Source organism: Pseudomonas sp. AF03-9 (genome assembly GCF_020515815.1).
GTDB lineage: Bacteria > Pseudomonadota > Gammaproteobacteria > Pseudomonadales > Pseudomonadaceae > Aquipseudomonas.
This window is the reverse complement of the sequence record NZ_JAHPJF010000013.1, coordinates 111,815-227,157: the sequence shown is the minus strand read 5'-3', so window position 1 is coordinate 227,157 and position 115,343 is coordinate 111,815. Positions and strand designations below refer to the sequence as shown.

The window sequence follows — 115,343 nt, the reverse complement described above, 5'->3', positions numbered from 1 at the left end:
GCTTGGGGTAGCCGGAGCAGGAACCGATCTTGAGCCCTTGCAGGCGCAAGCGGGCGATGGTGTCGAGGGCGCCGGGGATCAGTGCCGAGTGCTCGGCGATCTTCTCGATCTGCAAGGGCATGAAGCGCTGGTAGATGGCCGTCACGTCATCATCCGTTGGCGTGCGCCCGAATGCCTGGCGGTAGCGCTCCGCCACCTGCGGCTGGTTGCACAGGGTGCGGATGTGGTCCCACTTGCCCATGCCCATCGGGCCGCGGGCTTCTTCGATGGAGACTTGCACGTCGAACTCGGCAAATGCCTCGACAAAGATCTGCGTGGGCGCAAAGGAGCCGAAGTCGACCACGGTGCCGGCCCAGTCGAGGATCACGGCCTGGAGGGTGTTGGGGGTCTGATAGTTCATGCTGGCGATCCAATAGAGGAAGGGGTGATGCCCATGGCGCGCAGTGCGTCGCCGATGGCGGTGACGGCGGCGCGCATTTGCGGGGTGTCGACATGGCCGATACAGCCGACGCGGAAGGTGTCGACTTCGGTCAATTTGCCGGGGTAGAGGATGAAACCCTTGGCCTTGACCCGTTCGTAGAAGTCCTTGAACTGGTAACGCGGGTCGTGCGGGGCGTGGAACGTGACGATGATCGGCGCCTGGATCGCCGCCGGCAGAAAGCTGCGCAGGCCCAGGTCGGCCATGCCGTCCAGCAGCGCCTGGCAATTGCGCGCATAGCGTTGATGGCGTGCGGGCAAGCCGCCTTCTTCGGCGTATTGCACCAGCGCTTCATGCAGTGCGGCGACCACGTGGGTCGGCGGGGTGAAGCGCCATTGGCCGGTCTTGACCATGTACGCGTGCTGGTCGAACAGGTCCAGCGCCAGGGAGTGGCAGTTGCCCTGGGCGGCGGCCAAGGCCTGTTTGTCGGCAAAGACAAAGCCCATGCCCGGCACGCCTTCCAGGCACTTGCCCGAGGCGGCGATCAGCGCATCGAACGGCACGGCGCGGGCGTCAATGGGCAGTGCGCCGAAGGCGCTCATGGCGTCGATGATCAGGCGCTTGCCGTGGCGCTTGACCACGTCGGCGATCGCGGCCAGCGGGTTGAGGATGCCGGTGCTGGTTTCGCAGTGAATCAAGGCAACGTGGCTGATGCGCGGGTCGGCGCGCAGCAGGCGGTCGACATCGGTGGCGGTGGTGGGTTGGTCTTCGGCGGTTTCAAAGGTGCTGACGGCACGGCCCAGCACGTCGCAGATCTTCGCCAGGCGCTTGCCGTAGGCGCCGTTGATCAGCACCAGCACCTTGCCATCGCGGGGCACCAGCGTGCCGATGGCGGCTTCGACGGCGAAGGTACCGCTGCCCTGCAACGGTATGCAGTGGTGACTGTCGGCGCCGTCGATGATCGCCAGCAATTGCTCGCAGACGCTGGCGGTCAGTTGGTTGAAGCGCTCATCCCATGAACCCCAGTCCACCAGCATCGCCTGGCGGGTGCGGGCGGAGGTGGTCAGGGGGCCAGGGGTGAGCAGTACAGGCGCGGTCATTGCAAATCCTCGTCAAGCCATCGATTCAAGCTACGGCGCCTAAATTGCAGTTTGGCTTGTTATCAATCAAATTGTTTGTTGTTATGCGAGCTATCAGTGAGGCCGATAACCATGAACCTGTTCCAACTGCGTGCATTTGATGCCGTGGCCCGCGAGGGCAGCTTTACCCGGGCGGCGGCGCGGCTGTTTATCAGCCAGCCGGCGGTGACCGGGCACATCAAGGCCCTGGAAGAGCACTACCAGATCCCCTTGCTGCGCCGTACCGCGCGACGGGTGGAATTGACCGAAGAGGGCGCACGTTTGGCGGCGATCACCCGGGCGATTTTCGGCCTGGTGGACGAGGCGCAGACGATGCTGGAAGCCAATCGCCAGTTGCTCAGCGGGCGCCTCGAAGTGGCAGCCGACGGCCCGCATCTGGTGATGCCGATGCTCGCCAGCCTGCGCGCGCGCTACCCCGGCATCACCGTCAACCTGCGCCTGGGCAACGCCCAGGAAACCCTGGCGGCGTTACTCTCGGAGCACGCGGATGTGGCGGTGTTGACCGAAGTGGAACCGCGCAACGGCCTGCATCTGCAAGCGTTGAGTGAATCGCGGATCTGCGCGCTGGTGCCGGTCAGCCACCCCTGGGCGATGCAGCCCGCGGGCATTGCGCTGGCGCAGTTGCACGGAGTGATCATGGTGCTGCGTGAGCCGACCTCCACCACCCGGCGCACTTTTGATGAGGCCTGTCAGGCGGCCGCTGTGCAGCCCAAGGTGTTGCTGGAACTGGACAGCCGCGAGGCGGTGACCGAGGCCGTCGCCGCTGAACTGGGCGTGGGGGTGGTGTCGTCGATGGAAGTCAGCCCCGACCCACGGGTGCGGGCGATTCCCCTGCAAGGCGACGGCTTGGTCAACCGCCATCTGCTCGGCTGCCTGGAGCGGCGTCGCTCATTGCGCCTGATCCAGGCGTTTTTCGAGTTGGCGCCCTGACGGTTTTTTGGTGGAACGTTGCGTTTTTGCCCTATAAACTCTGCCCCCAAAGCGCCCGCCAGTAGACGTTTGGGCGCGATGGACAGAAGAGAGTGAGTCATGGGCGCACAGTGGAAAGTCAAACATAAAGAAGCGGCAGCCAATGCCAAGGGCAAGATCTTCGGCAAGCTGGTGAAAGAAATCACCATCGCCGCCCGCAACGGTGCCGACACCTCCACCAACGCCCACCTGCGTCTGGTGGTGGAACAGGCCAAGAAGGCCTCGATGCCCAAGGAAACCCTGGACCGCGCGATCAAGAAAGGCGCAGGCCTGCTGGGTGAAACCGTGCAGTACCACCGCGTGACCTACGAAGGGTTCGCGCCGCACCAGGTGCCGCTGATCGTCGAGTGCGTGACCGACAACATCAACCGCACCGTGGCGGAAATCCGCGTGGCGTTCCGCAAGGGCCAACTCGGTGCTTCCGGCTCCGTGGCCTGGGACTTCAACCATGTCGGCCTGATCGAAGCCTCGGCGGACACGCCGGACGCTGATCCTGAAATGGCCGCGATCGAAGCCGGTGCCCAGGATTTCGAAGCCGGTGAAGAAGAGGGCACCACCCTGTTCATCACCGAGACCACTGACCTGGATGCGGTACAGAAAGCACTGCCGGAGCAGGGTTTCACCGTGTTGTCGGCCAAGTTGGGCTACCTCGCGAAGAACCCGGTGAGCGGTTTGAGCGATGAGCAGATGGCCGAAGTCGAGGCTTTCCTCGAAGGCCTGGACAACCACGACGACGTGCAGGACATGTTCGTCGGCCTGGCTGGCTGATTCCAGCAGACCACATGCAGTCCGAAATGTGTGAGCGGGCAAGCCCGCTCCCACATGGGGCTAGTGGTGTCCGATAGCGCCTAGCAAGGTTTCGATTTCTGCGAAACCTGGACGCGCCAGCACATCAGGTTGGCAGCAACGCTCGCGCAACCCGATCAGCGCGTCACTCACCTGGGTCTCGACCCGCGCCAACAACTCCCCCAACAGCACCCCAAACGCTCTCACTTCAATGCGCTGCAACGCCCGGGTCTCCTCGGTATCCGTCGTGGCATGGAACGACGCCGCGCCAAAATCCCCAAGCAGGCAATCACCGGCTTCATTCCACAAAATATTGTGGCCATACAGGTCGCCATGGGTGATGCCATGCCGGTGCAGATGCGCGGCGACCGAGGCGATGCCCCGTGCCATGCGCAACGCCACCTCCAGGCTGAACACGGTGCCCGGTGCGTAGATGTCACGGGTGCACGAGGCCAGGCTCGGCAGGGCGGCGAGGTTGCGGTAGCTCGGGTCGATCAGGTCCATCACCAGCGCTGCTTGACCCTCAGGGTGGCCGATCACGCGACCTTCGACCTTGATCAGGTTGGGGTGCAGCCCGGCGGCGATGCACGCTTGCATCTCATGCAGGGGCGAGCCGTCGCTGGTGATGGTGCCTTTGTAGAGTTTCACCGCGACGGATTGCCCCGTGGTTTTCCACAGCGCCTTATGGATCACCCCCGAGGCGCCTTCGCCCAGCACTTCGGCCAGCTCCAGTTCGGACCAGGGGATATTCGGCGTGCTGTCATCGCCAGGCAGCTCCACCGCCATTTCCACCGGATTGCCGGCATACGCCAGCCAGGTCAGGCTTGGCAGCGTCAGCAGCCATGGCGGCAGGCGGGTGAAGCGGTTGGCGGCGATGCGCAGCAGTTCGAGGTTGTGGCAGCCGGCCAGGCTTTCCGGCAGGTGCGTCAGTTGGTTGCCGGCCAGCATCAGTTTTTGCAGCAAGGGGCGCCGTCCCAATTCGCTGGGCAATTGGCTGATCTGGTTATCGGTGAGGATCAGCCAGCGCAGCAGTGGCGGCAGTGCGGCGGCGTGCACCTGCGTGATCTGGTTGGCCTTGAAGCCGATCATGCTCAGCTTGGCGCACTGGCCCAGGCATGGTGGCAGTTCGGTGAAGCGGTTGTCCGAGCAGAACAGCACGCGCAGGTGCGGCAGGCGGTGCAGGTCCTCAGGCAGGTGGCTCAGGGCGTTGCCGCTGAGGTTGAGGATTTCCAGGGAGTCGGCCAGCGCGAAGATTTCCCGGGGGAATTCGGTCAGCCCGCAGGACAGGTCCAGGCGCGTGATGCCAGCCAGTTGGCCGGCCTTGAGTTGGGCGAGGGTATGCATGAACGGCGCAGTCTCTGGGCGGTGGGGACGCAAGCGGCGCCCATGATAACGGTTACGCGTCGCTCTGTTGCAATTGCCCCAGGCGACTGACGGTGCGGGAGAGGTCGATGGCCTGGCCGCGCAACGCGTGCGCAAGCGGTTGTTCGCCGATCAGGATCAGGTGTTTGTCCTTGTCGTAGAGCACGTCCACCAGATTGATAAAACGCTGCTGCACGGCAATCGGGCACTCCGCCAGCTCCGGCAGGCCGTCGATGATCCAGTGGTCGAAGTCGTCGCACAGCAGCAGGTAGTCCAGCACCGCCGTGGGTTGCTCGCACACATCGTTGAAGGTGAAGGCGATGGTGCGCCCCTCGTGGCCACGGACTCGCAGCTGGCGGGTGCCGACGGTCAGGCTGAGGGCGGCGCAATCGGCCGCTGGCAAGCCCAGTGCCTGGCGTTGTGCCGGGCTGCCCGGGCACACGAAGCGGCCCTGGGTGAAGCGCTGTTGGTCGTGATTTTGCGCCAAGCCACGGTAGTCCTGGGGCGCGTTGACCTCCATGACGTCCATGCGCGCATCGATCAGCTCGATCACCGGCTTGAACCGCTGGTGGTACAGCGGGTTCGGCAGCAGCCCCGCCGGTGCGTAGTTGGAGGTCACCAGCACCAGCACGCCCCGTTCGAACAACGCTTTGAACAGGCGTGTGATAAGCATCGCGTCGCCGATGTCATGGACGTGGAATTCGTCGAAACACAGCACGCGACAGTCTTCGAGCAATTCATCCAAGGTCACCGCGAGGGCGTCGGGCTGCTGGCGATGGCGGAACATACCCTGGTGCAGGCGGGCAAAAAAATCGTGGAAGTGCACGCGGCGCTTCTCGGCCAGGGGCAGTGCCTGGAAAAAACCATCGAGCAACCAGCTTTTACCGCGTCCCACGGCGCCGTGCAGATACAGGCTGCGCGGCGCTGGCCCCGCTTGCTGCAAGGCCCCGGCCAGCAGCGTCATGCGTTCGATGACCTGCTGCTGGCTGGGGCTGAGGGTGTAGCCTTGGCGTCGGGCCTTGTCCTGAAAATACGCAGACACCTCGTCAACCGCGGCCGCGGCAGGCTTGGCGAATAAACGGCGCAGGGTGCTGGGTAGGGCCAATGGGGCGGGTTCCGTCTAGTGAGGGGCGCTATTTTGCGGGAAAGCGCGCCAATTTAACCAATACAAAATGCGCTGGCCAGCGATCACAAAAGCAGATGGCCAGCTCCCGCCGCCGGCCGGTATCGACTTGCGCAACGTGATTCCGGGCGGGGGCTTCTAGAACTTCAGCAGTGCCGTGGTGGGCTCGCCCTCTGGGCTGACCATCGCATAGTTGTAGCCGCCGCCGGACCAGTACTCGGCCTGCAAGCCATCGGCGCTGCGGCTGCCACGGGGCAGGAAACCGTTGTCCGGGCCCGGCGGGCGAATATAGAAGCTGATGCGCCGACCTTGTTGATCCTCATACAACACCATCGCCGCCGCGCCTTGGTCGGTCGTGAGCAAACGCCCGCTGACCGCTGTGTAGCCGGCAGCGCTTAAGTCCGGCAGGCGGCTGGCTTGGCTGAAGTAGCGGTCGATCCAGGCTTGCATGCTGCCGCCGTCCTGCACGTGATAGTCGGCGGGCAGCACGCCGTCCCTGGCAAACAAGCGATACGCCTGCATGGCGTCGGCCATGGGCAGCAGGGGCGTTTGCGTTGCTTCGCGGGCCTGCCAGCCGCCGATGCCGCCGAGGCTGACGGCGAGCAACAGCAGCGCCGCCGTGGCGAAGTGTCGGCGGGTCTGGCGTTTGCGGCGTTGGCGGATCAGCGCCGGGTCCAGCGCGGGGTTGCTCGGCTGTTGCAGGCCTGCGCCGAGTGCGGCGCGCAGCAATTGTGCGTCCTGCTGCCAGGCGTGGACCTGGGCCGCGACGTCGGGGTGGGCGGCCAGCCAGGTGTCGAGGAGGCGCCGGTCACTGTCCGCCAATTGGTGGTCGACGTAGGCATGCAAATCGCGTTCGCTGGGGGGCAGGCTGATCATTTGAGTATCCGCAGGGAAGGGCTGGCAATTTCGCCATCGCTGAGTTGACGCAAGGCTTGGCGCGCGCGGGACAGACGCGACATCACGGTGCCGATGGGCACCTCCAGGATGTCGGCGACTTCCTTGTAGCTCAAGCCTTCGACCGAGACCCACAGCAGCAGGGCCCGCTGCTCGGTGTTGAGCAGGTCGAAGGCTTGCAGGGTGGATTGGGCGATCACCGTGCGTTCCACCGACGGCTGCGCCTCCTCGCGGCCGGTGAACAATTCGAGCATGCGCGCATAGCGTCGGGTGCGCCGGTGAGCGTCGAGGAACTGCCGGTAGAGGATTGAAAACAGCCACGCACGCAAATCGCCTTCGCTGCGCTTGCCGACCCAGCGGGTGAGCGCCCGTTCCAGGGTCGATTGCACCAGATCGTCGGCGCTGCTGGCGTTACGGGTCAGGGACACGGCAAAGCGCCGTAGCCTGGGGATGAGTTCACGTAACGCTGCGTCGAGTTCATGCATGGAGTTCTGGCTGGTCATTGCACTGGGACTAGAGAGACGTCCGGCGTTGGCGGTTATTCCCGGGGCCGGAAAATTAAGTCATTGGCCAGGGAATAGAGGCGGTTGGCGTTCGTCCTAATGCTCCGACCATATGTTCCACCCCCCTGAGGCCCCTGGCCCTGGAGTTCCTTCATGGTAGATCACTCATCACCACCCCGTCCCCCGTTGAGTACGGCGAGCCTGATCGCGCGACTCGCCGGTATAGGTGCTGTGGTCGCGCTGGTGGCCGGGGCGTTTGCCTACGTCAACGGCACGCTCGACCCACAACGCCTGCGTCCGAAAACCTTGGTGAATGCCTTGGAAACCAACAACGGTGTGCACCCGGGTTTCCGGCGTAACCATGCCAAGGGCGTATGCGTTGCGGGTTATTTCGAAAGTAGCCCCGAGGCACGTGCCTATTCCAGCGCACAGGTATTCAGTGCGGCCAAGACTCCGGTCATTGGCCGTTTTGCCTTGCCCAGCGGCAACCCGTATGCGCCGGACAGCAGTGTGCCGATCCGCAGTTTTGCCGTGCAATTCACTCAGGCCAACGGCCAGCAATGGCGCACCGGGATGAACAGCATGCCGGTCTTCCCGGTGGGTACGCCCGAGGCGTTTTACGCGCTGCTCAAGGCCGGCGCGCCGGACCCGGCTACCGGCAAGCCGAACCCGTCGAGCATGCCCGCATTTTTCGCCACGCATCCGGAGACGGCGGCGTTTCTGGCGTGGGTCAAGACGGCCAAGCCGTCGGCCAGCTATGCGACCGAAACTTACAACGGGATCAATGCGTTTTATCTGGTGGACGCCGATGGCAAGCGCCAGGCCGTGCGTTGGGCAATGGTGCCGCTGAGTCAGGATGCAGCGGGTGATACCGCGCCGGCGGGGCCTGATTTTCTTGAGCAGGACCTGGTGCAGCGTCTAGGCGCTGGCCCCCTGCGTTGGCAGTTGAACATGGCCCTGGCCAACCCCGGCGACCCGCTGGACGACGCGAGCAAGACCTGGGCAGGCGCGCACAAGGTGCTGAACGCCGGGACGCTGGTGTTGCAGAGCAGCCAGCCGCAAGCGAACGGCGATTGTCGCGACATCAACTTCGACCCGCTGATTTTGCCCAGCGGTATCGAAGCCACCAATGATCCGCTGTTGGCCGCACGTTCGGCGGCGTATGCCAGTTCATATCTGCGCCGTGCCGGTGAAGTCAGCCCGCTGCACCGTGCCCCTCAGGAGTCGAAGCCATGAATGCCCAACCGCGGTTTTTTGCGCCATTGGCGCGCTTGCTGCACTGGGTGATGGCGCTGATGGTCATCGCCATGCTGTTTATCGGCGCGGGGCTGGCGGCGTCAGTGTCGCAGCGGCACGAGTGGTTGATCCATCTGCATAAGCCGTTGGGGATAGCGATTCTGGCGCTGGTGATCGTGCGTTTGGTGGTGCGCTTTTCCACGCGCCAACCGCCGTTGCCTGCCGATTTGCCGATGTGGCAAGTGCTGGCAGCCAAGGCGTCCCACTGGATGTTGTACGGCTTGATGCTGGTGTTGCCGCTGCTGGGCTGGGCGATGATCTCGGCCGCCGGCGACCCGGTGATGCTCGGCAGCTCGGTGCAATTGCCCGCGCTGGTGGCGGCAAATGCACCGTTGTTCGCAGTGCTGCGCAAGGCCCATGGCTTTCTCGCCTACCTGTTGTTCCTGACGGTGCTGTTGCACCTGGCGGCGGCGTTGTTCCACGGGCTGATCCGCCGCGATGGCGTGCTGCGCAGCATGACAGGCGTCAGCGCAAAACGCTGACGATGTCGGCGACGGTGCTCAACACATCCTTGCCCAACTGCATCGAACGTTTGCCCGACCAGCCAGTGTGCGGGTTGGGCGCGTCGTCGTTGTCCTTGAACGGCATTTCCAGGGTCAGCGACAGGCAGTCGTACTTTTCCCCAACGGCATTGCAGGCCAGGGTCATGTTGGCTTCGCCCGGCAGGTCGCGGGTGTAGCCGTGGGTGGTCTGGAAGTCGCGGGTCAGGGCGCTCAGGTGACTGCGAAAGTGTTTTTCCAAGGCTTCTATACGCGGCGTGTAACCTGGGTTGCCTTCGCAGCCAGCGGTGAACACGTAGGGGATTTCTTCGTCGCCGTGGATGTCGAGGAACAGGTCGACGCCGTACTTCTCCATCTGTTGCTGGACGAAGAAGACTTCCGGGCTGAGTTCTTCGCTGGCGCTTTGCCAGGCTCGGTTGAGGTCCTGGCCCATGGCGTTGGTGCGCAAGTGGCCGTGGAATGCACCGTCAGGGTTCATGTTGGGCACCAGGTACAGGTCGGCGACTTTCAGCAGTTTTTTCAGCTCGCTGTCGCCGTCCTGTTGCAGGCGTTCGATGATGCCTTCCATGAACCATTCGGCCATGTGTTCGCCGGGATGTTGTTGGGCGATGATCCACACCTTGCGTCGGCCTTCGCCGCCTTTGCCACGGCGCAGCAACTGAATGTCGCGGCCTTCGACACTTTTTCCGGTGGCCAGCAACTGGGTGCCCGCACGGGTCAGGGCCTGTTCGATCAGCCAGTCGTGGCGCTCACGGCTGTAGGGTTCGAAATAGGCAAACCAGGCGTGTTTCTCACGGGTTTCGAGGCTGATGTGCAAGAGGTCGCCATCAAAACGCGTAGGCACGCGGAACCAGTTGATATGGTCGTAGGACGCCACGGCGTTGTAGCCGCTCCACGCGTGCTTATAGGAAGACTGGCTCGCGTTGCTCAGGCGGAAGGTGTGGGTGTGACCCACGTGCATGCCTTCGGCCTTGAAGTGGAACCATTGGAAATGCGGGCTGCGGGTGTCGGGTTTGATGGCGAGCAACAACTGATAGGAATCGCTGGCGTCGAGCACCTGGATATTGCCACTGTCGAAGTCGGTGCTGATCCGGATGGAGGTCAAGGCCACGGTCATAGTCTGATTGCCTGAGTATGAGTGTTGTGGCAGGTATCTTACACAGGAGTCGGGCAAAATCTTGATGCAAAATTGTTGCATGGAGAAGGGGGGCGTCGTCCATGACGCCGCAGCAGCTTAGAATCTATGAGATTGATTCTCAAGCGCTAATTCGCAGAGATCCGACGCAGGGCGTTCGTTCGGCTTTCTTTTCGCGATGGTCTTTTGCTACCATGCGCGCCATCAAGCAACACACAGTCTTCATTAGCCTGAAGCCATGCCAGGGAAACTGGCAAAAAAAAGACCCGGCCAAAGAGCCGGGTCAAAAACCGTGATTAGCCTGATGAGGAGATATTCCAAGAGTCCGACCTAAGGTCCCTTGGTCTATCGACTGATCTCGCGATCAGCTGGGTCCAATAATAATCATTATCATTTGCAAGTCAAATGTTTTTATCCGTGGGATAGAAATATTTTTCCCGCGTGCCCGCTAAACGTTCGCCTGGGCTTCTGGCACCTGCAACGACCGCTCCACCATCGCCTTTGCCATATCAATCAAATACACCACTGAAAACGCCAGGTCCCGCTGGTTGCCTTGATGGCTGTTCGCCGATTCATACGCGGTGGCGGCCGCACTGCGCAACAAATCCGAGGCATGCACCAGTGCTTCCTCCTGGCTGATGCCGGATTTGACGCGGAACAGGATGTCGTCCTGGATCGATGTCGACATATCTTCTTTCAAGTAATAGTCCAGCGCGCGCTGGGCGGCGCCGCTGCTGCGCATGTCCAGCGGGTCGTCGGTTTCGGTTGTGTCGGGCAGTGAATACAGGCTTGTCGTCATAAGGGGCGGTACTCCGTGTGGGGGGCGAAAACCTTATGTCCGATGATAGTACGTATCGTATTTATGTCGTTTTATGGATTACTACAAACTGTTTATTGCCCTGGAATATGCCTGCCGTATGCTCAGGCCCCATGGATAAATGGATAGCGTTGGTCAAAGCCAACATGGAAGACGCCAAGGTCTCCCAAACCGAACTGGCCAAGCGCCTGGGCATGAGCCAGGGGGGCGTCGGCCACTGGTTGACGAAGCGTCGTACGCCGCGCGTGGCAGATATGAATCGGGTGCTGGCCGAGCTGGGCCTGGGTGACCTGGAGGTGACGCTGCACATTCGCGAACGCAGCGCTGAAGCGCCGGCCGCGACCGGCAAGTACAACCCGTATTTCCGCTACCCGGTCAGCGATTGGAAAGGCCTGTGTGAAGTGCGCGAGGAGCGCGGGACCTATGCCGCACCACGCTTCGAACCGACGGATTACCACGCCCGGGGCGCCGCCTTCTGGCTGCCGGTCACGGGCGATGCCATGACCGCGCCCAGCGGCTTGAGCATCAGCGCGGGCATGCTGATCCTGGTGGACCCGGCCATCACCGCCGAACCGGGCAAGCTGGTGGTCGCACAATGGGCCGACAGCCCCCAGGCCACCTTCCGCCAGTTGGTGCAAGAGAGCGGCCAGTTGTACCTGGTGCCGCTCAATCCCACCTATCCCAAGCAGCTGTTCAGCGCGGATTGCCGCATCCTGGGCGTGGTGGTGCAGGCCACGGTGAAGTTTTAGTCCGCCGTGGCGAGCTCCACCAGCGCGCAACCTTCGGCAACCATTTCGCCTTCTTCGCAGAACAGTGCCTTGATCACCCCGGCCTGGGGCGCGCGGATGCTGTGTTCCATCTTCATCGCCTCCAGCACCACCAATTGCGTGCCAGCCTCGACGGTTTGGCCAACCTCGACCAGCACCCGCACGATACTTCCGTTCATCGGCGCCGTGAGGCCGCCCTGGTGCGACTGACCGGCTTCGACCGCCGCAATCGGGTCAAACAGGCTGACCGCATGCATCTGGCCGTCCCAGCGCAGGTACAGGGTGTCGGCGCTGCGTACGGCCAGATGGGCGCGACGCACGCCCTGGTGTTCGATCAGCAACTGTTCGCCGCTTAACTGCGGCGCGTCTGTTGCCAGTGTCACCAGCCGATCCTGGCCATTGCAGCTCAAATGCAGGGAGACCTCGGCTGGCAGCCCGGCACGAAAGCCGCGAGTGTCGGCCCACGGCCCATCAGCCTTGGGCAGGCTCTGCATGAAGGCCGCGCCGGCCGCCTGCCAGAATGCATCGCTCAACTCGCCTGACTCCGGTAGCAGTGCATCCTGATAACGCGGGATAAACCCGGTATCCAACTGCGCCGCGGCAAACGCCGGATGGCCGATGATGCGTCGCAAAAAGCCCAGGTTGGTCTTGAGCCCGCCGACGGCAAATTCATCGAGCATGCTCAACAAGCGCAGGCGCGCCTGTTCACGGTCTTCGCCCCAGGCAATCAGCTTGCCGAGCATCGGATCGTAGAACGGCGACACGCTGTCGCCTTGGGCGACGCCGCTGTCTACCCGGCGCCCAGGGCCTGGTGCGGATTCGCGGTACAGCGCCAGGTGGCCGGTGGCCGGCAGGAAATCATTGGCCGGGTCTTCAGCATACAGCCGCACTTCAATGGCATGCCCGATCAGCGGCACCTGTTCCTGGGTGATGGGCAGCGCTTCGCCCTGGGCGACGCGAATCTGCCAGGCCACCAGATCGAGGCCGGTGATCGCTTCGGTCACCGGATGTTCCACTTGCAGGCGCGTGTTCATCTCCATGAAGAAGAACTCGCCGCGCGCATCCAGCAGAAACTCCACGGTGCCAGCCCCCACGTAACCGATGGCCTGGGCCGCACGCACCGCCGCTTCGCCCATGGCCTTGCGCTGTTCAACACTCAGGCCCGGCGCCGGGGCTTCCTCGACGACCTTTTGATGGCGTCGCTGGATCGAGCAGTCGCGCTCGTTGAGGTACAGGCAATGCCCATGCTGATCGGCAAACACCTGGATCTCCACATGGCGTGGCTTGAGCAGGTATTTCTCGACCAACATCTGCCCATTGCCGAACGACGACAAGGCCTCCCGCTGGGCGGAGGCGAGGGCGTCGGCGAGCCCGCTGACGTCCTCGACCACTTTCATGCCCTTGCCGCCACCGCCGGCAGTGGCCTTGAGCAATACCGGATAGCCGATGCGCTCGCACGCGTCGCGGAAGGTCTCCAGGTCCTGGGCGGCGCCGTGATAGCCCGGCACCAGCGGCACGCCGGCGGTTTCCATCAGCGCCTTGGCGGCGGATTTGCTACCCATCGCATCAATGGCCGAGGCGGGCGGGCCGAGAAAGATCAGGCCTGCGGCCTCAATCGCACGGGCAAATGCGGCGTTTTCCGACAAGAAGCCATAGCCCGGATGAATCGCCTGGGCGCCGCTGGCCTGGGCGGCGGCGATCAGTTTGTCGATCTGCAGGTAACTCTCGGTGGCCTTGCTGCCGCCCAGGTCGACCCGAATATCCGCCTCGCGACTATGCCGCGCATCGCGGTCGGTGGCGCTGTGCACGGCCACGGTGGTCAGACCCATGGCCTTGGCGGTACGCATGACGCGGCAGGCAATTTCACCGCGATTGGCCACTAGTACGGTGGTCAATGGACTCATGGGCGCGGCTCCTGTGCTTGCCAGCTGGGCGGACGTTTTTGCAGGAAGGCACGCAAGCCTTCCTGGCCCTCGGCACTCACGCGAATCCGTGCGATGGCATTTTCGCAATAGCGCCGCAACGCCGGGGTGAGGGCGCCGTTGCCCACTTCACGCAGCAAATCCTTGCTGGCGCGCATTGCCGCCGGGCTGTTTTGCAACAGATTGGTGATCCACAGTTCGACATGCAGGTCGAGGTCGGCAACCGGATAACTTTCCGCCAGCAGGCCGATTTCCCGCGCGCGCTGGCCGCCAAAGCGTTCGGCCGTGAGGGCGTAGCGCCGCGCCGCACGTTCGCCGATGGCCTGGACCACGAATGGGCTGATCACCGCGGGGGCCAGACCGATGCGCACTTCCGACAGGCAGAACTGCGCATCATCGGCGCCAATCGCCATGTCGCAGCAACTGATCAAGCCCAGCGCGCCACCGTAGGCCGCGCCTTGCACCACCGCCAGGGTCGGGATCTTCAGCTTGGCCAGGTTGTACATCAGCTCCGCCAGTTCGCGGGCGTCGTCCAGGTTGGTGTGGTAATCCAGTTCGGCTGACTGCTGCATCCAGGCCAGGTCGGCGCCTGCGCTGAAATGCCTGCCGCGCCCGCGCAACACCAGGAAGCGCAGGGTTGGATCGCCCTGTACCCGGTCGAGGGCAATGATCAGTTCGCGGATCATCTCGGCGTTGAACGCGTTGTTCTTGGCTTCACGACTGAGCCACAGCGTGGCGAAACCACGGCTGTCGGTGATCAGTTCGAGGGTATTGAAATCGCTCATGGGTACAGCTCCATTTACATGCGGAACACGCCGAAGCGGCTCGGCTCGATGGGGGCATTCAACGCAGCAGAGAGGGCCAGGGCCAGCACGTCGCGGGTTTGCAACGGGTCGATGACACCGTCGTCCCACAGGCGTGCGCTGGAATAGTAGGGGTGGCCCTGGGTTTCATACTGGTCGAGGATCGGCTGCTTGATCGCTCGTTCTTCCTCGGCACTAAAGGCGTTGCCGGCCCGTTCGGCCTGTTCGCGCTTGACCTGCACCAGCACCCCGGCGGCCTGTTCGGCGCCCATCACGCCAATGCGGGCGTTCGGCCACATCCACAAGAACCGTGGGTCATACGCGCGGCCGCACATGCCGTAGTTACCTGCACCAAAGCTGCCGCCGATGATTACCGTGAACTTCGGCACCTTGGCGCAGGCCACCGCCGTGACCAGCTTGGCGCCGTGCTTGGCGATGCCGCCGGCTTCGTATTTCTGGCCAACCATGAAACCGGTGATGTTCTGCAAAAACAGCAGCGGAATGCCGCGCTGGCAGGCCAGCTCGATAAAGTGCGCGCCTTTTTGCGCGGCTTCGGCGAACAGGATGCCGTTGTTCGCCAAGATCGCTATCGGGTAGCCGTGCAGGTGCGCAAAGCCGCACACCAGGGTGGTGCCGAACAGCGCCTTGAACTCATCGAACACCGAGCCATCCACCAGCCGTGCGATCACTTCGCGCACGTCGAACGGCTGCTTGGCATCGGCGGGGATCACGCCATACAGCTCCTCGCCGCTGTACAACGGCGCTACGGGCGTGCGTTGCAGCAATTCGCCCTGTTTGCGCCAGTTGAGGTTGGCCACGCTGCGCCGGGCCAGCGCAAGGGCGTGTTCGTCGTTGTCGGCGTAGTGGTCGGCCACCCCGGAAATCTTGCAGTGCACATCGGCGCCGCCGAGGTCTTCGGCACTCACCACTTCACCCGTGGCGGCCTTTACCAAGGGAGGGCCGGCGAGAAAGATAGTGGCTTGCTGGCGCACCATGATCGCTTCGTCTGCCATGGCCGGCACATACGCGCCGCCGGCGGTGCAAGAGCCCATCACCACGGCGATCTGCGGGATGCCCTGGGCGCTCATGTTGGCCTGGTTGAAGAAGATCCGCCCGAAGTGCTCGCGGTCAGGGAACACTTCATCCTGACGCGGCAGGTTGGCGCCGCCGGAGTCCACCAGGTAGATGCACGGCAGGCGGTTCTGCTCGGCGATGGTTTGGGCGCGCAGGTGTTTTTTCACCGTGAGCGGGTAGTAGGAGCCGCCTTTCACGGTGGCATCGTTGGCGACGATCATGCATTCGACGCCCTCCACGCGGCCGATCCCGGCAATCACGCCGGCGGCGGGTACGTCCTCACCATACACCTGATGGGCGGCGAGTTGGCTGAGTTCGAGGAAGGGCGAGCCTGGGTCGAGCAGGCGGTTGATGCGCTCGCGCGGCAGCAGTTTGCCGCGTGAGGTGTGCCGCTCCTGGGCTTGCGCGCCGCCGCCTTGTCTGACGTGGGCGAGCAGGGTGTGCAGGGCATCGACCTGCTGGCGCATCGCCGCGTTATTGGCGGCAAATTCCGCCGAGCGCGGGTTGAGCTGGGTATGCAAGGTGGCCATGGCGCGCTCCCTCAGCGGGTTTCGTTGAACAGTTCGCGGCCGATCAGCATCCGGCGGATCTCACTGGTGCCGGCGCCGATTTCGTACAGCTTGGCGTCGCGCAGCAGGCGGCCGGCGGGGAATTCGTTGATGTAGCCGTTGCCACCCAGGATCTGGATCGCGTCGAGGGCCATCTGCGTGGCGCGTTCGGCGCTGTAGAGGATCACGCCGGCGGCGTCCTTGCGCGTGGTCTCGCCGCGCTCGCAGGCCTGGGCCACGGCATAGAGGTAGGCACGGCTGGCATTGAGTTGGGTGTACATGTCGGCGACCTTGCCCTGGATCAGCTGGAATTCACCGATGCTCTGGCCGAACTGCTTGCGGTCGTGGATGTAGGGCACGATCAGGTCCATGCACGCTTGCATGATCCCGGTGGGGCCGCCGGACAGCACCACGCGTTCGTAGTCCAGGCCGCTCATCAGCACTTTCACGCCGCCGTTGAGTACGCCGAGGATGTTTTCCTCGGGCACCGCCACGTCATCGAAAAACAGCTCGCAGGTGTTGGAGCCGCGCATGCCCAGCTTGTCGAATTTGTTGCTGCGGCTGAAACCCTTCCAGTCGCGCTCGACGATAAATGCGGTGATGCCGTGGGGACCCTTTTCCAGGTCGGTCTTGGCGTAGATCACGTAGGTGTTGGCGTCGGGGCCGTTGGTGATCCAGGTCTTGCTGCCGTTGAGTACATAGTGGTCGCCGCGCTTGTCGGCGCGCAGTTTCATCGAGACCACGTCGGAGCCGGCGTTCGGTTCGCTCATGGCCAGGGCGCCAACGTGTTCGCCGCTGATCAGTTGGGGCAGGTACTTGAGTTTCTGCGCGTGATTGCCGTTGCGGTTGATCTGGTTCACACACAGGTTGGAATGGGCGCCGTAGGACAACGCCACCGACGCCGAGCCGCGGCTGATCTCTTCCATGGCCACCACGTGGGCCAGATAGCCCAGCCCAGCGCCGCCGTATTCTTCCGGGACGGTGATGCCAAGCAGGCCCATGTCGCCGAACTTGCGCCACAGGTCGGCGGGGAACAGGTTGTCACTGTCGATTTGTGCCGCGCGGGGGGCGATTTCCTTGGCGACGAAGGACTGCACCTGGTCGCGCAGCATGTCGATGGTTTCGCCGAGGGCGAAGTTCAGGGACGGGTAACTCATGGACAGGCACCTTAATGTGAGCGTTGTTTTTGTGTGGGTTCAACGCCGGGAGGAGGGCGCTCACCTTTACGTTAACGTAAGCTTGCGTTAAGGCGCTGTCAATCGTAGTTTACGTAAACGTCAACCTAACAAAAAAGACAATAGGGGTCGTTATGGAACAACCGAATCCGAGCTACAGCCGCGGTTCTCAGGACAAGACCTTGCTGGCCATGACGATTGGCCAGGCCTTTGATCAAACCGCTGCACAGTTTCCCGATGGCGAAGCCCTGGTAGTGCGCCATCAACAACGTCGCTACACCTGGCGCCAACTCGCTGAAACCGTTGACCTGCACGCCCGGGCCTTCCTCGCCCTGGGCATGCAAACCGGCGACCGCCTGGGGATCTGGGCGCCCAATTGCGCCGAGTGGTGCATCAGCCAGATCGCCAGCGCCAAGCTGGGCGTGATCCTGGTCAACATCAACCCGGCCTATCGCAGTAGCGAGTTGGAATACGTGCTCAAGCAATCCGGCTGTCAGTGGCTGGTGTGCGCCGGGGCGTTCAAGACCTCCGATTACCACGGGATGCTGCAGGCTTTGAAGCCGGACCTGCGTGGCATGATCAGTCTCGACCCCAGCCCGCCGTCGGGATTCCTGCCGTGGTCGCAGTTGGCGGCGCTCGGGGCAGGTATCCCGCCCGAACAGTTGCACTCCCGCCAGGCCAGCCTGCGCTTCGATCAGGCCGTGAATATCCAGTACACCTCCGGCACCACCGGCTTTCCCAAGGGTGCCACCCTCAGTCACCACAACATCCTCAATAATGGCTACATGGTCGGCGAAAGCCTGGGCCTGAGCGCGCAGGATCGCCTGGTGATCCCTGTGCCGCTGTATCACTGTTTCGGCATGGTCATGGGCAACCTGGGCTGCATCACCCATGGCACCACCATGATCTACCCGAATGATGGCTTCGACCCGCTGTTGACCCTGACTGCCGTCGCCGAAGAACGTGCCACCGGCTTGTATGGCGTGCCCACCATGTTCATCGCCATGCTCGATCATCCGCAGCTTGGCGACTTTGATCTGTCCACCCTGCGCACCGGCATCATGGCCGGCGCCACCTGCCCCATCGAAGTGATGCGCCGGGTGATCAGCGAGATGCACATGAGCGAGGTGCAGATAGCCTACGGCATGACTGAAACCAGCCCGGTGTCTTTGCAAACCGGTGCGGATGACGACCTGGAGCGCCGCGTGACCACGGTTGGCCGCACCCAGCCGCAACTGGAAAGCAAGATCATCGACGCCGACGGCAACACGGTTGCGCGCGGTGAGATCGGCGAACTCTGCACCCGTGGCTACAGCGTCATGCTCGGCTACTGGCACAATCCCGACGCCACCCGCGAAGCGATCGACGACGCTGGCTGGATGCACACCGGCGACCTGGCAAGCATGGACGCCCACGGCTACGTGTGCATCGCCGGGCGCAACAAGGACATGATCATTCGTGGCGGAGAGAACGTGTACCCGCGTGAGCTTGAGGAGTTTTTCTTCACCCATCCGGCGGTGGCAGACGTGCAGGTCATCGGCATTCCCGACGAGCGATACGGTGAAGAGATCGTCGCCTGGGTCAAGTTTCATCCCGGCCATGTGGCCAACGCGCTGGAGCTGCAAACCTGGTGCAAGGGCCGCATTGCGCACTTCAAGACGCCCAGGCATTTCAAATTCGTGGATGAGTTTCCGATGACGGTGACGGGCAAGATCCAGAAATTCCGGATGCGCGAGATTTCGATGCAAGAGTTGCGCATGCAGCCCCCGTCACAGTGAGGCTCAATGTGGGAGCTGGCTTGCCTGCGATAGCGGTCTGTCAGTTACAGGTGTGTTGCCTGATCCGCCGCTTTCGCGGGCAAGCCCGCTCCCACATTTTGAATAGCGCGGTGTCAGGCAAATCGCTGAATCGCAGAAAGCACAAAGGGGACCCAAAGGTCCCCTTTAATTTGTCGTTACGTGCTCTTTTTTTATTATTGAGGGGCGGTCTATTGTTGTTTTTGGTAACCGTTACCCTTTACCGCTGTTTTTGGCGACCCCCATCCGGGGTCAAGAGCAAACGTATTTTTTTGAGCGCTGATCTGCTTCTTCGTACGCGATCCAACCAGTGGGTAGCTACCTGAAGGTAGTTTTATTGTTCTCTACTGGTCGCGGGTTTCGGCGATGCCGTTCCCTGCGAAGCACATCTTCTCCAAAAAAATCTGTTAGCTGCGTCTCTGCCGTGTTGTTTTTGTTATGTCAGAGTCGTTTCGTCTTATTTTTATTAGGTTTGGCGCTTTTTATTCTTGTTATGCCATAGAGATAGCAGGAGCCGTGCCAACTTTTAAAAATCCTTTAAAATCAATTACTTGGTTTTTGTGTGGGCAACAGCCTACGGCTAATGCGACAAAATATGTTCCCGTGTTACTCGATGTGTAGTCGTGCGGTAACACATTGTCACGGCTACGCTACTCAACTGGCCCTACGCGCCTTGGCTACTCGCGACCCCGTCGGCCGACCCAGCACGTGGCTGATTTGCTCACCCGCGCGAATCAACGCCTGCAGGTCGATACCGGTGTCGATACCCAGGCCGTTGAGCAGGTACAGCACATCTTCGGTGGCGACGTTACCACTGGCGCCCTTGGCATAGGGGCAGCCACCGAGGCCCGCGATAGAGCTGTCGAACACATGGATCCCTTCCAGCAGGCTGGCGTAGATGTTCGCGATGGCCTGCCCATAGGTGTCATGGAAATGCCCGGCCAGCTTGTCCCGTGGCACCTGCGCGCCGACCACCTCGAACAATCGCCGCGTGGCCCCCGCCGTGCCGGTGCCGATGGTGTCGCCCAGGGACACCTCGTAGCAGCCCATGGCATACAACTCCCGTGCGACCGCGGCGACTTGCTCCGGCGCAATCTCGCTCTCGTAAGGGCAGCCCAGCACGCACGACACATAACCACGCACGCTGATGCCGTGCTGTTTGGCCGCGGCCATGATCGGCGCGAAACGTTCCAGGCTCTCGCTGATGGAACAGTTGATATTGCGCTGGGAAAACGCCTCGGATGCCGCCGCGAACACTGCGACCTCCTTCACCCCCGCGGCCAGCGCATCGTCAAAACCACGCAGGTTCGGCGCGAGCGCGCCGTAGGTTACGCCGGGCTTGCGCTGGATCTGCGCGAACACCTCGGCCGACCCGGCCATCTGCGGCACCCATTTGGGCGAGACAAAGCTGCCGACTTCGATATAGCTCAAGCCTGCGGCGCTTAACGCGTCCACCAGTTGGACCTTGTCGGCCACGCTGATCGGCTGGGCTTCATTCTGCAAACCGTCGCGCGGGCCGACTTCCACCAGGCGCACATGGGAGGGGAGGGACATGGCAGTTACCTTCTGATCAATGGCCAACCTGGCTCATGGTGTGGGCCAGGGCCTGGGTGCAACGCTCTTCGGCGGTGTCCAGTTCCAGTTTCATCTGTTCGATGTCCAGCAGTTGCTGCTCCAACTGCTCACGGCGCTCGGCGATCTTGCTGAGCATGCTGTTGAGCTGGATGTGGTTGCCGCTGGTGGGGTCGTAGAGTTCGATCAGTTCGCGGCATTCGGCCAGGGAAAAACCGATACGCTTGCCACGCAGGATCAGCTTGAGGCTGACCTTGTCCCGCGCCGAGTAGATGCGCTCCTGGCCCCGCCGTTCCGGGGCCAGCAGGCCTTGTTCTTCATAGAAGCGAATGGCGCGGGTGGTGATGTCGAGCTCGCGGGCGAGGTCGGAGATGCTGTAGGTGGTACTCATGGCAGTGCCCAGGAAGAAGTCTTGGGCGCTAAGCTAATGGCTGCTTGACGTTAACGTCAAGCAGGTCGCCGTCCGTAACAAGAGCGCTTGCCACAAAAAAGCCACTCAAGCCTGCTTGCCATCCAATTTCTTTTCGTGCGCCGTCACCTGCTGGCACAACTCGATCATCTGCTCGCGCATCCAGCGGTTCGCCGGGTCCTGGTCGGTGCTTTCGTGCCAGTAAAGATGGGTTTCCACCGGCGGCACGTCGTTCACCGGCAGGTTGAACCAGTGCAATTCATGACGGCGAGCGAAGCGTTCGGGCACGGTCATGACCATGTCGGTCTGCTGCAACACCTGCGACGCCATCAAATAATGCTGGGAACGCAGGGCGATCTTGCGTTGCAAGCCCATCTTGCCCAGTGCCAGGTCCACATGGCCCAAACCGTTGCGGCGGCTGGAGATATGAATGTGGGTCAGCCCCAGGTAATCATCCAGGGTCAGCTTGTCCTTGCCCGCCAGCGGGTGGCCCTTGCGCATCGCGCACACGTAGCGGTCTTCCATCAGCTTGACGTGGCGCACCTGGGGGTCGGTGTTGAGTGGCGCGTCCACGGCGAAATCCAGGCGCCCGGCAGCCAGCTCCTTGGTGGTTTCGCGGCGTTTGGACAGGAAACTCTCGATCACCACCGTGGGTGCCAGGCGGCGCAGGCGCTGGAACAGCGGCGGCAAAATCACCGCTTCGGTGAGGTCGGTCATGCTGATGCGGTAGGTCTTGGCCGCTTGCTGCGGGTTGAAGATGCGGCTTTCCTGCACCGACACCCGCAACAACGACAGCGCATTGCGCACCGGGCCGATGATGTTCTGTGCCATCGGTGTGGGCACCATGCCCTGGGCGGTGCGCACGAACAGCGGGTCGTTGAAGGTCTCGCGCAGACGCGCCAGGGCGTTGGACACCGCTGGCTGGGTGATGCCCACGATCTGCCCGGCGCGGGTCAGGTTGGCTTCGGTGTAGATCGCGTCGAAGACGATAAAGAGGTTGAGGTCGACCTTGCTCAGATTCATTTCGTTGCGCTCTTATTGTTAGGTGGTCATACGTCGATCATATATCGGTGATGAATGTTAATACACGCCGAGAATAGGCTAGGTAAATTATCAACGCTGTTCTAGCATCGATTGCATGACCTAAACAACCTCTCAGAGAAGGGAGCTGCTCATGGATTTCGCCTATTCGCCCAAGGTTCAGGAACTGCGTGAACGCGTCACTGCGTTTATGGATGCATACGTTTACCCCGCCGAGCCGGTGTTCGAACGCCAGGTCAGCGAAGGCGACCGCTGGCAGCCCACCGCGATCATGGAAGAGCTGAAAGCCAAGGCCAAAGCCGAAGGCCTGTGGAACCTGTTCCTGCCGGAATCCGAGCTGGGTGCCGGCCTGACCAACCTCGAATACGCGCCATTGGCCGAAATCATGGGCCGCTCCCTGCTGGGCCCGGAGCCGTTCAACTGCTCCGCCCCCGACACCGGCAACATGGAAGTGCTGGTGCGCTACGCCAACGAAGAGCAGAAACAACGCTGGCTGCAACCCCTGCTGCGCGGTGAGATCCGCTCGGCCTTCGCCATGACCGAACCGGACGTGGCCTCATCCGACGCCACCAACATGGCCGCCCGTGCCGAGCGCCAGGGCGACCAATGGGTGATCAACGGTAAGAAGTGGTGGACCTCCGGCGCCTGTGATCCGCGCTGCAAGATCCTGATCTTCATGGGCTTGAGCAACCCCGACGCACCGCGCCACCAGCAGCATTCGATGATCCTGGTGCCGGTGGACACCCCTGGCGTGAAGATCGTGCGCCCGCTGCCGGTATTCGGCTACGACGACGCGCCCCACGGCCACGCCGAAGTGCTGTTCGACAACGTGCGGGTTCCGTACGAAAACGTCCTGCTCGGCGAAGGTCGCGGCTTCGAAATCGCCCAAGGCCGCCTTGGCCCAGGCCGTATCCACCACTGCATGCGCTCCATTGGCATGGCCGAGCGCGCATTGGAATTGATGTGCAAACGCTCGGTCAGCCGCACCGCGTTCGGCAAGCCATTGGCGCGCCTGGGCGGCAATATCGACAAGATTGCCGACTCACGCATGGAGATCGACATGGCACGCCTGCTGACCTTGAAGGCGGCGTACATGATGGACACCGTGGGCAACAAAGTGGCGAAAAGCGAAATCGCCCAGATCAAGGTGGTGGCGCCGAACGTGGCGTTGAAGGTGATCGACCGCGCGATCCAGATCCATGGCGGTGCGGGGGTGTCCAACGACTTCCCGCTGGCCTACATGTACGCCATGCAACGCACCCTGCGCCTGGCCGATGGGCCGGATGAAGTGCACCGGGCGGCGATTGGCAAGTTCGAGATTGGCAAGTATGTGCCCCGGGAGTTGATGCGCAGCGGGCAGTAAGAAGGACCGAGTCGCCTGCATTCGCGAGCAAGCCCGCTCCCACACTTTGATTTGTGAACACATTCAAAATGTGGGAGCGGGCTTGCTCGCGAAGAGGCCAGTGTTAACAACACAAAACCAGGGTTCAGTACACCCAAACCTCCACCCGCCGATTCTTGATCCGGCCCTCATCCGCCGTATTCGCCGCCACCGGCATCTGCGCGCCAAACCCGCGAATATCCCTCAGCACCACGCCGCTCTTGACCAGCTCGCGCCGCACCGCCATGCCCCGCAACTTCGACAGCAGCGCCGCACGCTGCGGGTCATTCTTGGCATCGCCAAAGCCCACCAGGGTGACTTGGCGGTCGAGCTTGTCGTGGCCTTTGAGATACGCCACCACTCGCTGCAAATCCTGGCGTGCCTTGTTGTCCAGGCTGGCACTGCCTTCTTCGAAACGAAAGTTCACGGTCAGGCGCTGGGCTTCACGGGCGATACGTTGATAGTCCTCAGGCATCGACGGGCGCGGTTCCACGGCCATCGCCTGCACCCGCTGCGCGATAAACCCGTTGGCGGCGACAATCGCCTGGCCCTTGCTGCTCTGGCTAAAGTCGACCAGCGCCTTGGCCCACGGGTTGTGGCTGGACGGCGGCAGATAGAAAAACAGTCGGCGCGACAGTGGGTAGTCCTCGGTGGCGATCAGGCTGTTGAGCGGCAACATCGACTGCGAGTCACCATCGACAATCGCCACGGCCTTGGCCTGGCGCACATAGGGCAGGCCGATAAAGCCGATACCCTGGGGGTCCTGACTCACGGCATCGGACAGCTGTTCACTGGACTCGAAGCGTTTGGCCGACGCCGCCAGCGGTTTGCCGCGCAGGCGCAGCACCAGTTCCTTGAAGGTGTCGTAGGTGCCGGACTGGTCATCCCGCGCATATAAATGAATGGCGCCGCCGACACCGCCCAAGGCCTCCCAGGTGGTCACTTCACCGTTGAAGATCTGCGCCAGTTGCTCGGTGTTCAGGCTGGCCAACGGGTTCTGTGGGTTGAGGATGATGGCCAGGCCGTCGATGGCGATGACCTGCTCGGCGTCGGGGCTTTTCAGGTCGCCGAGGGGCTCGAGCTCGACCAGTTCGCCGTCCTTGATCGGGCGGGATGACGCGGCCAGGTCGGCGCTGGATTTTTTCAGCGCGGCAAACCCGGTGCTGGAGCCGTGGGCGGCGATCTCGATCAATACGGTTTTGCCTTGGCGATTCTTGCCCAGTACCCGCAGCTCATTGGCGCCGTCGCCGGGTTCGCTGTGCACCGCCTGCAAGCCCTGGTGCTCCATCAACCCCTTGACCAACGCCGGCCCCAGTGCCGCGCCAATGGTGTTGGAGCCCTGGATGCGCAAAGCGGGGCCTTGATCGGGAACGGGCAGGGCGGCGCACACCGCGTGGAGGGGAAACAGAGTCAGCAGGAACAGAGCGCGCAGCCGCATGCCGGCACCTTCTTGGGCCAAAGGGAGTGCCGCGAGAATAAGTCAGTAAGATTGCGTAAATATGACAGGTGTTCACAGGGCAAAAATGTGGGAGCGGGCTTGCCCGCGAAAGCGCAATGTCAGAACAATATGCACTGACGGACCCACCGCATTCGCGGGCAAGCCCGCTCCCACAGTTGATTGGTGTTGATGCTCAATAGGCGCTCGGCTGGAGATCGCCCAGGCATTGCCAATCCCCTGTGGGAGTTAGCGAGGCTGCGAAGGCGGTGGGACTGTCGGTGGAGATGTTGCCTCCACCATAGAATCTCCCACACCAGCCAGCTCCCACGGGTTGACTGGGTGCAACCTGAGATCAGCTCAATTCAAGCCAGATCGGTGCGTGATCAGACGGCTTTTCCAGCCCGCGCAATTCGTAATCCACCCCCGCATCCTTGACCCGTGACAGCAAACCATTGGACGCCATGATCACGTCAATCCGCAGCCCGCGCTTGGGCTCATCCTCGAACCCTCGGCTACGGTAGTCGAACCAGCTGAAACGATCGGCCACATCCGGGTTCAGGTGACGGAAGCTGTCCACCAGGCCCCAGTTCTTCAGGCGCGCCATCCACTCACGCTCTTCCGGCAGGAAGCTGCACTTGCCGGTTTTCAGCCAGCGCTTGGCGTTGTCCGGGCCGATGCCGATGTCGATGTCTTCCGGCGAGATGTTGATGTCGCCCATCACCACCAACGGCTGGTCATTGCTGAACTGGCTTTCCAGCAGCTGTTGCAAGTCTTCATAGAAGCGCTGCTTGGCGGGGAACTTGGTCGGGTGGTCGCGGCTTTCACCTTGTGGGAAATAGCCGTTCATGATGGTGATCGGAGTGCCGTGCTCGTCGGCGAAAGTGCCCCAGATAAAACGGCGCTGGGCGTCTTCTTCATCGCTGGCGAAACCTTTGTGCAGGCTCAATGCCGGCTTGCGCGAAAGCAGGGCCACGCCGTAGTGGCCTTTTTGGCCGTGGTAGTACACGTGATAGCCAAGAGCCTGCACTTCGGCCAGGGGGAACTGGTCGTCGTGGACCTTGGTTTCCTGCAGGCCGATCACATCCGGTTGATGCTTTTCAATCAGCGCCGCCAACTGATGTGGGCGGGCGCGCAGCCCATTGATATTGAAGGAGACGATTTTCATGGTCGGCAGTCCAGTCTGGGCAAAAGGGCGATGCTAGCCGACAAGTCGGACGGGGGCCAGCGTGGCGGTAGGATGGATGCACTGCTAATGTCTGGGAACGACTGGAGTCGCGTAGGTTCGTACCCATAAGAACGCCATCCTTTTCAATGGCGCCCAGGGAGATCAACTGTATGCCGGACACGTCCACTGCCACCGCCGAAATTCGCCTGCTCAACAGCGGCTATTCCCGCGAGGCCCGCTCCCTGTTGTACCAGGCCTATCGGCATGAGCCGACGTTCGCCTACATCTTCGAAGCCGAACGTCCCGGTTATGAACAGCGGGTACGCGCCACCGTGCGCGAACTGGTCAAGCAGCATTTTTTCCAGAAGCTTCCCGCCATCGGCCTGTTCGTCAACGACCGCCTGATCGGCATCGCACTGATCGCCCCCCCGCAGCGCCGCCTGGGGATCACCGAGAGCTGGGCCTGGCAGATCCGCATGTGGCTGAGCACCGGGGTGCGTGGCACCCGGCGTTACCTCGACTATCACCACGCGGTGCTGGCCTGTCTCCCCGGCGAGGCGGTGCATATGCTGCCGCTGTTGGGCATTCACCCGCAATTCCAGGGCAAACACTACGGCGAGCAACTGCTGGAGGCGGTGCACAATTGGTGCGCCGAAGACCCGCACTCATCCGGTGTGGTGCTGGACACTGGGAATTCTCGCTATCTGGAGTTCTATAAACGCCAGGGCTATGAGGAGATTGGTGAAGTCGCCGTAGGACCTGTGCTGGAACATGTTTTTTTCCACCCCAATCCCCAGGCGTTACATGCTGCAACGGCTTAGCGCAGAATTTTTCAGATTCATCCGAGTTCTAAGAAACTCCCAAGCTCGTGTAGCATCCGCGCCTATGAAGTTTCCAGGAAGATTTACCAGCGGCTTGATTCTGCTGTTCACAAGCTGCGGCGCGTTGGCGCAAAGCGAATTGGACGTGCGCATCAAGCCCTCAAACGACGCGTTGAAAGCCAACATCGAAGGCTACATCGGCGGGGTGGGCGATCGTGATGAAGAGGCCTTGCTGCGGTTCAGCCGTGGCGCCGAGGAGCAGGCGCGTAAAGCGGCCCAGGCCCTGGGCTTCTATCAGCCACAGATCGAGAGCGACGTGAAGGGCGGCAAGAACCCGCGCCTGATCCTCACCATCGACCCCGGCGAACCGGTGCATTTGCGCGACGTGACCATTCGGGTCGACGGCCAGGCCGCGAACCTCAAGGCATTTCGCGTGCCCGCCAGCGACGACCTCAAACCCGGCGCCGTGCTCAACCACGGCCATTACGAAGACGCCAAGCGTCTGATCCAGAACCAGGCCTCGCGCTACGGCTTTTTCAGTGGGCGCTTTACCAGCCAGAAACTCGCGGTGGACCCTAAGGCGGGTGTCGCCGACATCGAACTGATCTATGACAGCGGTCCGCGTTATACCTTGGGCCAGGTCAACTTCAAGGGCGACACGCCGTTCGACGAAGAACTGCTGCAACGCATGGTGCCGTTCAAAAGCGGCGCTCCCTACGATTCCGAACTGATCGCCGAGCTCAACCAGAACCTGCAAGCCAGCGGCTTTTTCGAAGGCGTGCGCGTGGACGCCGCGCCCGCCGCCTCGGCCAACGATGTGATTCCGGTAGCCGTGCAACTGCAGACCCGCAAGCCACGCACCATGGGCCTTGGCCTGGGTTTTTCGACCGACGTCGGCCCACGTGGCAAGGCCAACTGGACACGTCACTGGGTCAACCCCCAGGGCCACAGTTACGGCTGGGAAGCCGAATTGTCGGCTCCTCGGCAGAACGTCGGGCTGTGGTACGACATCCCGCTGGACCCGCCCCTCACCGACAAACTGCGCTTCGCCGGTGGCTATCAGAACGAAGAACTGGCCAACACCGACACCCTGAGTAAATTGCTCACCCTCGGCCCCGAATGGCACAGCAAGCTGCCCAGCGGCTGGACCCGGGTGATCTCGCTCAAATACCAGCGCGAAGAATATCGCCTGGGCAATGATTCCGGCCTCAGCAACCTGGTGATGCCGGGCATCAGCTATTCCTACCTGCGCAGCGACAACCGCATCGACCCGCACCACGGCTACCGCCTGCAATTTGATTCCAAGGTGGCCAAAGAAGGCCTGGGCTCCGACACCAACCTGCTTTACGGCACGGCCATGGTCAAAGGCCTGACCACCTTGTGGGACAACCATCGCTTCCTTGCGCGCGCCCAGGTCGGCGGCAGTGCCACCAATGGCTACAAATCGGTGCCGCCGTCGCTGCGTTTCTTTGCCGGTGGCGACCAGAGCGTGCGCGGCTACGAGTACCAGACGTTGTCCCCCGAAAACGACCGCGGCGACCGCATTGGCGGCCGCTACATGGTGGCCCTGAGCGCCGAGTATCAATATTCCATCGCCGAGAAATGGCGGATCGCAACATTTATCGACCAGGGCAACTCGTTTAATACCCTGGAAATGCCCAGCTTGAAGACCGGCGTGGGCGTCGGCATCCGTTGGGTTTCGCCGGTGGGGCCGATCCGCCTTGACCTGGCCCATGCCCTCGAAGATCCGGGCGGCGTTCGTTTGCACTTTTCCATGGGGCCTGAGTTGTGATGCGTGGTGTGAAAATAGCGGGCCTGGCCGTGGTGGCGATCCTCGCCGTGCTGTTGCTGGCCCTGTGGGCGGTACTCGGCACCCAGGCGGGCAGCCGCTGGGCCTTGGGCCGTGTGCCGGGCTTGAGCGTGGAGAATTTCCAGGGCCATCTGGGTGGTCGCTGGAGCGCCGATCACCTGTTGTGGCAACAGGACAGCAGCCGCGTCGAGCTCAAGGCGCCGACAGTGGATTGGTCGCCCGCGTGCCTGTTGCGCATGACCTTGTGTGTCAACCAACTGGACGTGGAGCAGGTCAGCCTGCAATTTCCACCCTCCACCGAGCAAAGCAGCGGGCCGATCCAATTGCCCGAGTTGAAACTGCCCGTGGCGATCCAGTTGGGCGACGTTCGTGTCGGCAGCCTGCTGTTCAACGGCAGCGAAGAACTCAAGGGCCTGCAACTGGCCGCGCACTGGACCGTCGCAGGTATGCAGATCGATTCAGTGCACCTGCAACGCGACGATTTGGTACTGGACCTGGCTGGCCTGCTGCAACCCACCGGCGATTGGCCATTGAGCGTTACCGGCAATCTGAGCCTGCCTTACGCGCCAGGCGGCGCGCCCTGGACTGTCGCGCTGAAAGTCGAGGGCGACCTGCTCAAGACCCTCAAGCTCGACGCCGACAGCAGCGGTTACCTGCCCGCCAAGCTCAACGGCGAGCTGCAACCCCTGGCGGACAACCTCCCGGCACAGGTGCAGATCACCGCCGATGGCTTCAAGCCCAGCGCCGACTTGCCCGACACCCTGCAACTCAATCAACTCGAGCTCACGGCCAAGGGCGATCTGAAAAGCGGCTACCAACTGCTGGGCAAAGCCGTACTGCCCGCGGAAAAAGGCCCGGTGGACCTGCTGCTGCAAGGCAAGGTCGACGCCAAGGGCGCGCAGATCGCCGGCCTGGACCTGACGGCAGGCGAAAAACAAAGCCTCAAGCTCACGGCCCAATTGGATTGGCAGCAAGGCTTCAGCGCCGACGCCAAGATCGATTGGCTGGACTTCCCGTGGCATCGCCTGTACCCGGTGATCGACGAACCGCAGGTGGCGTTGCGTACGTTTAACGGTGAGATTTCCTACAAGGACGGCAACTACCTCGGCAACCTCAAGGCCGACCTCGACGGTCCCGCCGGCAAGTTCAATGTGGTCACGCCGTTCAGTGGCGACCTCCAGCAAATCTTCCTACCCGAACTCAAGCTCACCGCCGGCCAAGGCAAGGCCGAAGGCCACTTGAACGTGCAGTTCGCCGACGGCATCGCCTGGGACACCGCACTCGACCTGTCGGCGCTGAACCCGGCGTACTGGGTCGCGGAACTGCCCGGCACCCTCGCCGGACCGTTGCGCAGCAAGGGCGAGTTCAAGAACGAGCAGCTCAAGCTGAACGCCGACCTTGACCTCAAGGGGCGCCTGCGTGGGCAAACCGCCGTACTCGCGGCCAAGGCCGAAGGTGCTGGCGAGCAGTGGACCCTGGCCAACCTGGACATCCGCCTGGGCGACAACCGCATCAACGGCAGCGGCAGCCTGCAACAACGCCTCGCCGGGCAGATCGACATCAAGCTGGCGCGCCTGGCCCAGCTGTGGCCGCAGTTGCGGGGGCAAATCAACGGGCGTCTCGACGTGGCCGGTAGCCTCAACGCGCCCCAAGGCAAACTCGGCCTCAAGGGTCAGCAACTGGCCTTTGCCGACAATCGCCTGCAAAGCCTGAGCCTCGACGCCACATTGGATAGCGCCCAGCGCGCGAAGATCGACCTCAAGGGCAGCGGCATCCAATCCGGTGACACCCAGGTCGGCACCCTGACCGCCAGCGCCGCAGGCGACATCAAGAACCAGAAGGTCCAACTCGACCTGGCCGGCCCGCTGGTCAAGCTGGCCCTGGCGTTGGACGGCAACCTCGACAAAGGCAACTGGCGCGGGCGCCTGGCCAGTGGCGATGTGCAAGCCGGCGGCCAGGACTGGAAGCTGCAAGCCCCGGCGAAAATCGAGCGCATGGCCGACGGCAAGTTGACCTTCGCCGCGCACTGCTGGGTGTCCGGCCCTGCCAGCCTGTGCGGTGAAGACCAGCGCCTGATGCCCGAGCCCAAGCTGCGTTATCACCTCAAGCAATTCCCCATCGACAGCCTGGCGGCGTTTCTGCCCAAGGACTTCGCCTGGCAGGGCAAGCTCAACGCCGACCTGCAACTGGACCTGCCCGACAGCGGCCCCAAGGGCGTGATCGCAGTGGATGCCGGCAGCGGCACCTTGCGCGTGAAGGACAAAGACCAGTGGTTGGACTTCCCCTACGACACCTTGAAGCTGGAAACCACCCTCAACCCCAAGCGCATCGACACCCAGCTGAACTTCCATGGCGGCAAACTCGGTGAACTGACGGTGCAGGCGCAGATCAACCCATTGCCGAAAAACAAGCCGATCACCGGCAACTTCAGCCTGGTCGGGCTGGATCTGGCGGTGGCGCGGCCGTTTGTGCCGATGGTGGAAACCCTCAGCGGCAAGCTCAACGGCAACGGACGTATCTCCGGTGGCCTGCTCGCGCCGCAGGTCAACGGCAACGTCAATCTGGTGGGGGGCGAAGTGTCCGGCCCGGAACTGCCGATCAGCCTTGAGGGCCTCAACGTGCAGGCGCTGATTGCTGGCGAGAGCGTGCAACTCAACGGTGGCTGGCGCAGTGGCAAGGCCGGGCAGGGCAGCCTCAAGGGCCGGATCGACTGGGGTCGCGCCCTGGCGGTGGACCTCAGCCTGCAAGGCTCGCAATTGCCGGTCACGGTGGAGCCTTACGCCGTGCTCGAAGTGGCGCCCGACCTGAAAATCAGCCTCAAGGATGACAAGCTGGCCATCGCCGGCAAGGTGCAGATCCCACGCGGTGACATCACCGTGCGGGAGTTGCCGCCGTCCACGGTCAAGGTCTCCGGCGACACCGTGATCATCGGCAGCCAGACCGAAGAGGGCAAACCGCCGATGGCCATGGCGATGGACATTGATGTGGCGGTGGGCGAAGACAAGCTCAACTTCTCCGGCTTTGGCCTCACCGCCAAGGTGCAGGGGCACGTGCACATCGGCGACAACCTCGACACCCGTGGCGAGCTGTGGCTCAACGATGGCCGCTACCGTGCCTATGGGCAGAAGCTCGATGTGCGTCGCGCGCGGTTGCTGTTCGCAGGCCCCTTGGATCAGCCGTACCTGGACATCGAAGCGATCCGCAAGACCGACGACATCATCGCCGGTATCCGTCTGAGCGGCAGCGCCGAGCAGCCCACCACGCAAATCTTCTCCGAGCCGGCCATGAGCCAGGAGCAGGCGTTGTCCTACTTGGTGCTGGGGCGTCCGCTGACCACCACCGGCGAAGACAACAATATGCTCGCCCAAGCCGCACTGGGGCTGGGCTTGATGGGCAGCGCCGGGGTTACGTCGGACCTGGCGAAGAACCTGGGTATCCAGGACTTTGAACTCGACACCCAAGGCAGCGGCACCACCACGGCGGTGGTGGCCAGCGGCAAGATCACCGAGAAACTCAGCCTGCGCTACGGGGTGGGGGTGTTTGAACCGGCGAGCACGATTGCGCTGCGGTATCTGTTGAGCAAGAAGGTGTACCTGGAAGTGGCGAGTGGCGTGGCCAGCTCCCTGGACATCTTCTACAAACGCGACTTTTGAGTCATACACAGTAAAAAATGTGGGAGCGGGCTTGCTCGCGAATGCGGTGGATCAGCCAATGAATCTGTTGACTGACACACCGCATTCGCGAGCAAGCCCGCTCCCACATTTAGTTATTGGTGTTCTGGAAATTGTGGAGCGCACTTCAAGTCCACCCGCTCATAGTTCAGCGCCTTGTTGCGTTCTCCCAACGCGACACCAGCTTCATGTACGAGCTGTAGCCCTTGCCGAAATCGTCCTGGGACAGGCCGAAACCCTTGATGCGCAAGCGGCAGGCGCCGGCGTAGAAATTACTGATATCGTCGGGCACCGAGCATTCCATCAGCTCGAAACAGATACGTGCCGGCAACCCCTGGTGTTCTAGCACGAACGCCAGAATGCGGTCGGGCAGGTCGTGGCTGTTGAGCAGGTGCGTGGGCAGGTTGATGGACACCGGGATGTCATAGCCTTGTTGGCGCCATACGGCTTGGGCGGCCATCGCTTGTTTGAGCACGCACCACAACAGGCGTTCTTCAAAGTGGCAGGCAATCAAGGCCGGCAGGAACACACCCGGCAGTAACAGGCCATGCTCGGGGTGAACCCAGCGCACTAACGCTTCAGCCGCAACGATGCGACCATTGCTCAGGGCTTTCTTGGGTTGGAACCAGGCTTGCAGTTCGCCGTTGACCAGGGCATTCGTCAGGCTTTGGCAATCAATGCCGGGCTGCGCCTCTGCCGGTACGACCTGACGCAGCGCCAGCAATTGATCGGTCAGGCAGCGCAAGGCGGCAGCATTCACCGGCTTGGAGATCAGCCCGATCACCTTTACTTGCAGGTTGCTCGCCACCAGGCTCGCGCCCATCAGCATGCGCCGTGAGGCGGCACTCATGATCGCCAGGGCCGGGCGCGACGGTTGTGCGGCCAGGCCCTGGATAAATTGCACGCCGTCCATACCCGGCATCAGTAGGTCGGTAAGCACCAGGTCGAAGTCACGTTGTTTCAGACACGCCAGCGCCTCTTCGCCGTCCCTGGCGCACACCAGGTCGAAATCACCCAACTCGCTGAACAGGTTCTGCAGATACAGGTGCTGAAAGGGATGGTCTTCAACGATCAAAATGCTACAGGGTTTCATGGGTAGCTCGTGCGTAGGGAGCCAGGGCAGTGAACAAGGCTCGCAGTGTGAAGGGTTTGACCAGGCAGTGATTCATGCCGGCCGCCAGGCACAAGGCATCTTCACCGCGCAGGGCGTTGGCGGTTGCGCCGATGATCGGGGTGTTGCAGCCAAGGCGCCGCAGGGCTTCGGCCAGTTCGTAGCCATTGAGCTTGGGCATGTTGACGTCAGTGAGGACGATGTCGAAGGCGCCTTCGTGCCAGCGGGACAAGGCCTCTTCGCCATCGCCGGCCAGCTCTACGGTGCAACCGAGCTCTTCAAGCTGGTCGCGCAGGATCAACTGGTTGATGACGTTGTCTTCGGCCACCAGGATATGCAGGTGCAAGGGGTGCAGGTCGCGCCGCTCGCAACGTGCCTGGGACGGTGCGGCCTGGCCGTTCTGGGCGTGGCGAACCGCCTGGTGGATTGCGTTCAGGTCGTTGAGGTTGACCTGCCAGCCATCGCCGGTGAACCGCGGTTCGTGGGCACCATCGCTGCTGGCGAATACCCGTGGGCCGTGCCAGGAGGTGTCCAGGCTGCGCTCTACCAGTTCGAGCAGTACCGCGGGTGCGGCCAGCTCGGCGCTGGACGGCGGGCCAACCTGCGCACGGGCGCCCCAGCGGCGCAGCCAGCCGCAGAGGCTGTCGGCCAGTTCGCGCACAGGCGAGAGCACATGCACCACCTCCTGTGCCAACAGCGGCAGCAGCGACGGCGCGAGGCCAGCGGGTTGCTCCAGCGGCACGGTCAGGGAAAAGCTGCTGCCCAGCCCCGGCTCGCTGACCATGCGCAGGGTGCCGTTCATCAAGTGGGTCAGGCGCAGGCAAATGGGCAGGCCGAGGCCGGTGCCGGCGATCACATGGGGGTTGCCTTCGGTCTGGTAGAACGGCTCGAAGATCAGTGCCTGGTCTTCCTGGGCGATGCCTTTGCCGGTGTCCGAAACTTGCCATTGCAGGCACGCCCGTTCGCCTTCACGGCTGAGCTTTTTGACCCGCAGTACCACGCGCCCGGAGTCGGTGAACTTGACCGCATTGCTCAGCAGGTTGTTGAGGATCTGGCGCAAGCGGCTGGCATCGCCGATCAGGCGCAGCGGCAGTTGCGGGTCGAGGCACGCATACAGCTGCAAACCCTTGCTCTGTGCGGCGGCGGCGTAACCCTGCACCACTTCCTGTACCAGGCTGGGCACACAAAACTCGCTCAACTCCAGGGCCAGTTGGCCGGCTTCGATCTTTGACACGTCGAGCACATCGCAAATCAGTTGCAGCAGCGTCGCCGAGGAACCTTCGATGGCATGCAGGTAGCTTTTCTGCTGGGCATCCAGGCGGGTGCGGGCGAGCAGTTCCAGGGTGCCGAGCACGCCATACAGCGGCGTGCGGATTTCGTGGCTCATGGTCGCCAGGAACAGTGTCTTGGCTTCGTTGGCGGCATCGGCGGATTGGCGTGCCTGTTCCAGCGCCGCTTCGATCTGGGTGCGTGCGCTGATGTCGCTGAAGGCGCAGAGCAACACGTCTTCTCCTTTGTAGCGGGTGGGCGCGCAGCTCAGGTACAGGTGGCGACCGTCGGCAGCCTCGAAGTAGTCGGTGAGGCTGGGGGCGTCGGGGTCGAAGGCACCACGAATCCAGCCCGGCCCCAAGTGCACGCCGGCTTGGCCGAGCCATTGTTGGGCGAGGGTGTTTTCCAGCACCACTTCGCCGTCCGTGCGCCGCAGCACGCACAGGGCCACCGGGGCGGTCTGGATCACATCGCGGCTGAACAGCTCGCTTTCCACCAGCGCCTGGATGCGGTGGATGGCGGGTGTGATGAAGCGGTGTTCCAGGCGGCGGGTCAGCAGGCACACCAGGCTGATGGTCAGCAGGCAGAACAGCAGGGCGCCGAGCATCTGCGGCCATAGCGCCCAAAGGACGGCACGCAGGTCGATGGAGTAGGTGAGCTGCCAGTCCGAAGACTTCAGCTGTTTGCGCAACACCAATTGCTCGGGCAGCCAGCCGTCGCCGACAAAACCGAAGAAGTCCTGCTGGCGCAGGTGCGGCAGGTGTTGCCCGGGCGGCGGGTTACGGCTGTTGCTGAATAGAGGCATACCTTGGGCGTTGAACATGGTGAACTCGCCAGCACTGTGGTCGCTCAACGCCTTGGAGACTTCACGGTCATCCATCTCCAGGCCGAGCCAGCCGGAGTTCAGGTCGCGTTCATCCAGGCGGATAAAGATATACAGCTGCGAATGTTCACCGTCTGTGTGAGTCAGCCAGAGTTCCTGCAGGGTTTTCTGCTGCTTGAGCGCATTGAGTTGCGCCAGCATGGACGCGGGAAAAGCGGCCGCCGCGGGCCCCGCATCGTACAGCCGCAGTACCTGGGCATCGGTGCCGACATACAGCAGGTTGAGCTGCTTGGCCTTCAGGAAGTCGCGCATGCGCTGGGTCAGCCGGATGCTCCATTGCTTACCCGGGATTTTGCCGAGCAACAGGCGGATTTCCTCATCGTTGACCGGCAGGTTCAATTCCGCCTTGCGTGTGGCCGACAGGCTGAGGCTTTCCAGCAGGGCTTCACGGGTGGTGAAAAAGGTATGGGCCTCGGCGATGGCGCTGCTCATGTAGCTGCGCCGCTGGGAGATTTCGTTGTTGAACGTAAACAGCAGGAAGCTGTACACGCCGCCCAGCATGCCCACCAGCAGCACCAGCGCAAAAATGCGCAACAGGCGGCGGGCGGCGTGGGGCGTGGGGCGTGGACAGGACGGGGCTGATCTGGTGGAGATAGTTCTTTAATCGCATCCCGGCACTCTAGGCGTGGCCGGGCGTAGGAAAAATCAGACGATCCTTAGTTTGCTACAGGTAGTTCACGATAAAGGTGACTTCGGTGTTGGCGCTGCCGGCCTCGACGTTGCCGGTGGGCAAGCGGTAATACGAGGCCGACAAGGGGATCTTGAAGTTGGCGCCCGTGGTGGTGAAACCGCTGAAGGTGTAGGTGGTATCAAACGCGATGGGTTGCCCGGCATCATCCATCAATTGCAGGCCGATGCCTTTGGCGGTGGAGCCGCCATTGAGCGCGACGACACCTTTTGCCGCGTCGATGACGGGGGTGGTGGCCTTGAGCGAATAGGTGACTTTATTGATACCGGTCTGGCACTGGTTCAAGCCGATGTTGAAGCGAATGGTGCGAGGGGTTGCGCCTGCATCGCGAAACTCCCAGAGCTGATAGTCGTCGCCCATGGCGACGGGGACGGAAGGGGTCTGGCAGGAGGCGGCGTTCAGCACCAGGGGGTTGGTGAGGTTGTACTTGCTGATGATCAGATCGTCAGCTTGCAAGTTGCCCAGGTTGCCGGCAGCGACCTTGACCTGTGGAGACAGCGGGCCTGACTTGACGATTTCCAGGCGTACCGAGCCTGGGGAGATGCCGTAATTGTCTGGCTTGATTGTGAAAGGTCTTCTCTCATAGCGGCTCAGTGCGTCGATCCAGATCCGGAATGAAAGCCCGGTCTTGCCGATAGGGTAGGTCGAGCCGCTGGTGACCGAGCCCAGTGCAGGGTTCATCACCAGGCCGTATTGCGAAGCGCCCGTGCATTTCCATTCGTTTCGAACCGATTGCACGGTGTCCTGGTAAATCACAGTGCCGTCGGGTGTGTCAGCGGGAACCGTCAGGCTGCCATTGGCCAGGCTCGCGCCGAAATTAAGGGTTTCGTTGGTGTTGGTGGTGACGGTGCAATTAGCCGCAAAGGCCGCTTGCGCACCCGCCAGGCTGATTGCCGCGAGGCAGGCAAGCTGTTTCAAAGAGGTCATGGAAAGGGCGCTATCGACTGGCCAAGGGACTACGCAGATTACTGAGCGAAGGCGTCGCAACCCATCAGGTGATCCTTAGAAACCCACCATTCATCCGCCAATTACCAAGCAAGCTAATAATTTCTTTTGACATCCGCTGCCTAGGCAGTAACATCTCGTCATACATTCACTGCCTAGGCAGTAATAAGGTGACTTCCAATGCCCCACTTCACCCCTGACAGCTTTCGCAACTGCCACCTCGGCCTGCTCCTTGGCCGGGCGGCGCTGCTCAAGGACCGCATTATCGACACCCATATGGAGCCGTACGGCGTCACTGCCGCGCAGTTCAAGGTGTTGATCATCATTGCCCAGTTCGACGTGGACACCCCGGCAGAGCTGTGCCGCCACCTGTCCCTGGACAGCGGTTCCATGACCCGCATGCTCGACCGCCTGGAACAGAAAGGCTTGCTCGCGCGCCAGCGTTCCGAGCAGGACCGGCGCCAAGTGCGCTTGGTGCTCACCGAAGACGGCCAGCGCCTGGCCGACATGCTGCCGCACATCGGCGCCCAGTCGATGAACGAGTTGGCCGGCGCCCTGGAGCCCGGCGAGCTGCAGACCCTGGAGCGCATCCTCAAGAAAATTCTGGTAGCTGCCGGTGACGCCATCGTCATCCAGCGGGTAGGTAATCAATGAACACACGTGCACTCAGCCTGGTGCTGGTGGCCATGAGCATGGCCGGTTGCGCCAACTACAGCGGCCTCGACACCCAAGGCAAACGCCTGGACGCCGGCACTTTGCAAACGGGTAAGACCTTGAGCTACGTGCCCCTGTCGAGTGCCGCCTGGCCCAGCGCCGATTGGTGGAAAAGCCTCGGCGACCCGCAACTCGACGGCCTGATCCAGGAAGCCCTGCAAAACAGCCCGGACATGCAAGTCGCCAGCGCCCGTGCCCATCAGGCCGAAGCCGCCGCCTACGCTGCCGACGCGGCGCGTATGCCAACCCTGGATGCCAGCGCCGGTGTGACCCGCTCGCGCTTGGCGAAAGACCAGGACCCACGCGGGCAGGGCGATGCCTACTCGACCGTGCGCAATATCGGCGCCAGCTTCAACTACACCTTCGACCTCTGGGGCGGCCAGCGTGCGGCCTGGGAAGCCGCGTTGGGCGAGGCGCGTGCCGCCCAGGTCGACCAGCAGGCCGCGCGCCTGACCCTGGCCGCCAACGTGGCCAAGGCTTACAGCGACCTGGGCCAGGCCCATATCGTGCGCGACCTGGCCAATGACGACCTCAAGCGCACCCGGCAGATGCTCGACCTGGGCAAGCGCCGGCTGAACTCGGGCATCGACAGCCAATACCAGTACCAGCAGACCGAAAGCCTGGAAGCCAGCTCGCAGTCGCAATTGATCGACGCGGAAAAACAGCTGAAAAGCGCCAAGATCGCCCTGGCCGTGTTGCTCGGCAAAGGCCCGGACCGTGGCAATGAATTGGCCCGGCCCACTGTGCTGAAACCCAGCGCGGTCGCCGTGCCCTCGGTGCTGCCAGCCGAGCTGCTGGGGCGGCGCCCGGACCTGATCGCCGCACGCTGGCGGGTCGAATCGGCAGGCAGGAACATCGATGCCAGCAAGACGCGCTTCTACCCCAACCTCAACCTGAGCGCGAGCGCTGGCGCCGAGTCGTTGCTGGGGGATGCGATGTTCGGGTCGGCCAGCCGCTTCTTCAACATTGCACCGACGATCTCGCTGCCGATCTTCGACGGCGGCCGCCTGCGCGCCGACCTTGATGCCCGCGACGCCGACTACGACCTGGCGGTGGCGCAGTACAACAAAACCCTGGTGCAAGCCCTGGGCGATATCGGCAACACCCTTTCGCAACTGCGCGACACCGGCCGGCAGATCCAGGCCCAGCAACATGCCGCGGACATTGCCCAGCAGTCCTACGACACCGGGGTGCAGCGCTACAGCTCCGGGATCGGTAACTACCTGGATGTGCTGAGCATCGAGCAGCAACTGCTGCAGGCCCAGCGTCAGCTGGCAACCCTGAATGCCGCGCAGATCGATCTGTCGATTCAACTGATGCAGGCCCTGGGCGGCGGCTACAGCGCCGACAACGTGGCAGCGACCACCCCAGCCACACGCACGGAATAATTTGAGGTACTTGTCATGGCCACTGCCGAAAACACCAACGCAACCGAACAACCGAAAGACAACAACCCACGCAAACGCAAAGTGATGCTGATCGGCCTGGCGCTGATCGTCATCCTCAGCGTCGTCGGCGTGTGGGCCTGGCACGAACTTTACGGGCGCTTCAGCGAAAGCACCGACGACGCCTATGTGAACGGCAACGTGGTGGAAATCACCCCGCTGGTCACGGGCACCGTGGTCAGCATCGGCGCCGACGATGGCGACCTGGTCCACGAAGGCCAGGTGCTGGTCAACTTCGACCCGAATGACGCCGCCGTCGGCCTGCAAAGTGCCCAGGCCAACCTGGCCCGCACTGTGCGCCAGGTGCGCGGCCTGTACAGCAACGTCGACGGCATGAAGGCCCAGGTCAACGCGCAGAAAGCCGACGTGCAAACCGCCCAGGACAACTTCAACCGGCGTAAAACCCTGGCCCAGGGTGGCGCGATTTCCCAGGAAGAACTGTCCCACGCCCGCGACAGCCTGACCGCCGCGAAGAACGCCCTGACCAACCTGGAGCAACAACTGAAAACCACCAACGCGCTGGTGGATGACACCGTGATCAGCTCCCACCCGGACGTGCAAGCCGCCGCCGCGCAACTGCGCCAGGCCTACCTGACCGATGCGCGCAGCACCCTGATCGCGCCGGTCACCGGCTACGTCGCCAAGCGCACCGTGCAACTGGGCCAGCGCGTGCAACCAGGCACCGCGTTGATGGCGGTGATCCCGCTGAACCAACTGTGGATCGACGCCAACTTCAAGGAGACCCAGCTGCGCGATATGCGCATCGGCCAGCCGGTGGACATCGAGTCGGACATCTATGGCAGTGACGTGAAATTCAGCGGCACCATCGATAGCCTCGGCGCGGGCACCGGCAGTGCATTTGCCTTGCTGCCGGCGCAGAACGCCACGGGTAACTGGATCAAGATCGTGCAGCGGGTACCGGTGCGCATCCACATCAACGCCACCGAGCTGGCCAAGCACCCGCTGCGGGTGGGCTTGTCGACCCAGGTCAGCGTTGACCTGCACGACCAGAGCGGCCCGGTGCTGGCGCAACAGGCGCCGCAAAAAGCCTCGTTCAGCACCAACGTGTATGACCGCCAGCTCGCCGAGGCCGATGCCATGATCACCCAGTTGATCCATGACAACAGCATCGCCGCGCCCAAGGCTGTGCAACGCTGATGAGCAATAACGCCTCCTTCACGCCACCCAGCCTGTTGATGGCCACTATTGGCCTGTCGCTGGCGACCTTTATGCAGGTGCTCGACACCACCATCGCCAACGTGGCGTTGCCGACGATTTCCGGCAACCTTGGCGTGAGTTCGGAGCAGGGCACCTGGGTCATCACCTCCTTCGCGGTGAGCAACGCCATCGCCTTGCCGCTCACCGGCTGGCTCAGCCGCCGGTTTGGCGAGGTGAAGCTGTTCCTGTGGGCGACCATCCTGTTTGTGTTGGCGTCGTTCCTCTGTGGTATTTCCACGTCGATGCCCGAGCTGATCGCCTTCCGGGTCCTGCAAGGCCTGGTCGCGGGGCCGTTGTACCCGATGACCCAGACGCTGCTGATCGCGGTCTACCCGCCGGCGAGGCGCGGCATGGCCCTGGCGTTGCTGGCGATGGTCACGGTGGTGGCGCCGATTGCCGGGCCGATCCTCGGTGGCTGGATCACCGACAGCTACAGCTGGCCGTGGATCTTCTTTATCAACGTGCCGATCGGCATCTTTGCAGTGATGGTGGTGCGTTCGCAGCTGAAGAAACGCCCAGTGGTCACCAGCCACCAACCGATGGATTACGTTGGGTTGCTCAGCTTGATCGTCGGTGTGGGCGCCTTGCAGATCATCCTCGACAAGGGCAATGACCTGGACTGGTTCGAATCCAACTTCATCATCATCGGCGCGGCGATTTCGGTGATTGCCCTGGCGGTGTTCATCATTTGGGAGCTCACCGACAAACACCCGGTGGTCAACCTGAAGCTGTTCGCGCACCGCAACTTCCGCATCGGCACCATCGTGTTGATCCTCGGTTATGCGGGCTTTTTCGGGATCAACCTGATCCTGCCGCAATGGCTGCAAACCCAGATGGGCTACACCGCCACCTGGGCCGGCCTGGCGGTGGCGCCGATCGGCATCCTGCCGGTGTTGATGTCGCCGTTCGTGGGCAAGTACGCGCACAAGTTCGACCTGCGTCTGCTGGCGGGCCTGGCGTTCCTGGCAATTGGCTTGAGCTGCTTCATGCGGGCGGGCTTTACCAATGAGGTGGACTTCCAGCACATCGCCCTGGTGCAGCTGTTCATGGGCATCGGCGTGGCGCTGTTCTTTATGCCGACCTTGAGCATCCTCATGTCCGACCTGCCGCCGCACCAGATCGCCGACGGCGCCGGCCTGGCGACCTTCCTGCGGACCCTGGGCGGCAGCTTCGCGGCGTCGCTGACCACCTGGATCTGGATTCGCCGCGCAGACCAGCACCATGCCTACATGAGTGAAAACATGACCACCTACGACTCGGCCACACGCAATGCGCTGGATGCCTTGGGCGGGGCAGGGCAGAAAGCCTACACGCAGCTGGACCAGATCCTCACCAGCCAGGCATACATGATGTCCACCGTGGATTACTTCACGTTGCTGGGGTGGATGTTCATGGGGTTGATGCTGTTGGTGTGGCTGGCGAAGCCGCCGTTTACGGCGAAGGCGGGGCCGGCGGCGTCAGGCCACTGATCGAGGAAATGTGGAATGCAAGCCCCTGTGGGAGCTGGCAAGCCCGCTCCCACATTTGCGTCTCTGCGCACATCGGCAACTGACCCTATAGGTTGGGAAGTGCCCTGCTTTTAAAGAGGACCTTTCCGACATTATTCGCCGATAACAAATCTTTACTCTCTGGACTTTCGCACCGTCCAGGGATGACAAGGTATGAATACGAGCGTACTGCCGAGCGCTTTCTTTGATCACAGCCGACACAGGCTCAGGGTCTACGGTGTCGATCCGTTGCTCGACGTGCTGGCTTTTCGCGGCGAAGAGCAGCTGAGCCTTCCCTTCAAGTACCACATCGAATTCACCTGCACCGAGCGCGATCTGGCGGTCGACCGAGTGCTGGGCAAACCCGCAACTTTCAGCCTTTTTTCCTTGCCGCCCAAGCCTGTCCTGGTTTGGCAGCCACCTCCAAAAAACAAGCCACTTCGCACCCTGACCGGCGTTGTCACCGGCTTCAAACGCCTGTCTGGTTCCAGTGATGAAGGCCGCTACGAAATCATCCTCGAACCACGTTTGGCGCTGCTGGCGCAGGGCAAGCAATTTCGCATTTACCAGCAGCAATCCGTGCCGCAGATCGTTGAGTACATCCTGCGTAGCCGTCACGGTTTTGAAGGGCAAGATTTTTACTTCCAACTGCTGCGCGACTACCCCAGGCGCGAGCAGGTCATGCAGTACGACGAAAGTGATCTGGCCTTTATTTCACGGCTGCTGGCCGACGTTGGCATCTGGTATCGCTTCGTTCGCGATGAGCGATTGAATCTTGATGTCGTGGAGTTTCACGATCACCAGCGTTACTACCAGTTCGACGTCGAGTTGCCCTATCGACCGCCCTCCGGGCTTAGCAGCGATCAGGACTGTGTGTGGAAACTGCAAACCCACCATCAGGTTGTAGAGCAACACGTCAACGTTCGCGCTTATCAATACCGGGATGCCAATGCGTGTCTCGACGGCGACATCGACCAGACCCGTGGTGCCACCACCACTTATGGCGAGGCATACCACTATGCCGAACCCTACAGCGTGCTCGGGAACAGGCTGGATACCGACGAGGACCTGCCCACCGAAAGCGGCTACAGCTACGCGCGCCTGCGGCATGAACGCTACCTCAATAACCAGACCCGGCTCAGCGGGCTTAGCACCAGTGCAACGCTGGCGCCAGGCCAGGTACTGACCATTACCGGCGGCGCGCCCAAGGCGTTCATGCCCAGGGTGGTGATCACCCAACTGACAACCCGTGCTGCCCGCGATCGCAGCCTTGAAGTCAGCTTCGGCGCCATCCCCTATTCGGAAACCGTGTGTTACCGACCGCCGTTGCAACCCAAGCCAAGTATCGCCGGCACCGTCCCGGCTCGTGTCTCCAACCCGGGGGTGAACGACCCTTACGCGCATATCGACCTGGAGGGGCGCTACAAGGTCAATTTCCTGTTTGATCGCGACACTTGGACGCGCGGCGAGGAAAGCCTCTGGCTGCGCCTGGCCCGGCCTTATGCGGGGGATACTCACGGCTTGCACCTGCCACTGATCGCGGGCACCGAAGTGGCCGTGGCGTTCGAGCAAGGTGACCCAGACCGCCCTTATATCGCCCACGCCCTGCACGACAGCGCACGCCCTGATCACGTCACTCTGCGCAACTACAAACGCAATGTGTTGCGCACGCCGGCCAATAACAAATTGCGCATGGATGACACCCGGGGTGAGGAGCACATCAAGCTCAGCACCGAATACAGCGGCAAGAGCCAGCTAAACCTCGGTCATATCGTAGATGCCGGAAAGAACAAGCGCGGCGAGGGGTTCGAACTGCGCACTGACGGCTGGGGCGCGATGCGGGCCGCAAAAGGCCTGCTGATCAGTGCGGATCAACAGAGCAAAGCCTCTGGCGCGGTCTTGGCGATGGACCCGGCCACGCAGCTGATACAGGGGGCTGCGCAGCAAATGGCCGACTGGCAGACCATCGCCCAGGCCCACCGAAGTCCTCAACCGGCCATCAACGGTTTACAGCAGTTGCAGGCTGACGCAAAAAACCTGGCAGCCCCGGCCATCCTGCTCAGCGCTCCCCAAGGTATTGGCGCGGTTACGCCGTCCAGCCTGCTGCTCAAAAGCGGCGACGCGCTGTACCTGCAAAGCCACGACGACATCCATCTAGCCGCCGCCCGGCAGCTCTCGGCTCACGCCAACCAAGGCATTTCCCTGCTCGCTCAGCAGCACGGCATGCGCCTGGTCTCGGGCAAGGGACCGCTGGAAATCGAGTCCCACGGTGATTTGCTCAATTTGATCGCACAGCAGGACATCAGCGTGCAGTCGGTGCAGGGGCAAGTGCACCTGACCGCCAGGAACGGCATCACCCTGGGGTGTGGTGGCGGTTACCTGCGGATTCACCCGAGTGGCGCAATCGACATCCACAGCCCCGGCAAGTTGCTCCTCAAAGGGCAGCATGTGTGGGAGGGGCCTGCGGGCCAGAGCTTTGCGTTGCGTGAGTTGCCGCAGTCGGTGTGTGAGGACTGCCTCAAGAGAGCACGCGCAAAGGCCATCACCCTTTTGATGCGTGAAGGTTGATCAGGAGAAAGGGAAATGTCAGCACCTATCCCATGGCAGGACCAGGTCGAACACGTATGTGCCACCGCCGGTGTGCACTCCGTAGATCTGCTGTTTGATCAGGCCGCCTGGCACACCGACCTTATCGGGGCGCTGGAGCAGATAAGGCCAGCGATCCCCTGGTTTTCACTGTTCACGGGAACCCCCGAGGAACACATGCTGGACCAGGCCCCCCTATTGATGCGCCTGGACTTGACCCATTGGCGGCATAAAGCCTGGCTGGAGGAACTACTGACTCACGGCGCAGCCGACGCACGCATGTTGGTGGTGATCTCGCCGCTGGCCTTTGAAACCCTGAGTCACGCGCTGCGAGCACTTTCGCAAATCCGCTGGGGCGGTAAAGCCGGACTGTTGCGTTACTACGACCCGCGCAGCTTTCCCTTATTGATGTCTTCGATTTTTACCGACCAACAACGCACTGAGTTTCGGCAACTGGCTTTTTTTTGGGGCTGGTTTGATCGCGATGAGCAAATGCAGTGGCTCAAGGGACATGCATTGGGTGGAAAGAGCGCCGTTCACGTTTCACCTTTTCTGGAATTGAGCGACGAACAGTTCGAGTTGATGGGGTGTATCAGCGATGCGCAGGAGTTAATGAACAGCGGAGAGTTTTACCAAGCACTTGGAGGCCGGGAGCAGCGTTTTTCTTTGTTCTACTCATTAGCCTTGAAGGCCAGTCGGGAAAATTATTTTGGTGATTTTCATGAGTATGTAAGGAGCCGGTTATGAGGTTGAAGCGTTGCTTGCTTTGCTTGGGTTTTGTGGGGTGCGGCCTGGCGGTTTTAATGTTGTTGGGGTGTGCGTTTACCGAAAACAAAATGGTGGCCGGGAATATAGCGGCGATTAATCATGTTGAAGGTACTGCGATTAATTGGTTTTCGGTGAATGGGTATAGAGCGCACGGCGGAGGAGGGAGTTCGTGTTGCATTATTTTGCCGGTTAAGTGGCGGCCGGGGTTGAAGGTGGATGTTGAATGGGAAGTTGATCCGAATAACAATGCTGCTACGCCTCCGTTAGGGACGGAGGAGTTCAAAGCCTTTATGGTCAAGCATAAATCCAACTATCGACGTTACAGCGCATCTGTTGATGTTCCGGAATGGTCTGAAAAAAAATCTTGCGACCTGAAGGTGCATTTCTTAACTTGCAATCGCGTTGCAGTTACTACTGCTTGCGCGATATATGGTCGACCAGATTATCCGATCAAAGAACCTAGGCGCGCAAAGGAGCCAGTTGTATGTGCGAAGTGACGCGTTTCATGATTAATTTTTTTAGGGGGCAGAGTTTGTTTTTCTCGTTACTGGCGTCGGTAGTGTGTTTTATTGGAAAGATAAGCGCGGTTTTGAAATGCCTGTGTGGGTTATTGGTGCTTACATTGTTGGGGTGTACGTTCGCTGAAAATAAGATGGTGGCCGGGAATATAGCGGCGATTAATCATGTTGAAGGTACTGCGATTAATTGGTTTTCGGTGAATGGCTATAGAGCGCACGGCGGAGGAGGGAGTTCGTGTTGCATCATTATGCCGGTTAAGTGGCGCCCGGGGTTGAAGGTGGATGTTGAGTGGGAAGTCGACTCGGATCCTTATGCTTATTCGAAGTGGCCGCCGTTGGGGAGTGATGGCTATAGGGTCGAGCAAATTAAGCATAAAGCTAATTATCGGCATTACAGGGCGACGGTTAATGTTCCAGAATGGCCGGAAAAAAAATTGTGTAGCCTGAATGTTCATTTCTTGACTTGTAATCGAGTGGAGGTGACGACCTCGTGCTGGGTGTACGGTCACCCAAGTTATCCCATCCAAGAACCACTTGATATGAAGGAGCCAGCTGTATGCCCCAATTAGAAAATAACTCAAAGGATAACGTTTTTGGTCCGACTAATTAGTCTTTGCGGCCAGTCGAGAAAATTACATTGGTAATTTGAGTGAATGTGTAAGGAGCAGGTTATGAGCCTGAAGAGATGCTTGCTTTGCTTTGGTTTTATGGGGGGCGGCCTGGCGACTTTAGTGTTGTTGGGGTGTGCGTTTACCGAAAATAAAATGGTGGCCGGGAATATAGCAGCGATCAATCATGTTGAAGGTACTGCGATTAATTGGTTTTCGGTGAATGGCTATAGAGCTCACGGCGGAGGGGGGAGTTCGTGTTGCATCATTATGCCGGTTAAGTGGCGGCCGGGGTTGGAAGTGGAGGTTGAGTGGGAGGTTGATCCTAATTCGTCCGCAGAAATGCCATCTGTTACGTCGAATAAGTTTCACGAGGTTTATGCAAGGCACGCTGAGAGCTACAGGGTTTATAGAGCTGTTGTTGCCATTCCGGAGTGGCCTGAAAAAAAATCTTGCAGTCTGAATGTTCATTTTTTGACCTGTAATCGCGTGGAGGTGACGACCTCGTGCTGGGTATATGGTCACCCAAGCTATCCGATCCAAGAACCACTTGATATGCAGGAGCCAACTGTATGCCCGAATTAAAAAATAACTCAAAAGATAACGCTTTTGGTCCACCTGTTTTTCCTCTCGGTGGCCGATTGCCAACTGACGCGGTAAGGGTAAGCGAGAACTATAATAAGCAGATGGCTGAAGAGAGGTATTTTTGCCGGCAGCGCGATTTCCAAGGAAGGAGTCAACGTTTTGAATGTTGCCACAGCTTGCACGTAAGTTTGTTTTTCGATGGAACCAATAATAACGAAAATAACGACACTCAAAAGGATCACCCTAGCAATATTGCTAAACTTTTTCATTCATCGCTTCAAGGTCCAAAGGCCCAAAAGAGCGGCTATTACTCTTACTACATGCCCGGCGTTGGCACTCCATTTCCGGAAGTAGGCGAGTTGGATTACAGCGAGAAGGGGTTGAAGTACGCCACCGGTGGAGAGGATCGCATCAACTGGGCGTTGGTCTCCATCGCTGATGCGTTGCATTGGGCATTGACCAGGAATCGATTGTTGCAGGATGACTGTGCAGAAGCGGTCACCAAAATGAGCACGTGGCCTACGCCCTTGATGAGTACCCTTGGCCCAAGCAATCGTCGCTCCGTAATGACCAGCCTGCTTGCCCCTTTGAAAGCCCGCGTGCCGGTAGCGCAGCCCAAAGTCCTGGGAATCAAACTCTTCGTATACGGCTTCTCCCGAGGCGCTGCAGAGGCCCGTACTTTTGTCACTTGGCTAAGCCAGCTATTCGACACGCCAGAAGGTGCCGAACTCCCCGAGCAAAGCTTGATTGGGTTGCCCATCAGCGTCGAATTTCTCGGCCTGCTGGATACCGTCGCCTCGGTCGGCATCGCTCACGCCGCGCCGTTTTTTGCAGGGCACATGGATTGGGCTGATAACACTCAATTATTGCCCGACGCCCAGCGGTTCCCTGATCTGGTCAAGTGCTATCGACACTTTGTTGCAGGCTTCGAACAGCGCTCGTGTTTCCCGCTGGATTCGATACGCAATGAAGATGGCAAGTACCCAGCCAACACCATTGAAGTGGTATACCCCGGCGTTCATTCCGATGTGGGAGGCGGCTACCCAAAAAATGATCAGGGCAAGGCACGCGGTGGCACTAATGAATTGGTGTCACAGATTGTATTGCATGACCTGTACGCCGAGGCTTTTGCTGTGGGGGCACCGTTGCAAGTGCCGGAAGCTGCTCTGCCAAGTTCGCTGTTTGATCAAAACACGTGGCGCAAAATGGACCCGAAGACCGCTTCGGAGTTTGTGGTCGATCAACAAATGATCGAACGCTTCAACGCCTGGCGCCAAACCCTCCCAGGCATCCCTTCCGACCCACCCACCGCCACTCCCCCCTGGTCCTACCAACCCATCCAGCTCACCACTACCGTCGAAGATACCCTGGCCGACCAACTGGGCTGGATCACTGGCTGGCGCATCGGCCGTTTTGCCAACGACAGCTACAAACACCAACCCTTCTTCACTCAAGCCCACGAGACCACGGCCTACGATGAGGGCCAGCAACGCGAACACTATGAAGCGTTGATAAGCGGTCTAAAAAAAGACCGTCAACAAGCCCCCGAGGCCGCCAAAAATTATCCCGGCCCGCCCATCTACGAACCGAAGATCGACCAGACCCAACTGAGTCAGGCCGCTGCCGAGTTCAAGGCCGACTACACCGGCAGCAAACGCGAACAAACCAGCTTGAAGGGCTACGTGCTGGACGTGGTGCTGCGCGACGCGATCTACCTGCTCAACGAAGATGACGAAGCCAAGGACCACGCCGCACTCAAGGCGGCGGGCGAGCGACGTTGCAAACAGTTGTTCCGGGATGACCGAGGTACGCCCAGTACGGAAGAAAATATGGCCCTGCTGGTCGCGCTGTTCGACGACCAAATCCACGATTCCCGCGCCTGGTTTATGCACGACGCATTGAAAACCCGTGAGCTGTGGGCCGGTTATTTTTTCTACCGCATGACCTATTTTGGCAATGAAAACAGCCGCGAGCTTTCCCCGGTGGTGGTGGCGGGGCGGATGCTGGGGGTGGCGATGGTGGTTGGGGCCACGGTGTATGGCATCAAGCGAAAAAATGCCCTGGGTGGTCTTGCCGCCGGTATCGGCGGCGCGACCATCGGTTATCAGGTCATCGACAAGGCCACGGGCTTGGTGGTGCCGTTCCTGCCAGGGGCCGAGCAAATCCTCAAGCCAACCGCGCATATCGGCTTGGTGGCCGCCGAGTTGAAAACTCAAATCGCCCAGGAGGATCTGGCTGAGCGCCTGGAACGCACCACTGCCATGTTGCGTGCGGCGGGCAGCTTGTTTGAGATCGACGGGGAGGTGGCCTGATGTTGCCTTTAGTGCGTCTCGGTGATCCTTTGCAGCCCTTTGGCGGTGAGGTGTTGCAAGGCCATTTCCTGGCCTTCGGCAAACCGGTGGCCTGCCTTGGCGACCCCGTCCGCTGTAAAAAGCACGGGTTGAACAAAATCAGTGAAGGCACTGCGGGTTCCACGATGGACGGCAAACCTGTGGCGCTGCACGGGCATCGGTGTGAGTGCGGCTGCCGTTTGGTGAGCACCCTTGCGACCTCATCGATGGGGGTGTCGCCATGACTCGGCCACCGCTGTATCCGCAGGTCATCGCGCCGCGAGCACCCCATTGGCGACGCTGGTGGCTGGCGTTGCTGGTGCTCTTGAGCGTGCAGGCGGCAACCCTGTTTGCGCTATGGCCCGAAGGCCAGCCTCAGGTAGAACTGTGGTTATGGAGTGCAGTGCTGCCATTGAGTTGGACGTTGGTATTGGCGCTGCGTGTATTGGTTTGGCAGATCGCTCAGTTCCAGACGGATGTGTACCGCCGCACCCGTGATGGCGACCTGCAGCGCTGGTGGCGGCGGCGTGGTTTGGGGTTACCGGTGCAACAGGTGTTGTTGCTCGGGCCGGTGGGCGACGAGCAGGCGCAGTACCGCGGGCTGATGGCCGCCACGCCCGTCCCGAAACCGTCGCTGATACCGGGGGCGACGCAGCCTGCGCTACGGTGTCGATTGTCACTGAGCAATCTCACCGACCGCGGCCCTGCCTTGGCCCGCCACCTTGCCCGGTTGACCCTTGCACTTCCTGAGTTATCTGCGCGCTGGCCAAGGTTGTGCGGCGTTGCCTGGGCGGGTGATACGGGCAGCGAGCGCGCGTTCACTCAACAGTTGGCCAAGGCCGGTGTGAGGCTGCCCGATACCCGCGTGCCATTGGCCGATCTGGCCGACCTCGATGCGCTGATTGAAGGCTTTTACCCGCGCTGCCAGGAGGCGGGGGATTGGTTCTTGTGCGCCGGCGTGGTGTCTTTGGAACGCGCCGAAGACCCTGAGCTGCCAGGCGAAGCGGGCTTTCTGTGGGTGGTGGATCGGCAAGGCAGGCAGTTGTTGCATCGAGGTGAGTATCTATTGAGCGAAACGCATGAGTCGCCGGCTCAACTGTGCGCGCAGGTGCAATGTTATGCCGGCCTCGATGGGCCGCCACCCAGCTGTTTGGCATTGGATACAACCAGCCAGCTAACGTTTGCGCAGGGAGGCTGGTGCGCAGCCGAGCACCAACTGAGCATGCATTGGGGCCTGCTGGGGAACCTGGCGCCTTTCATCGGTATGTCGCTGGCGCTGTTGCAGGCGAAGGTGGCAGCTCAGCCCTGCGGCTGGTTGAGTCAGGACGCCGAGAAGCGACTGGCGATTGGGGTGGTGGTACCTCATGGCAATCATTAAGGGTGGACGTAAGGCCTCTTTGGTCGGCGTGGGGTTGGGTTATCTGGTGGTCGCGTGGTTGCTGGTCATGCTCGGCTGCTTGCTCTACGCGTTGTGCAGTGACTATTTCGCTTGGCCAGCGCTGGCGCTCAAGGATCTGGCACTACGAGGCCTGTTCATCGGGCTCGCGCTTTGCTGGTTTTGCCCGCTGATTGTATTGGCTTGGGACCGTGTTGCGGTTGGCTGGGCAACGGGGTTGGTGGCGACAGTGGCTGAGCCCTGGGGTGCTTTTCCGAGTCCTGTCGAGCCTGAAGAAAAACCGTGGCTGGAGGCGCTACGCAAGTCTCTTCGCACGCGGCACGGCTACTTCTGGCGCGGCAAAGTCCGCTTGTTTTTAGTGTTTGGCGAACCGGATCAGATCAGCGCTATCGCCCCTGGCTTGACACCACAGAACTGGCTGGAAGGGCAAGACACGGTGTTGTTATGGGGTGGCAGTGTCCATTCCGGGCTGGACGAGGCAGCCCTTGCACAGTGGCGCGAGTTGAGCCGCTGGCGTGCGCTGGATGCTGTGGTCTGGGCGCTGAGCAGTGAGCAAAGCCTCGATGATGTCGCGATGGGGGAGGGTGTTCGGCATTTTTGCGAACTGTCCCGTGAGCTGCGCTGGCAGATCCCACTGCACCTGTGGCAAGTCTGCGCCAGCCAATGGCCGCAGGCCCAGCGCAGGGTCGAGCCGGTTGGCAGTGTGTTGCCGACGAAGCTGACCGTCGTCGCCCTGCAAGCGTGCTTGCAAGGCTTGATCGAGCCCCTGCGTCAGGCAGGTCTGGCACAGATGCATGATCAGACTACCCATGATTTCCTGCTCCGGCTGTCTCGCGATTTGCAGGCCGAAGGCATTACCCGTTGGCACCAGGCGCTCGCGCCGTTGCTGGGCCAGTCCGCCCGTGGAGTACCTCTGCGTGGCGTGTGGTTCAGCCTGCCGGTGCAGCATGAGCAGACGGGCCATTATTGGCCGGCGGACCCCGCCTGGAACGGCGTACTGGCGGACAAGCCCGTACGGCGTCGAGTGGGCTGGAGCGCCGCTCGCGTGGGTTACGCCGTGACGATGATGCTGATGCTGGCCTGGGGAGTTGGCTTGTTGCTGTCCTTCCCCAGTAATCGCGCGCAGGTTGCGCAGACACACGCTTCGCTCGCTGCGCTGCAGCAATCGGCTCAAGGCGATCAGCAATTTCAGGCCCTCAACGAGCTGACTCGCGTCCTCGCCCGGCTGGACTACCGCGCCGAGCACGGCACGCCGTGGTATCAACGTTTTGGCTTGAACCAGAACCAAGCCTTGCTTGAAGCCCTTTGGCCGCACTACGTCGAAAGCAATAACCGATTGATGCGCGACCCGGCGGTCGAGAATTTGCAACGCCAACTCGACACGTTGATCAACCTTGCACCGGACAGCCCGGACCGCGCCCGCTACGCCCGTGTTGCCTACGATCAACTCAAGGCTTACCTGATGATGGCCCGCCCGGAAAAAACCGATTCTGTCTTCCTGGCCAAGACCTTGAGCGAGGCTGAGCCACTGCGCGCCGGTTTGTCACCCGGTATTTGGCAGAGCCTGTCGCCGACGCTTTGGCAGTTCTACAGCGTGCAGTTGGCTGTACATCCCGAGTGGCGCATCGCGGCTGACTGGCAGCGGGTCGCTCAGGTTCGGCAGGTCTTGCTAGGCCAGTTGGGTCGACGCAACGCCGAAGCCAGCCTGTACCAACAGGTGCTCGATGCCGCCGCCAATCATTCGCCGGACTTGAGCCTGCACCAGATGGTCGCCGATACCGATGCATTGGCACTGTTTTCCACCGACGCCAGGGTCGCGGGGGTGTTCACCCGCCAAGCCTGGGAGGGCCACGTGCGCCAGGCCATTGACGATATTGCCAGCGCCCGACGCGAGGAAATCGACTGGGTGCTCAGCGACAAGCCCATCGATGTTGATCCCGATCTGACGCCAGAAAAACTGCGCGAGCGTCTTACCGAGCGCTACTTCCAGGACTATGCCCGCGCGTGGCTGGACTTCCTCAACAGTCTGCGTTGGCAACAATCCGGACGGATGGCCGATGTCATCGACCAATTGACGTTGATGAGCGATGTGCGCCAGTCGCCATTGATCGCACTGATGAGCACGGTGGCATACCAAGCGCATGCAAGTCACCGTGGCCGCACACTTGGAGACTCTCTGATCCAGTCGGCGCAACAGTTGATCGGCCGGGACGAGACGCCGGTGACCGACGGAATGACGCATGAGCCGAGCGGCCCCCTGGATGCCACTTTCGGTCCGCTGCTTTCACTGATGAGCAACGACGACGGTAATAGGCTCTCCTTGCATGCTTTTCTCACCCAAATCACCCGCGCTCGTCTGAAACTGCAGCAAGTCAGTCACGCCCCGGACCCGCAGGCCATGACCCAGACCCTGGCGCAGACGGTCTTCCAGGGAAAAAGTATCGATCTGACCGACACCCAGTCCTACGGCAGGCTGATTGCTGCCAGCCTGGGTGCGCAGTGGGCCGGGTTCGGCGAGGCGCTGTTCGTGCGTCCAATGGACCAAGCCTGGCAGCGGGTGCTGCAACCTTCAGCGGCGAGTCTTAACCGCCAGTGGCAACGCGCGATCGTGACGCCCTGGCACAGCGCGTTTGCCAGCCGCTACCCGTTTGCCGCTACAGGCAGTGACGCCTCGTTGCCGATGTTGGGACAAATGATTCGTGCTGACTCAGGGCGGATCGAGCAGTTCTTGCAGCATCAACTGAGCGGCGTGTTGCGCAAGGAGGGCAATCGCTGGGTGGTCGATCCGTTGCATAGCCAGGGCTTGCGTTTCAATCCGCAGTTTCTGTCAGCCATCAACCAGCTCAGCAACTTGGCGGACGTGCTCTACACCGACGGTGGCATGGGGCTGAGCTTCGAGCTCCAGGGCAAGGCGGTCAGAGATGTGGTGCAAACCACCTTTGTTCTCAATGGCGAAAAACACCACTACTTCAACCAAAAAGAACGTTGGCAGCGCTTCAACTGGCCAGGCCGTAGCGATTACCCCGGGGTGAGCCTGAGCTGGACCAGTGTGCATGCCGGCGAACGTCTGTTGGGTGATTACCAAGGCACCTGGGGGCTGATCCGTTTGCTGGAAAAAGCCCGCGTCACGCCATTGGACGATGGCGACAGCCTCTATCGCATGGAGCTCAAGGCGCCTGACGGTATCGACCTGACTTGGCATCTGCGCACCGAACTGGATGCAGGGCCATTGGCACTGCTCAAGCTGCGCGGTTTCACGCTGCCTCCACAGATATTTCTGGCTGATGAGTCGTAGGCACAAAACGCGAGTGTGGAATGCAAGCCCCTGTGGGAGCTGGCTTGCCTGCGATAGCGGTGGTTCAGTCGATACATGAGTTGACTGCCCCCCCGCTATCGCGGGCAAGCCCGCTCCCACATTTGGATCGGTGTTCACATTGGATCAGTGGTGTTTGAGGTTCAGGCGCCAGGCAGCGTCAGTTGCGGATTGACGAAATCAAACGCCGCCAACTGAAACCCTTGCTCATCCACCTGCAACGCCCAGCCCTGTTTATCCCAGTCCCCCAGCACAATGCGCTTGGCCGCTTGCTCGCCAATCTGCAACTTGTGAATGGCGGGGCGGTGGGTGTGGCCGTGGACCAGGGTGCGTACGCCGAACTGTTGCATTACCCGTGGCACTTCCTCGGGGGTGACGTCGACAATGTCGTTGGCCTTCATGCGTGTCTGTGCACGGCTTTCACTGCGCAGCTTGCGCGCCAGTTTGTGGCGGGTGCGCAGGGGCAGGTGGCGCAGGATAAACAGCACGACCGGGTTGCGCAGGATACGCCGCAGCTTCATATAACCGACGTCGCGGGTGCAGAGGCTGTCGCCGTGCATCAACAGCACCGGCTCGCCATGGAGTTGCACGACACTCGGGTCCTTGAGCAAGGTGGCACCTGCAGCTTTGCAGAACGCCTTGCCGATCAGGAAGTCGCGGTTGCCATGCATGATGAAAATCGGGGTGCCGCTGTCGCTCAGCTCGCGCAGGGCTGCGCAAATCGAGCGCTGGAAAGGGGTCATCCCATCGTCGCCAATCCAGGCTTCAAAGAAGTCCCCCAGAATGTACAACGCCTGGGCGCCACGGGCGCGGCCGTGGAGTAAATCCAGAAACGCCCGGGTTATATCCGGGCGCTCCTCTTCCAGATGCAAATCTGAAATCAGCAATATCACCCAACGATCTCGGCTTTCTCGACGATCACGTCTTCTACCGGAACGTCCTGGTGACCGGCTTTGCCAGTGGTCTGTACGCCTTTGATCTTGTCAACGACGTCCTGGCCTTCGGTGACTTTACCGAATACCGCGTAACCCCAACCCTGCACGTTCTTGCCGCTGTGGTTCAGGAAGGCGTTGTCGGCCACGTTGATGAAGAACTGCGCGGAGGCCGAATGCGGCTCCATGGTACGGGCCATGGCGACGGTGTACTTGTCGTTGGAAAGGCCGTTGTCCGCTTCGTTCTGGATGCTTGGGCGCTTGTCTTTCTTTTCTTTCATGCCTGGCTCGAAACCGCCGCCCTGGATCATGAAGTTGCCGATGACACGGTGGAAAACGGTGTTTTCGTAGTGGCCGGCGTTTACGTACTCGATGAAGTTGGCGACGGTGATCGGCGCTTTCTCGGCGTTCAGCTCGATGACGATGTCACCGTGGTTGGTGGTCAGTTTGACTTGAGTCATGGTCGTTTCTCTTTCAAGGAATTCGTAGGTACGGACGCCCGGGCGCCTTACCGGTTTGGCGAAACTTCGGCCAAGGCGCGCAGTTTAGCGTGCCCGGCAGGAATTTCGAGGTGGTTTTTTATCGCGTTCGTCATTAAAGCAGTAATTAAAGCAGCAGTTTTGGGTCGTGGCCTGTCAGTGTCTTGACCGCTTCGGCTATTATGAGCGCTTTGTTTTATCTGGCCTCAACCGGCCACGTACCTGTCTGTTCAAGGATCCTATGAGCAAGCCCACTGTCGACCCTACCTCGAATTCCAAGGCCGGACCTGCCGTCCCGGTCAATTTCCTGCGCCCGATCATCCAGGCGGACCTGGATTCGGGCAAGCACACGCAGATCGTCACCCGTTTCCCGCCTGAGCCAAACGGCTACCTGCACATCGGTCACGCCAAGTCGATCTGTGTGAACTTCGGCCTGGCCCAGGAATTCGGTGGCGTCACGCACCTGCGTTTCGACGACACCAACCCGGCCAAGGAAGACCAGGAATACATCGACGCCATTGAAAGCGACGTGAAGTGGCTGGGCTTCGAATGGTCCGGTGAAGTGCGCTATGCCTCGCAATACTTCGACCAGTTGCACGACTGGGCCGTCGAGCTGATCAAGGCCGGCAAGGCCTACGTCGACGACCTGAGCCCGGAACAGGCCAAGGAATACCGTGGCACCCTGACCGAGCCGGGCAAGAACAGCCCGTTCCGCGACCGTTCGGTGGAAGAGAACCTGGACTGGTTCGCACGCATGCGTGCCGGTGAGTTCCCGGACGGCGCCCGCGTGCTGCGTGCCAAGATCGACATGGCCTCGCCGAACATGAACCTGCGCGACCCGATCATGTACCGCATCCGCCACGCCCATCACCACCAGACCGGTGACAAGTGGTGCATCTACCCGAACTACGACTTCACCCACGGTCAGTCGGACGCCATCGAAGGCATCACCCATTCGATCTGCACCCTGGAGTTCGAAAGCCATCGCCCATTGTACGAGTGGTTCCTGGAGCACCTGCCGGTGCCTGCGCACCCGCGCCAGTACGAGTTCAGCCGCCTGAACCTGAACTACACCATCACCAGCAAGCGCAAGCTCAAGCAACTGGTCGATGAAAAGCACGTACACGGCTGGGACGACCCACGCATGTCGACGCTGTCGGGCTTCCGCCGTCGCGGCTACACGCCGGCGTCGATCCGCAACTTCTGCGACATGGTCGGCACCAACCGTTCCGACGGCGTGGTCGACTTCGGCATGCTCGAATTCAGCATTCGCCAGGACCTCGACGCGAACGCCCCACGCGCCATGTGCGTGCTGCGTCCGCTGAAAGTCGTGATCACCAACTACCCGGAAGACAAGGTCGACAACCTCGAACTGCCGCGCCACCCGCAGAAAGAAGAACTCGGCGTGCGCAAGCTGCCGTTCGCCCGTGAAATCTACATCGACCGCGATGACTTCATGGAAGAGCCGCCAAAGGGCTACAAGCGCCTGGAGCCGAATGGCGAAGTGCGCCTGCGTGGCAGCTACGTGATCCGTGCCGACGAAGCGATCAAGGACGCCGATGGCAACATCGTCGAACTGCGTTGCTCGTACGACCCGGAAACTCTGGGCAAGAACCCGGAAGGCCGCAAGGTCAAGGGCGTGATCCACTGGGTGCCGGCCGCCGCCAGCATCGAGTGCGAAGTGCGCCTGTACGATCGCCTGTTCCGTTCGCCGAACCCTGAAAAGGCGGAAGACAGCGCCAGTTTCCTCGACAACATCAACCCTGACTCCCTGCAAGTACTCACTGGTTGTCGTGCCGAACCCTCGTTGGGCGAAGCACAGCCGGAAGACCGTTTCCAGTTCGAGCGCGAAGGTTACTTCTGCGCGGATATCAAGGACTCGAAACCAGGCGCTCCGGTATTCAACCGTACCGTGACCTTGCGTGATTCGTGGGGCCAGTGATCAGGCAGGCCTGACCGGCTTTGCCTAGAGAGAAGGAATTGTCGTGCTAACGATCTACAACACACTCAGCAAGACCAAAGAAGTCTTCAAGCCGCTGGATGGCAACAAGGTGCGCATGTACGTGTGCGGCATGACCGTATACGACTACTGCCACATCGGCCACGGCCGCAGCATGGTGGCTTTCGACCTGGTCACCCGCTGGTTGCGTTTCAGCGGCTATGACTTGACGTACGTGCGCAACATCACCGACATCGACGACAAGATCATCAACCGTGCCAATGAAAACGGCGAGTCGTTCGACGCGCTGACCGAGCGCATGATTGCCGCGATGCACGAGGACGAGGCGCGCCTCAACATCCTCAAACCGGACATGGAGCCACGCGCCACGGACCACATCCCGGGCATGCACGCGATGATCCAGACCCTGATCGACAAGGGTTACGCCTACGCCCCGGGCAATGGCGACGTGTACTACCGCGTCGCCAAGTTCATGGGCTACGGCAAGCTGTCGCGCAAGAAAATCGAAGACCTGCGCATCGGCGCGCGTATCGAAGTGGATGAAGCCAAGCAAGACCCGCTCGACTTCGTGCTGTGGAAAGGCACCAAGCCGGGCGAGCCGAGCTGGGAATCGCCATGGGGCGCCGGGCGGCCGGGCTGGCACATCGAATGCTCGGTGATGTCCACCTGCTGCCTGGGCGAGACGTTCGACATTCATGGCGGCGGCAGCGACCTCGAGTTCCCGCACCACGAAAACGAAATCGCCCAGAGCGAAGCCGCCACCGGCAAGACCTACGCCAATGCCTGGATGCACTGCGGCATGATTCGCATCAATGGCGAGAAGATGTCCAAGTCCTTGAACAACTTCTTCACCATCCGCGACGTGCTGGCAAAGTATCACCCGGAAGTGGTGCGTTACCTGCTGGTGTCGAGCCACTACCGCAGTGCGATCAACTACTCGGAAGACAACCTCAAGGACGCCAAGGGCGCGCTGGAGCGCTTCTACCACGCGTTGAAAGGCTTGCCGGTGGTTGCTCCGGCCGGTGGCGAAGCGTTCGTTGAGCGCTTTACCCAGGTGATGAACGACGACTTCGGCACTCCAGAAGCCTGCGCCGTGCTGTTCGAGATGGTGCGCGAGATCAACCGCCTGCGCGAGAGCGATCTCGACGCCGCCGCTGGCCTTGCCGCACGCCTGAAAGAACTGGCCAGCGTGCTGGGCGTGTTGCAGATGCAAGCCGATGACTTCCTCCAGGCCGGCGCCGAAGGGCGTGTGGATGCGGCTGAAGTCGATGCGCTGATCCAGGCGCGCCTGAACGCACGGGCCAACAAGGACTGGGCGGAATCCGACCGTATCCGTGACCAACTCACCGCCATGGGCGTGGTGTTGGAAGACGGCAAGGGTGGGACGACGTGGCGCTTGGCTGATCAGGCTTGATTGCTAAAGGCTGAATAAAAAACGCCCCGACTGGTTCGGGGCGTTTTTTTTTGCACATCGTTTTAACGGCTCACTCGATCCACTGTGGAAGCTGGCTTGTGTGGGAGCGGGCTTGCTCGCGAAAGCGGAGTGTCAGTCAACAAATCTGGCGACTGATACACCGTATTCGCGAGCAAGCCCGCTCCCACACAAGCCCGTTCCCACATTTATACTGTGTTCACTTGAGCGATCAGCGGCGGCTGCTGACTTCGGCAGGCACATCATCACCCGCCATGCGCTTACGGAACAGCGCCGTGCGCGCCAGCAGCAATGTGGTCACCGGCACCGTGATCGACAACAAAATCGGAATCAACCAGCCGTGCAACACTGGCCCGGACTTGAGTGCCGAAAAGTACACAATCGACGCCAATGCCACACACCACGCGCCCAACGTCGAAGCCAGCGCCGGCGGGTGCATGCGTTGAAAAAAGTCCTTCATGCGCAACAAGCCGATTGCGCCGATCAAGGCGAACACGCTGCTCGACACCAGCAGCACGGCCACGATCACTTCCACCCATAACGGCATCATTCAATCACCTCGCCACGCAGCAGGAATTTCGCCAGGGCAAACGAGCCCACGAAGCCAAACAGTGCAATCAACAGCGCCGCTTCAAAGTAGGTGTCACTGGCGTAACGAATGCCCAGCACCAGCATCATCAGCATCGCCAGCATGTACAGGTAGTCCAGCGCCAGGACCCGGTCCTGGGCCGAGGGGCCCTTGAACAGGCGCACCAGGGTCAGCACCATGGCCAGGGAAAACAGGAACAGGCTGAACAGGATCGCATTGGAGAGCAGGGCGCTCATTCGAAGATCTCCATCAGGGGCCGCTCGTAGGTGGATTTGAAGTGCTCGATAAACGCCGCTTCATCCTCCAGGTCGAACACGTGCAACAGCAGGATGCTGCGGTCCAGCGCCAGTTCCGACCAGATGGTGCCGGGCACCACGGTGGTGATCATCGACAGCGCGGCGAGGCCGTTGGCGTCGCGCAGGTCCAGGGGGATCTTGATAAAGCGCGAACGCGGTGGGCGTGTGCCGCAGGTCAGCACGCCCCAGGCCACTTGCAGGTTGGACGCGATCACGTCGCGGCCGACCACGAAGAACAGGCGGATGATCACCCCGGGGCGGCGGATGCGGATCGGCAACGGCCGCAGCGGCGCCATCAGCAACGGCGCGAGAACGCCCAACAACGCGCCGAGCAGCAGGTTGCCGGGGCTCACCGACAGGTTCAGCACCAGCCATAACAACCACAGAGCCAACGACAGCCACGGGGCAGGGAACAGGCGTTTCATGGCTGCACCTCCAGCGCGGCGCTCTTCGCTTCGGGGCTCGGCACCGGACGCGTGGCCATCACCGCCATCACGTAGTGCTCGGGGTTGTTCAGGCTCACGGCCGTGGCCTGGGTGTAGCGCATCAGCGGTTCGGCCTTGAAGGTCAACAGGATACTCAACCCGAGCAGGAAGAAGATCGGCACGCACTCATAGCGGCGCAGCAGCGGCGAGGGGCGCTCTTCCGGGGTCCAGAAGCGCTGGATGCCCAGGCGCGCGAACGCGATCAACGAGGCCAGGCCAGAGAGCACCAGCAGCACCACCAGGCCCCAGGCTGCCGGACGGATCGGCGCGTCGACGCTCACGCCCAGGCCCAGTGGATTGATCAGCGCGCTGAGCAAACTCAGCTTGCCGATAAACCCGGACAACGGCGGCATGCCGATGATCAGCAACGCGCAGGCGATAAAGCTCAAGCCGAGGAACGCCATGGTCCAGGGGATCACCTGGCCGACCACGGCTTGCTGTTCATCATCCAGGTTCACCCCCGGACGCGGATGCAGGGATTCCATGGCCTTGGGCAGCGCATCGATTTCCTCATCCAGCGGCAAGTCGTTGGCCGAACGCGAACGCTCGATCAACTCCGCCAGCAGGAACAGCGCGCTCAACGCCAGGGTCGAGCTGACCAGATAAAACAGCGCGCCTGCCGTCAGGCTCGGCTGGGCGAAACCCACGGCCGACAGCAAGATCCCCGCCGACACCAGGATGCTCAAGCTGGCCATGCGCTCCAGCCGTTGTGCCGCGACCATCGCCAGTGCCGCGCCGATAATGGTTGCCATGCCGCCGTACACCAACCAGTCACCGCCAAACAGCGCCGACGCACCGGCCTGGCCGGAGAACAGCAGCGTCCACAAGCGCAGCACGGTGTATACGCCGACCTTGGTCATGATCGCAAACATCGCCGCCACCGGCGCACTCGCCGAGGAATAGGCAGGAGCCAGCCAGAAGTTCAGCGGCCACATGCCGGCCTTGGCCAGGAACGCGGTGGCGAGGATCGCCGCACCCGCATGCAGCAGGCCACGATCCGCCTCCGGCACCAGCGGAATTTTCAGCGCCAGGTCGGCAAAGTTCAGCGTACCCGTGACACCGTAGATCATCGCCGCGCCAATCAGGAACAGCGACGAGGCCAGCAGGTTGATTGCGATGTAATGCAGCCCTGCCGACACCCGCGCGCGGCCCGAGCCGTGCAGCATCAGGCCGTAGGACGCCGCCAGCAGTACCTCGAAGAACACGAACAGGTTGAACAGGTCGGCGGTGAGGAAGGCGCCGTACAGGCCCATCATCTGCACCTGGAACAAGGCGTGGAAACTGGTGCCGGCACGGTCCCAGCGGGCCATGGCGAACAGCAACGCGCTCACGCCGATGATGCCGGTGAGTACCAGCATCAGCGCCGACAGTTGGTCCACCACCAGCACGATGCCGAATGGCACCTGCCAGTTGCCCGGCAGGTACACGCCAATCGAACCGGGGCCGCCTTTTTGCGTCCAGTACAGCAACAGCACCGCAATCCCCAGGCCCAGCACGCTGGAGAACAGGTTGATCTTGGCTTTCAGCGGCCGGCGTTTTTCGCCGAGCATCAACATCAGTGCAGCGGTGAGCAGCGGCAGCAGGATCGGGGCGATGATCAGTTGGTTGACCCAATTCATTCCTTGGGCTCCCGGCCGTCGACGTGGTCCGTGCCGGTCAGGCCCCGGGAGGCGAGCAGCACCACCAGGAACAACGCGGTCATGGCGAAGCTGATTACGATGGCCGTCAGCACCAGGGCCTGGGGCAGCGGATCGGTGTAGTTGAGCAGGTCTTGCGGCACGCCGTCCTTGATGATCGGCTCCTTGCCGATAAACAGGCTGCCCATGCTGAAGATGAACAGGTTGACCCCATACGACAGCAGGCACAGGCCCATCACCACCTGGAATGTCCGTGGCCGCAGGATCAGCCACACACCGGAGGCCGCGAGGACCCCGATGGCAATTGCGATGACTTCTTCCATCAGGCGGCTCCTTCCGTTGCGGCAACCACTTTGGCCTGGTTGCTTGGTTTGTGTGCGCGCACCGATTGGTGACCGAGGGCGGTGAGCATCAGCAGCGTCGAGCCGACCACCATGGCGTACACGCCGACGTCAAAGAACAGCGCGCTGGCCACATGAATGTCGCCCAGCAGCGGCAGGCTGAAATGCCAGGTGTGGGTGGTCAGGAACGGGTAGCCGACAAACAGCGCACCCAGCCCGGTCAGCGTCGCCGACAGCAGGCCGAAGCCCATCCAGCGCATCGGCCGCAGGCTCATCTGCGCCTCGACCCACTGCGTACCGGCGACCATGTATTGCAGGATGAACGCCACCGACATCACCAGCCCGGCGACAAACCCGCCGCCCGGTTGGTTGTGGCCGCGCATGAACAAGTAGAACGACACCACCAGCGCAATCGGCAGCAGCAGGCGCACCAGCACTGCGGGCACCATCATGAAGCCCAGCGCGGTGTCGCTGGCCTGGCGTGGGTTGACCAGGTCAGTGGCCACGTCCGGGGCCAACTGGCGCTGTTGTGCGGGCAGTTGCATGCTCTCCTTGGACGGGCGGAAACGTCGCAGCAGCGCGTACACCGTCAGCGCCACGGCGCCGAGCACGGTGATTTCGCCGAGGGTGTCGAAGCCGCGGAAGTCCACCAGCATCACGTTGACCACATTGCTGCCGCCGCCTTCGGGCAGGGCGCGGCTGAGGTAGAACGAGGAAATATCGTTGGGCGTCTGGCGCGTCAGCATCGCGTAGGACAGCAACGCCATGCCGCCGCCTACCACGGTGGACAGCAGGAAGTCGCGCACCCGGCGAATCCGCGCCTTGCGCAGGCTGCCCGGCAGGGGCGAAACTTCTTCGATCCGCCGTGGCAACCAACGCAAGCCCAGCAGGATCAGCACGGTGGTCACCACTTCCACCACCAGTTGGGTCAAGGCCAGGTCCGGCGCGGAGAACCACACGAACGTGATGCAGGTCATCAGGCCGCACACGCTGACCATGGTCAGGGCTGCCAGCCGGTGATACTTGGCTTGCCACGCGGCGCCGACGGCGCAGGCAATCGCCAGCAGCCACAAGGTAACGAACACGATGGAACCGGGGATCTTCGGCCGGTCGCCCCAGCTGAGGCTGCTGTGCAGCATCGGGATGAGGCCTGCGACCACCGCCGCCAACACCAGCAGGAACAGCTGGGTTTGCAGGCGTTTGGTGCTGATGCGTTTTTCGATCTTGCGTGCACCGCGCATCATCACAACCAGGCAGCGCTCGAAGCCGCGCTTGCCGTTGAAGTAGCTGATGATCGGCGGGTAATCGAAGCGCCCGCGCTTGAGTTGCTTGCGCAGCAACAGGTAGAGCACCACGCCGCAGGACATCGCCACCAGGCTCATGATCATCGGCGCGTTCCAGCCGTGCCAGATCGCCAGGCTGTACTGCGGCAGCACGCCGCCCACCACGGGCAGTGCGGCGGCAGCGAGGATCGAGCCGACCATCTGCGCCGGGAAGATCCCTACCAGCAGGCAGGTGAACACCAGCAGTTCCACCGGCGCGCGCATCCAGCGCGGCGGTTCGTGTGGCGTATGGGGCAGGTTGGTGGCTGTCGGGCCGAAGAACACATCGACCGTGAAGCGCAGCGCGTAGGCCACGCTGAACGTACCGGCGATGGTGGCGATCACCGGCAGGGTGATTTCCACCCACTTGGTCGCCGAGATGAACACGGTTTCGGCGAAGAACATTTCTTTGGACAGAAAACCGTTAAGCAGCGGCACGCCCGCCATGGACGCACTGGCGACCATCGCCAGGGTCGCGGTAAACGGGATCAAACGCACCAGACCACTGAGTTTGCGAATGTCACGGGTGCCGCTTTCGTGGTCGATGATGCCCGCCGCCATGAACAGCGAAGCCTTGAAGGTGGCGTGGTTGAGAATGTGGAACACCGCAGCGACGGCGGCCAGCGGGCTGTTGAGGCCCAGCAGCAGGGTGATCAGCCCGAGGTGGCTGATGGTGGAATAGGCCAGCAGGCCCTTGAGATCGTTTTGAAACATCGCGCAGTACGCGCCGAGTAGCAGGGTGATCGCGCCGGCGCCGCCGACGATGTAGAACCATTCTTCGCTGCCGGACAGCGACGGCCACAGGCGGGCCAGCAAGAACACGCCGGCTTTCACCATCGTCGCCGAATGCAGGTAGGCCGACACCGGCGTGGGGGCCGCCATCGCGTGGGGTAGCCAGAAGTGGAAGGGGAACTGCGCGCTTTTGCTCAGCGCGCCGATCAGCACCAGGGCGAGCATGATCGGGTAGAGCGCGTGGGCACGGATCTGCTCGCCCGCCGCCAGCACCTGGTCGAGGTCGTAGCTGCCGACGATATGCCCCAGCAGCATCACGCCTGCCAGCAGGCACAAACCGCCGGCGCCGGTGACCATCAACGCCATATAGGCACCGCGTCGCGCGTCGGCGCGGTGGTGCCAGTAGCCGATCAGCAGGAACGAGAACAGGCTGGTCAGTTCCCAGAAAAACACGATCTGGATCAGATTGCCGGAGATCACCAGCCCGAGCATCGCGCCCATGAAGGCCAGGAAAAACGCAAAGAAGCGTGGCACCGGATCGTCCGGCGACATGTAATAGCGCGCATACAGCGACACCAGCGTGCCGATGCCCAGTACCAGCATCGAGAACAGCCAGGCAAACCCGTCCATGCGCAACACGAAGTTCAAGCCCAGGCTGGGCAACCACATGAATTCTTCGCGGATCACGCCACCGTGGGCGATCTGGGGGTAGAGCAGGGCAACTTGAACGGTGCCGACCAGGGCCACCAGGCCGGCCAGCAGGGATTCGGTGTTACGTGCGTTATGCGGCAGCAAGGCTGCCAGACAACTGCCAAGAAACGGCAGCAGCAGTAGAACTATCAGGGACATAGGCTTCTAATCTGCGGGAGTTTGGGATGCATCATACGTGCCGCTTTCTCGATCACCAAACGGCAACATGTGGCAGGATCCTACAAGGTAGGCCGAAAACTCCCAATACGCACTTATACGCAGCAACCAATGTTGGAATGCAATCCCCGTAGTGAGCGGGCTTGTCCCGCGCTGGGTGGCGAAGCCGCCCTAAACCCAGACAGCTTGGTTTGCTTGAAAGAATGCAGTGACTGGATTGGGGCCGCTTCGCAGCCCAGCGCGGGACAATCCCGCTCACTACAAAGGCGTGTTGATGGGTCTTAGCCCAGACGCTCCTGCTCCAAGTCACTCTCTAACTCGGCTGCCTTCTGCCCTTTGGTCTTCATCTCACTCACAATCACCGCCGCTACAATCAACGCCGCTCCTACCATCGCAATCGGTGGAAAACGCTCCCCGGCAATCCGTCCGACCACACCGGCCCACACCGGCTCCCCGGCATAAATCAGCGTGGCCCGCGTTGGCGAAACGCTCTGCTGCGCCCAGTTCATCGCCACCTGGATCACCGCGCTGGTCAAGCCCAGGCCCACCGCGCTGAACAGCAGCAACCACGAGAACCCCGGCAAGGCCTCGCCCATCGGCACCACCATCATGAACGACAGCACCGAGGCCGTTGCCAGTTGCACCACCGTAACCCGGCGCACATCCACCTGCCCGGCATAGGCACCGATCAAAATGATTTCGGCGGCTATGGCTATTGCACCAATCAATGTGGCGATTTCGCCGGGGCTGAAGTTCAACGATGCGCCCGCAGGCCCCGTCAACAGCATCAAGCCGGTGAACGCCAGCATGATGCCAATGCTTGGCATCAACCCTGGGCGCCGGCCCAGCACCAGCCATTGCAGCAAGGGCACAAAGGGCACATACAGCGCGGTGATAAACGCCGACTGGCTGCTGAGGATCGTCTGCAAGCCAATGGTCTGCAAACCGTAGCCAAACATGATCGCCACGCCGATAAACACCCCGGCCTTGAACTCGAACAAGGTCAGGTCACGCAAGGTCCGCAAGGAAAAGAAGCCCACCACAATCGCCGCGGCGGCAAAGCGCAGCCCCACGAAAAACATCGGGCCGCTGACGGTCATGGCGTGTTGCACCAGCAAGAAGGTGCCGCCCCAGATCATGGTGATGAACACCAGGATGCATTCGGCTTTGCTGAAACGGTTGAAACGCGAGGGGGATTTGGCGGTGGTCATGGCGGCTCGGTCTTGCAAGGGGAAGGCACGGACCGCACAATGCGCCGCACGCTGGGCAGTATACTGCGCACACCCACCCATTGAGCAATATAGTGCACAAAGAAAATCCACAACGGGCCTCGGTCCTGCAGCACGTCAGCCAGAACGTTCGTCGCCTGCGCCACGCCGCCGACTTGAGCCAGACCGCGCTCTCGGAAAAATCCGGAGTCAGCCGGCGCATGCTGGTGGCCATCGAAGCCGGCGAGAAGAATGTCAGCCTGTCCACCCTGGACCGGGTGGCCGAAGCCTTGGATGTGGCATTCAGCGACCTGATCCAGGCCCCGGATGTGCGCGACCACAGCCGCATCAACGAGCTGGCCTGGGCCGGTGAGATCGACGGCAGCAAGGCGGTGTTGCTGGCCAAAGCCACGGCGCGGCGTGAAGTGGAGCTGTGGGAATGGCGCCTGGAGCCCGGCGACCGTTACTGCCCGGACCCCGACCTCGAAGGCTGGAGTGAGCAACTGTTTGTGTTCGAGGGCAGCCTGACCCTGGTCGTGGCTGGCGTAGAAAACCGCATCGGCGCCGGCGAGTTTTTCATGTTCGCCAGTCATCAGCAGCACACCTATCGCAATGACGGTGACGTCGCGGTGCGCTTTATCCGCAACGTGGTGATCTAACTGTTTGCCACGCAACAGTGGATGCACAGTTTGCTGGTTTGAAACGCGCTCCATCCCAGGACTTCCTCAGCAAGCCGCTGATTTTATTGGCGATTAAATTCAGGCACGACTCCTGCAATCACTCCGTTATCCCATCGGAGCCTGGAGTCGGCCCATGTCTGCCCACCCTTTACACCCTGCCCATATCATCCGCTCGGACGCGCAAGCCATCGAGATCGCCACGCGCCTGGCCGCCCGCTTTGCCGTCGAGGCCAGCGAGCGCGACCGTGAGCGACGCCTGCCCGTCGCCGAGCTTGAAGAATTTTCTGCCAGCGGCCTGTGGGGCATCACCATTCCCAAGGCCTACGGCGGTGCCGAGGTGTCTTATGTGACCGTGGCCGAGGTGATCAAGCTGATCTCCGCCGCCGACCCGTCGTTGGGGCAGATCCCGCAAAACCACCTGGGCGTGGTCGACATCCTGCTGCAAACCGCCAGCGAGGAACAAAAGCGTTACTACTTCGGCAAGGTCCTGGCCGGTTATCGCTTTGGCAATGCGTTCTCCGAAGCCAAAAGCAAAAACGCCGGCACCTTTGATACGCAAATCCGCTTCCATGGCGACAGCGCGCAAATCAATGGCGAAAAGTTCTACTGCACCGGCGCGCTGTTCGCCCACATCGTGCCCACCGTCGCCAATAACGAAAAGGGTCAGGCATTTATCGCCTTCGTCGAGCGTGATGCCCAGGGCCTGAACGTGATCGACAGCTGGGACGGCTTCGGTCAGCGCACCACCGCCAGCGGCGGCGTGACCCTCGATGGCGTCAGCGTGCCCCTGTCTGCCGTCATCCCTGCGCACCAAGCGTTCGACCAGCCCACCGCCAACGGCCCGATCTCGCAGATCATCCAGGCGGCGGTCGACACTGGCATCGCCCTCGGAGCCCTTGAGCAAGCGAAAATCTTCGCCCGCCAGGCGCGCCCGTGGATCGACAGCCAGCAGGAGCACGGCTGGCAAGACCCGTTCACCATCGCCGCCATCGGTGACTTGGAATGGCGTGTGCACGGCACTGAAGCAATCCTCGCCAAGGCCGGCCGCGCCGTCGACCACGCCCTCGCCGAACCCAGCGAAGACAGCGTCGCCCACGCCTCGCTGGTCGTCGCCCAGGCCAAAGTGCTGTCCGCCGAAACCGCCTTGCTGGCCGGCAGCAAACTGTTCGAACTGGCCGGCACCCGCTCGGTCACTGGCAAGCACAACCTCGACCGCTTCTGGCGCAACGCCCGCACCCACACCCTGCACGACCCGGCCCGCTGGAAATACCACCTGATCGGCAACTTCGTGCTCAACGGCGTGAAACCTGCGCGCCACGCCTGGAACTGAGGAACTCACCCATGACCGCATTGAACCTTGCGCGCCAACTGCTGGACAGCACCCGCCGCCATGTCGAGAAAAGCGAAGACCCTTATGTGATCAGCCGCTTCGGCGACTTGCAGATCCGCGTGGACGTGGCTGCCGCCTTGCTGGAACGCGCCGAAACCCATCCCGGCCCGGTGGCGGCCACCGAAGCGCAGATCGCCGCCGCCGAAGCCTTGATCGCCGCGAGCAACGCCGAATTCGAACTCACCGGCCAACGCACCGCGCTGCCCTCGACCCTGGATGATCCGTTGCGCGCGAAGTACCAGATCGTCGGCAACTACCACCTCAACGGAGTGCTGTGATGTCCCGTGAAATCCGCTTGAATGCCTTCGACATGAACTGCGTCGGCCACCAGTCTCCCGGTTTGTGGGCGCACCCGCGCGACCGTTCGTGGCAGTACAAGGACCTGGAATACTGGACCGACCTGGCCAAGATCCTTGAGCGCGGCAAGTTCGACGGCCTGTTCATCGCCGACGTGCTGGGGATCTACGACGTGTACCAGGGCAACGGTGAAGCGGCGATCCGCCAGGCCACCCAAGTGCCGGTCAACGACCCGCTGTCGCTGATCGCGCCGATGGCCCTGGTCACTGAACACCTGGGGTTTGGCCTTACGGCCTCGCTGTCCTTTGAGCACCCGTATCCGTTTGCGCGGCGTCTCTCCACCCTCGATCACCTGACCAAGGGTCGCATCGGCTGGAACATCGTCACCTCCTACCTGGAAAGCGGCGCCAAGAACCTCGGCCAGAAAGCCCAGACCGAGCACGACGCCCGCTACGACTACGCCGAGGAATACCTGGAGGTTTGCTACAAACTCTGGGAAGGCAGTTGGGAGGAGGGTGCGGTGCTGCGCGACCGTGAACGCCGCATCTTCAGCGACCCGAGCAAAATCCACGAGATCCGCCACGTCGGCAAACACTTCCAGGTGCCCGGCATTCACCTGTGCGAGCCGTCGCCGCAGCGCACGCCGGTGCTCTACCAGGCCGGTGCATCCAGTCGCGGCAAGCAGTTCGCCGCCGAACAGGCCGAATGCGTATTTGTCGCTGCGCCGTCCAAGGTGCTGCTGAAAAAGACCGTCGCCGACATCCGCCGCCGTGCCGCGGAGGCCGGGCGCGATCCGAAGAAGATCCTGATCTTCAACTTGCAGACGGTGATCGTCGGCGAGACGGACGCGAAGGCCAAGGCCAAGTTTGATGAGTACAAGTCCTACGTCAGCTACGAAGGCGCGATGGCGCTGATTTCCGGCTGGACCGGTATTGATTTCAGCCAGTTCAAGCCGGATGAACCGCTCAAGCATGTGCACACCAATGCGATCCAGTCGGCGGTGGAAGCGTTTTCCACCGCTGATCCGAACAAGGTGTGGACACCCAATGAACTGGCCGACTGGGTTGGCATTGGTGGCTTTGGCCCGCTGTTTGTCGGCGGCCCCGAGACCGTGGCGGACCTGTTGCAGGAATGGGTTGACGAGACCGATGTGGACGGCTTCAACCTGGCCTATGCGCTGACCCACGAAACCTTTATCGACGCCGTGGAGTTGCTGGTGCCGGAGTTGCAGAAGCGCGGTGTGTACAAGACCGAATATGCCCAGGGCACGCTGCGCGAAAAGCTGTTTGGCGACGGCGCGCGCTTAGGTGCCAGCCACCCCGGCGCCAGCTACCGCGACCTATCCAACCTGCACAAATCCAATGTGGGAGCGGGCTTGCTCGCGAATGCGGACTGATATTCACCCTTTGTGTCGACTGGCCCACCGCTTTCGCGAGCAAGCCCGCTCCCACAGTTGATCGGTGTCGATCCAGAAAATCCAGCCAGCGGACCACCGCACGCTTGACTACCAATAGGAGTAATCCCTATGAGCGTGCATGAACTAAAACGCCCGCTGGCCGTGGAATGGCCCGCCGAGCTGCTCGGCAACCTGCCCAAGGCCCTTGAACAACTGCAGCACTGGGCACAGATCACACCGCTGCACACGGCCTTGCGCCACAAGCGCCAGGGCCAGTGGCATGCGTGGCGCTGGATCGACGCGTTGCGCGATGTCGAGCGTCTGGCGGACGGCTTGCGCCAACAGGGCTTCAGCGAACAGTCGCGCCTGGCCTTGAGCGGCGCGTTCGAGCCGAACCTGTTGCTGCTGGCCCTGGCTGCCCAGTCCATCGGCGGGCAAGTCTTGACCCTGGCCGATGACCTGGAGCCCGACGCGGTGCAGCAACAGCTGTGGCGTATCCGTCCCACCCATGCGTATGCACCCGGTCGCCAGCAACGGCATTGGGCATCGTTCAATCCGCTGGACTTCGCGCAACTGCTCGGCCCGGTCGATCCGGCGCAACACCTCGCGCGCTGGTGGCAACCCAGCGCTGAAACCGCGTTGTGGAGCGAAGAGGGCACCCGTTGGCAGGGCGGCCTGACCGTGGTGCTGGAGCAATGGCTGAATACTGGTCATGGCCTGGCTTTCCCGGAAAGCCTGGCCTCGGCGCAACGTGATCGGCGAGAAGTGGCGCCCACCGGCCTGTTGCTGTCTGCCACCTGCTTGCAACTGCTGGCCGATGAAATCGAAAGCCGCCTGGCGCCCCACGGCACCTGGCGCCGACGCTTGTGCGAGTGGGCCATCGCGCACCCGCAAAGCGGCCTGCGCCGGCTGCTGAAAAACCGCGTGCGCAAGCTGCTCGGTTTCCAGCGCCTGGCCTACATCTGGCAACCCCTCAAAGCCACCGCTTCGCCTACGTGGCTGGCTGAATTCAAACGGGACATCGCATGAGCCAAACCATTCTCCAGGTACGCGACATCTCGCTGTCGTTCAAAGGGGTCAAGGCGATCAATGCCTTGTCCTTTGACGTGCAGCGCGGTGAGATCTGCGCGTTGATCGGGCCCAACGGCGCGGGCAAGAGTTCGTTGCTCAATGTGCTCAACGGCGTGTATCGCTTCGATGCCGGCGAGATCGTCTTCGAAGACCGGCACTTTCACCGCATCGACCCATTGGGTGCGGCGCGCCGCGGCATCGGCCGCACCTTTCAGAACAACGCGCTGTTCAAGAAAATGAGCGTGCTCGACAACATCCTCACCGGCCTCTCGCGGCATATGCGCAGCACGTTCATCGAGCAAGCCCTGGGCCTGCCCCGCGCACGCCGCGAGGCCGAAGCGTTCCGCCGGCGCGCCCAGGGCATGCTCGAATTTCTCGAACTGCAAGCCCACCGCGATGTGCTGGTGGGCAACCTGTCCTACGGCTTGCAAAAGCGCGTGGAGTTGGGCCGGGCGCTGATCGCCGGGCCCAGTCTGTTGCTGCTCGACGAACCCATGGCCGGCATGAACGCCGAGGAAAAACAGGAGATGGCACGTTTCGTCGCCGACGTTAACCGTGACCTGGGCACCACCGTGGTGTTGATCGAACACGACATCGGCGTGGTGATGGGCCTGTCCCACCACGTGGTGGTGCTCGACTACGGACGTAAGGTCGGCGACGGCACGCCCGCGCAAGTGCAAGCCAACCCCGAAGTGATCGCGGCCTACCTGGGAGCGGCGCACTGATGACGTTCTTCTTCGAAACCCTGCTCGGCGGCCTGCTCGCCGGCACCATGTACTCACTGGTCGCCATCGGCTTTGTGCTGATCTACAAGGCCAGCGGCGTGTTCAACTTTGCCCAGGGCGCGATGCTGCTGTTTGCTGCGCTGACCTTCGTCAGCCTGCATGATCAGGGGGTGCCGTTTGCCCTGGCGTTGCTGCTCACGGTGATCGTGATGAGCCTCGGTGCGCTGCTGATCGAGCGCCTGGTGCTGCGGCCCTTGGTGAACCGTTCGCAGATCACCTTGTTCATGGCCACGCTCGGCCTCTCGTTCATCATCGAAGGCCTCGCCCAGGGCCTGATGGGCTCGCAGGTGCGAGCTCTGGATCTGGGCATCGACGATGTGCCGCTGTTCGTCGGCCCGCTGATGCTCAGCCAGTTTGACCTGATCGCGGCGGCGGTGGCGGTGGTGCTGGTGACGGTGTTGGCGCTGTTGTTCAACAAGACCCGCATCGGTGTGTCGTTGCGCGCGGTGGCGGATGACACCACGGCGGCGCTGTCCATCGGTATCAACCTCAACCGTATCTGGCAGATCGTCTGGGCCGTGGCCGGGGTGGTCGGGCTGGTCGCCGGGCTGTTGTGGGGCGCGCGCCAGGGCGTGCAGTTTTCGCTGTCGCTGGTGGTGCTCAAGGCCCTGCCGGTGCTGATCATCGGCGGCTTTACCTCGATTGGCGGGGCGATTGTCGGCGGGCTGATTGTCGGTGCCGCGGAGAACCTCGCCGAGGTGTATATCGGCCCGTTGATCGGCGGCGGCATCACGCCGTGGTTCGCCTACGTATTGGCCCTGGCCTTCCTGTATATCCGTCCCGCCGGCCTGTTCGGCGAGCGCGCCATCGAGCGAGTCTGAAACCATGTCGATTCCTGTTGCGCAACACTGCGCGCCGTTGGTGCTGATCCAGCGGCGCCTCCCTTGGGGCCTGATCGGCCTGTTGGCGCTGGCGTTTATCGTGGTGCCGTTGTGGGGCAATGACTACTGGCTGAACGCGATCCTGATTCCGTTCCTGGTGTTGTCGCTGGCCGGGCTTGGCCTGAACTTGCTGACTGGCTACACCGGGCAAACTTCGGTGGGCGCGGCGGGTTTCATGGCCGTCGGCGCGTTTGCCACCTATGGCTTTCTGCTGCGTCTGCCGGAACTGGGCTTGCCGGTGGCGCTGCTGGGCGGTGGGATTATCAGCGCGCTGGTCGGGCTGTTGTTCGGCCTGCCCAGCGCGCGGATCAAGGGCTTCTATTTGATGGTCACCACCTTGGCCGCGCAGTTTTTCCTGGAGTGGCTGTTCGTCAAATTCCCCTGGTTCTACAACTACGGGTCCTCCGGGACCATCTCCGCGCCGAAGCTGGCGCTGTTCGGCCATGACCTCAACACGCCGCTGGGCCGCTATCTGCTGACGCTGGTGACGGTGGTGGTGTTGACCTGGACCGCGATCAACCTGGTGCGCAGCCAGGTCGGACGCAACTGGATGGCGATCCGCGACATGGACACCGCCGCCGCCGTGGTGGGCATCCCGGTGGTGCGCTACAAGCGCCTGGCGTTTGCCGTCAGTTCGTTCTACCTCGGCATCGCCGGTGCGCTGTGGGCCTTTGCCTACCTGGGCACGGCGAGCGCCAGCAGTTTCGACATCAATCGCTCATTCCAGATCCTGTTCATCATCATTATCGGCGGCATGGGCAGCATCGCCGGCAACTTTGTCGGTGCGGCCTTTATCAGTTTGCTGCCGATTTTCCTCAGTCATGCCGGGCAGGCGTTGTTCGGCGGCGCGGTGGATGCGGGGCAGTTGCAGAACCTGCAAAAAATCATCTTTGGCGTGTTGATCATCGTGTTCCTGATCAAGGAACCCGAGGGCTTGATTCGCTTGTTGCACAACCTGCGTGACCGTGTGCGGCAGTGGCCGCTGCGTTTCTAACTTCCCAAGAGAATCCTTCATGCGTGCATCCTTGAAACGTTCTTTCGCCGGTGCTGCCTTTGCACTGGCGGCATTGGCCGGTGCTGTGCCCCAGGCCGTGGCGTCGGCCGATCAGCAATTTATTCCCCTGGCGACCTATCGCGTCGGCGCCTATGCGTCCAGCGGCGTGCAGGTGTGGGCCGGGATGATCGACTATCTGCGCTATATCAACGAGGTCGAAGGCGGTATCAACGGCGTCAAGCTGGTGTGGCAAGAGTGCGAGACCGAGTGGACGGCGGAGAAAGGCATCGAGTGCTACGAGCGCTTCAAGAACGGCCTGGATGGCGCGCCGGTGGCGGTGTACCAGCCCAACGGCGCACCGGCGGCGTATGCCCTGAGCGAGCGTGCGGAAGTGGACAAGATCCCGCTGATCACCCTCGGATACGGGCGCACCGAGGCCACCGACGGCACGGTGTTCCCGTACAACTTCCCGGTGATGCTGACCTTCTACAGTGAGGCGTCGACGCTGGTGAACTACATTGCTCAGCGCGAGGGTGGGTTCGACAAACTCAAGGGCAAGAAGATCGCCACCGTCTACCACGACTCGGCCTATGGTCGCGAAACCCTCGGCCCGCTGAAGCTGCTCGCCGAGAAGTACGGCTTTGAAAATATCCAGATCCCGGTGGCCGACCCAGGCAACGAGCAATCGGCACAATGGCGCCAGGTGCGCCAGGCCAACCCGGACTGGGTGTTCCTGCGCACCTGGGGCGTATCCACCCCGGTGGCGGTGAAGACTGCCGCACGCTTCGGCTTTCCGGTCGACCACATCATCGGCGACATCTGGGCCAGTTCCAGCGAAGACGTGTTGCCCGCTGGCAGCTCAGCCAAAGGCTACCTGGCGCTGACGCCTTACCCGGCCGGTGCCGACTTCGAGATCCACAAACGCCTCAAGCACTACATCCTCGACAAGGGCCACAGCGACCTCAAGGACCTGAAAAACTTCGGCAGCGTCTACTACAACTCCGGCCTGGTGAATGCCGCCGTGGCGGTGGAAGCCATACGTACCGCCCAGGCCAAGTTCGGCAAGCGCCCGCTCAACGGCGAAGAAGGCCGCTGGGGCCTGGAGCACTTGAATATCGACGACGCTCGCCTCAAGGACATGGGCTACCTGGGCCTGATGCAAAACCTCAAGCTGTCATGCCGTGACCACGAAGGCGGCGGTTCGGCGCGGGTACAGCAATGGGACGGCGCCAACTGGACGTTGGTCAGTGAATGGATCCCGGCCGACCGTGCACTGTTGCGGCCGTTGATCGACGAAAAATCCGCCGCCTTCGCCAAGGAAAAAGGCCTGACGCCGCGCACCTGCATCGGGGATGAATAAACCATGCACCAGCCCGCCGCTGCATCCGCCACCCCGTCGTTGCTGACGGTCAACGACATCGAAGTGATCTACGACGGTGCGATCCTGGCGGTGGCCGGGGTTTCGCTGCACGTGCCCAAGGGCGCCATCGTCGCCTTGCTCGGCGCCAATGGCGCAGGCAAGAGCACCACACTCAAGGCGATTTCCGGCCTGGTGCGCGCCGAGCGCGCCGAAGTCAGCCGGGGGGTGATTGAGTACGCCGGCGCCGACCTGGCCGGTGTCGACCCCAGCCAGCGCGTGCGCCAAGGCATGGTTCACGTCCTGGAGGGCCGCCATGTGTTCGGCCAACTGAGCGTGGAAGACAACCTGCGCAGCGGCGGCTTTGTGCGGCGCCTGAGTCGCCAGGACATGGAGCACGACCTGGAGCGTATCTACAGCTGGTTTCCCCGGCTCAAGACCAAGCGCCACACCCGCGCCGGGCTGACCTCCGGCGGCGAGCAGCAGATGGTCGCCATTGGCCGGGCGTTGATGACCCGTCCTACTTTGGTACTGCTCGACGAGCCGTCCATGGGTTTGGCGCCTATGATCGTGCAGGAGATTTTCGCGATCATCGCCCAGCTCAACCGCGAGCAGCAGGTGAGCTTCCTGATCGCCGAGCAGAACATCAACGTCGCGCTCACCTATGCGTCCCACGGTTACGTGCTGGATACTGGCCGCGTGGCCTTGAGTGGCAACGCGGCGCAGCTGCTGGCGCGGGGCGACTTGCACGACATTTATCTGGGTAAACAGTAAAGGCGAACAGGCATGACTGACTCCATCCGCAACGCCGATGTTTTGATCATCGGCGGCGGGCTAAGTGGCACGATGCTCGCGGTGCAACTACTGCGCCGGCCGGGCCAGCGGCGGATTCTGGTGATCGAACCGCGCGCCGAACTCGGCCGTGGCGAGGCCTACAGCGCAGTTGAGCTGGGCCACACGTTGAACGGCAACGCCGCACGCATGAGCGTCGACCCGGACAACGCCGATGACCTGACCCAATGGCTCACCGACTACATCGCTGCCGGTGGCTGGCCGCAGGCGCACCAGCAGCGCGTGCCGATCAGCGAATTGTTCCCACCGCGCGGGATCTTTGGCTTGTATGCGCAGCAGCGGTTGGCGCAGGCCCAGGCGTTGTCGGCGTCGACGGTCGAGCATGTGCGTGGAGAAGTGGTCGATGTGCAAGTGGATGAAGCGGCGACGTTGTTGACCCTGGATAACGGCCAGCAACTGCGCGGCGCCTTTGCGGTGCTGGCCACCGGAATGTTTCCGGCGGCGCGTACGCCGCAGACCGAGTCCAGCGGTTTGAACGCGGCGGCGGTTGACCCATGGGACGTGAGCAGCATGACCCAGATTGACCCGCAGGCCAGCGTGCTGATCATCGGCTCCGGGCTGACCATGGTCGACGCCGTGGTGTCCCTGGAACTGGCCGGGCATCGCGGGCCTATCGAGGTTTTTTCACGGCATGGGTTGTTGCCCCATGTGCGTCGGCAGCCGCCGGCCTGGGTGGACTTTCTCGCCGAAGACCCGAGCCTGCGCAGCCCTCGGCAACTGCTGCGCGAGGTGCGCCGCCAATGCCGGATCGCACAGGCCCAGGGCATCGATTGGCAAGCGCCGCTGGACACCGTGCGTGCGCATATCGGCCGGTTGTGGAGCCAGGCCAGTGAGCGGCAAAAGCGTCAGTTCGTGAGGCATGTGCGGCCATGGTGGGAGAGTCATCACCACCGCTCACCGCCGTTGAGCGCGCAGTTGGTGGCGCGCTTGCATGAAGCGGGGCGCTTGCGTATTCAGGCGGCGTCGTACAAAGGCCTGGAGCCGTCGGTAGACGGCGTTTGCATTCGCGTGCGCTATCGCGGCGAGCAGGCAATCACTCGGGTTCGGGGGGCGGCGCTGATCAACTCCAGCGGCATCGAATATGACTGGCGCCGCGTAGCCCGGCCGCTGCCACAGCAATTGCTCAAGCGCGGCTTGATCCGGCCCGGGCCGCTGGCATTGGGGATTGCGGCAGATGCGGGTGGGGCGGTGGTGGACTCGCAAGGGCAAGTCAGCAGCCGTTTGTTCGCCATGGGCCCGCCGTTGCGGGGGCTCTGGTGGGAAAGCACGGCCGTCACCGACGTAGCACTCCAAGCCAAAGCCCTCGCCTCAAAACTGACCCCGACCTTGTAGTGAGCGGGCTTGCCCGCGCTGGGGGGCGAAGCCGCCCCAAATCCCGGCACCTCGGTCTTTCTGATACACCGCGGCGGACCGTTTTGGGGCGGCTTCGCCCCCCAGCGCGGGGCAAGCCCGCTCACTACAAGGTTATCTGGGGGTTTTGATAAAGCCGGGTTTTAGGCCGAAGACCTCGACCCCTTGCGCCGTCGCTTGCCCGGTCGTGACCTTGACCCGTTCCACCGGCTTGTCCAGCGCCTCCCGGTACTCCACTTCACCGCCAACGAGCGCCTGCGCCGGCACGACGATGGCCTGTGCATTGTTGTAAGTGACAATGGTCAACCGCGCACTCATGCCCAATCGCACCCGCTGCAACTGCTGTGGCGTGAGCTTGGGAATCGACAGGCTCACCGCAAACTGCGCGCTGCCCTGGCTGTCACCGGCAATCGCCAAGCCGCTGACCACGCTGACCACGCCGTTGAGCCGTTCGCCATCAAACCCGTCGCCGAGCACCTCCACGGCCTGGCCTTGATGCAACCTGTTGATGTCCAATTCCGAGACCTTGGCGACGATCTTCAACCGCTCGATATTCGCCAGACCAAACAACACCTGGCCCTGGTTGACCTTGCTGCCGGCCTGCACCGGCGCGTTGTTGCTGCCTGGCGTCGAGGTATTGCCGGGGGCGGGCACCACGATTCCGGAGAACGGCGCCTTGACCTCGCGGCCTGCCAGCAGCGTGCGCAGGGCGTCGTATTTGACCGTGGCATTGGTCAGTTCCATGTCGGCGATCTGGCGGTATTCGCCCTTGCCCTGGTCGATGGCCTGTTGCAGTTCGCTGCGGGCCGCGGCGAGATCGAGTTGTTGCTGGCGGGTCTGTTGCTTGAGGTCGTCCAGTTCGTTGCGCGGGATGATGCCGCGCTGGAACAGGTTTTCGCTTTCACTGAGTTTGCGTTGGGTGTTGCCCGCGTTCATTTCGGCGGTGCGCAGGCTGCGCCGCGCGCGGCTGACGGCAGGGCTGCTGTCCCAGTCCTGCATCTCCTGCACGGTGCGACGTGCCTTGAGTTGGGCAGCGAGGGCTTCGCGCAGTTGCACTTCGAGGGTCGCCGGGTCCATGCGCAGCAACACCTGGCCCGCGTCGACCCGCTGGCCTTGCTCCACCAGGTTCGCCTCGACATTGCCATCGAAGGGCGCGGTGAGGATGAGGGTGGTGTCGGGCTCGATCTTGCCCACCAGGCCGATCTGATGCACCAGCGGCTCGGGGTTCACCGCCAGCCATTGCTCGGTGGCGGTGGCCGGGCTTTCGGCGGTGCTGCGCCAGGTCAGCCCGGCGCCGACCAACAGCACGATCAACCCGGCGCCCAGCAGGCGTTTTTGATTAGTAGTCATTGAGGGCGATTTCCCAACTTTCCAGCGTCATGCCCAGGGTCAAGTCGAGCTGGGTCTGGGCGTTCAGATAAGCGATCAGCGCATTGAGCTGCGCGTTTTCGGCATTGCGCAAATCGGCCTCGAAACTCAGCACCTGGAAGTTGGTGGAGCGCCCGGCGCTGAGTTTTTCCCGTTCGATCTCGATCTTGCGCCGCGACAGCTCCACGGCGCGCTGGGAGATTTCATATTGGCGCCAGCGGGTGCCGAGGTCGCGCACCACATCGTTGACACTGCGCTCCAGGGCCTGGCGGGCGTCGGTGATGCGGATCTGCTGGTCTTCCACGTTCACCCGCGCGCGCACTTCGGCCTGGCGCGTGCTGATGTCGCCGATGGGGATCTGCACCTGCACCCCGGCGTAGCTGTCCCAGGTGCGGTTGTTGCGGCTGCCGGCGTCGTTGTTATAAGCGTCACGGATCTGGTTGGCGCCGGCGACCAGGTCCACTTGCCAGCGTCCGGAATCCTTGGCGATCACCAGGTTGAGGTCGGCCTGTTGGCTGCCGAGCAGGGCGGCTAGGTATTCCGGCTGCTGGTTTTGCGCGAGGTTGAAGGCCTGGCCCTTGTCGATCTGCATGGGGCTGGCCTCGAGGGCTTCTGTGGCGCGAATCGGCGTGGACAGGTCCAGGGCCAGTAGGCGCAGCAACGCCAGGCGGGTGGTGTCGAGCTGGTTCCGGGCTTCTTCGACGCCCAGTTGCTGGGTGGCGATGTCGGCTTCGGTCTGCACGATTTCGAACTCGGCCATGCGCCCGGCACTGATCAATGCTTTGTTCACTTCCAGCAGGGTGTCGGAGCGTTTGAGCGCATCTTGCACGATGCTCAGTTGTTCCTGGGCGCGCAGCAGTTCGCGGTAGGTGGCGATGATCTGGCTGATGGTCTGCGCCACGGTGGCCTTGAGGTTGAGGCGGTTGGCCTGTTCCGCCAGGCGCGACAGGCGCAGCGGGGCGGTGGTGGCGTCCCAGCCGGCCCCCCGCATCAGCGGCTGGATCAGCGCCAGGTCGAGGCCGTCGCTGCGGTAGCGGCCGGCGCGATTGGCGTTGTTCAGTTGCTGGGTCCAGGCCATGCTCAGGCGCGTGCCGTACTCGCCGAGCAGGCTGGTGGCCGGTGCCACGTTGGCGTTGCGTGCGTTGTCGGCCGAACCGCGGGTGCTGCGGTAGTAGCTGTTGAGGGTGAGCTTGGGGCTGAAGACGTCTTCGGCCACGCGCAGGTCGAACTTCTGCGCCACCCGTTGCAGGTACGCGCTGCGGATCGCCGGATTGTTGCGCAGGCCCAGGTACACCGCATCGCCCAGGGTCAGGGCGGTGACCTGGGCATTCAACGAGACGCTGCGCGCGCTGCTGGGCGCCGAAGGGTTGATCAGCACGTCGGCGGCCATGCACGGCAGGCTGATCAGGGCGACGACGGCGAGCCATTTATTCATCGCGCAAGGCCTCCACCGGCTGCAACCGCGAGGCCGAGACCGCCGGGTAGATACCAAAGAACAGACCCACCAACAACGTACTGCCTACCCCAAGGGGCAGGGCGGCGACGGCCAGGGCAAACTCCCAGCCGGACAGCCAGGCGTACAGCCACGCGGCGCCCATGCCCAGCACCGCGCCGCACAGCGCGCCGACGGCGGTGAGGGTCACGGCTTCGAGCAGGAACAGGTTGCGGATGTCACGCTGACGCGCGCCGAGGGCCATGCGGATGCCGATTTCGCGGCGGCGCTGCGACACGTTCATCAGCATCACGTTCATCACGCCGACCCCGCCGCCCACCAGGGAGATCGCCCCCAGCGCCAGTAGCAGGTAGGCGAAGGTGCGGCTTTGCCGGGTCATGCCGTCGATCATTTGCTGGGGCACGGTGATGTCCACGCTGTGTTCGCTGAGCTGGGGTTGCAGCGCGGCGCTGGCGGCTGCGGCCATGTGCTCCATGTCCTGGCCGGGTGCGGCACGGATCACCACGTTGTTGATCTGCGGGGTGGCGTAGATGCGGCGCATGCCTTCGGCCGGGATAAACAGCGATTCGCCGCCCTGCACCGGCATCAACATCGCGCGCGGTTGGCGGTGCAGGATGCCGACGATGAGGAACAGGTAGTCGTTGATGCGTACCCGATCTCCCAGTTGCAGCGGGTCGCCGGGGGCGCTCAGGGCCTGCACGAGTTGGTCGCCGATCACCGCGTAGGTTTCATTGGCATCGAATTCCGACAAAAAACGCCCCTCGGCCAGGCTCAAGCGCATCGCATCTGGCAGGCCCGGCGTGCTGCCGACGTAGTTGGCGTTGGCCGTACGCCCATGGAACACGACGGGCCCGCTGAACAGGCTGAGCGCGCCGATATGCGCGATGCCCGGCACGGCCTGGCGGACGGCGTCGAGGTCGAGGCGCGCACGCATGGTCACCGCGTTGCTGCCCTTGGGCGGGAACCCGGCGATCAGGGTGTCGGTGCCCATGTCCTTGAAGATCATCGCGGCATCCACCGCCGCGTTGTGGCCGATATTGATCAATGCCACCACCGACGAGCTGCCGATCACGATGCCGAGCAACGCCAGCACCGAGCGCTTGCCCAGGGTGCGCAGGCTGAGGAACGCTTCATGCAGCAGTTGGCTCAGGCTCTGCTCGACCCGCAGGCTCATGGGTGCGCGGCCTCTTGCACCACGCCGTTGCGCACCAGGATCTTGCGCTCCAGGCGTGCGGCGATCTGCGGGTCATGGGTGACGATGATCAGGGTGACGTGCTGCTCGCGGTTGAGGGCCAGGAGCAGGTCCATGATGTCCTGGGCGGTGCTGCTGTCGAGGTTGCCGGTGGGTTCGTCGGCGAGGATCACCGAGGGGTTGCCCACCAGCGCCCGGGCGATGGCGACCCGTTGGCGCTGGCCGCCGGAGAGGTCGGCGGGGCGGTGGTGGGCGCGGTCGGCCAAGCCGACCTGTTCAAGCATGCGCAGCGCCTGCGCCACCGATTCATGGCGGGACACGCCGCGATAACTCAGGGGCAGGGCGACGTTATCGAGGGCACTGAGGCGCGGCAGCAGGTTGAAACTCTGGAATACAAAACCGATCTGCTGGTTGCGGATCGCGGCCAGTTCATCGGGCGTGGCGTTGAAGATGTCGTGGCCAGCGAAGTGGTACCTGCCACAGTTGGGCAAGTCGAGCAGGCCGAGGATATTGAGCAGGGTGCTTTTGCCGGAACCGGAGGCGCCGAGAATACCGCAGCTGTCGCCACGGGCGATGGACAGGCACACATCATTGAGAATGGACAATGGCTGCCCGGCCAACTGGTAGCGTTTGCCGATGCCTTGCAGGGAGATCAAGCCTGGGTGCGCGGGGGTATCTGTCATCATGACTACGCCTTCAGTCTCGACGCTACCCCGTACTCCCGGTAAAGCCTTGTAACAAGATCGGGTGCTGCCGGGTAGGCGTCATGGACCGGTTTTATTTCTTGTTTTTAAAATATTCTTTGAATAGTAACCGCGTTCAATGCGCTTCGCCAGCCATGGATGTAGAGCGGTTTTACCCTTTGAAACGAAGTTCCCGCTGGCCGTTTCGAGCCCCCATCAACCCCTTTGACCAGCCTCCATGTCCCCGTTTTCAAAGGCTTTGGATAGCATGGCGGTGTGTCACTACTTGCTTTCGACGGGCGGCCCCGGTATAAAAAATCAAATTATTTTTTAAAACAATATTTCCGCCGTGGAACTCTTATGGTCGCGAAGAAACTCAGCGCTCCAAACGTTACCAAAACTCGATTGCTGGATGCGACTGAGGCCCTCTTTATCAAGTACGGATATGACGCGGTTTTGTTACGCCAGATTACCGAACGTGCCCAAGTCAACCTGGCCGCCGTGAACTATCACTTCGGGGACAAGGATTCCCTGATGAAAACCCTGTTGATGCAACGCCTGGAGCCGCTCAACGAGCAGCGCCTGGAGCTGCTGGCCCGCTGCGAGGCCGAATCCGACGGCCCCCTCGATTGCGACACCCTGCTCGGCGTGCTGTTCGCCCCGGCCATGGGCCTGGAACGCAGCGACCCAGCCAGTGGGGAAGGCCGTTCGTTCATCCGCTTCCTCGGTCGCGTGTACAGCGACACCTCGCCGTTTATCCAGGAATACCTCAAGGTGCATTACCAGCCGGTGTTCCAGCGTTTCTTCGAAGCCTTCGCCCTGGCCTTGCCGGACCTGCCGCGCAATGAACTGGGCGTACGCCTGCAATTTGCGCTCAAGGCGATTTCCGGAGTGATGGCCGGCACGGAATTGCGCCTGCTGATGAACTCCATGAGCCTGGGCCGCCCGGCGACGGATGCCGAGGTGATGGCCAAGTTGATCACGTTGGTGTCGGCGGCCATTCGTGTCCCGCAACAGAGCCCCGAGGCTGAAACCGCGTTGGCGCGGGTATTGGATACCCAGCGTGCGATTCGTGAACAGGCGGCGGCGCCGGTCGCCAAGGCTTCGCGTTAAAGCAGATCCGAGGCAAAAAAAAAGCCCGCTGGGGCGGCGGGCTTGATATGCAACATTTGTAACGGATGAGGCTTCACACTACGGCTGCAGATGTGAATAAATCGTGAAAAATATGTAGGGAAAGATGTGAACCCACTTGCAAAGCACAAATGTCACGCTCGCAAGATGACCACGCAATGCAGTACCACTCGTCGTGACTGTCAGTTCTGACAGGTAGACGCTAAGACTCTCCAGGAGTTTGATTTCCTTGTCTCGTGGCCTGAAAGGCCCGCGTTCAAGGAGTTCAATCATGTCTAAAGAACCAGCGGTGCAGTCGCACCTGCCTGTTTGTTGCCAGCCTTCCACGCACGTCAATGATCTTGAACCGCCGATTTTTTCCAACCCGGTACTAGGTGTAGTGGGGGCAGATATAGGCTTGGGCGCACGCCATCTTCAGCCCTATTTGCTTGTCACGCTCTCCCGATGGACCGGATTAAGCATCGGCGATACTTTTGAGATTTACGCGCAGAATAGTGTCATCCCACTGGCGTCGGACTTTGTCAGGTCCGGCGAGGAAACCAATAGCTTCTTCCGGCTTGTCATAGAAGAAGAACGGTTTCCGCTAGGCCTCACATTTCCGGTGTTTTCACGTGTGGTTCGAAATGGCCCCGGCACCCCTAGCACCTCGGACAATCTGACTGTTTTCGCCAAGGTGGAAAGGCCAGGTCTCGACGAGCAGCCTGGGCTGGGCTACCACGATAAACTGCAGTTGAGTTTGCCTGCTGACCTGGCAGGCCCTGGTGCAGTCTTGACGCCAGAGCGTGCGGCGCTAGGTGTGACGCTGACCATCGATTACCCCGGCAAACGTGTGCGCGATAAGGTGTATCTGTACTGGGACACAATCTTGAATTTGGTGATCTTTGAGCTCGATGATGAGCATGCTGAAGGCCTGAAACCGATTGAGGTGGAGGTCCCCCCTGCGATCATTGGTACCGGCAGCGGGCTGATATCTATCCGCTATCAGGTTTTTGATGAGGTTGAAAATCGCTCGGGGCATGTTGAACACTTTTCTCAAGCTGTGAACCTGCTAGCCGAGCTAGATCCGAGCCTGCTTGAGCGCGCGTACTTCCAAGTCAACTTTATGGACGCGACAACAGTCAACTATGACGAAGAGGCGGGAAGCAATTTCCGGGTCGAGGTTGTTACTCCTCGTCGGCTGCCAGATGGAAGCGTGACGCCTGCGGGCGCTCGTATCGTAGTGACGTTGAGCTGTACCCGCGCCGATAGTTCCACCTTTACAGTGGAATTGCCCGATGCCTTGGTTAATCCGGGCCGGTCCAGTTTTTTCAATGTAGATGAGGACATTATCAAACAGTTGGTCCAGGGCTCGATGAAGATTACCTGGCGGCTGGATTTCCCATTGGGAACATCAATAGCCACCTCCCAGTCGTTGACGGTCCTGATCTCCGGCACGATTGCGAATATGCCGGCGGTCAATGTGGTGCAAGCCCTGGGGGGCGTGGTAGACCCCAGCGAACCTTTCGTCACCGTTGAGTATCCCAACCCGTCCTTCACCCCCTACGACCCCGGTTACCTGGTCACCCTCTGTATGGAGGCTTACTTGCCGGGCGGGGGGATTGTCTCCTATGAAGTCAGCCACATCGCAGGCGATCCACCGCCGCCAACGCGTTTTCGCACGGTCTCTAACGCCATTTTTTCGCGGTTCATTGGGTTGGGCCCAGTGAGGGTTTTCTATAAGGTCGACGATGGCGTGGTCCGCCTGCTGGGGGCGGGCACGCAAACCGTTCGCGAGTCCGAATCGACGTTCGTGGAGTTCGGCCCTCGATTAGCTGAAATGCCACGGCCGGAAATCGATAGGGTCGATGATCAGGACAACTTGGACCCGCGTGACCTGTTTGGTCAGCTCGATATCACACTGCCCTATCTGAGGACCGCCCCCGGCGACCTCTTTCAATGGCGCCTGGTAGGAAGCGCCCCGACCGGCAGTACCAACGGTGAAATCCGTCTCAGCACAGCGACAGCGGGTAGACCTGTTCTATTTTCACTGGACAGGCACTACGCAGACGCCAATCTCGGCGGGACTATCCGCTTGAGTTATTCCCTGATTCCTGCGAATGGCTCGCGGCCGTTGCATTCTGAAGTGCTTGAAGTAACCGTTGGTAGCCCGATAGGCACGTTGCTCCGCCCAGAGGTACTGGAAGCGCAGAAAAACCCCGACAAGTTGCAAGCCGAGGCGGCACTAAACGGCGCGACAGTCCGGGTTACGACTCCGCAGATCCTGCCCTCTGATGAAATTAAAATGTGCTTTACAGGTGATGATGGCGTTGGGACCTATTGCGAAACCAAGCCTGGCAATACATTCAAAACTGTTGACTTTGATGTGCCGGCGGAAACGGTGGGGGCTAACATTCAGGCTGGCGGAAGGTTCATCACCGTGCAGTACTGGTTGATCCGCGGAGGGCGGGAAACACCGTCGCCGGCACTAAGTCTGGAACTGTTGCCACCGACGTTTCAGCAACCCGTCATCCAAGGGCATAGCGGCGATACGCTCAACACGGGTGCACTTGTTGGCACGGAACTGGTGATGGCAGGGCCCTGGCACTTTGCCCAAGAATTTCAACGGGTTTGGCTGGAGTATCACGGCAAAAATGCTGATGACACTGACTACGAGCGCGTGTTGTTGGATGGTGAACTTGTTGGTAGCGGCGGCGTGACGAGTGGCATTAGCACCCCGGCATTGGTGTCTGAATTGCGTACGCTCAAGAATGCTTCGGAACTGGAGTTACGTTGCTGGGTCAGCTTCAACCGCAGCGCAAACAAGACCGATGCATTGATGTTTCCAGTGCGCAAATACACCGTTCAGCATTTAACTTTCATTACGCCTACTCTGACCGTACACGACTCACGGGGCCAGCTGGCCAACAATGCTACTACCTACGACACTAGCGTGACGCTTAAGGGCAAAGCCACGGCCAACCAGCAAGTCCGGCTATATGAAAACAACGTTCAGCTGATCGATCGTCCGGTAAACGCGAGTGGGGACTGGAGCTATACGCGTACTCTTGCTCAGGTTCGCAGTTATGCATACAGGGCAGTGGGGTTATATGACACCCAGCCTTCGTCTGGCACCACGACCATTCACCGGGGGGCTGCCCTCTCCATAAATACCGGAGCAGTTACACTGAACCAACGTATCTGGTTATGGAGAGATGACCCAAACTATGCACCTCACAGCGGTCCAGGTGTCTTTACGCGATCTGCCACTGGCGGCCGCACTCCTTACACCTACCGCTCAAACAATGAAGCGTGTGCGCGGGTGAATTCGCAGACGGGAGCAGTCAGCGTCCGTGGTAATGGAAGCGCGTACATCACGGTGGCTGATGCTGATGGCAATGTACTGGGTTATACCGTTAGCGTAGGCGGTGTGAAGTACTTCATGGACTTTGGCGGTGGTGGTGGTTATCACGAGAGTGGCAGCCAGGCAAGTGGCCGAGGAGGGCGGTTGCCGAGCTTGGGTGAGCTTCGGGAGATCTATGATGTGTATGGTGGCGGGAGCTGGCGGGGGCAAGCTCACCAAGCGTTCTGGTCAACTGACAGTGCCGGCTTCTTGGCTCGTTACGGTAAGAACCTTTATAGCGGTGGTGAGATCAATGCGTCTGAACTGGGGAATTTGTTGACGTTGGTTATTTTCTGACAGGTGGTGAACCGGAGCAGATGCTTTTGTATCTGTTCCGGTTTTCGCTTGTTTAGATGCTCCACCGGATTGACGTTTTTGCTAGCCGCGCACGCATCGCATCGACATTGCTCAACAACTGCAACGTCAACAACTGATACCCATCCAGAGCACTATAGACCGGTGTATCCAGCACAGGCTCCGCTGCTGTGATGTTGCCGTGCCGCTCCAAGCGCTCCACCACCCCCGACTTCAACGCCCGCGCCATCCCCACCAACTGCACGCGAATCTGTCGATGTTCGGCCTTCAACATCACTTGCATCCGCGCCATCGCCTGTTCATCGCGAGGATCGGGACGCGTGTTTCCAAGAATCTCCAGGGTGCTGATGCACAGGCGCAGATGACGCTGGATAGCGTCCAATTCGGTCATGGAAATTTTGACTTCCTTGGACACCGAGGGCATCAGCGAGCGCAATTGCAGCATCGCCGCATTCAGGCGGTTAAGCAGTTTGAAATGCTCATCATCGGTGACCGACCGCCCGCTGATAATCCGGCTATAAATCTCGGCACAATCACGCAACGCACTGGCCAGGTTGTAGCGCCACGAATACACCGCATACAACGGCAGGGCGAACGAGAAGGCCAGGGCCAGCACGATGCCAATGAGGATGTCGACGGTGCGCCACAAGCCATCCGATATAGGGTTGTCGCCATGCCCGGCGACGATAAACACCGTGATCGCCGACAGCAGCGCGATGTACCCGCCCTTGCCGATGGCGTGATAGGAAAAGAACCCGCACACCACCGACATCAGCAAGTAGGTCAGCAGCGGCTGGCCCAGCCACGCCTGTTGCAGCACCAGCAGCAAGCCCACGCTGGCGCCGATCAAGGTGCCGTAGGCGCGCTCCACGGCTTTCTTGCCGATATTGCCGTGGTGCTGCAAGCCGCCGATCACGATGAGCATGGTCACCGACGCCCACTCGCCGTGGGGCAGGTTGATCCCGGTGGTCAGCAGGATCGTCGCCAGCAGGCCGATGGACACGCGCACGGCGTGGATCAGCTTGGCGTGGCGATAGCGGCGGTACGGGTCGAGCAGCGGGCGCAGCAGGCGCCGGGCGAAGAGGGGCAGGTTCATCGGTACTAAAATGGCCTCAATAGTCAGGACGCGTGCAGTCAACTGTGTGAGCTGGCTTGCCTGCGATTGCATCACCCTGGTCTGACTGAAAGACCGAGGTGCCTGCATCGCAGGCAAGCCAGCTCCCACAAAAGCCAGCCCCACACAAGACTGGCCAGCGGTGTGTTTAGAAGATGTAGTCGGTCGTCAGGAAGCTGGAGTCACGGTTTTTCAGGATATCGCTGACCAATGCCTTGTTGCCCTCCTGGAACTTGGTCGCCACCAACGTACGGATCGAGAACACGCGCAAGGCGTCATGCACCGACAGCGTGCCCTCGGCCGAGTTCTTGCGCCCGTTGAACGGGAAGGTGTCCGGCCCGCGCTGGCACTGGGCGTTGATATTGATGCGGCCGACCTGGTTGGCGAAGGTGTCCACCAGCTTGCCGACGGCTTCGGGGTTGGTGCCGAAAATACTCAACTGCTGGCCGAAATCCGAGTCCAGCACGTAGTCGATCACGGTCTCCAGGTCGCGGTAAGGCACGATCGGCACCACGGGGCCGAACTGTTCTTCGTGGTATACGCGCATCTGCGGGTTCACCGGGTACAGCACCGCCGGGTAGAAGAACGAACCGCGGCTTTCGCCGCCATGGGCGTTCACCACCTGGGCGCCGTGTTGCGCGGCATCGGCCACCAGGCCGTTGAGGTAGTCGACCTTGCCGGCTTCCGGCAGCGGCGTCAGCGAAACGCCGTCTTCCCACGGCATCCCGGGTTTGAGGGTGGTCAGCTTCTGGTTGAATTTCTCAATAAAGCTGGCGACTACGTCTTCATGTACAAAGAGGATTTTCAACGCGGTGCAACGCTGGCCGTTGAACGACAAGGAGCCGGTGACGGCCTCGCTCACGGCATTGTCCAGGTCCACCTCGGGCAGCACGATGCCAGGGTTTTTCGCATCCAGGCCCAGCGCCGCGCGCAAGCGGTGGGGCTTGGGGTGCAGCTTTTTCAGGTCGCTGGCAGCCTTGTTGGTGCCGATAAACGCAAAGATGTCGATCTTGCCGCTGGCCATCAGCGCGCTGACGGTCTCGCGGCCACTGCCGTAGATCACGTTGATCACCCCGGCCGGGAAGCTGTCGCAGAACGCTTCGAGCAACGGGCGAATCAACAGCACGCCAAGCTTGGCCGGCTTGAACACCACGGTGTTGCCCATGATCAGCGCCGGGATCAGCGTGGTGAACGTCTCGTTGAGCGGATAATTGTAGGGGCCCATGCACAGTGCCACGCCCAGGGGGACGCGGCGGATCTGGCCGAGTGTGTCCTGCTCCAGTTCGAAGCGGCTGGAGCGGCGGTCAAGTTCCTTGAGGGCGTTGATGGTGTCGGTGATGTAGTCGCAGGTGCGGTCGAATTCTTTCTGCGAGTCCTTGAGGTTCTTGCCGATTTCCCACATCAGCAGCTTGACCACAGCGTCGCGCTGTTCGCGCATGCGGTGCAAAAACGCTTCGACGTGCCTGATGCGCTCGACCACGCGCATCGTCGGCCATTCACCCTGGCCACGGTCGTAGGCGCGCACGGCGGCGTCGAGGGCGGTGAGGGCGGTGTCGGCGTCCAGCAACGGCGTGCTGCCGATATGCACGCGTTTTTCACCCAGTTGCACCGGGCTCTGCACCTGGGCGAGCGGCCCATTCCAGATCCGCAACTGGCCATCGACCAGATACTCGCGCTGTTCAATAGGCGCCGCCAGGCGGTATTGCTCGGGAATCTCGGCGGCGGAGGCGGGAAACAGCTGGGCGAGCAGGTTGCTGGTGGTCATGTCGCTACCCCTGGAATAGTTGCAAAACATGACTAGAGAGTCACCCATCAACAGGCTCTAAGGCAAGGCTTGTGCGCATTCTTGTACTCACGCTTGCGCGCGGCGGTTAAACTGCGCGCCTTATTTTGAAGGAGTTCACATGAGTCAGTACCAGCCGGGCATTCTTGCCGCACCGGTGCCTTTACAGGCACGCCATCTGTTTTTTGCCGTGGCTTCCCTGGACGCTGTGCCCGCTGCGCTGGGCGCACTGGTGCAGTTGATGGATTCGGCAGTGGTCGGTTTCGGTGAGCCGCTGGTGACTGCGCTCGGTGCGCAGATCGATGGCCTGCGTACGTTCCCGACCGTCAGCGGCCCGGGCGCGCACAACCCGTCCACCCAGCATGCGCTGTGGGTCTGGCTGCATGGCGTGGATCGCGGTGAACTGCTGTTGCGCAGCCGCGCGCTGGAAAAAGCCCTGGCCCCGGCGTTCAGTCTTGTGCAGTCGACCGAAGGCTTCCGCTACAAGACCGGTTTCGACCTCACCGACTACGAAGACGGCACCGAAAACCCCCACGACGACGCTGCCGTCGAGGCCGCCTTGACCGACAGCGGCGCCAGCTTCGCCGCAATCCAGCAATGGCAGCACGACCTCGATGGCTTCGCCGCGTTGCCGGCCCAGGAGCGCGACCACATCATCGGCCGCCGCCATGGCGACAACGAAGAACTCGACGACGCCCCGGAATCTGCCCACACCAAACGCACCGCCCAGGAAAGCTTCACCCCGGAAGCCTTTGTGGTCCGCCGCTCGATGCCTTGGGCCGAGAACGGCCAGGCAGGGTTGATGTTCCTTGCGTTCGGCCATTCGTTCGATGCGTTCGAAGCGCAACTGCGCCGCATGAGCGGCCTGGAAGACGGGATTGTCGATGGCCTGTATCGCATCAGTACGCCGTTGACCGGCGGATATTACTGGTGCCCGCCGATCAACGAAGGGCGTTTGGACCTGAGCGCGCTGGCGCGTTGAGCACGGCTTAACATGAAAATGCTGACAGCCCTGTAATCAGCCACTGAAAAAACTCCGCGCAGACCTTACTCTAGACACCTTTGTCACCTGCGCGGATCGTTCATGTCTTCTGTTGCCGATGGGTTGCCCCTCAATAAACGCCTGCCTGCCGTGATTGCGATTTCCCTGGGGATCGGCATGGCGACCCTAGACACGGCCATCGTCAATACCGCGTTACCGACCTTGGCGGAAGGCATCGGCACGGATTCCGCGTCGGTGATCTGGGTGGTCAACGCCTACCAACTGGCGATCATCGCCACCGTGCTGCCGTTCGCGTCGCTGAGCGATGTGCTGGGGCAGCGCCGGGTGTATCTCGGCGGCTTACTGCTGTTTATCGTCTCGTCACTGTTTTGCGGCCTGGCCGGTTCGCTGCAAACCCTGACCGCCGCGCGGGTGGTGCAGGGCCTGGGCGCCGCGGCGATCATGAGCGTGAATACCGCGTTGCTGCGGCATATCTACCCGTCCAACATGCTTGGCCGCGGCCTGGGCTATAACTCGCTGGTGGTGGGGCTGGCGTTTACCCTCGGGCCGACGGCGGCGTCGGCGATTTTGTCGGTCAGCACCTGGCACTGGCTGTACCTGATCAACGTGCCGCTGGGGGTGTTGGCCTTGGTCCTGGGCCTGCGTTCGTTGCCCACCTTGCCGATGACCGGGCACGCGTTCGACCGCCTCGCGGCGTTGTTGTGTGCTGGATTGTTCGCCCTGTTGGTGCTTGGCCTGGGCACGGCGGTGCATGGTGCCCAGGGGGCGTTGACGCTGGGGTTGATTGCGTTGGCGCTGGTCTGCGGTGTGTTACTGCTGCGGCGTCAGGCCGGGCATCCCGCGCCGATGCTGGCCCTGGATCTGTTCAAGCGGCCGCTGTTTGCCTTGTCGTCCCTGACGGCGATTTGCGCCTTCAGTGCCCAAGGCCTGGCCTTTGTGTCGTTGCCTTTTCTGCTGCAGGCGGTGTTGGGCCATAGCCAGGTGCAAACCGGTTTCCTGATGACGCCTTGGCCGGCAGTGGTCGCGGTGATGGCGCTGGTGGCCGGACGCTTGGCGGACCGGGTGTCACTGGGGCTGTTGTGCGGCATTGGCCTGTTGCTGCTCAGTGCCGGTATGGCCGCATTGGCCAGCCTGGGCGATGGGGCGTCGGCGTTCGATATTGGCTGGCGGATGGCGTTGTGTGGCGCCGGTTTTGGCTTCTTCCAGTCACCCAACCTCAAGGCCTTGATGACCAGTGCGCCGTTGGCCCGCAGCGGCGGCGCCAGTGGCATCGTGGCGATTTCACGCTTGCTTGGGCAGACATTGGGCGCGTCGTTGGTGGCATTGTGTTTTCACCTGTTCGTCGACAGCGGCCCGCAAGTCGCATTGTGGCTGGGCTGTGGCTTTGCCTTGGTGGGGGCGGTGGCCAGCGGCCTGCGTCTGTTGCCCTACGGAAAAAAGGCCGGGTAGGGCGTTGTAAAACACGCGTGTGGAAGGCTACCGTGGCGACCTGGATATTTCGGGATGTTTCAGTTTTATGACCAGCCTGGCCCAACGTACTGCTGACACGACCTCTCGCCGGGCTGCACTGACCCTCGCTTTCTGCCTGCCCAGTGACGTGCTGCTGTACTTGTTGCTGCCAATGGAATCCCAAGCGTTTGGCATCACCCTGGCCCAGGCCGGGGTGTTGCTGGCGGCCAATCGCCTGGTGCGGATTTTCGGTTACCGGCATGTGCTGAACTTCTACGCACGCAACGGCGACCGTCTGACTTGCATGATCGCCGCCGCTGCGGCGACGCTGTGCGCCCTGGGCAATTCAATGCTGTCGGGCTTCGCCGCCTTGTTGGGGCTGCGGCTGATCTGGGGCCTGTGTTTTGCCGCGCTGAACCTGTCGACCCAAGTACTCGCCACCTCAGAGCCAGCCGGTGCCGCACGCCGTGCCGGGCGCTCGCGGGCGGTGATCGCCCTGGGGCCGATGCTGGCGCTGCCACTGGGCGGTTGGCTGACGCTGTGGGCCGGGCCGCGGCCGATCTTCCTTATTCTTGCTGGCGCCTGCCTGGTGGGCCTGTGGATGGCGCGCGGCTTGCCCACTGCGGGCCATGATCTGCACAGCACCGGGCGCCGCTTCAAGTGGCCCGACAGTGTGGCGATGTGGTCGTTTATCGAAGGCGTGGCGTTGGATGGGTTGTTTATTTTCGGTCTGTCGATCCAGGCGCAGAAGATTCTCGGCGGCGACGCGGTACTGATCGCCGGTGGTTTGATGGCGCTGCGTTATCTTTCGGAAATGCTCCTGAGCCCGTTGGGCGGTCGCGCGGCCCAGCGATTTGGCGCGACCTCGATGTTGCTGCTGTTTTCGTTCCTGAGTGCCTTGGCCCTGACGGCGTTTTCCAGCTACTGGGTGATTGCGGGCGCGGCCGCGGTGCTGGTGCTGCGTGCGCTGCAACTGCCGTTGGTGACCACCCTGGTGGCCGAGCGCAACCCGGGGTCGATGCGCGTCTCGGCGCTCGCGTCAAATGCCGTGTGGCGTGACATCGGCGCGGGCCTCGGACCGTTGCTGGCGGGTTTACTGCTGCCGGTAGCCTCGGCACCGCTGGTGTTTGGCCTGGCCGGCGCGGCGATTGCGCTGAGTGCGTTGTTTTGCTGGCGGGCGCGCTGACTCAGGCTGCCTTGACGTGGTCCAGCCAGGCCGGATCGAGACGGGTTTGTTCGGTATCCATCCCCAGTGCCTGCATCTTCGCCTTATGCGCCTCGATCTCGCCGATCAACTGCACTTGCGCGCTGGAGTTGGCATCCAGTGCATGCATTTGCGTCAGGCCCAGATGGTAGAAACGCAGCAGCTTGATTGCGCTGGGGTCATTCGCCTGCACGCGTTCCGTGACCTTGTGCATCACGTTGGTCACGCTCATCAGGCTGCGCTTGAGTTGCCAGCCATATACGGCCGGTGCAAGCCAGGTTTGGCTCCAGAAAGGACCGCGCACCAGTGCCAAGGTGATCAGTACGCCAGCAAATACGCCGCCGACGTTGAAGCGAAAGTTGTCGCCGCCGGGTTCGCCGAACAGCATCACCGCGAGGCTGGACAAGAGCATCGCCAGGGCCAGGAACAGCACCGCCACAATCAGTGTGCTGCGGCGGGTTTGGCGGCGGTAGGTGACGGGGTCGCAGGGTTTGAGCTCGAACATCCGGGTGCAGTCTCCAGTGGCGTAGATGGGCATCTTCGCACACTGGATAGAAAGAGCCCCGCTTCAGCGGGGCTTTTACTTACTTCGGCGCGAGCCAAGTTACCTCGGTGATACCGAACTTTTCCGCCCAAGGGCGCGTGGTCTTCTTCACTTGTTCGTGTCCGACCCGGCCAATGCGGCTTACATGGGCGATGTCGGCATCCACCGCCGCCCAGTGCCAGGCCTCGGCGTTGTTCATCACTTCGGCGCGCACCACAAAGGACTTCGGTTGTCCGTGCAGTTGGTAATTGATCGTGTAGATTTTTGCGGTACTCATGTTGCCTCCCTGTGTTGTTATAAATGGATAGGGCGGCGTTCAAAAAGGTTCATTCAAAATGACAATCCGCACGTCGGCGCGGCATAGTGACGCCTCTGCCACGTGCCCAAGGAGTGCGCCATGTCCCACCTGAGTCATCGACAGTTGTACCTGCGACGCCTGGGCTATGACACTCCACCCGCGCCGACCCTGCAAACCCTGCGTGACCTGCAGTTGCGTCATGTGTGCACGTTTGCCTTTGAAAGCCTGTCGACCTTGCTGCGCCTGCCGGTGCCCATCGATCTGGCGAGTGTCGAGCAGAAGGTGTTGATCGAAGGGCGGGGTGGTTATTGCTATGAGTTGAACCAGATGTTCCTGTTGCTGTTGCAGGAACTCGGTTTCGACGCACGCGGCATTACCGGCCGGGTGGTGATGGGCGGGCCGCCGGATGCGCGCACCGCACGCACCCATCGCTTGAGCCTGGTGACCGTGGACGGCGTGCGCTACATCACCGATGTCGGTTTTGGCGGCATGGTGCCCAGCAGCCCATTGCAGTTGGACAGCGAGGCCGTGCAGGCCACGGCGCACGAGCCGTATCGGTTGACGCACAATGCAGACGGCAGCTACACGTTATGGGCCGAAGTCGCGGGGCAATGGCGTGGTTTGTATGTGTTCGACCTGCAGGTGCAGGCGGACATCGACTACGAAATCGGCAACTGGTACGTGTCCACTCATCCGGGGTCGCCGTTCGTGGGCCAGTTGAAGGCGGCGCTGTTGGCCGTGGGCAAACGCTATACGCTGAACAACGGCCACTACGCGGTGCATTACCTGGATAGGTCGAGCGAAAAACAGGTGGTCGCCAGCGCTGATGAGTTGCTGACGTTGCTGCATGAGACCTTTGGCATTCGCTTGCCAGCGCATCCGCAACTTCGCCCGGTACTTGAGGGCCTGGTGTTGGCGGGTTGCTGAAAATATTGAAATAGAGCCTTCGCTGAACCGTTTTATCTCCAGATCCGAGCAAATCAATTCGAACCTTTTTCCTACATTCAGGCTCGAATCGGTTCCGGAATGATTTGTTCAAATGACAAGGAGATGTAAAACGATGTCCAGGCTATTCGGAACAATCCTCAAGAACACCTCGGTATTCGCGCTAGTCGCAGCGCCGGCCGTGGTGTTTGCCGCACCGTCCACAGCACCGATTTCCACTTTCGGCCTACTGGGCAGCTATAACGATTTCAAGCTTGAAGGCGGCAGCCGCAGTGACAAGGACGACATGCCCGAAGCGGGCCTGTTCTATAACTTCGGCAACAAGCTCACCGCTGAATCCGGCTTCATCTACCAGGCCGGTGTCGAAGCCAAATACGGCAAAAAAAGCGACAACAAGCTCAAGGAAGGCCAGGCCGACCTCGATCTCGGCTGGCGTGCCGCGCTGGATGCGCGCAACTCGGTCGACGTGATTGTCGGTGGCGGCTACAGCTGGACCCGCTATGAGCTGGACTCCAATGACTACGACCTGGAACTGACCAGCAAATCGCCATTTGCCAAGGCCGCCCTGGGCTATAACCACCAGTTCAACGACATGACCTTGCGCGTTGAAGCCGGTGCCCGTCATACCCTCGACGGCCGCGCCAAGATCAAGGTGGATGGCCTTGGCAGCGATACCGTGGACCTCAAGGATCGCACCAACCCCTACGCGGAGGTCAGCCTGCTGATGAACCAGAAGGGCGACCTGCCGGTGGTTGCTGGCCTGTACTACACCCGTACCGAGTACAAGCTGGATGACGATTCGGAACTGGCGGATAACACCAGGCTCAAGCGTGATGAGTATGGAGTGAAGGTCGGTATCGCGTTCTAACGCCACACCGAGTCCCCCCTGTGGGAGCACCGACCTGTGTGGGAGGTTCGATGGTGGAGGGCAATATCTCCACCAACAGTGCCACCGCCTTCGCAGCCTCGCTAAAGCTCGACAGCTCTCACAGGGAATTACCTACTGCGCATCAACCCCGACCAACTGTGGGAGCGGGCTTGCCCGTGAAAGCGTCAGATCAGTCGACGTATCTGTGACTGACACTGCGCATTCGCGGGCAAGCCCGCTCCCCTATTTTTGACCGCATTCGTCAGAACAATCCGTTCAAGTGTCGGAGGGCCGTGTGACGATTCGGGCACAGGAATGCCTGTTGGAATGCACTCACTGCTAAAAACGCAAAACGGCGCCCGAAGGCGCCGTTTTGTTTACCGCATCTTGCTAAGCGATCAAACGCCCAACACCGCGTGCTGCACCAGAGTGAGCAACGGTTGTGGGTACACGCCCAGGAAGAACGCGAGCAGGGCGATGGCCAACAGCATCACGCCGCCTGCCTTCTGTTCCCAATGCAGCTCGGCATCCACGCGACGCAGGTTTGGCTCGATCAGGTACAGGGTGACCATCACGCGCAGGTAGTAGAACACGCCGATGGCGCTGCCCAGTACCAGCGAGGCAACCAACCACCACTGGTGGGCTTCAACGCCGGTGGCGACGATGTAGAACTTGCCGATGAAGCCTGCGGTCAGCGGGATACCGGCCAGGGACAGCATCATCACAGTGAGTACGGCGGTCAGGTACGGACGGCGCCAGAACAGGCCGCGGTATTCGTACAGGGCGTCGGCGTCACGGCCTTTGAACGGCGAGGACATCAGGGTGATCACGCCGAACGCACCAAGGCTGGTGATCACGTAGGTGACCAGATACACGCCCATGGCTTCCACGGCCAGGCCTTTGCTCGCCACCAGGGCGATCAGCAGGTAGCCGAAGTGTGCGATGGACGAGTAACCCAGCAGACGCTTGAGGTTGTTCTGGGTCAGGGCCAGCAGGTTACCGAACAGGATCGACGCGATCGCGATCACGGTCAGTACGTCGCTCAGGACGCCGGTGTTGGCGGCAGGGGAGATCTGGAACAGACGCACCATCACTGCAAACACGGCGACTTTCGACGCGGTAGCCAGGAACGCAGCCACCGGCGCCGGGGCGCCTTCGTACACGTCCGGGGTCCACAGGTGGAACGGCACCAGCGACAGCTTGAACGCCAGGCCGATCAGCATCATGGCCAGGCCCAGTTGGGCAATCGGCGCAGGCATGCTGGTGGTGGCCAGGGCATGACCGATACCGGTGAAGCTCAGGCTGCCGGCTTCGGCGTACAGCAGGGCCATACCAAACAACAGGAACGCGGAACCGGCGGCCGACAGCACCATGTACTTGATGCCGGCTTCCAGGGAACGCTTGTTGAAGAAGGCGTAGGCCACCAGGCCGTAGGTCGGGATCGACAGCAGTTCCAGGCCGATGAACAGGCCCGCCAGGTGTTGTGCGCTGACCAGCACGATGCCACCGGCCGCAGCCAGCAGGATCAGCAGGTACAGCTCTTCGCGGTTGCCTGGGTAGCCGGTGCCGCCTTCGCCGAGGTAGGCGTGGGCGAGGGTGACGCAGGCCAGTGTCGCCACCAGGATCAGTGCGATGTACAGCAGCGCGAAGTCATCGACCATCATCAGTGGCGTTACGGCCAGTGGCGCGACCTTGAGGGCCGGGATGATCGACAGCAGGGCCAGGTTCAGACCGGCACAGGACAGCAGGAACGTTTGTGAGTGATTGCGGCGCCAGGCGATAGCCAGCATCACCACCACGATGGTGAGGCTGGTAATCAGCAGCGGCGCAAGCGCGATAAAGTGTTGGATCGTGAATTCCATAGCGCTCTTACCGGGCCGAAGCGAGTTGAGAGAAGGCGGTGCCGAACCACTGCTGCACGCCATGCATCGTTGCGGCAGAAGTGTCCAGGAACGGTTGCGGGTACACGCCGATGTAGATCAGCAGTACCGCAAGGCCGAGCACCATGATCAGTTCGCGAGCATCCATCCCTTGCAGGACGGTGTCGGACTTGGCCGGGCCGAAGTAGGCGCGGTGGATCATGATCAACGAGTAGACCGAACCGAACACCAGGCCGGACGTTGCGATGGCGCTGATCCATGGCGTCTGCACGAAGGTCCCCATCAGGATCAGGAACTCGCCGATGAAGTTGCCGGTACCCGGCAAGCCCAGGGACGCGGCGGCGAAGAACAGGCTGATCGCCGGCAGGTAGGCGATGCGCGACCACACGCCACCCATTTCACGCATGTCACGGGTATGCAGGCGCTCGTACAGCTGACCGCTCAGGATAAACAGTGCAGCGGCCGAGACACCGTGGGCCAGCATCTGGATCACCGCGCCTTGCAGCGCCAGTTGGCTGCCGGAGTAGATGCCGATCAGTACGAAACCCATGTGGGAAACGGACGAGAAGGCAATCAGGCGCTTGATGTCGGTTTGGGCGAAGGCGAGGAACGCACCGTAGAAGATCCCGATCAGACCCAGGGTCATGGCGATCGGCGCGAACTCGGCCGAGGCATTCGGGAACAGCGGCAGGGCGAAACGCAGCAGGCCGTAAGCGGCAGTCTTCAACAAGATACCGGCCAGGTCCACGGAACCCGCGGTCGGTGCCTGGGCGTGAGCGTCAGGCAACCAGGAGTGGAACGGCACCACTGGCAGCTTCACCGCGAAGGCGATGAAGAAGCCCAGCATCAGGATGTACTCGGTGGTCAGGGACATCTTGGTTTTCAACAGGTCGGCGTAGTTGAAGGTAATCACGCCGGTGTTGTTGAAGTTGACCAGTACCAGACCCAGGATCGCCACCAACATGATCAGGCCGGAAGCCTGGGTGAAGATGAAGAACTTGGTCGCCGCGTAGATCCGGGTTTTCTTGCCGTCCGAAGAACTGTGACCCCAGAGCGCGATGAGGAAGTACATCGGCACCAGCATCATTTCCCAGAAGAAGAAGAACATGAACAGGTCGAGGGCGAGGAACACGCCAACCACACCGCCCAGGATCCACATCAGGTTCAGGTGGAAGAAGCCCACGTGACGCTGGATCTCTTTCCAGGAGCAGAGTACCGAAAGGATACCCAGCAGGCCGGTCAGCAGGATCATCAACAGCGACAGGCCGTCGAGGGCCAGGTGCACGTTGATGCCGAAGCGCTGGATCCACACATGCTTGAATTCAAGCGCGAAGGTGGGATCGACGCCCGGTGCCGGAGCAAATGAATAGTCGCCATGGGCCCACAGCCAGAGGCCGAGAGCGAGTTCCAGGGACATGGTCAGCAACGCAATCCAGCGGGGGAGGGTGGCGCCGAAGCGTTCACCCATCCAGCAGAGCAGGCCGCCGATAAAGGGGATCAGGATTAGCCAGGGCAGAATCATGACAGGCTCGTTTCCTTTCGCAAGTTCGCAAAGTTGGCAGTGTTCATAGTCAGACCGCTACCACGACGATGGCACCAATAACCAGCACAGCACCGGCAGCCATGGAAGCGGCATACCAACGCAGTTGACCGGTTTCGCTGCGGCTCAGGGCGGTGTGACCGGCCTTGGCGGCGCGCGGGATCAAACCGATGGTCTGGTCGAGCGGGTCTTTGCGCAGTACATGGCTGATGGCCAGGTAAGGCTTGACGAACAGTTTGTCGTAGATCCAGTCGAAGCCCCAGGCAGCGAACCACCAGGCGGACAGGAAGCGGCCAATGCCACTGTTGGCCACGGCCGTCACAAAGCGACGCTTGCCGAGGAACAACAGGGCTGCCAGCAGGATACCGGCGATGGCGATGGCGCCCGAGGCGATTTCCAGGCTGTGCTGGGCTTCGCCGCCGGCATGGCCGACGCTTTGCGGCAGTACACCGTGCAGGGGCGGGGTGATCATGGCGCCGACGAAGGTCGACAGCACGATCAGCACCGACAAAGGCAGCCAGTGGGAGATGCCGTGGCCTGCATGCGCTTCGGTCTTGGCTTCACCGTGGAAGGTGATGAAGATCAGGCGGAAGGTGTACAGCGAGGTCATGAACGCACCCACCAGGCCTGCGTACAGCAGGTTCTGGTTACCGCTGGCAAAGGCTTCCCAGAGGATTTCATCCTTGGAGTAGAAACCGGCGGTCACCAACGGCAGGGCGGCCAGGGCGGCACCACCGACGATGAAGCTGGCGTAGGCCAGTGGCAGTTTCTTCCACAGGCCGCCCATCTTGAAGATGTTCTGCTCGTGGTGGCAGGCAACGATCACCGCACCGGAAGCAAGGAACAGCAGGGCCTTGAAGAAAGCGTGGGTCATCAGGTGGAAGATCGCCGCGTCCCAGGCACCAACGCCCAGGGCCAGGAACATGTAGCCGATCTGGCTCATGGTCGAGTAGGCGAGGATCCGCTTGATGTCGGTCTGTACCAGCGCGGCGAAGCCGGCCAGTACCAGGGTCACGCCGCCAACGACGCCCACCAGGTGCAGGATGTCCGGCGCCAGGGTGAACAGGCCGTGGGTACGGGCGATCAGGTAGACACCGGCGGTGACCATGGTTGCGGCGTGGATCAGTGCGGAAACCGGGGTAGGACCGGCCATCGCATCCGCCAGCCAGGTTTGCAATGGCAGTTGCGCGGATTTACCCACGGCGCCGCCCAGCAGCATCAGGGTAGCGAGGGTGATCCAGAAGTCGCCGACCTGGAATTTCTGCGGCGCCAGTACCAGCAGTTCCTGGATGTTCAGCGTGCCCACCTGTTGGAACAGGATGAACAGGCCGATGGCCATGAACACGTCGCCGATACGGGTGACGATAAAGGCCTTGAGTGCCGCGTTGCCGTTGTTGCGGTTGCTGTAGTAGAAACCGATCAACAGGTACGAGCACAGGCCTACGCCTTCCCAGCCGAAGTACAGGAACAACAGGTTATCGCCCAGCACCAGGAACAGCATGCTGGCGATAAACAGGTTGGTGTACGAGAAGAAGCGCGAGTAGCCCGCTTCACCGCGCATGTACCAGGACGCGAACAGGTGGATCAGGAAGCCCACGCCGACGACCACGCCAAGCATGGTGATCGACAGGCCGTCGACGTAGAGGGCGAAGTTGGGCTTGAAGCCCTCCACCGACATCCACTGCCACAGCACCAGGGTGTAGTGACCGCCTTCCGGCGGCGCGACGTTGAATTGCCAGATGACATAGGCGGCGACGATCGCCGACAGGCCAATGGAACCCACGCCCACCAGGGCCGAGAGGTTTTCCGACCAGCGTCCGCGAGAGAACGACAGCAGCAGGAAACCGATCAGGGGAAATACGAAAGTCAGAAAGATCATGTTCATCCGCGCATCTCACTGGCAGCGTCGATATCAAGCGTGTGGAAGCGACGATACAGTTGCAGCAGGATCGCCAGGCCAATACTGGCCTCGGCGGCTGCCAGGCTGATCACCAGGATGAACATGACTTGTCCATCCGGCTGGCCCCAACGTGCGCCGGCAACGATGAAGGCCAGTGCCGCAGCGTTCATCATGATTTCCAGGCTCATCAACACGAACAGAATGTTACGGCGTACCATCAGGCCGACCAGGCCAAGGCAGAACAGGATGCCGGCGACCGCCAGACCATGCTCCAAAGGGATAGCAGGCATCGTCATTGCTCCTTGGCTTCGTTGCGGCCCAAGTGGAAGGCGGTGATGGCTGCAGCGAGCAGCAGCATCGAAGCCAGTTCGACCACCAGCAGGTATGGGCCGAACAGGCTGATGCCCACGGCCTTGGCGTCTACGGTGGTGTGGCCGATGGCCTGGCCGCTCTGGTGAGCGAACAGCACATACAGCAGTTCACCCAGCAGCAAGGCTGCCAGTACGACCGGGCCGAGCCAGATGCCGGGTTTGAGCCAGACGCGCTCCTGGGCGACCGAAGCCGGCCCGAGGTTGAGCATCATCACCACAAACACGAACAGCACCATGATGGCGCCAGCGTAGGCGATCACTTCCAGTACACCGGCGAACGGCGCGCCGAGGCTGAAGAAGGTCATGGCCACGGCGATCAACGAAATGATCAGGTAGAGCAGGGCGTGCACAGGATTGGTGTTGGTGATCACGCGAAGCGTGGACACCACTGCAATACCGGACGCGAAATAGAAAGCGAATTCCATCTTTCTTCCTTAAGGCAGCAAGCTCTTCACGTTGATCGGCTCGGCTTCGTTTTGTGCGGCGCCTTTCGGCTTACCGGCAACGGCCATACCTGCAACACGATAGAAGTTGTAATCAGGGTTTTTACCGGGACCAGAGATCAGAAGATCTTCTTTCTCGTACACCAGGTCCTGACGTTTGAACTCGGCCATCTCGAAATCCGGGGTCAGCTGGATTGCGGTGGTCGGGCAAGCTTCCTCGCAGAGGCCGCAGAAAATGCAGCGCGAGAAGTTGATGCGGAAGAAGTCCGGGTACCAGCGACCGTCTTCGGTTTCAGCTTTCTGCAGGGAGATGCAACCCACCGGGCACGCCACGGCGCACAGGTTGCAGGCTACGCAACGCTCTTCGCCATCGGGGTCGCGGGTCAGTACGATACGGCCGCGATAGCGCGGCGGCAGGTACACCGCTTCTTCCGGGTATTGCAGGGTGTCGCGTTTGCGAAAGCCGTGACCGAACACCATCACCAGGCTTCGCAACTGGGTACCGGTACCCTTAACGATGTCGCCAATATATTTGAACATGGGTCAAATCCTCACTGAACCGCGCCGGCGGGCGTGTTCAACAACACAACGGCAGCCGTCACCAGCAAATTGATCAGGGTCAGCGGCAGGCAGAAGCGCCAGCTGAAATCCATCACCTGGTCGTATCGTGGACGCGGAATGGAAGCGCGCAGCAGGATAAACAACATGATGAAGAACGCGGTCTTCAGGAAGAACCAGAAGAACGCCAACTGCGGCAGGATGCCGAACGGACCGTGCCAGCCGCCGAAGAACAGCGTGACCAGCAGGGCCGAGATCAAGATGATGCCAATGTACTCACCAACGAAGAACATGCCCCATTTCATGCCGGCGTATTCGATGTGGTAGCCGTCGGCCAGTTCCTGTTCCGCTTCCGGCTGGTCGAACGGGTGACGGTGAGTCACGGCGACGCCAGCGATGAAGAAGGTACAGAAGCCGAAGAACTGCGGAATGATGAACCACAGGTTCTGCGCCTGGTACTCGACGATGTCGCGCATGTTGAACGAGCCGACCTGCACCACGATGCCCATCAGCGCGAGGCCCATGAACACTTCGTAGGACACGGTCTGGGCCGAGGCCCGCAAGCTGCCCAGCAGGGCGAACTTGTTGTTGCTCGACCAACCGGCAAACAGCACCGCGTAGACCGACAAACCGGCCATGGCGAAGAAGAACAGCAAGCCGATGTTCAGGTCCGCCACGCCCCAGGTTGGGGTGATCGGGATGATCGCGAAGGCGATCAGCAAGGCGCTCATGGCCACCACCGGTGCCAGGGTGAAGATCACCTTGTCGGCAAAGGGCGGGGTCCAGTCTTCCTTGAAGAACATCTTCAGCATGTCGGCCGCGATCTGGAACATGCCGAACGGGCCAACGCGGTTCGGACCGTAACGGTCCTGCCACCAGCCCAGCAGGCGACGTTCGACGAAGCTGAGCAGGGCGCCCGCAACGACCACGGCCAACAGGATCACGATGGCCTTGACCACCGAGATGATCACGTCGATCACTTCAGGAGTGAACCAAGTCATTGCGCTGCCTCCTGCAGACCGTCAACGGTTTTGCCGAAGATCGCCGCTGGAATGCCGGCGATGCCTTTAGGCAGTGCAACCAGGCCAGCGCCCAGCTCTTCATTGATGCGCAGCGGCAGACGCAGGGTCTGGCCGGCCACGGTCAGGCTGAGCAGGGCACCGTCGTTGACGCCCAGGCGGTCGGCTTCGGACTTGGCCAGCGACACGTAGGCTTCAGGAATGCGACTTTGCACCGGCGCGGCTTTGGAAGAGTTCTCTTCGCTGCCGAACAGGTGGAAGAACGGCACAACCTGCCACGTGCCCTGGGCCGGGTTGAACGGACGCGGGACGGCGGCGAACCAGTTCAGCGAATCACCGGTGCTTTCGATCAGGCGGGTGCCCGGGTCGCCAGCGCGGATATGACCACCGACTTCGTCCTGGAACTTGTTCCAGGCCTGCGGCGAGTTCCAGCCCGGCGACCAGGCGAATGGCACCTGCTGACGCGGTTCGGCCGACCCCGAGTAACCTTCCATGGAGAAGGCGAACGCGGTATCCGTGTCTTGCGGAGTACGCGGTTCGTGCACGCTGATGTTGGCGCGCATGGCGGTACGACCGGAGTAACGCAGCGGCTCACGGGCCAGTTTCATGCCCTTGATGCGGAACGCGGCGGACGGCGCGGCGTCGACGATGCGGGCCAGTTGCGGCGCGCTCGCGGCGGTGGCAGCGGTCACGTGGTCGAGCTGGGTCCAGTCGATCGGCTGGTTCAGCAGGGTGGCGCGCAGGGCATGCAGCCAGCGCCAGCCTTCGTGAATCAGGATGCTGGCGTCCATGTACTTCGGATCGAACACCTGGAAGAAGCGCTGGGCACGGCCTTCCTGGCTGACCAGGGTACCGTCGCCTTCGGCGAAGGTGGCGGCTGGCAGCACCAGGTCGGCACGGTCGCTGGTGGCGGTCTTCTGGTGATCGGCGACGATCAGGACCTTGGCAGCGTCCAGTGCCGCGTCAACCTTGGCGGCATCGGTGCGGGTGTACAGGTCGTTTTCCAGCACCACGATGGCGTCGGCGTTGCCGTCGATCACCGCTTGCAGGCCGGCGTCCAGGGACTCGCCACCGAGCATGGCCAGGCCAAGGCTGTTGGCTTCCGGCACGACCAGGCTGATGGAACCGTTCTTGTCGCGCAGCTTCAAGGCCTTGGCGATGTTGGCGGCGGCTTCGATCAGCGCCTTGGAACCCAACGAGGTGCCGGCAATGATCAATGGACGCTTGGCGGCCAGCAGGGCGTCGGCGATACGCTGGGCCAGTGCGACGGCTTCGCTGTCCAGGCCTTCGACGGCAGGCGCACTGGCGTCGAGGGCGTGGGCCACGGCAAAACCGATGCGGGCCAGGTCGTCTGGTGCGGCGTGCACACATTCTTCGGCGATGTCGTCGAGCTTGGTTTCAGCCAGGCTGGCAATAAACAGCGGGTTCAGCGCGTGCTGGCCGATGTTTTTCACCGCCGCGTCGAGCCATGGCTGGACGCGCATGGCGTCGGCCATTTCTTCGGCCTTGCCCTTGACCGACTGACGCAGCGACAGGGCCACGCGGGCAGCGGTCTGGGTCAGGTCTTCGCCGAGCACGAAAATCGCGTCGTGGTCTTCGATGTCGCGCATGTTCGGGACTGGCAGCGGGCTGTCGTTCAGCACTTGCAGGACCAGGCGGATGCGCTCCAGCTCAGCGGCTTCGATACCGCTGTAGAAGTGCTCGGCACCGACCAGTTCGCGCAACGCGAAGTTGCTTTCGAGGCTGGCGCGGGGCGAACCGATACCGACGATATTGCGGCCGCGCAGCAGGTCGGCGGCTTTATCCAGCGCTTCGTCCAGGCTCAGCTTGCCGCCGTTGGCCAGCAGTGGCTGGCGTGGGCGGTCTTCGCGGTTGACGTAGCCATAGCCGAAACGGCCACGGTCGCACAGGAAGTACTGGTTGACCGAACCGTTGAAGCGGTTTTCGATCCGACGCAGTTCGCCGTAGCGCTCGCCCGGGGAGATGTTGCAACCGCTGGAGCAGCCATGGCAGATGCTCGGGGCGAACTGCATGTCCCACTTACGGTTGTAGCGCTCGGAGTGAGTCTTGTCGGTGAATACACCGGTCGGGCAGACCTCGGTGAGGTTGCCGGAGAACTCGCTTTCGAGCACGCCATCTTCAACGCGACCGAAGTACACGTTGTCGTGGGCGCCGAACACGCCGAGGTCGGTGCCGCCGGCGTAGTCTTTATAGAAGCGCACGCAACGATAGCAGGCGATGCAGCGGTTCATTTCGTGGGAAATGAACGGGCCGAGGTCCTGGTTCTGGTGGGTACGCTTGGTGAAGCGATAACGGCGCTCGTTGTGGCCGGTCATCACTGTCATGTCTTGCAGGTGGCAGTGACCGCCTTCCTCACAGACCGGGCAGTCGTGGGGGTGGTTGGTCATCAGCCATTCGACGACACTGGCGCGGAACGCCTTGGATTCCTCATCATCGATGGAAATCCAGGTGTTGTCGGTGGCTGGGGTCATGCAGGACATGACGATACGACCACGGGTGTCGTTTTCGTCGGTGTATTGCTTGACCGCGCACTGGCGACAGGCACCGACGCTACCAAGTGCGGGGTGCCAGCAGAAATACGGAATATCGAGGCCGAGTGACAGACACGCCTGTAACAGGTTGTCTGCCCCATCGACTTCGAGCGCTTTGCCGTCTACGTGGATAGTGGCCATGGTTCAAAGTTCTTCGTTGGCCCGTTGTCAGCGGGCGTGGCTAATGGAATCTTGTTATTCATGTGCATCTACACAGCCATCAAGGCGTCAGCACATGAGAAAGCGAAGGGCACGGACCCTTCGCTTTTTAAGCGTTACGCGCCGACTACGATCGGCTTCGCCAGAGGCGGGACGGCGGCGCTGGTAGGCGCGATACCGGCTTCGAACTCCGAGCGGAAGTATTTGATTGCGCTGCCCAATGGCTCTACGGCGCCCGGTGCGTGAGCACAGAAGGTCTTGCCCGGGCCGAGGAAACCGACCAGACCCAGCAGGGTCTCGATGTCACCCTCGCGGCCTTCGCCTTTTTCCAGGGCCATCAGCAGCTTGACGCTCCACGGCAGGCCATCGCGGCATGGGGTGCAGAAGCCGCAGGATTCACGGGCAAAGAACTGCTCCATGTTGCGCAGCAGCGAGACCATGTTCACGGTGTTGTCCACCGCCATCGCCAGGCCCGTACCCATCCGGGTGCCGACCTTGCCGATGCCGCCGGCATACATCTGGGCGTCGAGGTGCTCGGGCAGCAGGAAACCGGTGCCGGCGCCGCCTGGTTGCCAGGCTTTCAAGGTGTAGCCGTCGCGCATGCCGCCGGCGTAGTCCTCGAACAGCTCGCGTGCGGTCACGCCGAACGGCAGTTCCCACAGGCCAGGGTTCTTGACCTTGCCGGAGAAGCCCATGAGCTTGGTGCCCATGTCTTCGCTGCCTTCGCGGGCCAACGATTTGTACCAGTCCACGCCGTCGGCGATGATCGCCGGCACGTTGCACAGGGTTTCTACGTTGTTCACACAGGTCGGCTTGCCCCACACGCCTACGGCGGCAGGGAAGGGCGGCTTGGAGCGCGGGTTGGCGCGGCGGCCTTCGAGGGAGTTGATCAGTGCGGTCTCTTCACCGCAGATGTAACGCCCGGCGCCGGTGTGCACGAACAGTTCGAAGTCAAAGCCCGAACCGAGGATATTCTTGCCCAGCAGGCCCGCGGCCTTGGCTTCTTCCACGGCACGGTTGAGGTGCTTGGCGGCGGTGGTGTACTCGCCACGCAGGAAGATATAGCCGCGGTAGGTTTTCAGTGCGCGGGCACTGATCAGCATGCCTTCGATCAGCAGATGGGGCAGTTGCTCCATCAGCATGCGGTCTTTCCAGGTGTTCGGCTCCATTTCATCCGCGTTGCACAGCAGGTAGCGGATGTTGATGGATTCGTCCTTGGGCATCAGGCCCCACTTAACCCCCGTGGGGAAGCCTGCACCGCCGCGACCTTTGAGGCCGGCGTCCTTCACGGTCTGGACAATGTCGTCCTGGGCCATGTCGGCGAAGGCTTTGCGCGCCGCCGCGTAACCGTTCTTGGCCTGGTACTCGTCGAGCCATACCGGCTCGGCATCGTCACGCAGGCGCCAGGTCAGCGGGTGGGTTTCAGGCGAACGCTTGATCAGGTTGGCCGGGCCGAAAGATGTCAGGGTCATGGGTAGCCCTCGAGCAATTGGGTCACGCCAGCTGCCTGTACGTCACCGAATGTGTCGTCGTCGATCATCAACGCCGGCGCCTTGTCGCAGTTGCCCAGGCAGCACACCGGCAGCAGGGTGAAGCGCCCGTCTGCAGTGGTCTGGCCGAGGCCGATGCCGAGTTTGGTCTGGATCGCGTCGACCACCGATTCGTGGCCGCCGATGTAGCAGACCATGCTGTCGCACACGCGAATGATGTGGCGGCCCACTGGCTGGCGGAAGATCTGGCTGTAGAACGTAGCCACGCCTTCAACGTCGCTGGCAGGGATGCCGAGGATCTCGCCGATGGCGTAGAGGGCGCCGTCCGGCACCCAGCCACGTTCCTTCTGGACGATCTTCAAGGCTTCGATCGACGCCGCGCGCGGGTCTTCGTAGTGATGCAGCTCGTGCTCGATGGCCGAGCGCTCGGTTTCACTCAGGGTGAAACGGTCTGTCTGGATAAGCGTGCTGTTCATGCTTAGCGGTCCACGTCGGCCATAACGAAATCGATACTACCCAGGTACGCAATCAAGTCCGCGACCATCTCGCCTTTGATCACCGAAGGGATCTGCTGCAAGTGGGCAAAGCTTGGGGTACGGATCCGGGTGCGGTAGCTCATGGTGCCGCCATCGCTCGTCAGGTAATAACTGTTGATACCCTTGGTCGCTTCGATCATCTGGAAGGATTCATTGGCCGGCATGACCGGACCCCACGAAACCTGCAGGAAGTGCGTGATCAGGGTTTCGATGTGCTGCAGCGTGCGCTCTTTCGGCGGCGGCGTGGTCAGCGGGTGATCCGCCTTGTACGGACCTGCCGGCATGTTGCGCATGCACTGCTCGATGATCTTCAGGCTCTGGCGCATTTCTTCGACGCGCACGATGCAACGGTCGTAGGCGTCGCCATTGGCTGCCAGCGGTACTTCGAACTCGAAGTTCTCGTAGCCGGAGTACGGGCGGGCTTTACGCACGTCGAAATCACAGCCGGTGGAACGCAGGCCAGCACCAGTGACACCCCACTCCAGGGCCTCCTTGGTGTTGTACTGGGCGACGCCGATGGTACGGCCCTTGAGAATACTGTTGTCCAGCGCGGCCTTTTGGTACTCGTCCAGACGCTTTGGCATCCAGTCGATGAACTCTTTAACCAGGCGTTCCCAGCCGTTCGGCAGGTCGTGGGCCACGCCACCGATGCGATACCAGGCCGGGTGCAGGCGGAAACCGGTGATGGCTTCGATGACCTTGTAGGCGCGCTGACGGTCGGTGAAGGTGAAGAACACCGGGGTCATGGCGCCGACGTCCTGGATGTAGGTACCCAGGAACAGCAGGTGGCTGGTGATCCGGAAGAACTCGGCCATCATGATGCGGATGGTGTCGACGCGGTCTGGCACCTTGATGCCGGCCAGTTTCTCGACCGAGAGCACATACGGCAGGTTGTTCATCACGCCGCCGAGGTAGTCGATACGGTCGGTGTACGGGATGAAGCTGTGCCACGACTGACGTTCGGCCATCTTCTCGGCACCACGGTGGTGGTAGCCGATGTCTGGTACGCAGTCGACGATTTCTTCGCCGTCCAGTTGCAGGATGATACGGAAGGCACCGTGGGCCGAAGGGTGGTTCGGGCCCAGGTTGAGGAACATATAGTCCTCGTTGGTGCCGGAGCGTTTCATGCCCCAGTCTTCCGGACGGAAGCGCGCGGCCTCTTCTTCAAGCTGTTGCTTGGCGAGGTTGAGACTGAACGGATCGAATTCGGTGGCGCGGGCAGGGAAGTCCTTGCGCAGCGGGTGACCTTCCCACGTTGGCGGCATCATGATGCGCGTCAGGTGCGGGTGGCCGGGGAAGTCGATACCGAACATGTCCCAGACTTCACGCTCGTACCAGCTGGCATTCGGCCAGATACCGGTTACGGTCGGGACGCTCAGGTCGCTTTCGGACAGCGCGACCTTGATCATCACGTCGCTGTTACGCTCCAGCGACATCAAGTGGTAGAACACGGTGAAATCGGCGCCGCTCGGCAGCCCTTGACGCTTGGTGCGCAGACGTTCGTCCACGCCATGCAGGTCATAGAGCATGACGTACGGCTTGGGCAGGTTACGCAGGAAGGTCAGGACTTCGACGAGCTTGGCGCGCGCCACCCACAGCACCGGCATGCCGGTACGTGTGGCCTGGGCGGTGAAGGCGTCAGGGCCGAAACGGTTGTTGAGTTCGACGACCACATCCTGGTCGTCTGCCTTATAAGGCGGGATGTACAGAGCGCTGCCTGTAGTCATGGTTTTTTTATCGCTTTCGGTCAACGTAAAGAATGAAGCCAGGGTATCGTTCTATAAAAGAAGCGGTGCTGGATCAGACTTCGTCAGGGCTGCGCAGGTTGGTGACTGCGATTCGCTGTTCGCGGCGCTGTTCCTTTTGCGAAGGCATCTCGGCGCGATACACGCCTTGATCTCCGACAACCCAGGACAGTGGGCGACGTTCCTTGCCTATCGATTCCTGCAACAGCATCAAGCCTTGCAAGAACGCTTCAGGGCGAGGCGGGCAGCCAGGCACGTAGACATCCACGGGCAGGAACTTGTCCACCCCTTGGACTACGGAGTAGATGTCGTACATGCCACCGGAGTTGGCGCACGAACCCATGGAGATCACCCACTTGGGTTCAAGCATTTGCTCGTAGAGGCGCTGGATGATCGGCGCCATCTTGATGAAGCAGGTGCCGGCGATAACCATGAAATCCGCCTGGCGCGGTGATGCCCGGATAACCTCGGCGCCGAAGCGCGCGATGTCATGGGGAGCCGTGAAGGCGGTGGTCATCTCTACGTAGCAGCACGAAAGACCGAAGTTGTACGGCCACAGGGAGTTCTTACGCCCCCAGTTGACCGCGCCACTCAGCACGTCTTCCAGCTTGCCCATGTAGATGTTTTTGTGGACTTGATCTTCTAACGGATCGGAGACGGTTTCCCGTTCGCCGATGGGGTACTGATCGTTAGGAGCATCCGGGTCGATCCTGGTGAGATTGTATTGCATCGCCAAAGCCTCATTGTTTCAGCTTCGCTTGCCGCTTACGACGAGCTTCCGGAGCCCAATCAAGGGCGCCCACTCGGAATAGGTAGACAAGGCCTGCCAACAGAATTGCTATGAAAACGAGAGCTTCGACGAATCCGGTCCAGCCGCTTTCGCGGACGGACACAGACCAGGCAAAGAGAAAGAGGGCTTCGATATCGAAGATCACGAACAGCATCGCGACCAGATAGAATTTGGCTGAGAGCCGCAAGCGGGCGCCACCTGTAGGCAGCATGCCGGACTCGAACGGTTCATTCTTGCTGCGGCCCCAGGCTTTTGACCCGAGGAGGCTGGAGACGCCGAGCATGAAGGCGCAGAGGCCGACAACACCGAGGAGGAAAATGGCAAAGCCCCAGTTGTGGGCCATGAGTCCTGTCGCTTCGGTCATGCTGGAAATCCTTAACAGAGAGCAAAGGTCTCTGAGCTCGAAAAAGTAACGATGCAGTGACGATATGTCGCACTGCAATCAATCGCGGTGATTTTATGGCTAAACACCGGGCAAGTAAAATTCCTATGGCGAAATTATTCGATGGAATAAGGACATAGTGCACCTCGATGGGGCTGTAGCCCTTGTGTAGCGGGCATTAGCGGGCATTTTATCAAATATGTTTTGTTTAGCCTGTAACGAAGTTTTTATGCGCCAAATGATAATGAATATTGTTTGCGTGGGGTTTAAGCGAATGTTTCTCGTGCGGCGCGGAAAGTTAGCGTTACTTGCTTGATTGTCGCTTAGTTGTCGGCGGGGATCTTTTAACCGTTTTTTCGCGCGCAAATACCGCTCTGGATCAATGTTTTGCCGAAAATCTCCGGGCTGAATGCATTTCCCTTGTGGGGGCGGGCTTGCCCGCGATGGCAGTGTGTCAGCAAATGAATGCGGTGGCTGGTGTACTGCCCTCGCAGGCAAGCCAGCTCCCACATTTTGATCTGTGTTGTGTCAGTCGGATTTTCAGCTGTGCAAAAAAACGCCCCGAACAGGTCGGGGCGTGATCTTTGTGCGGCACTGCGGTTAGGTCTTCCTTGGGGCTGCAGTGGCCGTGTAGGCGGTGCTTAGTGGAACTGCTCTTCTTCGGTCGAGCCGGTCAGTGCGGTCACGGACGAGGTGCCGCCCTGGATCACGGTGGTCATGTCGTCGAAGTAGCCGGTGCCCACTTCCTGCTGGTGCGCCACGAAAGTGTAACCCTTGGCGGCGTCAGCGAATTCCTGCTCCTGCAGCTTCACGTAGGCAGTCATGTCGTTGCGGGCGTAGTCATGCGCCAGGTTGAACATGCTGTGCCACATGTTGTGGATGCCGGCCAGGGTGATGAACTGGTGCTTGTAGCCCATGGCGGACAGTTCGCGCTGGAACTTGGCGATGGTCGCGTCGTCCAGGTTCTTCTTCCAGTTGAAAGAAGGCGAGCAGTTGTAGGACAGCAGTTGGTCCGGGTATTCCTTCTTGATCGCTTCGGCGAAGCGACGGGCTTCGTCCAGGTCCGGCTTGGCGGTTTCGCACCAGATCAGGTCGGCATACGGGGCGTAGGCCAGGCCACGGGCAATGGCTTGGTCCAGGCCGGCGCGGACTTTGTAGAAGCCTTCCTGGGTACGTTCGCCAGTGACGAACGGCTTGTCGTACGGGTCGCAATCCGAGGTCAGCAAGTCAGCCGCGTTGGCGTCGGTACGCGCCAGGATGATGGTTGGCGTGCCGGCAACGTCAGCCGCCAGACGGGCAGCAGTCAGTTTCTGTACGGCTTCCTGGGTTGGGACCAGTACCTTGCCGCCCATGTGGCCGCATTTCTTCACCGAAGCCAGTTGGTCTTCGAAGTGCACGCCGGCAGCGCCAGCCTCGATCATGCTCTTCATCAGCTCGTAGGCGTTCAGTACGCCGCCGAAGCCGGCTTCTGCGTCAGCCACGATAGGTGCGAAGTAGTCGATGTAGCCTGCGTCGCCCGGGTTCTTGCCGGCTTTCCACTGGATCTGGTCGGCACGACGGAACGAGTTGTTGATGCGCTTGACCACGGTTGGAACCGAGTCCACCGGGTACAGCGATTGGTCGGGGTACATGGATTCAGCGGAGTTGTTGTCCGCTGCCACTTGCCAGCCGGACAGGTAAATCGCCTGGATACCGGCTTTTACCTGTTGGACTGCCTGGCCGCCAGTAAGGGCGCCCATGCAGTTGACGAAATCTTTGTCGGGACGGAAGGAAGGCTTGGCCCCTTGGGTGACCAGGTTCCACAGCTTCTCGGCGCCGAGTTTTGCAAAGGTGTGCTCAGGTTGAACCGAGCCACGCAGGCGGACGACGTCAGCAGCGGAATAAGCGCGGGTCACGCCTTTCCAGCGTGGGTTTTCAGCCCAGTCTTTTTCGAGGGCTGCAATTTGCTGTTCGCGTGTCAGTGCCATGGGAGTAAACCTCGTCGCGTCTTGTTTAGAAGATCCGTTTTCCAGCCGTGCATTCAATGCATGGGCAGGGCTGCTCGCTGACCAGAAGCCTAGGCGGTCATGTCGGGTCTGGCGGGGGAATGCGACGGGATGAACGATAGACTCAAGGAGGAGTTGAGCAGGTAGAGGCGAACTGCGGGCGGTCTTCGGGCGTCGTGGGCCTTTGTACGATCCATCAGTGTATTGCCGGGTTACCTGGTTGGCTTCCGTCCCTCGGGACAACTTCGTTCCAGTCGCAACCTCGTCAAACACACCTTGTGGGCGGTACAGACACGAATCGGCTCGGGTGGGTAGCTTGGAGCGCGATCCGAAGGCCCTTGCCAGGGCCCCTGATTAGCGGGAGCGAGGCCATCATGCCCATGCTTTTTTGGATCGTCAAATGTTTTGTAGTGCTATTTTTCAAGCACTACATCTTTAGTCTAAGACGACTCATCAGTCAGTTTTTGGTGCTTCAGTTCAGGGTGTCGACCTTGACCCGCAAAGTCAGGTCATCGCGGCCCTGAGTAGAGTAGGTGCGGGTTGTGGAGGATTTGTCGGCCTGGGTCTCGCGGTTGATGCCGGCCAGGGTGATCCACTCACCCAGGCGCCCGCTGACAGTTGTGTCGGTACTTTGTACGTTCACTACATCGGGACGTTCCTGGCTCATGCGGTCACGGTTGGTACTGATCGCCAGGTGCACGGTCTCGCCGGTGACGCTGGCGGTCACGTAGAAGCCCTGGGTTACGTTGCGGTATTGGGTCTGGTTTTGCGGGCGGCCGTAGGCATCCGGCTGGGTTGTGGTCAGCGGAACGCTCTGGCCGACCTGGATCAGTGCGGGTACACCTTCGCTGGCTTGGATCTGCTGCACGCCGCCTTCACGGCTGGCGGTGCCGTAGCTGATGATGCGGGTCTGGTTGTCGCCGCTCTGCTGGTTGTTCTCGTTGGTGTCGACAGTGATCAGTAGGCGCTTGGCCGGGGTGTCGAGCTGCGAGAGCAGGGCGCGCAGGTCCTGGATCTTGGCGGGGTCTGCCTTGACGATCAGTTGGTTACCGTAGGCGCTCACGGTGCCGTCCTTGCCAATGAAATTCTGCGCCACTGGCAGCAGGTCGGCGCTGGTACGGTTGCTCAGGTTGACGACTTCGGTGTCGGCCATGGCCGTGACGCTGGCGGTCAGGAGCAGGGCGGTGAGCAGGGTGCGTAGGGACATGTCCGTTATCTCTGCGAGTCATTTAGGCTGGATAGTGCCAGTTTGTCGGCTGGATGGGGTGCTTGTTGAATCGTAGACGGCAAAATGCCCTGGCAGTGCAGGGCATTTGTAGTGCGGCTGATATCGCTTTCGCGAGCAAGCCAGCTCCCACATTTTGACCGCATTCCAAGGGAAGGCCTCGGTCAAATGTGGGGGCTGGCTTGCCTGCGATGCAGGCGGCGCGGTCTGGAGTCAGCCCTCGCGCACCATATCCACATGCGGAATCCCGACTTCAAGAAACTCGTCACTGACGATCTTGAAGCCCAGCCGCTCGTAAAACGGCGCCGCATACACCTGCGCACTGAGGAACTGCTTGGTCTGGCCACGTTTCTCGGCTTCGCCGATCACCGCTTCCATCAGCTTGTCGCCGACTTTCAGCCCGCGCCAGTCCTTGAGTACCGAGACGCGGCCAATCTCGCCGCTGGGCAGCAGGCGAGCGGTGCCAATCGGAAAGTCGCCTTCAAATGCGAGGAAATGCACCGCATC

Annotated in this window: 96 protein-coding genes and 1 pseudogene (2 of these 97 running past the window's edge); 44 read left to right on the top strand and 53 right to left on the bottom strand. The window is 61.5% G+C overall.

The annotated features are described in order from the left end of the window. Together phnX and LIY36_RS17525 are read right to left on the bottom strand one after the other, a co-directional pair. A protein-coding gene (phnX, locus tag LIY36_RS17530; RefSeq protein WP_226456434.1) for a phosphonoacetaldehyde hydrolase crosses the window boundary here: on the bottom strand, positions 1-400 show its 5' end (the start). It extends 428 nt beyond the left edge of the window; 400 of the gene's 828 nt are visible here — the first part of the coding sequence; it begins with the start codon at positions 398-400; its stop codon lies beyond the left edge, outside the window. Next, a complete protein-coding gene (locus LIY36_RS17525) occupies positions 397-1,518 on the bottom strand; it encodes a 2-aminoethylphosphonate--pyruvate transaminase (protein WP_226456433.1) in 1,122 nt (373 codons plus the stop codon). Before LIY36_RS17525 ends, phnX begins: the two co-directional genes overlap by 4 nt. 111 nt (positions 1,519-1,629) lie before the next feature. On the opposite strand from LIY36_RS17525, the gene LIY36_RS17520 reads away from it, so the two are divergent. Then, positions 1,630-2,487: a LysR substrate-binding domain-containing protein gene (locus LIY36_RS17520; RefSeq protein ID WP_226456432.1), complete on the top strand. Its 858-nt coding sequence runs from the start codon at positions 1,630-1,632 to the stop codon at positions 2,485-2,487. Positions 2,488-2,586: 99 nt separating this feature from the next. Next, positions 2,587-3,294, top strand: coding sequence for a YebC/PmpR family DNA-binding transcriptional regulator (locus LIY36_RS17515; protein ID WP_192296634.1), 708 nt, complete (start codon positions 2,587-2,589; stop codon positions 3,292-3,294). Between the two features lie 60 nt (positions 3,295-3,354). Here LIY36_RS17515 and LIY36_RS17510 read toward each other — a convergent pair whose 3' ends face one another. The 4 genes from LIY36_RS17510 to LIY36_RS17495 all read right to left on the bottom strand — a co-directional run bounded on the left by LIY36_RS17510 (position 3,355) and on the right by LIY36_RS17495 (position 7,176). Continuing rightward, positions 3,355-4,656: a protein kinase gene (locus LIY36_RS17510; RefSeq protein ID WP_226456431.1), complete on the bottom strand. Its 1,302-nt coding sequence runs from the start codon at positions 4,654-4,656 to the stop codon at positions 3,355-3,357. A gap of 52 nt (positions 4,657-4,708) precedes the next feature. After that, on the bottom strand, positions 4,709-5,779 hold the full coding sequence (zapE, locus tag LIY36_RS17505; RefSeq protein ID WP_226456430.1) for a cell division protein ZapE: 1,071 nt from the start codon (positions 5,777-5,779) through the stop codon (positions 4,709-4,711). A gap of 156 nt (positions 5,780-5,935) precedes the next feature. Next, positions 5,936-6,673 (bottom strand): anti-sigma factor family protein, encoded by a 738-nt coding sequence (locus LIY36_RS17500; RefSeq protein WP_226456429.1) that lies wholly within the window; start codon positions 6,671-6,673, stop codon positions 5,936-5,938. Beyond that, entirely contained in the window at positions 6,670-7,176 is a 507-nt protein-coding gene (locus LIY36_RS17495; protein ID WP_192297222.1) for a sigma-70 family RNA polymerase sigma factor, read from the bottom strand. Before LIY36_RS17495 ends, LIY36_RS17500 begins: the two co-directional genes overlap by 4 nt. A gap of 171 nt (positions 7,177-7,347) precedes the next feature. Here LIY36_RS17495 and LIY36_RS17490 point away from each other — a divergent pair, with 171 nt between their 5' ends. Together LIY36_RS17490 and LIY36_RS17485 are read left to right on the top strand one after the other, a co-directional pair. Then, complete coding sequence (locus tag LIY36_RS17490) at positions 7,348-8,430, top strand: catalase family peroxidase (RefSeq protein ID WP_226456428.1); 1,083 nt, start codon at positions 7,348-7,350, stop codon at positions 8,428-8,430. Further along, the gene (locus LIY36_RS17485) at positions 8,427-8,972 is read left to right on the top strand and encodes a cytochrome b (RefSeq protein ID WP_226456427.1); all 546 of its coding nucleotides are present in this window, start codon (positions 8,427-8,429) and stop codon (positions 8,970-8,972) included. The genes LIY36_RS17490 and LIY36_RS17485 overlap by 4 nt, the downstream gene beginning before the upstream one ends. Here the strand turns inward: LIY36_RS17485 and LIY36_RS17480 are convergent. Continuing rightward, complete coding sequence (locus LIY36_RS17480; RefSeq protein ID WP_192296628.1) at positions 8,956-10,107, bottom strand: M14 family metallopeptidase; 1,152 nt, start codon at positions 10,105-10,107, stop codon at positions 8,956-8,958. The two genes, LIY36_RS17485 and LIY36_RS17480, sit on opposite strands and share 17 nt — an antisense overlap. A gap of 101 nt (positions 10,108-10,208) precedes the next feature. Between LIY36_RS17480 and LIY36_RS17475 the strand changes: the two genes are divergently transcribed. After that, a complete protein-coding gene (locus LIY36_RS17475; protein WP_192296627.1) occupies positions 10,209-10,421 on the top strand; it encodes a hypothetical protein in 213 nt (70 codons plus the stop codon). Positions 10,422-10,573: 152 nt separating this feature from the next. On the opposite strand, the gene LIY36_RS17470 is transcribed toward LIY36_RS17475, so the two are convergent. Beyond that, entirely contained in the window at positions 10,574-10,924 is a 351-nt protein-coding gene (locus tag LIY36_RS17470; RefSeq protein ID WP_226456426.1) for a DUF6124 family protein, read from the bottom strand. A 131-nt stretch (positions 10,925-11,055) separates the two neighbouring features. Here LIY36_RS17470 and LIY36_RS17465 point away from each other — a divergent pair, with 131 nt between their 5' ends. After that, a complete protein-coding gene (locus tag LIY36_RS17465; protein WP_192296625.1) occupies positions 11,056-11,691 on the top strand; it encodes a LexA family protein in 636 nt (211 codons plus the stop codon). On the opposite strand, the gene LIY36_RS17460 is transcribed toward LIY36_RS17465, so the two are convergent. From LIY36_RS17460 to LIY36_RS17445, 4 genes are read right to left on the bottom strand one after another with little or no spacing between them, the layout of a single operon-like run. After that, positions 11,688-13,613 carry an acetyl/propionyl/methylcrotonyl-CoA carboxylase subunit alpha gene (locus LIY36_RS17460; protein WP_226456425.1) on the bottom strand — a complete coding sequence of 642 codons (1,926 nt, stop codon included), beginning with the start codon at positions 13,611-13,613 and terminating at the stop codon, positions 11,688-11,690. The genes LIY36_RS17465 and LIY36_RS17460 overlap by 4 nt on opposite strands. Next, entirely contained in the window at positions 13,610-14,416 is an 807-nt protein-coding gene (locus LIY36_RS17455; protein WP_192296623.1) for a gamma-carboxygeranoyl-CoA hydratase, read from the bottom strand. The genes LIY36_RS17460 and LIY36_RS17455 overlap by 4 nt, the downstream gene beginning before the upstream one ends. A 14-nt stretch (positions 14,417-14,430) precedes the next feature. Next, on the bottom strand, positions 14,431-16,038 hold the full coding sequence (locus LIY36_RS17450; RefSeq protein WP_192296622.1) for a carboxyl transferase domain-containing protein: 1,608 nt from the start codon (positions 16,036-16,038) through the stop codon (positions 14,431-14,433). 11 nt (positions 16,039-16,049) lie between these two features. Further along, a complete protein-coding gene (locus tag LIY36_RS17445; RefSeq protein WP_226456424.1) occupies positions 16,050-17,213 on the bottom strand; it encodes an isovaleryl-CoA dehydrogenase in 1,164 nt (387 codons plus the stop codon). Positions 17,214-17,365: 152 nt separating this feature from the next. On the opposite strand from LIY36_RS17445, the gene LIY36_RS17440 reads away from it, so the two are divergent. Beyond that, positions 17,366-19,009 carry an AMP-binding protein gene (locus LIY36_RS17440; RefSeq protein ID WP_226456423.1) on the top strand — a complete coding sequence of 548 codons (1,644 nt, stop codon included), beginning with the start codon at positions 17,366-17,368 and terminating at the stop codon, positions 19,007-19,009. Between the two features lie 672 nt (positions 19,010-19,681). On the opposite strand, the gene LIY36_RS17435 is transcribed toward LIY36_RS17440, so the two are convergent. The 3 genes from LIY36_RS17435 to LIY36_RS17425 all read right to left on the bottom strand — a co-directional run bounded on the left by LIY36_RS17435 (position 19,682) and on the right by LIY36_RS17425 (position 22,031). Then, positions 19,682-20,581, bottom strand: a complete 900-nt coding sequence (locus LIY36_RS17435) for a hydroxymethylglutaryl-CoA lyase (RefSeq protein WP_226456422.1) — start codon at positions 20,579-20,581, stop codon at positions 19,682-19,684. 16 nt (positions 20,582-20,597) lie between these two features. Next, a complete protein-coding gene (locus LIY36_RS17430; protein WP_017737716.1) occupies positions 20,598-20,990 on the bottom strand; it encodes a MerR family transcriptional regulator in 393 nt (130 codons plus the stop codon). A gap of 105 nt (positions 20,991-21,095) precedes the next feature. Beyond that, positions 21,096-22,031 carry a LysR family transcriptional regulator gene (locus tag LIY36_RS17425; RefSeq protein ID WP_192296618.1) on the bottom strand — a complete coding sequence of 312 codons (936 nt, stop codon included), beginning with the start codon at positions 22,029-22,031 and terminating at the stop codon, positions 21,096-21,098. 151 nt (positions 22,032-22,182) lie between these two features. Here LIY36_RS17425 and LIY36_RS17420 point away from each other — a divergent pair, with 151 nt between their 5' ends. Further along, on the top strand, positions 22,183-23,412 hold the full coding sequence (locus LIY36_RS17420; RefSeq protein ID WP_226456421.1) for an acyl-CoA dehydrogenase: 1,230 nt from the start codon (positions 22,183-22,185) through the stop codon (positions 23,410-23,412). A gap of 124 nt (positions 23,413-23,536) precedes the next feature. Here the strand turns inward: LIY36_RS17420 and LIY36_RS17415 are convergent, their stop codons facing one another. After that, positions 23,537-24,868, bottom strand: coding sequence for a substrate-binding domain-containing protein (locus LIY36_RS17415; RefSeq protein WP_226456420.1), 1,332 nt, complete (start codon positions 24,866-24,868; stop codon positions 23,537-23,539). A 352-nt stretch (positions 24,869-25,220) separates the two neighbouring features. Further along, positions 25,221-26,033 carry an exodeoxyribonuclease III gene (xthA, locus tag LIY36_RS17410; protein ID WP_192296615.1) on the bottom strand — a complete coding sequence of 271 codons (813 nt, stop codon included), beginning with the start codon at positions 26,031-26,033 and terminating at the stop codon, positions 25,221-25,223. Positions 26,034-26,203: 170 nt separating this feature from the next. Here xthA and LIY36_RS17405 point away from each other — a divergent pair, with 170 nt between their 5' ends. The 3 genes from LIY36_RS17405 (at position 26,204) to LIY36_RS17395 (ending at position 32,317) form a co-directional block, all read left to right on the top strand. Continuing rightward, entirely contained in the window at positions 26,204-26,854 is a 651-nt protein-coding gene (locus LIY36_RS17405) for a GNAT family N-acetyltransferase (RefSeq protein ID WP_192296614.1), read from the top strand. A 64-nt stretch (positions 26,855-26,918) separates the two neighbouring features. Continuing rightward, positions 26,919-28,646, top strand: coding sequence for an autotransporter assembly complex protein TamA (locus LIY36_RS17400; protein WP_226456419.1), 1,728 nt, complete (start codon positions 26,919-26,921; stop codon positions 28,644-28,646). After that, positions 28,646-32,317: a translocation/assembly module TamB domain-containing protein gene (locus LIY36_RS17395; RefSeq protein WP_226456418.1), complete on the top strand. Its 3,672-nt coding sequence runs from the start codon at positions 28,646-28,648 to the stop codon at positions 32,315-32,317. The genes LIY36_RS17400 and LIY36_RS17395 overlap by 1 nt, the downstream gene beginning before the upstream one ends. 166 nt (positions 32,318-32,483) lie before the next feature. Here LIY36_RS17395 and LIY36_RS17390 read toward each other — a convergent pair whose 3' ends face one another. The 3 genes and pseudogenes from LIY36_RS17390 to LIY36_RS17380 form a co-directional block, all read right to left on the bottom strand. Further along, a complete protein-coding gene (locus LIY36_RS17390) occupies positions 32,484-33,428 on the bottom strand; it encodes an EAL domain-containing response regulator (protein ID WP_442962219.1) in 945 nt (314 codons plus the stop codon). After that, positions 33,415-36,208, bottom strand: a pseudogene (locus LIY36_RS17385) (ATP-binding protein). The gene LIY36_RS17390 and the pseudogene LIY36_RS17385 overlap by 14 nt, the downstream one beginning before the upstream one ends. A 54-nt stretch (positions 36,209-36,262) precedes the next feature. Next, the gene (locus LIY36_RS17380; protein ID WP_226456417.1) at positions 36,263-37,213 is read right to left on the bottom strand and encodes a fimbrial protein; all 951 of its coding nucleotides are present in this window, start codon (positions 37,211-37,213) and stop codon (positions 36,263-36,265) included. Between the two features lie 198 nt (positions 37,214-37,411). On the opposite strand from LIY36_RS17380, the gene LIY36_RS17375 reads away from it, so the two are divergent. The 13 genes from LIY36_RS17375 to LIY36_RS17315 all read left to right on the top strand — a co-directional run bounded on the left by LIY36_RS17375 (position 37,412) and on the right by LIY36_RS17315 (position 54,181). Continuing rightward, positions 37,412-37,885 carry a MarR family winged helix-turn-helix transcriptional regulator gene (locus LIY36_RS17375; protein WP_226456416.1) on the top strand — a complete coding sequence of 158 codons (474 nt, stop codon included), beginning with the start codon at positions 37,412-37,414 and terminating at the stop codon, positions 37,883-37,885. Further along, on the top strand, positions 37,882-39,333 hold the full coding sequence (locus LIY36_RS17370) for an efflux transporter outer membrane subunit (protein WP_226456415.1): 1,452 nt from the start codon (positions 37,882-37,884) through the stop codon (positions 39,331-39,333). The genes LIY36_RS17375 and LIY36_RS17370 overlap by 4 nt, the downstream gene beginning before the upstream one ends. Positions 39,334-39,348: 15 nt before the next feature. After that, positions 39,349-40,548, top strand: coding sequence for an HlyD family secretion protein (locus LIY36_RS17365; RefSeq protein WP_192296609.1), 1,200 nt, complete (start codon positions 39,349-39,351; stop codon positions 40,546-40,548). Next, the gene (locus LIY36_RS17360) at positions 40,548-42,077 is read left to right on the top strand and encodes a DHA2 family efflux MFS transporter permease subunit (protein ID WP_192296608.1); all 1,530 of its coding nucleotides are present in this window, start codon (positions 40,548-40,550) and stop codon (positions 42,075-42,077) included. Before LIY36_RS17365 ends, LIY36_RS17360 begins: the two co-directional genes overlap by 1 nt. A gap of 192 nt (positions 42,078-42,269) precedes the next feature. Next, positions 42,270-44,663 carry a type VI secretion system Vgr family protein gene (locus LIY36_RS17355; protein WP_226456414.1) on the top strand — a complete coding sequence of 798 codons (2,394 nt, stop codon included), beginning with the start codon at positions 42,270-42,272 and terminating at the stop codon, positions 44,661-44,663. A gap of 15 nt (positions 44,664-44,678) precedes the next feature. Continuing rightward, positions 44,679-45,428 carry a DUF4123 domain-containing protein gene (locus tag LIY36_RS17350; RefSeq protein ID WP_226456413.1) on the top strand — a complete coding sequence of 250 codons (750 nt, stop codon included), beginning with the start codon at positions 44,679-44,681 and terminating at the stop codon, positions 45,426-45,428. Next, positions 45,425-45,946, top strand: a complete 522-nt coding sequence (locus tag LIY36_RS17345; RefSeq protein WP_442962218.1) for a DUF3304 domain-containing protein — start codon at positions 45,425-45,427, stop codon at positions 45,944-45,946. The genes LIY36_RS17350 and LIY36_RS17345 overlap by 4 nt, the downstream gene beginning before the upstream one ends. Before the next feature lie 80 nt (positions 45,947-46,026). Next, positions 46,027-46,536, top strand: coding sequence for a DUF3304 domain-containing protein (locus LIY36_RS17340; RefSeq protein ID WP_442962220.1), 510 nt, complete (start codon positions 46,027-46,029; stop codon positions 46,534-46,536). A 102-nt stretch (positions 46,537-46,638) separates the two neighbouring features. Beyond that, positions 46,639-47,160 carry a DUF3304 domain-containing protein gene (locus LIY36_RS17335; RefSeq protein ID WP_226456412.1) on the top strand — a complete coding sequence of 174 codons (522 nt, stop codon included), beginning with the start codon at positions 46,639-46,641 and terminating at the stop codon, positions 47,158-47,160. Then, positions 47,148-49,472 (top strand): T6SS phospholipase effector Tle1-like catalytic domain-containing protein, encoded by a 2,325-nt coding sequence (locus tag LIY36_RS17330; RefSeq protein ID WP_226456411.1) that lies wholly within the window; start codon positions 47,148-47,150, stop codon positions 49,470-49,472. Before LIY36_RS17335 ends, LIY36_RS17330 begins: the two co-directional genes overlap by 13 nt. Further along, positions 49,472-49,735, top strand: coding sequence for a PAAR domain-containing protein (locus tag LIY36_RS17325; RefSeq protein WP_226456410.1), 264 nt, complete (start codon positions 49,472-49,474; stop codon positions 49,733-49,735). Before LIY36_RS17330 ends, LIY36_RS17325 begins: the two co-directional genes overlap by 1 nt. A 140-nt stretch (positions 49,736-49,875) precedes the next feature. Next, a complete protein-coding gene (locus LIY36_RS17320; RefSeq protein WP_226456455.1) occupies positions 49,876-50,868 on the top strand; it encodes a hypothetical protein in 993 nt (330 codons plus the stop codon). Beyond that, the gene (locus LIY36_RS17315; RefSeq protein WP_226456409.1) at positions 50,855-54,181 is read left to right on the top strand and encodes an ImcF-related family protein; all 3,327 of its coding nucleotides are present in this window, start codon (positions 50,855-50,857) and stop codon (positions 54,179-54,181) included. The genes LIY36_RS17320 and LIY36_RS17315 overlap by 14 nt, the downstream gene beginning before the upstream one ends. Before the next feature lie 161 nt (positions 54,182-54,342). On the opposite strand, the gene lpxH is transcribed toward LIY36_RS17315, so the two are convergent. After that, a complete protein-coding gene (gene lpxH / locus LIY36_RS17310) occupies positions 54,343-55,092 on the bottom strand; it encodes a UDP-2,3-diacylglucosamine diphosphatase (protein ID WP_226456408.1) in 750 nt (249 codons plus the stop codon). Beyond that, positions 55,089-55,592: a peptidylprolyl isomerase gene (locus LIY36_RS17305; protein ID WP_010209496.1), complete on the bottom strand. Its 504-nt coding sequence runs from the start codon at positions 55,590-55,592 to the stop codon at positions 55,089-55,091. Before LIY36_RS17305 ends, lpxH begins: the two co-directional genes overlap by 4 nt. A 259-nt stretch (positions 55,593-55,851) precedes the next feature. Here LIY36_RS17305 and LIY36_RS17300 point away from each other — a divergent pair, with 259 nt between their 5' ends. Together LIY36_RS17300 and cysS are read left to right on the top strand one after the other, a co-directional pair. Beyond that, positions 55,852-57,552 carry a glutamine--tRNA ligase/YqeY domain fusion protein gene (locus tag LIY36_RS17300; protein WP_226456407.1) on the top strand — a complete coding sequence of 567 codons (1,701 nt, stop codon included), beginning with the start codon at positions 55,852-55,854 and terminating at the stop codon, positions 57,550-57,552. A 43-nt stretch (positions 57,553-57,595) separates the two neighbouring features. After that, complete coding sequence (cysS, locus tag LIY36_RS17295) at positions 57,596-58,984, top strand: cysteine--tRNA ligase (RefSeq protein ID WP_192296600.1); 1,389 nt, start codon at positions 57,596-57,598, stop codon at positions 58,982-58,984. 229 nt (positions 58,985-59,213) lie between these two features. On the opposite strand, the gene LIY36_RS17290 is transcribed toward cysS, so the two are convergent. From LIY36_RS17290 to LIY36_RS17260, 7 genes are all read right to left on the bottom strand, one after another. Next, positions 59,214-59,552 (bottom strand): Na+/H+ antiporter subunit G, encoded by a 339-nt coding sequence (locus tag LIY36_RS17290; protein WP_192296598.1) that lies wholly within the window; start codon positions 59,550-59,552, stop codon positions 59,214-59,216. Then, on the bottom strand, positions 59,549-59,827 hold the full coding sequence (locus LIY36_RS17285) for a K+/H+ antiporter subunit F (RefSeq protein WP_105522735.1): 279 nt from the start codon (positions 59,825-59,827) through the stop codon (positions 59,549-59,551). Before LIY36_RS17285 ends, LIY36_RS17290 begins: the two co-directional genes overlap by 4 nt. Continuing rightward, positions 59,824-60,312, bottom strand: coding sequence for a Na+/H+ antiporter subunit E (locus LIY36_RS17280; protein ID WP_192296597.1), 489 nt, complete (start codon positions 60,310-60,312; stop codon positions 59,824-59,826). Before LIY36_RS17280 ends, LIY36_RS17285 begins: the two co-directional genes overlap by 4 nt. Next, on the bottom strand, positions 60,309-61,991 hold the full coding sequence (locus LIY36_RS17275; protein WP_192296596.1) for a monovalent cation/H+ antiporter subunit D: 1,683 nt from the start codon (positions 61,989-61,991) through the stop codon (positions 60,309-60,311). The genes LIY36_RS17280 and LIY36_RS17275 overlap by 4 nt, the downstream gene beginning before the upstream one ends. Next, positions 61,988-62,332 (bottom strand): Na+/H+ antiporter subunit C, encoded by a 345-nt coding sequence (locus tag LIY36_RS17270; protein WP_003192163.1) that lies wholly within the window; start codon positions 62,330-62,332, stop codon positions 61,988-61,990. Before LIY36_RS17270 ends, LIY36_RS17275 begins: the two co-directional genes overlap by 4 nt. Then, on the bottom strand, positions 62,332-65,253 hold the full coding sequence (locus LIY36_RS17265; RefSeq protein WP_192296595.1) for a monovalent cation/H+ antiporter subunit A: 2,922 nt from the start codon (positions 65,251-65,253) through the stop codon (positions 62,332-62,334). Before LIY36_RS17265 ends, LIY36_RS17270 begins: the two co-directional genes overlap by 1 nt. 299 nt (positions 65,254-65,552) lie before the next feature. Further along, positions 65,553-66,482, bottom strand: a complete 930-nt coding sequence (locus LIY36_RS17260) for a DMT family transporter (protein WP_226456406.1) — start codon at positions 66,480-66,482, stop codon at positions 65,553-65,555. A gap of 92 nt (positions 66,483-66,574) precedes the next feature. On the opposite strand from LIY36_RS17260, the gene LIY36_RS17255 reads away from it, so the two are divergent. The 11 genes from LIY36_RS17255 to LIY36_RS17205 all read left to right on the top strand — a co-directional run bounded on the left by LIY36_RS17255 (position 66,575) and on the right by LIY36_RS17205 (position 77,514). Continuing rightward, positions 66,575-67,138, top strand: coding sequence for a helix-turn-helix domain-containing protein (locus LIY36_RS17255; protein ID WP_226456405.1), 564 nt, complete (start codon positions 66,575-66,577; stop codon positions 67,136-67,138). A 154-nt stretch (positions 67,139-67,292) separates the two neighbouring features. Then, the gene (locus tag LIY36_RS17250; protein ID WP_226456404.1) at positions 67,293-68,489 is read left to right on the top strand and encodes an SfnB family sulfur acquisition oxidoreductase; all 1,197 of its coding nucleotides are present in this window, start codon (positions 67,293-67,295) and stop codon (positions 68,487-68,489) included. Positions 68,490-68,500: 11 nt separating this feature from the next. Next, positions 68,501-68,827: an acyl-CoA dehydrogenase gene (locus tag LIY36_RS17245; RefSeq protein ID WP_192296590.1), complete on the top strand. Its 327-nt coding sequence runs from the start codon at positions 68,501-68,503 to the stop codon at positions 68,825-68,827. Continuing rightward, positions 68,827-70,242, top strand: coding sequence for an LLM class flavin-dependent oxidoreductase (locus tag LIY36_RS17240; protein ID WP_226456403.1), 1,416 nt, complete (start codon positions 68,827-68,829; stop codon positions 70,240-70,242). The genes LIY36_RS17245 and LIY36_RS17240 overlap by 1 nt, the downstream gene beginning before the upstream one ends. A gap of 129 nt (positions 70,243-70,371) precedes the next feature. Next, positions 70,372-71,271, top strand: coding sequence for an AMP-binding protein (locus tag LIY36_RS17235; RefSeq protein ID WP_226456402.1), 900 nt, complete (start codon positions 70,372-70,374; stop codon positions 71,269-71,271). After that, positions 71,268-72,038, top strand: a complete 771-nt coding sequence (locus LIY36_RS17230; protein WP_226456401.1) for an ABC transporter ATP-binding protein — start codon at positions 71,268-71,270, stop codon at positions 72,036-72,038. Before LIY36_RS17235 ends, LIY36_RS17230 begins: the two co-directional genes overlap by 4 nt. Continuing rightward, on the top strand, positions 72,038-72,919 hold the full coding sequence (locus tag LIY36_RS17225; RefSeq protein WP_192296586.1) for a branched-chain amino acid ABC transporter permease: 882 nt from the start codon (positions 72,038-72,040) through the stop codon (positions 72,917-72,919). Before LIY36_RS17230 ends, LIY36_RS17225 begins: the two co-directional genes overlap by 1 nt. 4 nt (positions 72,920-72,923) lie before the next feature. Beyond that, positions 72,924-73,973, top strand: coding sequence for a branched-chain amino acid ABC transporter permease (locus LIY36_RS17220; protein ID WP_226456400.1), 1,050 nt, complete (start codon positions 72,924-72,926; stop codon positions 73,971-73,973). 19 nt (positions 73,974-73,992) lie between these two features. Beyond that, on the top strand, positions 73,993-75,333 hold the full coding sequence (locus LIY36_RS17215; protein ID WP_226456399.1) for an ABC transporter substrate-binding protein: 1,341 nt from the start codon (positions 73,993-73,995) through the stop codon (positions 75,331-75,333). 3 nt (positions 75,334-75,336) lie between these two features. Then, positions 75,337-76,104: an ABC transporter ATP-binding protein gene (locus LIY36_RS17210; protein ID WP_192296583.1), complete on the top strand. Its 768-nt coding sequence runs from the start codon at positions 75,337-75,339 to the stop codon at positions 76,102-76,104. Between the two features lie 12 nt (positions 76,105-76,116). Further along, entirely contained in the window at positions 76,117-77,514 is a 1,398-nt protein-coding gene (locus LIY36_RS17205; protein WP_226456398.1) for an FAD/NAD(P)-binding protein, read from the top strand. Between the two features lie 132 nt (positions 77,515-77,646). On the opposite strand, the gene LIY36_RS17200 is transcribed toward LIY36_RS17205, so the two are convergent. The 4 genes from LIY36_RS17200 to LIY36_RS17185 are packed head-to-tail and all read right to left on the bottom strand — an operon-like array spanning position 77,647 to position 82,231. Beyond that, positions 77,647-78,882 (bottom strand): efflux RND transporter periplasmic adaptor subunit, encoded by a 1,236-nt coding sequence (locus tag LIY36_RS17200; RefSeq protein ID WP_226456397.1) that lies wholly within the window; start codon positions 78,880-78,882, stop codon positions 77,647-77,649. Then, positions 78,872-80,335, bottom strand: coding sequence for a TolC family protein (locus LIY36_RS17195; protein WP_226456396.1), 1,464 nt, complete (start codon positions 80,333-80,335; stop codon positions 78,872-78,874). Before LIY36_RS17195 ends, LIY36_RS17200 begins: the two co-directional genes overlap by 11 nt. Then, entirely contained in the window at positions 80,328-81,527 is a 1,200-nt protein-coding gene (locus LIY36_RS17190; protein ID WP_226456395.1) for an ABC transporter permease, read from the bottom strand. The genes LIY36_RS17195 and LIY36_RS17190 overlap by 8 nt, the downstream gene beginning before the upstream one ends. Beyond that, positions 81,524-82,231, bottom strand: a complete 708-nt coding sequence (locus LIY36_RS17185; protein WP_192296578.1) for an ABC transporter ATP-binding protein — start codon at positions 82,229-82,231, stop codon at positions 81,524-81,526. Before LIY36_RS17185 ends, LIY36_RS17190 begins: the two co-directional genes overlap by 4 nt. Before the next feature lie 357 nt (positions 82,232-82,588). Here LIY36_RS17185 and LIY36_RS17180 point away from each other — a divergent pair, with 357 nt between their 5' ends. After that, on the top strand, positions 82,589-83,341 hold the full coding sequence (locus tag LIY36_RS17180) for a TetR/AcrR family transcriptional regulator (RefSeq protein ID WP_192296577.1): 753 nt from the start codon (positions 82,589-82,591) through the stop codon (positions 83,339-83,341). Between the two features lie 247 nt (positions 83,342-83,588). Then, positions 83,589-87,035, top strand: coding sequence for a hypothetical protein (locus tag LIY36_RS17175; protein WP_226456394.1), 3,447 nt, complete (start codon positions 83,589-83,591; stop codon positions 87,033-87,035). 52 nt (positions 87,036-87,087) lie between these two features. Here LIY36_RS17175 and LIY36_RS17170 read toward each other — a convergent pair whose 3' ends face one another. Next, entirely contained in the window at positions 87,088-88,149 is a 1,062-nt protein-coding gene (locus LIY36_RS17170) for an FUSC family protein (protein WP_226456393.1), read from the bottom strand. Between the two features lie 166 nt (positions 88,150-88,315). Continuing rightward, entirely contained in the window at positions 88,316-89,932 is a 1,617-nt protein-coding gene (locus tag LIY36_RS17165) for an NADP-dependent glyceraldehyde-3-phosphate dehydrogenase (protein ID WP_226456392.1), read from the bottom strand. 139 nt (positions 89,933-90,071) lie between these two features. Between LIY36_RS17165 and LIY36_RS17160 the strand changes: the two genes are divergently transcribed. From LIY36_RS17160 to LIY36_RS17150, 3 genes are all read left to right on the top strand, one after another. After that, a complete protein-coding gene (locus LIY36_RS17160; RefSeq protein ID WP_226456391.1) occupies positions 90,072-90,932 on the top strand; it encodes a Dyp-type peroxidase in 861 nt (286 codons plus the stop codon). A gap of 102 nt (positions 90,933-91,034) precedes the next feature. Further along, positions 91,035-92,402: an MFS transporter gene (locus LIY36_RS17155; protein ID WP_226456390.1), complete on the top strand. Its 1,368-nt coding sequence runs from the start codon at positions 91,035-91,037 to the stop codon at positions 92,400-92,402. A gap of 67 nt (positions 92,403-92,469) precedes the next feature. Further along, positions 92,470-93,588 carry an MFS transporter gene (locus LIY36_RS17150; RefSeq protein ID WP_192296571.1) on the top strand — a complete coding sequence of 373 codons (1,119 nt, stop codon included), beginning with the start codon at positions 92,470-92,472 and terminating at the stop codon, positions 93,586-93,588. A 1-nt stretch (position 93,589) separates the two neighbouring features. Here LIY36_RS17150 and LIY36_RS17145 read toward each other — a convergent pair whose 3' ends face one another. Both LIY36_RS17145 and LIY36_RS17140 read right to left on the bottom strand, forming a co-directional pair. Then, positions 93,590-94,111, bottom strand: coding sequence for a DUF3087 family protein (locus LIY36_RS17145; RefSeq protein ID WP_192296570.1), 522 nt, complete (start codon positions 94,109-94,111; stop codon positions 93,590-93,592). Between the two features lie 79 nt (positions 94,112-94,190). Next, positions 94,191-94,427: a DUF6555 family protein gene (locus tag LIY36_RS17140; RefSeq protein ID WP_226456389.1), complete on the bottom strand. Its 237-nt coding sequence runs from the start codon at positions 94,425-94,427 to the stop codon at positions 94,191-94,193. Between the two features lie 120 nt (positions 94,428-94,547). Between LIY36_RS17140 and LIY36_RS17135 the strand changes: the two genes are divergently transcribed. Together LIY36_RS17135 and LIY36_RS17130 are read left to right on the top strand one after the other, a co-directional pair. After that, entirely contained in the window at positions 94,548-95,375 is an 828-nt protein-coding gene (locus LIY36_RS17135) for an arylamine N-acetyltransferase family protein (RefSeq protein WP_226456388.1), read from the top strand. 133 nt (positions 95,376-95,508) lie between these two features. Then, positions 95,509-96,261, top strand: coding sequence for an outer membrane beta-barrel protein (locus tag LIY36_RS17130; protein ID WP_226456387.1), 753 nt, complete (start codon positions 95,509-95,511; stop codon positions 96,259-96,261). A gap of 398 nt (positions 96,262-96,659) precedes the next feature. Here the strand turns inward: LIY36_RS17130 and nuoN are convergent, their stop codons facing one another. From nuoN to LIY36_RS17050, 16 genes are all read right to left on the bottom strand, one after another. Next, positions 96,660-98,123: an NADH-quinone oxidoreductase subunit NuoN gene (gene nuoN / locus LIY36_RS17125; RefSeq protein WP_192296567.1), complete on the bottom strand. Its 1,464-nt coding sequence runs from the start codon at positions 98,121-98,123 to the stop codon at positions 96,660-96,662. Positions 98,124-98,130: 7 nt separating this feature from the next. Then, positions 98,131-99,663, bottom strand: coding sequence for an NADH-quinone oxidoreductase subunit M (gene nuoM / locus LIY36_RS17120; protein ID WP_226456386.1), 1,533 nt, complete (start codon positions 99,661-99,663; stop codon positions 98,131-98,133). 49 nt (positions 99,664-99,712) lie between these two features. Beyond that, positions 99,713-101,566 (bottom strand): NADH-quinone oxidoreductase subunit L, encoded by a 1,854-nt coding sequence (gene nuoL, locus LIY36_RS17115; protein WP_226456385.1) that lies wholly within the window; start codon positions 101,564-101,566, stop codon positions 99,713-99,715. Continuing rightward, positions 101,563-101,871 carry an NADH-quinone oxidoreductase subunit NuoK gene (gene nuoK, locus LIY36_RS17110; RefSeq protein ID WP_003174727.1) on the bottom strand — a complete coding sequence of 103 codons (309 nt, stop codon included), beginning with the start codon at positions 101,869-101,871 and terminating at the stop codon, positions 101,563-101,565. The genes nuoL and nuoK overlap by 4 nt, the downstream gene beginning before the upstream one ends. A 2-nt stretch (positions 101,872-101,873) precedes the next feature. Then, a complete protein-coding gene (nuoJ, locus tag LIY36_RS17105) occupies positions 101,874-102,377 on the bottom strand; it encodes an NADH-quinone oxidoreductase subunit J (RefSeq protein WP_003174726.1) in 504 nt (167 codons plus the stop codon). A 9-nt stretch (positions 102,378-102,386) separates the two neighbouring features. Next, entirely contained in the window at positions 102,387-102,935 is a 549-nt protein-coding gene (nuoI, locus tag LIY36_RS17100; RefSeq protein ID WP_003174725.1) for an NADH-quinone oxidoreductase subunit NuoI, read from the bottom strand. 11 nt (positions 102,936-102,946) lie between these two features. Further along, positions 102,947-103,954: an NADH-quinone oxidoreductase subunit NuoH gene (gene nuoH, locus LIY36_RS17095; protein ID WP_017137518.1), complete on the bottom strand. Its 1,008-nt coding sequence runs from the start codon at positions 103,952-103,954 to the stop codon at positions 102,947-102,949. Beyond that, entirely contained in the window at positions 103,951-106,665 is a 2,715-nt protein-coding gene (gene nuoG / locus LIY36_RS17090) for an NADH-quinone oxidoreductase subunit NuoG (RefSeq protein ID WP_226456384.1), read from the bottom strand. The genes nuoH and nuoG overlap by 4 nt, the downstream gene beginning before the upstream one ends. 134 nt (positions 106,666-106,799) lie before the next feature. After that, a complete protein-coding gene (gene nuoF, locus LIY36_RS17085; RefSeq protein WP_135307454.1) occupies positions 106,800-108,155 on the bottom strand; it encodes an NADH-quinone oxidoreductase subunit NuoF in 1,356 nt (451 codons plus the stop codon). After that, the gene (nuoE, locus tag LIY36_RS17080) at positions 108,152-108,649 is read right to left on the bottom strand and encodes an NADH-quinone oxidoreductase subunit NuoE (RefSeq protein ID WP_192296565.1); all 498 of its coding nucleotides are present in this window, start codon (positions 108,647-108,649) and stop codon (positions 108,152-108,154) included. The genes nuoF and nuoE overlap by 4 nt, the downstream gene beginning before the upstream one ends. 2 nt (positions 108,650-108,651) lie before the next feature. Next, positions 108,652-110,436 carry an NADH-quinone oxidoreductase subunit C/D gene (nuoC, locus tag LIY36_RS17075; protein ID WP_192296564.1) on the bottom strand — a complete coding sequence of 595 codons (1,785 nt, stop codon included), beginning with the start codon at positions 110,434-110,436 and terminating at the stop codon, positions 108,652-108,654. A 73-nt stretch (positions 110,437-110,509) separates the two neighbouring features. Beyond that, a complete protein-coding gene (locus LIY36_RS17070) occupies positions 110,510-111,184 on the bottom strand; it encodes a NuoB/complex I 20 kDa subunit family protein (RefSeq protein ID WP_012724951.1) in 675 nt (224 codons plus the stop codon). Positions 111,185-111,194: 10 nt separating this feature from the next. Continuing rightward, positions 111,195-111,608 (bottom strand): NADH-quinone oxidoreductase subunit A, encoded by a 414-nt coding sequence (locus LIY36_RS17065; protein WP_003219575.1) that lies wholly within the window; start codon positions 111,606-111,608, stop codon positions 111,195-111,197. A gap of 659 nt (positions 111,609-112,267) precedes the next feature. Further along, entirely contained in the window at positions 112,268-113,593 is a 1,326-nt protein-coding gene (gene aceA / locus LIY36_RS17060) for an isocitrate lyase (protein WP_192296563.1), read from the bottom strand. A gap of 490 nt (positions 113,594-114,083) precedes the next feature. Next, entirely contained in the window at positions 114,084-114,818 is a 735-nt protein-coding gene (locus LIY36_RS17055; RefSeq protein ID WP_226456383.1) for a secretin N-terminal domain-containing protein, read from the bottom strand. A 231-nt stretch (positions 114,819-115,049) separates the two neighbouring features. Further along, positions 115,050-115,343, bottom strand: the 3' portion of a protein-coding gene (locus LIY36_RS17050; protein ID WP_192296561.1) for a GNAT family N-acetyltransferase. It continues 129 nt past the right edge of the window; the window shows 294 of its 423 coding nt (coding positions 130-423); the start codon falls outside the window, past its right edge; its stop codon occupies positions 115,050-115,052.

Bases quoted from the DNA above. Each gene is read 5' to 3' on its own strand.
- LIY36_RS17450 (WP_192296622.1), bottom strand. From the start codon at position 16,038: ATGGCCACCTTGCATACCCAGCTCAACCCGCGCTCGGCGGAATTTGCC.
- LIY36_RS17160 (WP_226456391.1), top strand. From the start codon at position 90,072: ATGAGTCAGTACCAGCCGGGCATTCTTGCCGCACCGGTGCCTTTACAG.
- LIY36_RS17470 (WP_226456426.1), bottom strand. From the start codon at position 10,924: ATGACGACAAGCCTGTATTCACTGCCCGACACAACCGAAACCGACGAC.
- LIY36_RS17375 (WP_226456416.1), top strand. From the start codon at position 37,412: ATGCCCCACTTCACCCCTGACAGCTTTCGCAACTGCCACCTCGGCCTG.
- xthA (WP_192296615.1), bottom strand. From the start codon at position 26,033: ATGAAAATCGTCTCCTTCAATATCAATGGGCTGCGCGCCCGCCCACAT.
- LIY36_RS17250 (WP_226456404.1), top strand. From the start codon at position 67,293: ATGTCTGCCCACCCTTTACACCCTGCCCATATCATCCGCTCGGACGCG.
- nuoK (WP_003174727.1), bottom strand. From the start codon at position 101,871: ATGCCTGCTATCCCTTTGGAGCATGGTCTGGCGGTCGCCGGCATCCTG.
- LIY36_RS17130 (WP_226456387.1), top strand. From the start codon at position 95,509: ATGTCCAGGCTATTCGGAACAATCCTCAAGAACACCTCGGTATTCGCG.
- LIY36_RS17305 (WP_010209496.1), bottom strand. From the start codon at position 55,592: ATGACTCAAGTCAAACTGACCACCAACCACGGTGACATCGTCATCGAG.
- LIY36_RS17235 (WP_226456402.1), top strand. From the start codon at position 70,372: ATGAGCGTGCATGAACTAAAACGCCCGCTGGCCGTGGAATGGCCCGCC.
- nuoG (WP_226456384.1), bottom strand. From the start codon at position 106,665: ATGGCCACTATCCACGTAGACGGCAAAGCGCTCGAAGTCGATGGGGCA.
- nuoF (WP_135307454.1), bottom strand. From the start codon at position 108,155: ATGACCCTGACATCTTTCGGCCCGGCCAACCTGATCAAGCGTTCGCCT.
- LIY36_RS17215 (WP_226456399.1), top strand. From the start codon at position 73,993: ATGCGTGCATCCTTGAAACGTTCTTTCGCCGGTGCTGCCTTTGCACTG.
- LIY36_RS17135 (WP_226456388.1), top strand. From the start codon at position 94,548: ATGTCCCACCTGAGTCATCGACAGTTGTACCTGCGACGCCTGGGCTAT.
- LIY36_RS17395 (WP_226456418.1), top strand. From the start codon at position 28,646: ATGCGTGGTGTGAAAATAGCGGGCCTGGCCGTGGTGGCGATCCTCGCC.
- LIY36_RS17315 (WP_226456409.1), top strand. From the start codon at position 50,855: ATGGCAATCATTAAGGGTGGACGTAAGGCCTCTTTGGTCGGCGTGGGG.
- LIY36_RS17185 (WP_192296578.1), bottom strand. From the start codon at position 82,231: ATGATGACAGATACCCCCGCGCACCCAGGCTTGATCTCCCTGCAAGGC.
- LIY36_RS17245 (WP_192296590.1), top strand. From the start codon at position 68,501: ATGACCGCATTGAACCTTGCGCGCCAACTGCTGGACAGCACCCGCCGC.
- LIY36_RS17290 (WP_192296598.1), bottom strand. From the start codon at position 59,552: ATGATGCCGTTATGGGTGGAAGTGATCGTGGCCGTGCTGCTGGTGTCG.
- LIY36_RS17480 (WP_192296628.1), bottom strand. From the start codon at position 10,107: ATGACCGTGGCCTTGACCTCCATCCGGATCAGCACCGACTTCGACAGT.
- LIY36_RS17285 (WP_105522735.1), bottom strand. From the start codon at position 59,827: ATGAGCGCCCTGCTCTCCAATGCGATCCTGTTCAGCCTGTTCCTGTTT.
- LIY36_RS17230 (WP_226456401.1), top strand. From the start codon at position 71,268: ATGAGCCAAACCATTCTCCAGGTACGCGACATCTCGCTGTCGTTCAAA.
- LIY36_RS17370 (WP_226456415.1), top strand. From the start codon at position 37,882: ATGAACACACGTGCACTCAGCCTGGTGCTGGTGGCCATGAGCATGGCC.
- LIY36_RS17165 (WP_226456392.1), bottom strand. From the start codon at position 89,932: ATGACCACCAGCAACCTGCTCGCCCAGCTGTTTCCCGCCTCCGCCGCC.
- LIY36_RS17345 (WP_442962218.1), top strand. From the start codon at position 45,425: ATGAGGTTGAAGCGTTGCTTGCTTTGCTTGGGTTTTGTGGGGTGCGGC.
- LIY36_RS17485 (WP_226456427.1), top strand. From the start codon at position 8,427: ATGAATGCCCAACCGCGGTTTTTTGCGCCATTGGCGCGCTTGCTGCAC.
- LIY36_RS17300 (WP_226456407.1), top strand. From the start codon at position 55,852: ATGAGCAAGCCCACTGTCGACCCTACCTCGAATTCCAAGGCCGGACCT.
- LIY36_RS17220 (WP_226456400.1), top strand. From the start codon at position 72,924: ATGTCGATTCCTGTTGCGCAACACTGCGCGCCGTTGGTGCTGATCCAG.
- LIY36_RS17260 (WP_226456406.1), bottom strand. From the start codon at position 66,482: ATGACCACCGCCAAATCCCCCTCGCGTTTCAACCGTTTCAGCAAAGCC.
- LIY36_RS17355 (WP_226456414.1), top strand. From the start codon at position 42,270: ATGAATACGAGCGTACTGCCGAGCGCTTTCTTTGATCACAGCCGACAC.
- LIY36_RS17195 (WP_226456396.1), bottom strand. From the start codon at position 80,335: ATGAATAAATGGCTCGCCGTCGTCGCCCTGATCAGCCTGCCGTGCATG.
- LIY36_RS17360 (WP_192296608.1), top strand. From the start codon at position 40,548: ATGAGCAATAACGCCTCCTTCACGCCACCCAGCCTGTTGATGGCCACT.
- LIY36_RS17465 (WP_192296625.1), top strand. From the start codon at position 11,056: ATGGATAAATGGATAGCGTTGGTCAAAGCCAACATGGAAGACGCCAAG.
- LIY36_RS17170 (WP_226456393.1), bottom strand. From the start codon at position 88,149: ATGAACCTGCCCCTCTTCGCCCGGCGCCTGCTGCGCCCGCTGCTCGAC.
- LIY36_RS17520 (WP_226456432.1), top strand. From the start codon at position 1,630: ATGAACCTGTTCCAACTGCGTGCATTTGATGCCGTGGCCCGCGAGGGC.
- LIY36_RS17455 (WP_192296623.1), bottom strand. From the start codon at position 14,416: ATGAGCGATTTCAATACCCTCGAACTGATCACCGACAGCCGTGGTTTC.
- LIY36_RS17200 (WP_226456397.1), bottom strand. From the start codon at position 78,882: ATGACTACTAATCAAAAACGCCTGCTGGGCGCCGGGTTGATCGTGCTG.
- LIY36_RS17490 (WP_226456428.1), top strand. From the start codon at position 7,348: ATGGTAGATCACTCATCACCACCCCGTCCCCCGTTGAGTACGGCGAGC.
- nuoI (WP_003174725.1), bottom strand. From the start codon at position 102,935: ATGTTCAAATATATTGGCGACATCGTTAAGGGTACCGGTACCCAGTTG.
- LIY36_RS17325 (WP_226456410.1), top strand. From the start codon at position 49,472: ATGTTGCCTTTAGTGCGTCTCGGTGATCCTTTGCAGCCCTTTGGCGGT.
- LIY36_RS17430 (WP_017737716.1), bottom strand. From the start codon at position 20,990: ATGAGTACCACCTACAGCATCTCCGACCTCGCCCGCGAGCTCGACATC.
- LIY36_RS17270 (WP_003192163.1), bottom strand. From the start codon at position 62,332: ATGGAAGAAGTCATCGCAATTGCCATCGGGGTCCTCGCGGCCTCCGGT.
- nuoC (WP_192296564.1), bottom strand. From the start codon at position 110,436: ATGACTACAGGCAGCGCTCTGTACATCCCGCCTTATAAGGCAGACGAC.
- nuoN (WP_192296567.1), bottom strand. From the start codon at position 98,123: ATGGAATTCACGATCCAACACTTTATCGCGCTTGCGCCGCTGCTGATT.
- LIY36_RS17425 (WP_192296618.1), bottom strand. From the start codon at position 22,031: ATGAATCTGAGCAAGGTCGACCTCAACCTCTTTATCGTCTTCGACGCG.
- LIY36_RS17265 (WP_192296595.1), bottom strand. From the start codon at position 65,253: ATGTCCCTGATAGTTCTACTGCTGCTGCCGTTTCTTGGCAGTTGTCTG.
- nuoM (WP_226456386.1), bottom strand. From the start codon at position 99,663: ATGATTCTGCCCTGGCTAATCCTGATCCCCTTTATCGGCGGCCTGCTC.
- LIY36_RS17510 (WP_226456431.1), bottom strand. From the start codon at position 4,656: ATGCATACCCTCGCCCAACTCAAGGCCGGCCAACTGGCTGGCATCACG.
- LIY36_RS17190 (WP_226456395.1), bottom strand. From the start codon at position 81,527: ATGAGCCTGCGGGTCGAGCAGAGCCTGAGCCAACTGCTGCATGAAGCG.
- LIY36_RS17225 (WP_192296586.1), top strand. From the start codon at position 72,038: ATGACGTTCTTCTTCGAAACCCTGCTCGGCGGCCTGCTCGCCGGCACC.
- LIY36_RS17205 (WP_226456398.1), top strand. From the start codon at position 76,117: ATGACTGACTCCATCCGCAACGCCGATGTTTTGATCATCGGCGGCGGG.
- LIY36_RS17210 (WP_192296583.1), top strand. From the start codon at position 75,337: ATGCACCAGCCCGCCGCTGCATCCGCCACCCCGTCGTTGCTGACGGTC.
- LIY36_RS17495 (WP_192297222.1), bottom strand. From the start codon at position 7,176: ATGCATGAACTCGACGCAGCGTTACGTGAACTCATCCCCAGGCTACGG.
- LIY36_RS17420 (WP_226456421.1), top strand. From the start codon at position 22,183: ATGGATTTCGCCTATTCGCCCAAGGTTCAGGAACTGCGTGAACGCGTC.
- LIY36_RS17280 (WP_192296597.1), bottom strand. From the start codon at position 60,312: ATGAAACGCCTGTTCCCTGCCCCGTGGCTGTCGTTGGCTCTGTGGTTG.
- LIY36_RS17475 (WP_192296627.1), top strand. From the start codon at position 10,209: ATGACGCCGCAGCAGCTTAGAATCTATGAGATTGATTCTCAAGCGCTA.
- LIY36_RS17335 (WP_226456412.1), top strand. From the start codon at position 46,639: ATGAGCCTGAAGAGATGCTTGCTTTGCTTTGGTTTTATGGGGGGCGGC.
- nuoH (WP_017137518.1), bottom strand. From the start codon at position 103,954: ATGACTTGGTTCACTCCTGAAGTGATCGACGTGATCATCTCGGTGGTC.
- LIY36_RS17150 (WP_192296571.1), top strand. From the start codon at position 92,470: ATGACCAGCCTGGCCCAACGTACTGCTGACACGACCTCTCGCCGGGCT.
- LIY36_RS17415 (WP_226456420.1), bottom strand. From the start codon at position 24,868: ATGCGGCTGCGCGCTCTGTTCCTGCTGACTCTGTTTCCCCTCCACGCG.
- LIY36_RS17500 (WP_226456429.1), bottom strand. From the start codon at position 6,673: ATGATCAGCCTGCCCCCCAGCGAACGCGATTTGCATGCCTACGTCGAC.
- LIY36_RS17275 (WP_192296596.1), bottom strand. From the start codon at position 61,991: ATGAATTGGGTCAACCAACTGATCATCGCCCCGATCCTGCTGCCGCTG.
- LIY36_RS17155 (WP_226456390.1), top strand. From the start codon at position 91,035: ATGTCTTCTGTTGCCGATGGGTTGCCCCTCAATAAACGCCTGCCTGCC.
- LIY36_RS17180 (WP_192296577.1), top strand. From the start codon at position 82,589: ATGGTCGCGAAGAAACTCAGCGCTCCAAACGTTACCAAAACTCGATTG.
- LIY36_RS17350 (WP_226456413.1), top strand. From the start codon at position 44,679: ATGTCAGCACCTATCCCATGGCAGGACCAGGTCGAACACGTATGTGCC.
- LIY36_RS17405 (WP_192296614.1), top strand. From the start codon at position 26,204: ATGCCGGACACGTCCACTGCCACCGCCGAAATTCGCCTGCTCAACAGC.
- LIY36_RS17365 (WP_192296609.1), top strand. From the start codon at position 39,349: ATGGCCACTGCCGAAAACACCAACGCAACCGAACAACCGAAAGACAAC.
- nuoJ (WP_003174726.1), bottom strand. From the start codon at position 102,377: ATGGAATTCGCTTTCTATTTCGCGTCCGGTATTGCAGTGGTGTCCACG.
- LIY36_RS17330 (WP_226456411.1), top strand. From the start codon at position 47,148: ATGCCCGAATTAAAAAATAACTCAAAAGATAACGCTTTTGGTCCACCT.
- LIY36_RS17525 (WP_226456433.1), bottom strand. From the start codon at position 1,518: ATGACCGCGCCTGTACTGCTCACCCCTGGCCCCCTGACCACCTCCGCC.
- aceA (WP_192296563.1), bottom strand. From the start codon at position 113,593: ATGGCACTGACACGCGAACAGCAAATTGCAGCCCTCGAAAAAGACTGG.
- LIY36_RS17515 (WP_192296634.1), top strand. From the start codon at position 2,587: ATGGGCGCACAGTGGAAAGTCAAACATAAAGAAGCGGCAGCCAATGCC.
- LIY36_RS17380 (WP_226456417.1), bottom strand. From the start codon at position 37,213: ATGACCTCTTTGAAACAGCTTGCCTGCCTCGCGGCAATCAGCCTGGCG.
- LIY36_RS17065 (WP_003219575.1), bottom strand. From the start codon at position 111,608: ATGACCGAAGCGACAGGACTCATGGCCCACAACTGGGGCTTTGCCATT.
- LIY36_RS17445 (WP_226456424.1), bottom strand. From the start codon at position 17,213: ATGAGTTACCCGTCCCTGAACTTCGCCCTCGGCGAAACCATCGACATG.
- LIY36_RS17435 (WP_226456422.1), bottom strand. From the start codon at position 20,581: ATGTCCCTCCCCTCCCATGTGCGCCTGGTGGAAGTCGGCCCGCGCGAC.
- LIY36_RS17240 (WP_226456403.1), top strand. From the start codon at position 68,827: ATGTCCCGTGAAATCCGCTTGAATGCCTTCGACATGAACTGCGTCGGC.
- LIY36_RS17460 (WP_226456425.1), bottom strand. From the start codon at position 13,613: ATGAGTCCATTGACCACCGTACTAGTGGCCAATCGCGGTGAAATTGCC.
- LIY36_RS17140 (WP_226456389.1), bottom strand. From the start codon at position 94,427: ATGAGTACCGCAAAAATCTACACGATCAATTACCAACTGCACGGACAA.
- LIY36_RS17390 (WP_442962219.1), bottom strand. From the start codon at position 33,428: ATGAAACCCTGTAGCATTTTGATCGTTGAAGACCATCCCTTTCAGCAC.
- LIY36_RS17055 (WP_226456383.1), bottom strand. From the start codon at position 114,818: ATGTCCCTACGCACCCTGCTCACCGCCCTGCTCCTGACCGCCAGCGTC.
- LIY36_RS17440 (WP_226456423.1), top strand. From the start codon at position 17,366: ATGGAACAACCGAATCCGAGCTACAGCCGCGGTTCTCAGGACAAGACC.
- LIY36_RS17070 (WP_012724951.1), bottom strand. From the start codon at position 111,184: ATGCAATACAATCTCACCAGGATCGACCCGGATGCTCCTAACGATCAG.
- nuoL (WP_226456385.1), bottom strand. From the start codon at position 101,566: ATGAACATGATCTTTCTGACTTTCGTATTTCCCCTGATCGGTTTCCTG.
- nuoE (WP_192296565.1), bottom strand. From the start codon at position 108,649: ATGAACAGCACGCTTATCCAGACAGACCGTTTCACCCTGAGTGAAACC.
- LIY36_RS17145 (WP_192296570.1), bottom strand. From the start codon at position 94,111: ATGTTCGAGCTCAAACCCTGCGACCCCGTCACCTACCGCCGCCAAACC.
- LIY36_RS17400 (WP_226456419.1), top strand. From the start codon at position 26,919: ATGAAGTTTCCAGGAAGATTTACCAGCGGCTTGATTCTGCTGTTCACA.